This window comes from Pseudomonas sp. MWU13-3659 (genome assembly GCF_023757525.1).
GTDB classification, from domain to species: domain Bacteria; phylum Pseudomonadota; class Gammaproteobacteria; order Pseudomonadales; family Pseudomonadaceae; genus Aquipseudomonas; species Aquipseudomonas entomophila_E.
The window spans coordinates 170,764-263,341 of sequence record NZ_JAMSHW010000006.1 but is presented as its reverse complement, the minus strand read 5'-3'; the positions used below and the strand labels follow the sequence as shown (position 1 = coordinate 263,341).

Sequence of the window (92,578 nt, the reverse complement as noted above, 5' to 3'; positions counted from 1 at the left end):
AGCCCGCTCCTACAGGAACTGTGCTGCCCTTGTGATTGCTTTTCTCTGCACGGCAGCGCAGCCCGATGGGCTGTCCGCGCAATATCTTGACCTAGTAATTCTGTACGTATTTAACGTATAGGATGGCAATATCCTTTGCTTTGAAGAGCAAGGAAAAACCCATGCCACGCAACATCTTCACTGAACTCACCGAAGGCTTCGACGCCCTGGCCGAGGAGCGTACCGGCAAGCTGACCTTGCGTTCGCACAAGGTCGCCTTCGAGGAGCTGACCCCCTTGGCTCCGAACGAGCTTACCGACCTCAGGCAGCAGCTCAACATGTCGCGCGCGGTGTTCGCCGCCTACCTGCGCACCAATGTCCGCACCCTGGAGAATTGGGAACAAGGGCGCTCCAAGCCCAACGCCCAGGCCGTGGCCCTTATCCGATTGGTGCAAAAATACCCGGAAACCGTCGAGCACCTGTCTACCCTGCGATAACCCGTCACTATTGAAAGCAGATAGACCATTTCGACGAAACAAGCTGCATAACGACACCACTCTGCACCTTAATTACGACCGCCCCGCTTCATAAAATGGCCACCAGTCATTTCCTATACTCAGGCTCCGCCCCCTGCGCAGCCTCCCTGGCAAGGTCACCCAATGAACAAGAAAAACCGCCACCCCGCCGACGGCAAGAAACCCATCACCATCTTCGGCCCGGACTTCCCCTTTGCCTTCGATGACTGGCTGGAACACCCGGCCGGCCTGGGTAGCATCCCCAAGGAACGGCATGGCGAGGAAGTGGCGATCGTCGGTGGCGGCATCGCCGGGCTGGTGGCGGCCTACGAACTGATGAAACTGGGCCTCAAACCGGTGGTGTATGAAGCCTCAAAGCTGGGCGGCCGGCTGCGTTCGCAGGCCTTCAACGGCACCGACGGCATCGTCGCCGAACTGGGCGGCATGCGCTTCCCGGTCTCGTCCACGGCGTTCTACCACTACGTCGACAAGCTGGGCCTTGAGACCAAGCCCTTCCCCAACCCGCTTACCCCGGCCTCGGGCAGCACGGTGATCGACCTGGAAGGCCAGACCTACTACGTCGAGAAATCCGCCGACCTGCCGCAGTTGTTCCATGAAGTGGCCGACGCCTGGGCCGATGCCCTGGAGAGCGGCGCACAGTTCGGCGATATCCAGCAGGCCATCCGCGACCGCGATGTGCCGCGCCTGAAAGACCTGTGGAACAAGCTGGTGCCGCTGTGGGACGACCGCACCTTCTACGATTTCGTCGCCACCTCGCGCTCGTTCGCCAAGCTGAGCTTCCAGCACCGCGAAGTGTTCGGCCAGGTGGGCTTCGGCACCGGCGGTTGGGACTCCGACTTCCCCAACTCGATGCTGGAAATCTTCCGCGTGGTGATGACCAACTGCGATGACCACCAGCACCTGGTGGTGGGTGGTGTCGAGCAGGTGCCGCAAGGCATCTGGCGCCATGTACCGGAACGCTGCGCCCACTGGCCGGCCGGCACCAGCCTCAAGACCCTGCACAGCGGCGCGCCGCGTGCCGGGGTCAAGCGGATCGCCCGTGCCGCCGATGGCCGCCTGGCGGTCACCGACAATTACGGCGACACTCGCCACTACGCGGCAGTGCTCACCACCTGCCAGAGCTGGCTGCTGACCACCCAGATCGACTGCGAGGAATCGCTGTTCTCGCAGAAGATGTGGATGGCCCTGGACCGCACCCGCTACATGCAGTCGTCGAAGACGTTCGTGATGGTCGACCGGCCGTTCTGGAAGGACAAGGACCCGGAAACCGGCCGCGACCTGATGAGCATGACCCTCACCGACCGCCTGACCCGTGGCACCTACCTGTTCGACAACGGCGACGACAAGCCGGGGGTGATCTGCCTGTCCTACGCCTGGATGAGCGATGCCCTGAAGATGCTGCCGCACCCGACGGAAAAGCGCGTGCAGTTGGCCCTCGACGCGCTGAAGAAGATCTACCCGAAGACCGATATCGCCGGGCACATCATCGGCGACCCGATCACCATCTCGTGGGAGGCCGACCCGCACTTCCTCGGCGCCTTCAAGGGCGCGCTGCCGGGCCACTACCGCTACAACCAGCGCATGTACGCGCACTTCATGCAGCAGGACATGCCAACCGAACAGCGCGGCATCTTCATCGCCGGCGACGACGTGTCGTGGACCCCGGCCTGGGTGGAAGGCGCGGTGCAGACTTCGCTGAATGCGGTGTGGGGTATCATGAACCACTTCGGTGGCCAGACCCACCCGGACAACCCCGGCCCAGGCGATGTGTTCCACGAGATCGGACCGATCGCCCTGGCCGACTGAGCGAAGGAGTAGTGCCATGCGCATCGCCCTGTTCCAGGGTACGCCCGGCCCGCTGGACGTGCCCGGCAATCTCGAGCGCCTGCAACACCAGGCCCAGCAGGCTGCCGCCCAGGGCGCGCAGCTGCTGGTGTGCCCGGAGATGTTCCTCAGCGGCTACAACATCGGCGGCCTGGACCAGGTAGAGCGCCTGGCCGAGGCCGTCGATGGACCATCGGCGATGACCGTGGTGGAGATCGCCCAGACGCTCCGGATCGCCATCGTCTATGGCTATCCGGAGCGTGCCGAGGATGGCGCGATCTACAACAGTGTGCAGTTGATCGATGCCCATGGCCGCAGCCTGTGCAACTACCGCAAGACCCATCTGTTCGGTGAACTCGACCGTTCGATGTTCAGCCCGGGTGCCAACCACTTCCCGGTGGTCGAGCTGGATGGCTGGAAGGTCGGGATGCTGATCTGCTACGACATCGAGTTCCCGGAGAACGCCCGGCGCCTGGCGCTGGAGGGCGCCGAGCTGATCCTGGTGCCGACGGCGAACATGGCGCCCTACGATTTCGTCTGCCAGGTAACCGTGCGCTCGCGGGCGCAGGAGAACCAGTGCTACCTGGTGTATGCCAACTATTGCGGCAGCGAAGGCGAGATCCGGTATTGCGGGCAGAGCAGCATCATCGGGCCGGAAGGTGATGTGCTGGCGATGGCGGGACATGAAGAGTGCCAGTTGCTGGCGGACCTGCAGCGCGAGCGTGTCCTGAATGGACGTGCGGCGTTTCCGTATCTCACCGACCTGCGCCAGGAACTGCACGGGCGCCGGGGCTGACCCTGTTCGCCGGCAAGCCGGCTCCTACCACGGTCCACGTAGGAGCCGGCTTGCCGGCGAACAGGCCATCACAGACAACATCGCCTTGGCGCGCTAGCATGGCGGCATGCCCGACACCCTCCGCCACCTCACCCTCGCCAACGGCCTGCAACTGACCCTGCGCCATGCCCCGCGCCTCAAGCGTGCGGCCGCGGCACTGCGGGTGCATGCCGGCAGCCACGATGCTCCGGCGAAATGGCCTGGCCTGGCCCACTTCCTTGAGCACCTGTTTTTCCTCGGCACAGCACGTTTCCCGCTGGAAGATGGCCTGATGCGTCATGTCCAGGGCCTGGGTGGCCAGGTCAATGCCAGCACCCGCGAACGCACCACCGATTTCTTCTTCGAGGTGCCGCCCAGCGCCCTGGCCGGCGCGCTTGAGCGCCTGTGCCAGATGCTTGCCGAGCCCGACTTCGGCCTGGACCGCCAGCACCGCGAGCGCGAGGTGATACATGCCGAGTTCATCGCCTGGGCGCGCAACCCCGAAGCACAGCACCAGTTTGCCCTGCTCCAGTCCGTGTCGCCGCACCACCCCCTCGGTGGCTTCCACGCCGGCAATCGGCACAGCCTGCCATTGCAGGACGGCGCCTTCCAGCGAGCGCTGGAACATTTTCATCGGCACTTCTACCAGGGTGGGCAGATCATCCTGAGCCTGGCCGGGCCACAATCACTGGACACGCTGGAGCAACTCGGCCGGCAATTCGGTGGGGTATTTGCGGCGGGAGCCCGTCGCGAACAGCAAGCACCACCGGCCTTGCTCGACGGGCCCCTGCGGCCGCCCGTGGCCAGTGGATCGCGCCACGACCTGCTCTTCGCCCACGAGGGCCTGCCACCCGCCGCGGAGCAGGCGCTGGATTTGCTGCTGGCCCTGCTGAATGACAGCCGCCCCGGTGGCTGGCTGGCCGAGCTGCGTCAACGCGGTTGGCTGCAAGGCTGTCGAACACAGGTGTTGTACGCCTTCTCAGGGCAGATGCTTTGGCATATCCAGTTGCAACTGTCTCCCAATGCTTCACCATGCACCGCGCAGGCCTTGCTGCAGGGCTGGCTGGGCTTCATCCGGCAGCAATCGCTGCAACAGCTGAACAACGCCTACAGCCACCTGCGACAACGCCGCGAACAGGCTGGCAGCGCCCTCGACCTGGCCCGGTGCGACAGTACCGGCCAACCGTTCCAAGGGCTCGACGAACAGGGCCTGGCAGCGTTCGGTAAACTCCTGGAGGCCTTGCCACACCAACGCTCAGGCCGCTGGCAACTGCCGCCCGCAGAACCCTTGCTGGATGCTTCGTCAGCCGCTGGCGCCGCTCAACCGCCGCTGGGCCTGCCCATCGACAACAACCTGCCATCCACGCGACAGTTCGCTGCCCTGTACCTGCGCTGGCACATCCCCTCGCCCCTGCGCCGGCGCTTTCAGGCAGTTCTCGAGCGCGCCTTGCAACCGCTGCAGGAGCGCGCCGAGCGGGTCTCGCTGCAATTTGCTTTCGGCGCCAGCGGCGAATACTGGCAACTACGTGTCGCCGGACAACCCGTGGCGGTGATCCGGTGCGCCGAGGAAGCCCTCGGGATCATGCGTGCCCCGGCCACAAAGTACTGGCATGCGCCAGCAGCCGTGCAACCGACGCTGATCCCGATACGCGCGCTGCTCAAGGCACTTCCGAATGCGTTGCTGCCTGGCGAGGCACAAGCACAGCCATCCTGCCGCCTCGATTCGTCACTGCTCGACGCACTCTGGCAACAGGCCCGCTGGCACGGCCTGGCGGTAGGTTTCGACGGCGCGCAGCTCGGCGTACTGGGCGCGGCCTTGGCGGATGTCACGGGGTTGCCTGGCAAAGGGCAGCCTCCAGCGGGCGTTCACGGACGCCAGTGGTGCCAGGTCCCCACTCAAGGCAGCGAGCCCGCCCTGCTGCTGTTCTGCCCGCTGCCAGTCGCACTGCAAGCCTGCGGCCGCCTGCTTGCACATTTGCTGCAGGGCCCGGTCTACCAGCGCCTGCGGGTCGAGCTGCAACTGGGGTATGCGGTGTTCAGCGCGTTTCGCCAGGTAGAGGGCCACTGCGGCCTGCTGTTTGGCGTGCAGTCACCTCACGCCAGCCATGCGCAGATCCTCGGGCACCTGCTCACGCTGCTGAACGATGGCGCGCACCTCGACATCGGTGCCCGCCAACAGCTTGCCGAGCAGTTCGACGAGGCCGCCATGCCAAACGCAGAAGTCGCCGAGTGGGCCTGGCAAGCACATATGGCGACACAAAATCCGGATCTTTGCGAAATGAAGCGGTCTATTCTCTCTGTCGAGCAGCCGCAGCTGGATGCCTTGTTGCAGCAATTGCTTGCCGCCGAACACGGTTGGCTGTGCCTGGCCAATGCCTGCGCCCCCGACGACCAGTGGCAGGCAACAGCATTGGATTGTTACTGAGAATGCAATGGCGCTTTTCGAATAATTAACCTTTCGGTACAAATTTTTCTTGTAAGATAGCGCAATCTCGGTCAATGAAATCGCCAATCGCAGGCGATATCCAGCCGTCACCGTTCAACCCAAAACCCATCCGGAAGGAGTCATCCCATGTGGACCAAACCTGCATACACCGACCTGCGTATCGGCTTCGAAGTGACCATGTACTTCGCCAACCGCTAAGCAGTAGCGCGGTTAGACGCCTCGGCCTGCCGGGGCGTTGTCGTTTTTCGGATACGGTTTGAAAAGGGTCGCCATGTACATCCAGATTCTCGGTTCCGCCGCCGGTGGCGGGTTCCCCCAGTGGAACTGCAACTGCGCCAACTGCAAGGGTTATCGCGATGGCAGCCTGCGTGCCAGCGCGCGCACCCAGTCGTCCATCACCCTGTCCGACGACGGCGAGCACTGGATCCTGTGCAATGCCTCGCCGGACATCCGCGCCCAGTTGCAGGCATTCGCGCCGATGCAACCGGCCCGCGCCCTGCGCGACACCGGCATCAACGCCATCGTCCTGCTCGACAGCCAGATCGACCACACCACCGGCCTGCTCAGCCTGCGCGAGGGCTGCCCGCATCAGGTGTGGTGCACCGACATGGTCCACCAGGACCTGACCACGGGCTTCCCGCTGTTCAACATGCTCAGCCACTGGAACGGTGGCCTGGTGTGGAACCGCATCGAGCTGGAAGGCAGCTTTGTCATCGAGGCCTGCCCGAACCTCAGGTTCACCCCCTTCCCCCTGCGCAGCGCCGCACCGCCCTACTCGCCGCACCGTTTCGACCCGCATCCGGGCGACAACCTGGGGCTGCTGGTGGAAGACACCCGCACCGGCGGCAAGCTGTTCTATGCCCCGGGCCTAGGCCAGGTCGACGACCAGCTGCTGGAGATGATGGGCGGCGCCGACTGCCTGCTGGTCGACGGCACCCTGTGGGAGGATGATGAAATGCAACGCCGTGGTGTCGGCACCCGTACCGGCCGCGAGATGGGCCACCTGGCACAGAACGGGCCGGGCGGCATGCTTGAGGTGCTGGATGGCTTCCCGCGCCAGCGCAAGGTGCTCATCCATATCAACAACACCAACCCGATTCTCGATGAGGACTCCCCCGAGCGCGCCGAAGTGGTTCGCCGCGGGGTGGAAGTCGCCTTCGATGGCATGAGCATCGAGCTGTGAGTGCTGGCCTCAGGAGTCCGCTTGATGAATGACACCGCACCAATGTCACCTGCCGAGTTCGAGCAGGCCCTGCGCGCCAAGGGCGCCTTCTACCACATCCACCACCCCTACCACGTGGCGATGTATGAAGGCCGCGCCACCCGCGAGCAGATCCAGGGCTGGGTGGCCAACCGCTTCTACTACCAGGTGAACATCCCCATGAAGGATGCCGCGATCCTGGCCAACTGCCCGGACCGCGAGGTCCGCCGCGAGTGGGTCCAGCGCCTGCTCGACCATGACGGCGCCCCGGGCGAGGACGGTGGCATCGAAGCCTGGCTGCGCCTCGGCCAGGCCGTGGGCCTGGACCCGGACCAACTGCGCAGCCAGGAGCTGGTGCTGCCCGGCGTGCGCTTCGCCGTCGACGCCTACGTCAACTTCGCCCGCCGCGCCAGCTGGCAGGAGGCCGCCAGCAGCTCGCTGACCGAGCTGTTCGCCCCGCAGATCCACCAGTCGCGCCTGGACAGCTGGCCGCAGCACTACCCGTGGATCGACCCGGCCGGCTACGAATATTTCCGCACGCGCCTGGGCCAGGCCCGTCGCGATGTCGAGCACGGCCTGGCGATCACCCTGGCGCACTACACCACCCGCGAGGGCCAGGCGCGCATGCTGGAGATCCTGCAGTTCAAGCTGGATATCCTCTGGAGCATGCTCGACGCCATGAGCATGGCCTATGAACTGAACCGCCCGCCCTATCACAGCGTCACCAACGAGCGGGTCTGGCACAAGGGGATCGCCCTATGAGTTTCGACCGTCAACAGGTGCCCGCCTGGCGCCCCGGCTACCGCTTCCAGTACGAGCCGGCGCAGAAGGGCCATGTGTTGCTGTACCCCGAAGGCATGATCAAGCTCAACGACAGCGCCGGCCTGATCGGCGGGCTGATCGACGGGCAGCGCAGCGTCGCGGCGATCATCGATGAGCTGCAGCAGCAATTCCCCGGTGTGCCCGAAGTCGCCGACGACATCGAGCAATTCATGGAGGTGGCCCGTGCCGAACACTGGATCACCCTCGCCTGAGGTGCCGGTCGGCCTGCCGCTGTGGCTGCTGGCCGAACTCACCTACCGCTGCCCGTTGCAGTGCCCGTACTGCTCCAACCCGCTGGATTTCGCCGAGCAGGGCAAGGAGCTGACCACCGCGCAGTGGTTCAAGGTAATGGCCGAGGCCCGCGAGATGGGCGCTGCGCAGATCGGCTTCTCCGGTGGCGAACCGCTGGTGCGCCAGGACCTCGCCGAACTGATCGGCGAAGCCCGGCGCCTGGGTTACTACACCAACCTGATCACCTCCGGCATCGGCCTGACCGAGCAGAAGATTGCCGCGTTCAAGCAGGCCGGGCTGGACCATATCCAGATCAGCTTCCAGGCCAGCGACGAGCAGGTGAACAACCTGCTGGCCGGGTCGAAGAAGGCCTTCGCGCAGAAGCTTGAGATGGCCCGGGCGGTGAAAGCCCATGGCTATCCGATGGTGCTGAACTTCGTCACCCACAGGCACAACATCGACAAGATCGACCGCATCATCGAGCTGTGCATCGCGCTCGAGGCCGACTTCGTCGAGCTCGCCACCTGCCAGTTCTACGGCTGGGCGCACCTCAACCGCCTGGGCTTGCTACCGACCCGTGTGCAGCTGGAGCGGGCCGAGCGTATCACCAATGAGTACCGCGCCAAGCTCAAGGCCGAAGGTAGCCCTTGCAAGCTGATTTTCGTCACCCCGGACTACTACGAAGAACGCCCCAAGGCCTGCATGAACGGCTGGGGCAGCCTGTTCCTGACCATTACCCCGGACGGCACCGCGCTGCCCTGCCATGGTGCGCGGCAACTGCCGGTGCAGTTCCCCAACGTGCGCGACCACGACCTGCGGCACATCTGGTACGACTCGTTCGGTTTCAACCGCTTCCGCGGCTATGAATGGATGCCCGAGCCGTGCCGCTCGTGCGACGAGAAGGAAAAGGACTTCGGCGGCTGCCGCTGCCAGGCCTTCATGCTCACCGGCGACGCCAGCAAGGCCGACCCGGTGTGCGGCAAGTCACCGGACCACGGCATCATCCTCAAGGCACGCGAGGAGGCCGAGCAGGCAACACTGGAGATCGAACAGATGACCTTCCGCAATGAGCGTAACTCCCATGTCATCGCCCGCGGCTGAGTTCAGCGCCGCCCAGGCGGTGGCCGCCGGCACCGACTTCGCCGAACTCAAGGTTAGCGAGCACGGCCTGTTCTGGAACGAGTTCCGCCCCGCCGATGGCGCCTGTCGGATCTGGTATTGGCGCGCTCAGCAGGCGCGCTGCCTGACGCCGGACGGGTTCAGCGTGCGCAGCCGGGTTTATGAATATGGCGGCGGCAGCTTCTGCCTCGCTGGCGACGCCGTGGTGTTCGTCAACGAAAAGGACCAACAGGTCTACCACCAGGCGCTGGATGGCGTGACGCCGCGTGTATTGACCCACGACGAGCAGTGCCGTTACGGCGATGTGCAATGGCATGACGGCGTGCTGCTGGCTGTCGAGGAACGGCACGCCGAACGCGTCGAGCACCGTCTGGTTGCCTTCGAGGAGGGGCGACGCAGGGTCCTAGCCGAAGGCGCGGATTTCTACGCGTCCCCCACCTTGAGCAACGATGGCCGGCGCTTGGCCTGGGTCGAATGGGACCGCCCGGCACAGCCTTGGACGGTGACTCGCCTGATGTGTCGAGATCGAGAAACGGGCGGCGCCTGGGGCACGGCGCGTTGTATCGCCGGTCTCGACGAATCGCTGCAGCAACCTCGTTTCGATGCCGACGGCCACTTGTACTGCCTCTCCGACCGAGACGGATTCTGGCAGCCCTGGGGTGAAGTGGCTGGGCACTGGCAAGCGCTGCCCTCCGCACCCGCCGACCATGCCGGTGCCCCCTGGCAAATGGGCGCCAGCACCTGGCTGCCCTTCGGCCCCGGGCAATACCTGGCCAGCTGGTTCGAAGAGGGCTTCGGGCAGCTGGGCCTGCGCAACTTCGACGGTGAAATGGAACGCTTCGCCAGTGCCTACACCCGATTCCGCAGCCTGGCGATGGACGATGGGCACATCTATGCCATCGCGGCATCGCCGATCAGCCCGGCTGCGGTCATTGCCATCGACCGTGGTAACCACGAGGTACAGGTTCTGGCGGGCGGTGCGCAAGTCCTGCCCAACGGATCGATCAGCCTTCCCCAGCCCATCCGCTACAACAGCGGCGATGGCCAGGCCCATGGTTTCTTCTATCCCGCCATCGACAGCACCACCCCACCACCGCTGGTGGTGTTCATCCACGGCGGGCCTACCTCGGCCTGCTACCCGGTGCTGGATACCCGTATCCAGTACTGGACCCAGCGTGGCTTTGCCGTCGCCGACCTGAATTATCGGGGCAGCAGCTGCTATGGCCGGGCCTACCGCCAGGCCTTGCACCTACGCTGGGGAGAAAGCGATGTGGACGACGCCTGTGCCGCGGTCGCTCATCTTGCCGGGCAAGGTCTGGTCGATGCCAGCCAGGCATTCATTCGTGGCGGCAGCGCCGGTGGCTACACCACGCTGTGCGCCCTGGCTTTCCATGATGTGTTCCGCGCGGGTGCCAGCCTGTATGGCGTGAGTGACCCGCTGGCGCTGGGGCGGGCAACCCACAAGTTCGAAGGCGACTACCTCGACTGGCTGATCGGCGACCCGGAGCGGGATGCCGAACGCTATCGCCAGCGCACGCCATTGCTGCATGCCGAACGGATCCGGGTGCCGGTGATCTTCTTCCAGGGCGAACTAGATGCTGTTGTGGTGCCGGAGCAGACGCGCAGCATGCTGGAGGCGCTGAAGGCCAACGGTATCAAGGCCGAGGGGCATTTCTATGCGGGTGAGCGGCATGGGTTCCGTCAGGCAGAGAACCTGGCGCATGCGCTGGAAGAAGAGTGGAAGTTCTATTGCCGGGTGCTTGGCCGGTAAACACCAGCCCGGCTTTGCCGGGCATCGCCAGCAAGGCTGGCTCCTACGGGATGCGTTTGCTGCAGAAGCGTTCGCGCATCTGTAGGAGCCGGCTTGCCGGCGAACCAGGCGACGCGATGCATGGCACCGGCTTTGCCGGTGTTCGCCGGCAAGCCGGCTCCTACGGGCAGACAAACAAAAACGCCCCCGGCCTTTCGACCGGGGGCGTTTTCAGTTCAGCCTGAAACTAATCAGTTCTTGGCTTTCTTGGCAGCGCGGGTACGCTCGCCTTCGTCGAGGATCTTCTTGCGCAGACGGATCGACTTAGGCGTGACTTCGCACAGCTCGTCATCCTGGATGAATTCCAGGGCTTGCTCGAGGGTGTGGCGAACCGGCGGAACCAGGGCGATGACTTCGTCCTTGCCCGAAGCACGCATGTTGTCGAGCTTCTTGCCTTTGGTCGGGTTCACGCCCAGGTCGTTGTCACGGCTGTTCAGGCCGATGATCTGACCGTTGTAGATGTCCTGGCCGTGCTCGATGAACAGCTTGCCGCGAGCCTGCAGGGTTTCCAGCGAGTAGGTCAGCGCCTTGCCGGTCTCGATCGAAACCAGAACGCCGTTCAGGCGGCCGGACATGGTGCCTGGCTTCATGGTGTCGTAGCGATCGAAGATCGAGGTCAGGATGCCGGCACCGTTGGTCAGGGTCAGGAACTGGTTACGGAAACCGATCAGACCGCGAGCCGGTACGTTGTACTCCAGACGCACACGACCTTTGCCGTCCGGCGCCATGTTGGTCAGGTCGCCCTTACGCAGGCCCATCTCTTCCATGACCTTGCCCTGGGACTCTTCAGGGATGTCGATGGTGACGTTCTCGAACGGCTCCTGCTTGACGCCATTCACTTCGCGGATGATCACTTCAGGACGGCCAACGGCCATTTCGAAGCCTTCACGACGCATGGTTTCGATCAGTACCGACAGGTGCAGCTCACCACGGCCGGAAACCTTGAACTTGTCAGCCGAGTCGCCTTCTTCAACGCGCAGTGCAACGTTGTACAGCAGCTCTTTGTCCAGACGCTCCTTGATGTTACGGGAGGTCACGAACTTGCCTTCCTTGCCGCAGAACGGCGAGTCGTTGACCTGGAAGGTCATCGAAACGGTCGGCTCGTCGACGGTCAGGGGCTTCATCGCCTCGACGTTGTTCATGTCGCACAGGGTGTCGGAAATGAACAGTTCGTCAAAACCGCTGATGCAAACGATGTCGCCAGCCTGGGCTTCTTCGACGTCGATGCGGTGCAGGCCGTGGTGGCCCATCAGCTTCAGGATACGGCCGTTACGCTTCTTGCCGTCGACATCGATGGCGACAACCGGAGTGTTCGGCTTGATGCGACCACGGGCGATACGGCCAACGCCGATAACACCGAGGAAGCTGTTGTAGTCCAGTGCGGAGATCTGCATCTGGAACGGGCCATCGACGTCAACGCTTGGTGCTGGCACGTTGTCGACGATCGACTGGTACAGCGGGGTCATGTCTTCGGCCATGGCGGTGTGGTCCAGGCCGGCAATGCCGTTCAGGGCCGAGGCGTAGACAACCTGGAAGTCCAGCTGGTCGTCGGTGGCGCCGAGGTTGTCGAACAGGTCGAAGATCTGGTCCAGAACCCAGTCAGGACGCGCGCCCGGACGGTCGACCTTGTTGATCACGACGATTGGCTTCAGGCCAGCTTCGAAGGCCTTCTTCGTTACGAAACGGGTTTGCGGCATCGGGCCGTCCTGGGCGTCGACCAGCAGCAGCACGGAGTCGACCATCGACATTACACGCTCAACCTCGCCACCGAAGTCGGCGTGGCCGGGGGTGTCGACGATGTTGATGTGGTAGCCGTTCCAGTTGATGGCGGTGTTTTTCGCCAGGATGGTAATGCCGCGCTCTTTTTCCTGGTCGTTGGAGTCCATGACGCGCTCGTCGTTGAGCTCGTTACGCTCCAGGGTGCCGGACTGGCGCAGGAGTTTGTCGACCAGGGTGGTTTTACCATGGTCAACGTGGGCGATGATGGCGATGTTACGCAGATTTTCGATCACAACTGTATCTCGATCAGAGGATTCGGTTGCCACCCAGTGTAGGTGGCCAATATGTACTGTTTAAGGCTCAGCGGGCCCGGCGGTCGGGAGGGCGATGGCGGATGCTGCCGCCATACAGCCCTGGCGTCTTATGTCGGACGATAAACACGCACATTGGCATGTCCCTCACTGAGCAGGTGGTGTGCGTGCAGACGGCTCATCACACCCTTGTCGCAATACAGCAGGTACTGGCGCGTAGGGTCCAGGTGCTTGAACTTGCTGTTGATCGCGTAGAACGGCATGGCCTGGACTTCGATACCGTCCAGTGCCAGCGGCTCGTCTTCCTGGGCATCGGGGTGACGAATGTCGATGACGATCTGGCCGGGCAGCGCCTCGGCCACTTCCTCGATCTCGATGTCCTTGCCCAGCTCGTCGATCACGTGGTCGATGGAGATGAACTTGGCGCGCTCCAGGGCACGCTCCAGCACTTCCATCTCGAACTGCTTCTCTTCGTGCTCCATGCGATGACGCTTGGCGTGGGTGGTCGGGTTCACCGAAATCACGCCGCAGTACTCAGGCATGTGCTTGGCGAAGTCGGCAGTGCCGATTTCGGTGGCCTGGTCGATGATGTCCTGCTTGTGGCTGGCCAGCAGCGGGCGCAGTACCAGCTTGTCGGTGGCCGAGTCGATGATCGACAGGTTGGGCAGGGTCTGGCTGGAGACCTGGGAGATCGCCTCGCCGGTGACCAGGGCGTCGATCTCCAGGCGGTCGGCCATGCGCGCGGCCGCGCGCAGCATCATGCGCTTGAGCGTGACGCCCATGTAGCTGTTGTCGACCTTGTTGAGAATCTCGCCGACCACTTCCTCGAACGGCACGCTGATGAACAGCACGCGCTGGCTGCTGCCGTACTTCTTCCACAGGAAGTGGGCCACTTCCATCACGCCCAGTTCGTGGGCACGGCCACCGAGGTTGAAGAAGCAGAAATGGGTCATCAGGCCGCGGCGCATCATCTGGTAGGCCGCCACGGTGGAGTCGAAGCCACCGGACATCAGCACCAGCGTTTGCTCCAGGGCGCCGAGCGGGTAGCCGCCGATGCCATTGTGCTGGTTGTGGATCACGTACAGGCGCTGGTCGCGGATCTCGATGCGCACCAGCACTTCCGGCTTCTTCAGCTCGATACCGGCTGCACCGCACTGCTGGCGCAACTGGCTGCCGACGTAACGGTCGACGTCCATCGAGGTGAAGTCGTGGTGGCCACCGCGCTTGCAGCGCACGGCGAAGTGCTTGCCGGCCAGCAGGTGGCCGAAGTGGTGCTTGCACTTGGCGACGATGTCGTCGAAGTCGCCCAGCGGGTACTCCTCGACCTGCAGGAAGTGGGTGATACCCGGGGTGCAGGTGAGGCGCTCGATCATTTCACGCTGGATCTTCTCGTCCTCGACGCGGGTGACCACCTCGAGGTTGTCCCAGACACCATCAACCGCGAGCTCGGGATCCAGGTCCTTGAGCACGTTGCGGATGTTCTTGGCGAGCTGGCGGATGAAGCGCTTGCGCACCGGCCGGCTCTTGATGGTGATCTCTGGGAAGACTTTGACGATAAGTTTCATTGGTTTAACAGCGCGCGCAGGGCCTGCCGAAAATGAGGGGCGCGAATTATAGCGGAAATTGCTCAAGGTTTGAGCAACTTTTGTACAGAAGGTTAGATTTGCCGAGCCCGAGCCAAGCACCGCACCTGTAGGAGCCGGCTTTGCCGGCGAAAGGGCCGGCCCAGGCACTGCAAGGTGATCGCCAGGATCGATGCAGGGCGTTAAGTCTTGGGCTGTCCATGCGGTCGCTTTCGCCGGCAAAGCCGGCTCCTACAGGAGAAAGCCGCCGCCAACCCCGCATCGCACCAATATGGTGCGCTCGATCTTGATTGCGCCCTCAATGCGTGCACGAATGCTTCCTGCAGCTACGCTAAATGCCCGTCAACGCCGGGTTTTATCCCGGCCTCGCCATTTTTGGGCACTGGCATGCAATTTGCTCCCTTGTGAGGCAGGTAAGCTTGGCCGACTATCCGCGCCCAGCGACACCCTTTTTCCAGGGCTGCGGCCAACCGCGCCCTAGACCATCCGGAGGACAACATGTCGAAGTCGGTTCAACTCATCAAAGATCATGACGTCAAGTGGATTGATCTGCGTTTCACGGACACCAAAGGCAAGCAGCACCACGTCACCATGCCGGCTCGCGATGCGCTGGAAGACGACTTCTTCGAAATCGGCAAGATGTTCGACGGTTCGTCGATCGAAGGCTGGAAAGGCATCGAAGCCTCCGACATGATCCTGCTGCCGGATGACGCCTCCGCCGTGCTGGACCCGTTCACCGAAGAGCCGACCCTGATCCTGGTCTGCGACGTGATCGAGCCGTCCACCATGCAGGGCTACGACCGCGACCCACGCGCCATCGCCAAGCGTGCCGAAGAGTACCTGAAGACCACCGGTATCGGTGACACCGTCTTCGTCGGCCCGGAGCCTGAGTTCTTCATCTTCGACCAGGTCAAGTTCAAGTCGGACATCTCTGGCTCGATGTTCAAGATCTACTCCGAGCAAGGCTCCTGGATGACCGACCAGGACGTCGAAGGCGGCAACAAGGGCCACCGCCCAGCTGTCAAAGGCGGCTACTTCCCGGTTCCGCCGTGCGACCACGACCACGAAATCCGTACCGCCATGTGCAACGCCATGGAAGAGATGGGCCTGGTCATCGAAGTCCACCACCACGAAGTGGCGACTGCCGGCCAGAACGAGATCGGTGTGAAGTTCAACACCCTGGTCACCAAGGCTGACGAAGTCCAGACCCTGAAGTACTGCGTGCACAACGTGGCCGACGCCTACGGCAAGACCGCCACCTTCATGCCGAAGCCGCTGTACGGCGACAACGGTTCGGGCATGCACGTGCACATGTCGATCTCCAAAGACGGCAAGAACACCTTCTCGGGCGAAGGTTATGCCGGCCTGTCCGATACCGCCCTGTACTTCATCGGCGGCATCATCAAGCACGGCAAGGCCCTGAACGGCTTCACCAACCCGGCCACCAACTCCTACAAGCGTCTGGTGCCAGGCTTCGAAGCTCCGGTGATGCTGGCCTACTCGGCCCGTAACCGTTCGGCCTCGATCCGTATCCCTTACGTTTCCAGCCCGAAAGCCCGCCGCATCGAAGCGCGCTTCCCGGACCCGGCGGCCAACCCATACCTGTGCTTCGCCGCCCTGCTGATGGCCGGCCTGGACGGTATCCAGAACAAGATCCACCCAGGCGATGCCGCCGACAAGAACCTGTACGACCTGCCGCCTGAAGAGGCGAAAGAGATCCCACAGGTTTGCGGCAGCCTGAAAGAAGCCCTGGAAGAGCTGGACAAGGGCCGTGCGTTCCTGACCAAGGGCGGCGTGTTCTCCGACGATTTCATCGATGCCTACATCGAGCTGAAGTCGGAAGAAGAGATCAAGGTCCGTACCTTCGTTCACCCGCTGGAATACGACCTGTACTACAGCGTTTGATGTAGCCGACGCCTGGCGTCGCTGACATCGATATGAAACGGCCTCCCTTGGGAGGCCGTTTCCATTTGCACGACGGCAAGATAGGACTAAACCTATTGCCGCCTTCGAACCAATACAGAGACTCCAGTCTCCATCTACCTCAGGAGACCGCCATGCGTATCCCCCTTGCCCTGACCTGCTGCCTCGCCTTGTCCGGCTGCGCCTCCCCAGCGACAACCTCCCCTGAACTCGGCCACCTGCTCGATACCATCGATCGGCGCCTGGACCTCGCCGAGACAGTCGCCCTGCACAAGTGGGACCAGCGCCAGGCGGTCCAGGCCAGTGCCCGCGAAGAGCAAGTGTTGGCCAGTGCACGCCAGGCCGCACCTGCCCACCAGCTTGATCCGGCGCGCGCCGCAGCGTTCTTCGCCGACCAGATCGAGGCCAACAAACTTCTGCAATATCAACTGCTCGACAGCTGGCACCTCGCACGGCAAGCACCCAGCCTCGCCCGCCGGGACCTTGGCAAGGAGGTGCGCCCCGAACTGGACCGGCTGCAAGACCAACTGCTCGCCGCCCTCGCCCGCTTCGACCAGACCCTGCCACGCGATTGCGCCGCTCAGCTGGCCGACGCCCTGCAACAGCGCACGCACAACCCCGCTCGCCACCTTGCCTTGATTCGCGCCAGCGGCCAGCTGTGCAAAACGCCTTGACCGCTCTATGCTCCATATTGGTGCACGATAGAATCGAGCGCCCCATCATGCACCCCAATATGGGTCACATGAATCGATAAACCAGGGCTTTCTGGTCTGTATCTGCGCATAACCAGGGCTTTATCCGGATATTCCGCTTCTTTTCGGAGCCTTGGTTTGGTTCTTGCATTTTCACAGCATCCAGCACGTTATCCGTGCGCGCCCCTGGCCAGCCTCGGGGCGCCAATGTGCCAAAAGAGGTCAACGACGCCTTATGACCATCAGCGATGCACAGCACCGTCTGCTCCTGGACAACCTGACCACGGCCACGCTCCTGCTCAATGCCGAACTGCGCCTTGAGTACATGAACCCGGCCGCGGAAATGCTCCTGGCCGTCAGCGGCCAGCGCAGCCATGGGCAGTTCATCAGCGAGCTGTTCACCGAATCGACCGAGGCGCTCAACTCGCTGCGCCAGGCGGTCGAGCAGGCGCACCCGTTCACCAAGCGCGAAGCCCAGCTCACCTCGCTGACCGGCCAGACCATCACCGTCGACTACGCCGTCACCCCCATCCTGCATCAGGGCCAGACCCTGCTGCTGCTCGAAGTGCACCCGCGTGACCGCCTGCTGCGCATCACCAAGGAAGAAGCCCAGCTGAGCAAGCAGGAAACCACCAAGATGCTGGTGCGCGGCCTGGCCCACGAGATCAAGAACCCGTTGGGCGGGATCCGTGGCGCGGCGCAGTTGCTGGCCCGAGAGCTCCCTGAAGACGACCTGCGCGACTACACCAACGTGATCATCGAGGAAGCCGACCGCCTGCGTAACCTGGTCGACCGCATGCTCGGCTCGAACAAGCTGCCGTCGCTGGCCATGACCAACATCCACGAAGTGCTGGAGCGGGTGTGCAGCCTGGTCGAGGCCGAGAGCCAGGGTTGCATCACGTTGGTGCGCGACTACGACCCGAGCCTGCCGGACGTGCTGATCGACCGCGAACAGATGATCCAGGCCGTGCTCAACATCGTGCGCAACGCCATGCAGGCCATCGGCAGCCAGAACGAGCTGCGCCTGGGGCGCATTGCGCTGCGCAGCCGCGCGGTGCGCCAGTTCACCATCGGCCATGTGCGCCACCGCCTGGTGGCCCGGGTCGAGATTGTCGACAACGGCCCGGGCATCCCCCCGGAGCTGCAGGACACCCTCTTCTACCCCATGGTCAGCGGCCGCCCGGACGGTACCGGGCTGGGCCTGGCCATCACCCAGAACATCATCAGCCAGCACCAGGGCCTGATCGAGTGTGAAAGCCACCCCGGCCATACCGCGTTCTCGATCTACCTGCCCCTGGAACAAGGAGCCACCGCCCCATGAGCCGAAGTGAAACCGTCTGGATCGTCGATGATGATCGCTCCATCCGCTGGGTACTGGAGAAGGCCCTGCAGCAGGAGGGGATGACCACCCAGAGCTTCGACAGCGCCGATGGTGTCATGGGCCGCCTGGCCCGCCAGCAACCGGACGTGATCATTTCCGACATCCGCATGCCGGGGGCCAGCGGCCTCGACCTGCTGGCGCAGATCCGCGAGCAGCACCCGCGCCTGCCGGTGATCATCATGACCGCCCACTCCGACCTGGACAGCGCCGTGGCGTCGTATCAAGGTGGTGCGTTCGAGTACCTGCCCAAGCCATTCGACGTCGACGAGGCGGTGTCGCTGGTCAAGCGCGCCAACCAGCACGCCCAGGAGCAACAGGCGCTGGACGTGCCGCAAGCCCTGGCCCGCACCCCCGAGATCATCGGCGAGGCGCCGGCGATGCAGGAGGTGTTCCGTGCCATCGGCCGCCTCAGCCACTCCAACATCACCGTGCTGATCAATGGTGAGTCCGGTACCGGCAAGGAGTTGGTGGCCCACGCCCTGCACCGCCACAGCCCGCGCGCGGCGTCGCCGTTCATCGCCCTGAACATGGCGGCGATCCCCAAGGACCTGATGGAGTCCGAGCTGTTCGGCCATGAGAAAGGCGCCTTCACTGGCGCCGCCAACCTGCGCCGTGGTCGTTTCGAGCAAGCCGACGGCGGCACGCTGTTCCTCGACGAGATCGGCGACATGCCCGCCGACACCCAGACCCGCCTGCTGCGGGTGCTGGCCGATGGCGAGTTCTACCGGGTCGGCGGCCACGTGCCGGTGAAGGTCGACGTGCGCATCATCGCCGCCACCCACCAGAACCTCGAGTCGCTGGTGCAGGCCGGCAAGTTCCGGGAAGACCTGTTCCACCGCCTCAACGTGATCCGCATCCATATCCCGCGCCTGGCTGACCGTCGCGAGGACATCCCGGCCCTGGCCCGTCACTTCCTCGGCCGCGCCGCCCAGGAGCTGGCGGTCGAGCCCAAGCTGCTCAAACCGGAAACCGAGGAATTCATCCGCAACCTGCCGTGGCCGGGCAACGTGCGCCAGCTGGAGAACACCTGCCGCTGGATCACCGTGATGGCGTCCAGCCGCGAAGTGCTGGTTGGCGACCTGCCGCCGGAACTGCTCAATCTGCCCCAGGACGCCGCGCCGGTGACCAACTGGGAGCAGGCCTTGCGCCAGTGGGCCGACCAGGCGCTGGCCCGTGGCCAATCGAGCCTGCTCGACAGTGCCGTGCCGAGCTTCGAGCGAATCATGATCGAGACCGCGCTCAAGCACACCGCTGGGCGCCGTCGTGACGCGGCGGTGCTGCTGGGTTGGGGGCGCAACACCTTGACGCGCAAGATCAAGGAGTTGGGGATGAAGGTCGATGGTGGGGATGATGATGAGGGTGAGGATCACTAAGCCGAGCTGAAGCATCCATCCCGGGGCTGCTGCGCAGCCCTTCGCCGGCAAGCCGGCTCCTACAGGTATAGCGCCATTCTTGTAGGAGCCGGCTTGCCGGCGAAGGGCCGCGAGGCGGCCCCAGTCGTTTCCAGGCCCCATGCACCGATCCTGTGCCGCTTGCACCGTGTGAAGGCACAAATCCCATCAAAACCTGGCTAAACAGCCCTCAAAGCCAGCATTTGCGGGCAAGGAAAACCTGGCACGCCCCCTGCAATAGACACCGTATCTCCAGTTTCGGGGACCCTGGTACAGGCAGGCCGGGACATCCCCTCTTTTATTCGTGCAACCTCACCTGCACCCGCCAGCGCCCATCGTCCTCTGCACCGGTCCACTCACCGCGCAGGGGACGGGCGGCCACCACGCTCAGCACCAGCCCCTCTTCGCTTTTCTGCAGGCGCCAGCCCACCGGCTTGCCCTGCATCGTCAGCTGGCCGCGCTGGGCCTTGCCCTGGGCCTCGAACACCACCGCCACGGTGCCTTCGACATTCTCACCGTGCAGCTTGGGCTCCTCGTTGAACCACAGGTCGAGGCCGTCCTGCACTACCGTTACCTGCTCCAGCACCCGTTCCTCGGGTGTGGTCAGGCGGCCGATCATCATGCCGACCATCAGCCCGACAATGGCCAGGGACAGGATCACCCGCGGGAAGGCCTTCGAACGCAGGTCCGGTTCGAGGGTAGAATGCTCGTCATCTTCACGCCTGGAGCCGTGCATGTTTCACGTCATCCTTTTTCAACCAGAAATTCCGCCGAACACCGGCAACATCATCCGCCTCTGCGCCAACAGCGGCTGCGCCCTGCACCTGATCGAGCCCATCAGCTTCGAACTGGACGACAAGCGCCTGCGCCGGGCAGGGCTGGATTACCACGAGTATGCCACGCTCAAGCGCCACGAGAGCCTGGCCAGCTGCCTGGAAAGCCTCGGCAACCCACGGCTGTTCGCCTTTACCACCAAGGGTTCGCACCCGTTCCACGAAGTCGCCTACCAACCCGGTGACGCCTTCCTGTTCGGCCCCGAGAGCCGTGGCCTGCCGGCGCAGGTGCTGGACAGCCTGCCGGCGGAGCAGCGCCTGCGCCTGCCGATGCGGCCGGGCTGCCGCAGCCTGAACCTGTCCAACACCGTGGCGGTGACGGTTTACGAGGCGTGGCGCCAGCAGGGCTTTGCCGGGAGCTGAGCCGGTTCCTACGCCACCTGTAGGAGCCGGCTTGCCGGCGAACAGTCCCGACAGGCAAGAAAAAAGCGCCCCTCGAGGCGCTTTTTTCATGGCTTGCAGCCTTACTGCACGGTCGGCACTTCACCGGCTTCCTGCATGCGCTGCATCTCTTGCGCGTACAGGGCGTCGAAGTTGACCGGCGACAGCATCAGGGCCGGGAACGAACCGCGGGTCACCAGGCTGTCCAGGGTTTCACGGGCGTACGGGAACAGGATGTTCGGGCAGAACGCGCCGAGGGTGTGGCTCATGGAAGCGGCGTCGAGGTTGGCGATCAGGAAGATGCCGGCCTGCTGCACTTCGGCGATGAAGGCCACTTCGTCACCGTTCTTGACGGTTACCGACAGGGTCAGTACCACTTCGTGGAAGTCGCCTTCCAGGGCTTTCTGGCGGGTGTTCAGGTCCAGCGAAACGCTCGGTTCCCACTGCTGGCGGAAGATCTGCGGGCTTTTCGGGGCCTCGAACGACAGATCACGTACATAGATGCGCTGCAGGGAGAATTGTGGGGCGTTGGCGTCAGTGGCGCCGTTGGTCTGTTGCTCGGTCATGGCAGATCCTTTTCCTAATGTTCTTGATTGCAGTGCGAATCAGGCCGCCAGCAGCGCGTCGAGCTTGCCCGCGCGCTCCAGGGCATAGAGGTCATCGCAACCACCGACGTGCGTGCTGCCGATCCAGATCTGCGGTACCGAGGTGCGGCCGGCCTTCTGGCTCATTTCGGCGCGAACCTGGGGTTTGCCGTCGACCTTGATCTCCTCGAACGCCACGCCCTTGCTCTCGAGCAGGTACTTGGCGCGCATGCAGTAGGGGCAGTAGTCGCTGGAATAGACGATGACGGGCTTCATATCACTTCACCAGGGGCAGGTTATCGGCTTTCCAGCTGGAAACGCCACCGCTGAGCTTGGCGGCGGTGAAACCAGCCTTGAGCAGCTCGCGGCACAGGGTGCCGGACTGCTGGCCCATCGCGTCGACGACGATCAGGGTCTTGTCTTTGTGCTTTTCCAGCTCGCTCATGCGGCCGGCCACTTTGTCCTGCGGAATGTTCAGCGCACCGACGATATGCCCGGCCGAGTACTCCTTCGCTGGGCGGATATCGATCACCACGGCTTTCTCCGAATTGACCAGGGCAGTCAGTTGGCCGTTGCTCAGGCTCTGGCCGCCGCGGCGGACTTCGTTGATCAGCAGCAGGATCAACAGGACGACGAAGATCGCCACCAGGATGAAGTGATCTGTCGCGAATTGAATCAGGTGAGCAACCATCAGGGGTGTTCCAGGCGATTGAAAATGGCGGCCAGTATACACAGCCCCCCATGACCGCCAAAGCCCACCGGGCCGGCCGGAAAACCACCTTCATGTTCCATATCCGACCGCGCTGGTCGGGCAAGGGGAGGAATATTCGCCGCCGCTGGCGGATTTGCCCTAAAATGCGTGTCTTTATCATCTTTGAACAACCGTGAGTTTGATTGATGACGAGTACGCCTAAACCCCTGGTCCTGATCATCCTGGATGGCTTCGGTCACAGCGAAAGCCCCGAATACAACGCCATCTTCGCCGCCAACACACCGGTCTACGACCGCCTGCGCGCCACCCAGCCGCACGGTTTGATCTCCGGTTCCGGCATGGACGTGGGCCTGCCCGACGGGCAGATGGGCAACTCCGAAGTCGGTCACATGAACCTCGGTGCCGGCCGCGTGGTGTACCAGGACTTCACCCGGGTGACCAAGGCCATCCGTGACGGCGAATTCTTCGAAAACCCCGTGCTCACTGGCGCGGTGGACAAGGCGGCCAGCGCCGGCAAGGCCGTGCACATCCTCGGCCTGCTCTCCGACGGCGGCGTGCACAGCCACCAGGACCACCTGATCGCCATGGCCGAGCTGGCCGCCCAGCGAGGCGCCGAGAAGATCTACCTGCACGCCTTCCTCGACGGCCGCGACACGCCGCCGCGCAGCGCCCAGTCCTCCATCGAACTGCTTGACGCCACCTTCGCCAAGCTCGGCAAGGGCCGCATCGCCAGCCTGATCGGCCGCTACTACGCCATGGACCGCGACAACCGCTGGGACCGCGTCAGCGCTGCCTACAACCTGATCGTCGACAGCGCCGCCGAATACACCGCCGATAGCGCCCTTGCCGGCCTGCAAGCCGCCTACGCCCGCGAGGAGAACGACGAGTTCGTCAAGGCCACGCGCATTGGCGAAGCCGTCAAGGTCGAAGATGGCGACGCGGTCATCTTCATGAACTTCCGCGCCGACCGCGCCCGCGAGCTGTCGCGCGCATTCGTCGAGCCGGACTTCAACGAATTCCCACGCGCACGCCTGCCCAAGCTGGCGGCGTACATCGGCCTGACCCAGTATTCGGCAAAAATCCCGGCGCCAGCCGCATTTGCTCCGTCCAGCCTGGACAACGTTCTGGGCGAATACCTGGCGAAGAACGGCAAGACCCAGCTGCGCATCGCCGAGACCGAGAAGTACGCGCATGTCACCTTCTTCTTCTCCGGTGGCCGCGAAGAACCGTTCGAAGGCGAAGAACGCATCCTGATCCCGTCGCCGAAGGTCGCCACCTACGACCTACAACCGGAAATGAACGCCCCAGAGGTGACCGACCGCATCGTCGAAGCCATCGAGCAGCAGCGCTTTGACGTGATCGTGGTCAACTACGCCAACGGCGACATGGTCGGCCATACCGGCGTATTCGAAGCGGCGGTCAAGGCCGTCGAAGCCCTGGACAGTTGTGTCGGGCGCATCGTCGAGGCGCTGGACAAGGTGGGCGGCGAAGCGCTGATCACCGCCGACCACGGCAACGTCGAGCAGATGGAAGACGAATGTACCGGCCAGGCGCACACCGCCCATACCAGCGAGCCGGTGCCGTTCATCTATGTCGGCAAGCGCAGCGTCAAGGTCCGCGAAGGCGGCGTGCTGGCCGATGTCGCACCGACCATGCTCAAGCTGCTGGGGCTGGAAAAGCCCGCGGAAATGACCGGTACGTCCATTCTGGTTGACGCTTGATTCGTGTTTTGGGGCCGCTTTGCGGCCCTTTCGCGGCACAAGGCCGCTCCTACAGGCGATCGCATATAACCTGTAGGAGCGGCCTTGTGCCGCGAAAGGGCTGCGCAGCAGCCCCAAAACACATGAATTCCAGACCAACGCCTCGCCGCACACGCCGCTGGGCGTTTTTTTTGCAGGCCCGCAAGGGCATACTAGGCCAGTCTCCATCCCCGGTACGCCAAACCCCATGCTCCGCGCCCTTCTCTTACTAGCCCTGTCATGCCTGCTCGCCCCGGCCTTCGCTGCCGACGAGCGCGCGCAGACCCAGCAACAGCTGGACGCCACCCGCCAGGACATCGCCGAGCTGAAGAAAATGCTGGGCAAGCTCCAGGAGGAGAAGTCCGGCGTGCAGAAAGACCTCAAGGCCACCGAGACCGATATCGGCAACCTCGAAAAGCAGGTGGAGGCACTGCAGCAAGAACTAAAAAAGACCGAGGGCGAGCTGGAGCGCCTTGACCACGAGAAAAAAAAACTCCAGAGCGCCCGCAGTGAACAACAGCGACTGATCGCCATCCAGGCCCGTTCCGCCTACCAGAACAACGGCCGCGAGGAATACCTCAAGCTGCTGCTCAACCAGCAGAACCCGGAAAAGTTCGCCCGCACCCTCACGTACTACGACTACCTGAGCAAGGCGCGCACCGAACAGTTGCGCACCTTCAACGAGACCCTGCGCCAACTGGCCAATGTCGAGCAGGACATCGGCCGCCAGCAGGAGCAACTGCTCGCGCAACGCGCCGACCTCGACAGCCAGCGCCAAGCCCTGGAGAGCGAGCGCGGCAAGCGCCAGCAGGTGCTGGCCAAGCTCAACAGCGACATGAAGGAGCGCGACCAGAAGCTCCAGGCCCGCGAGCAGGACCAGGCCGACTTGGGCAAGGTGCTCAAGACCATCGAGGAAACCCTCGCTCGCCAGGCCCGCGAGGCTGAAGAAGCCCGTCAGCGCGCCCTGCTGGCCAAGCAGGAAGAAGAAAAACGGCTCAAGGAACAGGCCCTGGCCGCCGCCCGCGACAACACGCCCGAGGAAGCCCCGAAAAAAGCCCGCACCCTGCTGGGGCCAGTGGTTTCCAGCGACGGAGCCAACTATGGCGGTGCATTTTCCGCGGCCCGGGGAAAACTTCCGTGGCCCGTCAATGGTCGACTGTTGGCACGCTTTGGCGATACCCGTGGTGGCGATGCCCGGGCCAAGTGGGACGGTGTGATGATCGGCGCCAGCGCCGGTACCCAGGTGCGCGCCGTGCATGGCGGGCGCGTGGTGTTCGCCGACTGGTTGCGTGGCGCCGGACTTCTGGTCATCCTCGACCATGGCAACGGTTACCTGAGCCTGTACGGCCACAACCAGAGCCTGCTCAAGAGCGCCGGCGATATCGTCAAGGCCGGCGAGGCCATTTCCACCGTTGGCGACAGCGGTGGTCAGGACAGTGCAGGACTGTACTTCGCGATTCGCCAGCAGGGCCGGCCCACCGACCCCGCGCAATGGTGCCGAGGCTAGGTTCGACTATTTTTACGGCGCGGCACCAGAAACGTGACGCACCGATGCTCCCCCGCAGGAGCGCCAACAGGATCAGGAGTTCGTTCGACATGCTGCACTCGCCTCGCCTCTCTCAACTGGCCCTGACCATTGCCCTGGTCGTCGGCGCGCCCCTGGCCACCGCCGCCGAGCCGGTCAAGCCTGCGGCCAAGCCGGCCACGGTGCCGGCCACCGAGGTGACCGCCAAGGCGCCCCTGCCCCTGGAGGAACTGCGCACCTTCGCCGAGGTCATGGACCGCATCAAGGCCGCCTATGTCGAACCCGTGGATGACAAGACGCTGCTGGAGAACGCCATCAAGGGCATGCTCAGCAACCTCGACCCGCATTCGGCCTACCTCGGCCCCGAGGACTTCCAGGAGCTGCAGGAGAGCACCAGCGGCGAGTTCGGCGGGCTGGGCATCGAAGTCGGCCAGGAAGACGGCTTCATCAAGGTGGTCTCGCCCATCGACGATACCCCGGCCTCCCGTGCTGGCGTGCAGGCCGGTGACCTGATCGTCAAGATCAACGGTGCCCCGACCCGCGGCCAGACCATGACCGAAGCGGTCGACAAGATGCGCGGCAAGGTCGGCGAGAAGATCACCCTCACGCTGGTGCGCGACGGCGGCACGCCCTTCGACGTGACCCTGGCCCGGGCGGTGATCCAGGTCAAGAGCGTGAAGAGCCAGCTGCTGGAGAACGACTACGGCTACATCCGCATCACCCAGTTCCAGGTCAAGACCGGCGACGAGGTGGGCAAAGCCCTGGCCAAGCTGCGCAAGGACAATGGCAAGAAGCTGCGCGGCGTGGTGCTCGACCTGCGCAACAACCCGGGCGGCGTGCTGCAGGCCGCGGTGGAAGTGGCGGACCACTTCCTCACCAAGGGCCTGATCGTCTACACCAAGGGCCGCATCGCCAACTCCGAGCTGCGCTTCTCCGCCGACCCGGCCGACGCCAGCGAAGGCGTGCCACTGGTGGTGCTGATCAACGGCGGCAGCGCCTCGGCCTCGGAGATCGTCGCCGGTGCCCTGCAGGACCAGAAACGCGCCGTGCTGATGGGCACCGACAGCTTCGGCAAGGGTTCGGTACAGACCGTGCTGCCGCTGGCCAACGACCGCGCGCTCAAGCTCACCACCGCGCTGTACTTCACCCCCAACGGCCGCTCGATCCAGGCCCAAGGCATTGTCCCCGACATCGAAGTGCGCCCGGCCAAGCTCACCACAGAGGCCGACAACGACAACTTCAAGGAAGCTGACCTGCAGGGCCACCTGGGCAACGGCAACGGCGGCGCTGATCGCCCGACCGGCAGCAGCAAGCGCAAGGATCGCCCACAGGACAACGACTTCCAGCTCAGCCAGGCCCTCAGCCTGCTCAAGGGCCTGAACATCACCAAGGGCAACTGACCGCTTCCCATGCGTTATCTGCTGTTCACGCTGTTCTGCCTCATGCTCGGCGCCGCCCAGGCGGCACCGGGCAAGGCCTACATGAGCATCATCATCGACGACCTGGGCCAGAGCGACGAGCGCGACAGCCGCACCCTCGCCCTGCCCGGCCCGGTCACGATGGCGATCATGCCCGACACGCCCCACGCCACCGACTTCGCCCGCCAGGCCCACAAGGCCGGACGCACGGTGATCCTGCACATGCCCATGGACCCGGCCACCGGCCCGTATGCCTGGCACCCCGGCACAGCCATCGAGGAACTGGCCCGGCGCCTGGACGCTGCGCTGGCCAAGGTGCCCTACGCCGCCGGCATCAACAACCACATGGGCAGCCGCATGACCGCGCAGCGCGAACCGATGCACTGGTTGATGGAGGAACTGCAGCGTCGCCACCTGTTCTTCGTCGACAGCCGCACCAGCGCCGCCACAGTCGCGGCTGCCGAAGCCCAGGCAGTGGGCCTGGCCCATGTCTCACGGGACGTGTTCCTCGATGACGTGCGCACCCCGGAGGCGATCAGCGGGCAGTTGCAGCAGGGTATCGCCCTTGCCCGCAAGCAGGGTTCGGCGGTGCTGATCGGCCATCCCTACCCGCAGACGCTGGACGTGCTGAGCCGCGAGATCCCCAAGCTCAAGGCACAGGGCATAGAACTGATCAGCCTGCGCCAGATGATCGCCGAGCGCGGCAATCAAGCCATGCCCGCCCATGGCCGCCAGGGTCGCTACAGCAACCGCTGATTAGCCAACCTCTGTAGGAGCGGCTTTAGCCGCGATCATCCGCGAAGCGGGTGCCAGACACCGAGAGCCTGCATCGCGGCTAAAGCCGCTCCTACAGAGAACGCGTTCCCTGCCCGGCTGCATTCCACAGAAACTGCGCACCAGTACATAAGTGCCACCTTGCGCGTCATCGCCCAGGACACTGTCACGTCGGCAATCCACACAGGAGAACACCCGATGCCGACTGCAACCGCTTCCATCCTGGGCCTGGCAATGGCCCTGACATCATCCGGCGCCCCACCCGGCAACAGTCCCCTCTCAGCGCTGCTCAACAACGCACAAGGCGAACACGCTCATTGGAGCGGGATCGGCCGCCTCAATCTTCCGCGAGGCGATCAATGCATCGCCTCGCTGATCGACAGCCGAGGTGCTGAAGGCCACGACGCCGGCCCAGCCTACGTGCTGACCAGCGGCCACTGCCTGGACACCCGCAACGGCAGGATCGTCCACGACCAACCCGCGCAAGGCAGCCTTATCTTCAATTACTTTGCCGACACCCCCGACAGGCGACCAGTCTTCGCACTCAAACGCACGATCTGGAGCAGCATGCAGGGCAGCGACCTGGCATTGGTGGAGCTGAATGCCAGCCTCGCCGAGGTCATGGCCGCTGGCATCCAACCTTTGCTGCTGGGGCCAAGCCCCAGGCCGGGTAGCACAGTGGTGATGGTGGGCGAAGGCAGCAGGCCTGACACCGGCCTGCGCGCCAGCCACTGCATCGAACAAGACGAGGCAACTGTCACCCAGTTCCCCTGGGTTTGGCGCAAGCTCAAGGCCAACGATTGCCCCGCCAATTCCCAAGGGGCATCCGGCAGTCCCGTCATCGATCAGGCAACACGGCGCCTGGTCAGTGTCCTCAATAGCGTGGACGTCGGCCCGACACCCACCAACTACGCCATCCCCGTCCAGCGAATGCTCGGTTGTTTTCACCAGGGCCATGCCGACCTGACCCTGGAAAGCTGTCATCTGCTGCCCGGTTTCCAATTCACCCAGCAAGTGCCGAGGCATGTCCTCAGAAGGCTCGGTGCCGACCACGAAGCCCCCACCTGGAACCTGACCTTCACCCTCGACACCCCACGCTATCGCTACAAGCAAGTTCGCGATGCACTGGAGTGCGAGAAGGCGGACGGCTACAGCGGTACGATTGCGTCAGATGAAAACCGCATCGACGACCCAATTGCAGCCGAGCCTGGCAGGTACCACCTGTGCGTGGTTGGTGTGCAGTCCCCTGAGCAGCGCCCCTCTTCGGCATTGCTGGGCAATGCACTCAGCCTGCCAGTGGAGGTGATTCCAGCAGGGTTGCCACAGGTCCGCTACACCATCGACCGCCACAGCCAGGGGCACGCCAGAATCAACTGGCAGTCCGAGCAACCTTACCTGAGCAGGTACCTGGTGAAGCATGGCGCCCCGAACCGAATGGACTGCGACAACCCCATCGGTTATCACCGAGCAGTGACGCCGTCGCAAATCATTCCGGCATCCCAGCTTCCCACCCTGCTGTGCAGCCGGGCCATCGACATCGATGGCCAGGTCGCTGCGACTTTCTCCGAACTGCTACCTGCCGAGGCCAAGTGAACATTGGCCCTGCCTGCAAAGGCAGGGCTGACGCCCCCATCGTTCAGGTCAAGGAAATGATGCCCTCCACATCGGCGGGTGTCAGTCGCCCCCGATGCACTCGCTCACCACTGACGGTTTCGTACTGCCGCCCCAGAAAACGCTGGCTCCACACCTTCAGGTGCCCGCGAGTGAACGCCGCGAGTGGCGCTGCCTGCGCAGGCAGGTGGAAATGCGCCGCCCAGAGGCTGCGGCCCTTGGTTTCGCCCGGGGCATTCAGGCGGGTGACCCTGAATTCGTCGAAAGGGCTGGTGCCGCTGGAGGTGTCTCGCCTGACATAATCCACCTTGAGCAGCCCCTGGCCATGAAGAAAGCGCAGCCCGTGCGCAGTGGGATAGCGGGTCTTGTCGTACAGCTCGGTCAACAGCTGCTGCATCTGTGCCTGCAAGTCGGTCGCGGCGGCACTCAAGGAAGCCGTCAACGCCTCACTTGCCCCCTGCCCAGCCAGGACCGCGGCCGCAGCCTGCATACGGTTGGCCTGTCGCTTGAGCAGGCGCTCCAGCATGCGCCCGTTGACATCATCTTTCACGTAGGCCCGCGCGATGGCCAGTACATCGTCGTTATCCTTAAGCAGCCCCTGTACCAGGACCTTGGCCTGCTCCGCCCCCTCATCCCCGACATTGGCCTCGGGCACATCGCCTTCGCGCTCCAGCCAGTCACCGTCCTTGAAGTCGAAGACCTGCAGGACTGCCTTGCTGATCGGGTCGCGCACCTCGAGCCGTGTCCCGTCCTGCGCCTGCACTTCGGTTCCGATGACCAGCAGGCCCTCGCGGTTGCGGACCGCCCGCTGCAACTCGTCGGTACGCGGATAAGGCACCCGCCTGATCACCCCTGGCGCGCCGTCCTGCTCCGCGAGAGCATCCACCAGGCGGCGCCCGGCATCGTCCTTGAGCAGTTGCATGTGGGTCCGGTAGCGCTGCAGGCGGTCGACTTCCACCAGGGCGCCGCCTGTGCGCTCCAGGTGCAACGCATTGATGATCGCCGCCGCATAGGCGTCCCACGCTTCCTGGAGAATGCTGATGCGGTCGGCCACGCCCAGGTTGGACATCAGCGACTCACCATGGGCCGTGGCGGCGCTCCTGAGCGTGATACCTGCCAGGTCGTCGCGATACCTCAGCAGTTGATGCCGGCCACTTTTCGAGTCCAGGTGCAGTGCCAGGTCTGCCAGGTTCAGCGCGTGATGGAAGCGAAGATCGACAGTGGTGAACGTGCGTTCGGCGATCAATTGACCGACCGTTCGCCGGGTCCCGGCAATGCCGAAGTCAAGATCGTCGGGCACCTCGGCCAACAGCTCGTCCAGGCTTCCCTGTGCAACCAGCATGCGCTCCTGGAGCTCGATGACCTTCGCCAGCTCCCCACGAAAATGCCGATACTCGTCGCGCACATGGGCACCTACACCATCATCGAACTGCGCCGCCAGCTCGGTCATGCGCGGGAAGTTCGCAAGGTGCTGCAGCTCACCCAGGATGAAATCGCTGTTGCGCAACAGGGCCGCCGTCAGCGTGGTCCGCTGCAAGTCGAGGGTCTGCGTAAAGCCAGCCTTGCGCAGGCTGCCGTACTTGGGTTCGAGCATGGCCTGCAGCACGCCGCAGTGTTCGCGGTCCAGGCGCACCACCTCTTCGGCCTGGGCGACGGCTTGCAGACGCGTGGCGTCCAGCTCGCCATCGAGCGCGGCGATGCGCTGATCATAAGACGCCATGATCCGGTCGGAGGCGGCCATGTCGAATGTTTCATCCTCGTGCTCTTCAGCTGCGAGTCGCCTGCCCCTTTCCTGAAGCCTCAACCTTTCCAGATGCTGAAGACGCTCCTGGACCGTGACGACTTCCAGGCTGAGGCGGCCAAACGTCCGCAATTCCAGATTGGCCTGGTCGGTCAATTTGTTGGTGGCGACTCGCAACCTGGCGAACTGCTGCTCGAGACGCCCGCTGGGCATGCCACCATCGAGGCGCAACCGGGTATCGATGCGCCAGGCGTCTTGCTCGAAGGCCAGCCACGGCCCCGGCTGCCACGCGTCGTCGACAACCCGGATGTCATCACCTTCCACACTGACGGCGAAGGCTTCGCCCAACATCGAGACATAATGCCGCCCATCAACCGTGTACAGCCCGGACAACGAAGGCTGCAAGCCCGTCAGCGGAACACTCGCACGCATCGCCAACAAGGCCTTGCGTTGCTCCGGGGCAAGCCAGTTGAAACCCTGGTTGCCACGCCAACTCAGGTCGAGTTGCAAACCCGTGGCAGCACTCGGCGGCGGCCCCGGCATACCCACTTTGCCTTGGTCTGGCTCGACCCTTGCCGCCGCGTAGCCACCGTCCTGGGCGGGTGGCCCCTCGAAGCCGGCGGCCTGGAGCCAGCGCTGCGACATGGCTTCGCTGCCCTTCGGCAGACGTGCATGCAACAGCGCCATACCCAGGTTGATGACCAGGTCAACGGCGGCCGCGGAACGCTCGAAGGCGTCGCCTTGCGCCAGGGCCTGTCCATCGCCACGCAGGCTATCAAGGGCCTGGATCAACCAAGCAACCGTGGCGACCGGCCCGCTCATCAGCACCGTGGCGGTATCGAACAACAGCCATGCGCCCTGGCCGAGCACCGCCCAACGGCTTTCGGCAGTGGACGTGCTCTGCTTGTCGGCCAGATCCAAGAGCAACGCCCGATTTGCCGCGTACAGTTTTTCATCCACATCGCTTAGCCACAGCACCCCGTCCAACTGGGCCGGCTCGGGCTTTTCGGGTAGCTGGAAAGGATCGATACCAAGATGCACGACGTGGGGCTCTGCGAATCCACCGTTGTCGTAGATCGGCCGAACATGCTCATCCATCCAGGCCAGGATGCTCGCCTGCAGCGGGCCCGCTTCGCGGATGGCCTCCATCAGCGCATCGATGCTGGAGAACTGCCGTAGCGGTTCATCCGCGTACAGCGGGCGGTAGAGCAGTACCACTTGGGGCTCGGTCGAGAACAGCACGAACATGCCCTGGACCCGATCATGCTGCCTGGAAGCCGGCTGCCGCTTGAAGGTGAGCGGCATCAGGCCACCCGCCTTCGAGGCCTTGTCGACACGGCCTTTGCACAGATCGACGACACACTGCAGGCCGGCCTCACTGAGCTTGCGATCGAGTTTCGCCTGCAAGGCACTGAAACGCAGCGACTGGCGCCACTCCCGGGCAAAACGCCGAGTACGCTCGGAGCGGGTCGCCGGGTCATCCAGGGCGTCGGCCACGTACCTGGGGTAGCGGCCACCGATATCGACCTTGCGCACCAATGCCTTCACGTAACCGGCATTCATCCAGGGCATGATCAGCTGATCGTTGGCGTGCCTGATCTTTTCGATTAAGGCATCACCCAGCGAACTGAGGTTGGCAATGGCGAACTCAGTCAAGGTCATTTCGCCTGCCGGCTCCAGAGACTCGCCACCCCCCGTGCCTGCTCCTGCGCCACCCGGCACACCCTTGGCGACCTGAAGCTCCAGGATCAGCTCATCGGAAAAATAGTTGGCTTCCACCGGATAGTCCTTGAGCATCTGCTCACGCAGTTGCTGGCGGGCATAAGCCAGCAGGTCGAGTACCCCATCCAGGGCCGCCACGCCCTTGGCGTCGAGCTGGTCCAGCGCCATGTCCAGCAACGCCGACTGATAGGCGAAGCTGTTGCCAGCCGAAGCAGCGCCTATGCCCGGCGGTATCGCGGGTGTGCCACTTTCTTCGACGAAATAGCCAGCCACCAGCCACTGCGCGGGGTCGCTCAGCTCGGCGAACAGCGCCTCCATGTCCGCCAGTGCCAGCCCCTTCAGGCGCAATTGCCCGATGCGCTCGAGCATGTGCCCGAGCAGCAAGGCGCTCCACTGCGCGAATACATCGCCCTCGAGCTCGTGGCGATCCCAGGCCATGGCAGTGAACCGGTAGCACAACGCAAGTTCGTCACGCAGCGCCAGGGCGAAATCGTCCAGCGAATCAAAAGCCCTGACCTGGCTCGACGGCGTGCACCAGAGCACTACCTCCTGGTCGTCCCACTCACCCGCCACCAGCAAGCCGGGCTGTACCCGTTTGAATTGCTGCTGATCCGCAGTCAGGTTGACCTGCACGACGAACACCGCAGGCTGGTCATCACCTCCCCGAATGAGGCCACGGACACACGCCTGTTGCCGATCGTCCAGCTCTTGCAGGGGCAGGTTGCGCAGCAGCGCCATTTTCAACAGCAACTGCAACCCGGCATCGCGGCGCTTGCCGGATTTGCCCAGCTCGTTCCAATAGCTCACCTGGGCTTCAGCGAAATGTTCCACCAACTGCGGCAGCAGCGTGTTGAGCGCGGGCGTGATACCCGTCAGGCGGCGTGTATCCCATTCGCCGTGCGAGCCGGCGAAACGGTGAGACGCTGCCAAACCCAGATTGTGATGGCGCTCACCGAGAGCCTCCAGGTCCAACGGTATGCCATCGAGCATTGCCTGTAACACGACATCCACCAGCGGGGCGGTCGTCCAGTACTCGGTATCGGGGTCGGGACTGTCCAGAGTCAGCGGGTCGGCGGATGTCAGTGCCGGCTCGACGAAGGTCAGCCAGGGCAGTTCCTTGAGCAGCACCTGCAACAGTTGCTCGCTCACCACCTGGCGCAGGGTCGGGCGGTCGGCGAACTGCCGGGCGACGGCGTTTTTGAAGTCGAAGATCGGCGTAGAGAGTTGAGTCATGGCACGGGCCTGTTCGTTGATGAACCGCCACCATGCCCGCGGACCCACTCACCACAGGCACTACATATTGCCCCCTGAAACGACAAAGGGCCCGACGCTTGCGCGCCAGGCCCCTTGCTCACTTCAGCCGTGATCAGCTGTACACACGCCCCAGCAACTGGCGGTGGCTTTCGAACTGATCCAGCACGTCACGCACGATCTGCTCGCGGGTGAAGCCCATCAGGTCGTACTCCTGGCTGCCATCGTGCAGGTATACCTCGGCACGGTAGAAGCGCTGGCGCACTTCCGGCTCGCCCTCGACCGGCGCCTCGCTCGGTGCGGCCATGTAGCCATCCAGGCTGGCTTCGTAGACGAACGGGTTGCCCTCTTCCATCATCACCCGCAGGCCCATCATGTTGCGCGACTGGCCAACACGGGTCTCGACCTCGAAGCCCAGGGTGCGCAACTGCTCGGCGGCTTCTTTGAGCGCCGGGCTGACCTGCTTGTCCATGAAACGCTGGACAACGGCCTGGGTCGGTTGCAGGTCCAGCTGGCTCAGGCGCTCGCTGAAACCGCGACGGCCACGGGCGGCCAGTTCGGCGCGCTCGCTCTCGACCGCGACGTCCTGCTTCATGGCCTTCATCAGGCCGAACATGAACAGCACCAGGACCACCGAGAACGGCAGCCCGGCCAGCACCACCATGGTCTGCATGGCTTCGAAATTACCGGCGAACAGCAAGCCGATAGTGACCAGGGTGATGACCACCGACCAGAACACCACCATCCAGTGCGGGGCGTCTTCGTCGACCTTGCCGCCTTTGCACGACAGGTTGGCCATCATCACAGCGCCGGAGTCGGCGGGGGTCAGGAACAGCACGAAGCCGACGAACACGGCTACACCGATGACAATCTTGGCGGCCGGGAAGAATTCCAGCAGTTGGTAGATCGACATCGACGGTTGTTCGAGCGCCGTCTTGCCCAGCTCCACGGCACCCTGGTTGATCACCAGGTCCAAAGCGGTGTTACCGAAGATCGACAGCCAGGCCAGGGTGAAGCCCAGCGGGATCAGCAGCACGCCGCTGACCAATTGGCGCACGGTACGGCCCTTGGAGATACGGGCGATGAACATGCCGACGAACGGGCCCCAGGAGATCCACCAGGCCCAGTAGAACACGGTCCACAGGCCCAGCCAGCGCTCGGACTTGTCGTTGTCGCCTTCATAGACATACAGGTCGAAGGTCTTCAGCACGACACCGTTGAGGTAGTCACCGACGTTCTGCACGAAGCCGTTGAGCAGATGCAGGGTGTTACCAGCCAGCAGCACGAAGATCAGCAGGCCGCTGAACAGCAGGATGTTCAGGTTGGACAGGCGGCGGATGCCGTTTTCCACGCCCGACACCGCAGCCACGGTGGCAACGCCGGCCATGACCAGGATCACCACCAGCAGGTTGGTCTTGCTGTGATCCATGCCGAACAGGTATTCCAGACCGGACGCCACCTGCATCGAGCCGATGCCCAGGTTGGTCACCAGGCCAAGCAGGGTGACGAACATGCCGAAGATGTCCACGGCATGGCCGGCACCGCCCTTGACCCAACGCTCACCGACCAGCGGGTACAGCGCCGAGCGCAGTGCCAGTGGCTGGTTGTGGCGGTAGGCGAAATAACCCACGGCCAGGCCGACCAGGGCGTAGATTGCCCAGCCGTGCAGGCCCCAGTGCAGGAAGGTCAGCTGCAGGCCCTGGCGCGCGGCCTCGAGGCTGGCAGGGGTGCCCTCCGGCGGGTTGAAATAGTGGTCCAGCGGCTCGGAGGCGCCGAAGTACAGCAGCGAGATACCGATACCGGAGGAGAACAGCATGCCGGCCCAGGCGCCGTAGCTGAAGTCGGGGGTGTCGTCCTTGCCGCCCAGCTTGAGCTTGCCGAAGTCGGAGAAGGCCAGGTAGACGACGAACAGCAGGTAACCGCAGATCACCAGCATGTAGTACCAGCCGAAGGTACGGGTCAGCCATTTCTGGGCGACGCCCAGCACCTGGCCGGCGGTTTCGGGTACAGCGATCAGCAAGGCAGTCAGAACGAGGATCATCATCGCCGAGGTGAAGAACACCACGCGATTGACCCGTACCCGCTCGGCGGGAGGCTTTGTCAGGGAGGCAGAACTCATTGCACGAATGCTCCGGGCAGTGCGGCAGTGGAGGCTAAACAGTTATTTCCCACGCAATTGGTGCAATAGCCCTACTGCGCAAGGTGTTATAAAAGCACCCTGGAAACCGTGATCCCGAATCGAAACGCTGCAAAAAAAACAGACCGGCCGCCTGTCGCCTTGCCACGCACTCAGCAGAAGGTGCGCGCATTCGCCACAGACCACCTGGCCCGCTCCAAGGGCCGACCGCGCAGTCCATGACCGCTCGGCAGAATCTGTCCTTTGCATCGCTCACGCCCGTCAACGCCTTGTATTCCGGGGGTTACACGATTTCCTGGGGTGTCGATTCGTGCCCTCTTGACCGTCCTGAAAACTGTCAATGGCACAAATTGTCGCAGAGCTTATTCTTTATTGATTGAACGTTCAATCAAAACAAAATAGACTGGCCTTCGCCGAGGCAGCCGCTCGTCGTCTGCCCGCAGGCCTGAGGAGATAGCAAGATGCCCAAGGTCGGTATGCAACCCATCCGCCGCCAGCAGTTGATCGAAGCCACATTACAGGCCGTCGATCAGGTCGGACTGGGCGATGCCAGCATTGCGCTGATTGCCCGTTTGGCCGGTGTGTCGAACGGCATCATCAGTCACTACTTTCAGGACAAGAACGGCCTGATCGCAGCGACGATGCGCCACATCATGAACATGCTCAACGAGGGTGTGATCGCGCGTCGTCAGGCACTCACGGACGACAGCCCGCGTGCCCACCTCAAGGTGATCATCGAAGGCAACTTCGATGCGAGCCAGGTGAATGGCCCGGCAATGAAAACCTGGCTGGCCTTCTGGGCCTCCAGCATGCACCAGCCGTCTTTGCACAGGTTGCAGCGGATCAACGATCACCGCCTGTATTCCAACCTGTGCTGCCAGTTCCGCCGCGTCCTGCCGCTCTACCATGCGCGCAAGGCCGCCCGCGGGCTGGCAGCCTTGATCGACGGCCTGTGGTTGCGTGGCGCCCTGTCGGGGGATGCATTCGACACCGACCAGGCGATACGCATCGCTTACGAATACATGGATCTACAACTGGCTAAACAGCAGTCCCTGGGCACAACCGACCAGGCCTCTGAACAGCCGCGCGCAGCGACCAGCCAACCGGCAGGAGCGTGACGCGGCAGCCAACCACACACTGCACTTGCGAGGACACTATGGCCCGTTTCGGAACGCAAAAACTCTACATTGATGGCGCTTACGTCGACGCTGGCAGCGACGCCACCTTCGAAGCCATCAACCCGGCCACCGGCGAAGTCCTCGCCCATGTGCAGCGCGCGACCCAAGCCGACGTCGAAAAAGCCGTCGAAAGCGCCGAGCGCGGCCAGAAGGTCTGGGCCGCGATGACCGCCATGCAGCGTTCGCGCATCCTGCGCCGCGCCGTCGACATCCTGCGCGAGCGCAACGACGAGCTGGCCATGCTGGAAACCCTGGACACCGGCAAGTCGTACTCGGAAACCCGCTACGTCGACATCGTCACCGGCGCTGACGTGCTCGAGTACTACGCTGGCCTGGTACCCGCCATCGAAGGTGAGCAGATCCCCCTGCGCGAATCGTCCTTCGTCTACACCCGCCGCGAGCCGCTGGGCGTGACCGCCGGTATCGGCGCCTGGAACTACCCGATCCAGATCGCCCTGTGGAAATCCGCCCCGGCCCTGGCTGCCGGCAACGCGATGATCTTCAAGCCGTCGGAAGTCACCTCGCTGACCACCCTGAAACTGGCCGAGATCTTCACCGAAGCCGGCCTGCCGAACGGCGTGTTCAACGTGCTGACCGGCAGCGGCCGCGAAGTCGGTACCTGGCTGACCGAGCACCCGCGCATCGAGAAAGTCTCCTTCACCGGCGGCACCACCACCGGCAAGAAAGTCATGGCCAGCGCCTCCAGCTCCTCGCTGAAGGAAGTGACCATGGAACTGGGCGGCAAGTCGCCGCTGATCATCTGCGACGACGCCGACCTGGACAAAGCCGCCGACATCGCCATGATGGCCAACTTCTACAGCTCCGGTCAGGTCTGCACCAACGGCACCCGCGTGTTCGTACCGGCGTCGATGAAAGCCGCCTTCGAAGCCAAGATCGCCGAGCGCGTCGCCCGCATCCGTGCCGGCAACCCGGAAGACGAGAACACCAACTTCGGCCCGCTGGTCAGCTTCCAGCACATGGAAAGCGTGCTGGGCTACATCGCCAAGGGTAAAGAAGAAGGCGCCCGCGTACTGTGCGGCGGTGAGCGTCTGACTGCCGGTGACTTCGCCAAGGGCGCCTTCGTGGCCCCGACCGTGTTCACCGACTGCACCGACGACATGACCATCGTCAAGGAAGAGATCTTCGGCCCGGTGATGAGCATCCTCACCTACGAAACCGAAGAAGAAGTCATCCGCCGCGCCAACGACACCGAATACGGCCTGGCCGCTGGCGTCTGCACCAACGACATCAGCCGCGCCCACCGCATCATCCACAAGCTCGAAGCCGGCATCTGCTGGATCAACGCCTGGGGCGAGTCGCCGGCAGAGATGCCGGTTGGCGGCTACAAGCAGTCGGGCGTCGGCCGTGAAAACGGCGTCAGCTCGCTGGCTCAATACACTCGCATCAAGTCGGTCCAGGTCGAGCTGGGCGGCTACAACTCGGTCTTCTAAGGCCAGTTGCAAGCCCCAAGCTTCAAGCTGCAAGAAAGAGCCGGTCGGCGTCATGCCACCGGCCCTTGCAGGCCTAATCCATTCGCAAGTTTCGCACGACTGCTTTTCCTTGCAGCTTGTCGCTTGAAGCTTGCCGCTCAAATGGGAGAAACCCATGGAATACGATTACATCATCGTCGGTGCCGGCTCGGCCGGTAACACCCTGGCCACCCGCCTGACCGAAGACGCCAGCGTCTCCGTGCTGCTGCTGGAAGCCGGTGGCCCCGACTACCGCTTCGACTTCCGCACCCAGATGCCGGCCGCCCTGGCCTTCCCGCTGCAGGGCCGCCGCTACAACTGGGCCTACGAGACCGACCCGGAGCCGTTCATGGACGGCCGCCGCATGGAATGTGGCCGCGGCAAGGGCCTGGGTGGCTCCTCGCTGATCAACGGCATGTGCTACATCCGCGGCAACGCCATGGACTTCGACGGCTGGGCGGAACTGCCAGGCCTTGAGGACTGGACGTATCTGGACTGCCTGCCCTATTTCAGAAAAGCTGAAACTCGGGACATCGGCCCGAACGACTACCACGGCGGCGAAGGCCCGGTCAGCGTGGCCACGCCGAAAGCCGGCAACAACCCGCTGTTCCACGCCATGGTCGAAGCCGGCGTGCAGGCCGGCTACCCGCGCACCGAAGACCTCAACGGCTACCAGCAGGAAGGCTTCGGCCCGATGGACCGTTCGGTCACCAAGAAAGGCCGTCGCTCCAGCACCGCCCGCGGCTACCTGGACCAGGCCAAGAAGCGCCCGAACCTGACCATCGTCACTCACGCCCTCAGCGACCGCGTGTTGTTCGACGGCAAGCGCGCCGTTGGCGTGACCTACCTGGTGGGTGACAGCGAAGAGCGCGTCGAAGCCCGCGCCCGCAAGGAAGTCATCGTTTCCTCCGGCGCCATCGCCTCGCCGCAATTGCTGCAGCGTTCCGGCGTAGGCCCGCGCGCCCTGCTGGAAAGCCTCGAAATCCCGGTGGTCCACGACCTGCCGGGCGTCGGCGAGAACCTGCAGGACCACCTGGAGCTGTACCTGCAGTACGCCTGCACCCAGCCGGTGTCGCTGTACCCGTCGCTGCTGTGGTGGAACCAGCCGAAAATCGGTGCTGAATGGCTGTTCAACGGCACCGGTATCGGCGCCAGCAACCAGTTCGAGGCCGGTGGTTTCATCCGCACCCGCCCTGAATTCAAGTGGCCGAACATCCAGTATCACTTCCTGCCGGTCGCCATTAACTACAACGGCTCCAACGGCGTGAAAGAGCACGGCTTCCAGGCCCACATGGGTTCCATGCGCTCGCCAGCCCGTGGTCGCATCCAGGCCAAGTCGAAAGACCCACGCCAGCACCCAAGCATCCTGTTCAACTACATGTCCACCGAGCAGGACTGGCAGGAATTCCGCGACGGTATCCGCCTGACCCGCGAGATCATGGCCCAGCCGGCGCTGGACGCGTTCCGTGGTCGCGAGATCAGCCCGGGCGCCCACGTGCAAACCGACGAAGAACTGGACAAGTTCATCCGCGAGCACGCCGAAACCGCCTTCCACCCGTCCTGCTCGTGCAAGATGGGCACCGACGACATGGCGGTGGTAGACGGCGAAGGCCGTGTGCATGGCATGCAGGGCCTGCGTGTGGTCGACGCGTCGATCATGCCGCTGATCATCACCGGCAACCTGAACGCCACCACGATCATGATCGCCGAGAAGATCTCGGACAAGATCCGTGGCCGCAAGCCGCTGCCACGCAGCACCGCCAAGTACTATGTGGCGGGTGATGCACCGGTTAAGGGCAAGGCGCTGCGTGAAGTGAAGCAGGGTTGAACCTGTGCCAGCACAAGAAAAGGCACCTCTCGAGGTGCCTTTTTTCATATGCGGAAACGCTTTACAGCCTGCCAATTCATCAGGTTAGAATCGATTGGCACGCGACCTGCTAGTTCACGCAGCAGGTCCCTTTCTCTGCGATATCCCGGAGTACCGCCTTTGGATGCGAGCACCATCAACAGCCTGTTCCTGATCGGCGCCTTGCTGGTGGGGGCAAGTATCCTGGTCAGCTCGCTGTCATCGCGCCTGGGCATCCCTATTCTCGTCATCATCCTCGCGGTCGGCATGCTCGCCGGGGTCGATGGTGGCGGCATCATTTTCAACAACTACCCGACCGCCTACCTGGTGGGCAACCTGGCACTGGCGGTAATCCTGCTCGACGGTGGCTTGCGCACGCGGGTGGCGAGCTTCCGCGTGGCCCTGTGGCCGGCGTTGTCGCTGGCCACGGTGGGCGTGCTGATCACCACCGGGCTGACCGGCATGGTCGCCGCCTGGCTGTTCGACCTGAGCCTGATCCAGGGCCTGCTGATCGGCGCCATCGTCGGCTCCACCGACGCCGCGGCGGTGTTCTCACTGCTAGGCGGCAAGGGGCTGAACGAGCGGGTCACCGCCACGCTGGAGATCGAGTCGGGCAGCAACGACCCCATGGCGGTGTTCCTCACCGTCACCCTGATCGACATGATCGCCAGCGGCCAGACCGGCCTGCACTGGAGCCTGCTGACCCACCTGCTGCGCGAGTTCGGCATCGGCGGGCTGATGGGCCTGGGTGGCGGCTGGCTGATGCTGCAACTGGTCAACCGCATCAACCTGGCCGGCGGCCTCTACCCGATCCTGGTGGTGGCTGGCGGCCTGGTGGTGTTCTCCCTGACCAACGCCCTGCACGGCAGTGGTTTCCTCGCCGTCTACCTGTGCGGCCTGGTACTGGGCAACAAGCCGATCCGCAGCCGCCACGGCATCCTGCACATGCTCGACGGCATGGCCTGGCTGGCGCAGATCGGCATGTTCCTGGTGCTGGGCCTGCTGGTCACACCCCACGACCTGCTGCCCATCGCCCTGCCAGCCCTGGGCCTGGCGCTGTGGATGATCCTGTTCGCCCGACCGCTGTCGGTGGTCGCCGCCCTGCTGCCCTTCAAGGCCTTCCATGGCCGCGAGAAAGGCTTCATCAGCTGGGTCGGCCTGCGCGGCGCGGTACCGATCATCCTGGCGGTGTTCCCACTGATGGCCGGCCTGCCGGACGCCCAGCTGTTCTTCAACCTGGCGTTCTTCATCGTCCTGGTGTCGCTGCTGGTGCAGGGCACCAGCCTGCCGTGGATGGCCAAGCTGCTGAAAGTCACCGTGCCACCGGACCCGGCACCGATCTCCCGCTCTGCGCTCGAGGTGCATGTCACCAGCGAGTGGGAGCTGTTCGTCTACCGCCTGGGTGCCGAGAAGTGGTGCATCGGCGCGGCCCTGCGGGAGCTGAAGATGCCCGAGGGCACGCGCATCGCCGCGCTGTTCCGCAAAGAGCAGCTGCTGCACCCTTCGGGCAGTACCGTGCTGGAAGTCGGCGACATGCTCTGCGTGATCGGCCACGAACACAACTTGCCAGCCCTGGGCAAACTGTTCAGCCAGGCACCACAGCGTGGCCTGGACCTGCGTTTCTTCGGCGACTTCGTCCTCGAAGGCGATGCCGAGCTGGGCGCGGTGGCCGCGCTTTATGGCCTGAAACTCGACGGCCTGGACGCGAAAATGCCGCTGGCGCAGTTCATCCGACAGAAGGTCGGAGGCGCGCCAGTAGTAGGCGACCAGATCGAATGGCACGGCACGATCTGGACCGTCGCGGTCATGGACGGGAACAAGATCCAGAAAGTCGGCGTCAGATTCCCCGAAGGTACTCGACCCGGCCCTGGGTTGTTCCTCTAAACTCCGTTCTCTGCCTTGGTTTGCAAGTAGTCTGCCTATGTCCCTGCGCGTGTATTTGCGCACAGCCCTGATCGGGCTGTGCTTCGCCCTCTCGTTCGCCGCCACGGCCGCCGAGACCCCGACCACCGCCAGCATCCAGAACAGCCTCGACAAGATTGCCGAGCGCAAACTGCCCGAAACCGAGCAGAAAGCCCTGCAGCAGGTGCTGGAGCAAACCCTCGCCCTGCTCGCCAACAAGGACGACAGCGAGAAGAAGCTGGCCGCCCTCAAGCAGCAGCTGGCCGACGCCCCGCAACAGACCCGCGACAGCCAGCGTGAACTGGCCAAGCTCAAGGACAGCAAGGCGCCGCCCGTGGCCCAGCGCTTCGCCAACCTGGGCGTGCCGCAGCTGGAGCAGATGCTCAGCGAGCGCAGCACACAGCAGGGCGAGCTACAGAAGGCACTGTCCGAGGCCAACAGCCTGATCATCAACTCGCAGACCCGCCCCGAGCGGGCCCAGGCCGAGATCAGCAACAACCAGACCCGCGCCCAGCAGATCAACAACGCGCTCAAGGCTGGCAAGGACAACGGCAAGCCCCTCAACACCGACCAGCGCAACCAGTTCAACGCCGAGCTTGCCTCGCTCAACGCCCTCACCCTGCTGCGCCGCCAGGAACTGGCCGGCAACAGCCTGCTACAGGACCTGGGCAACGCCCAGCACGACCTGCTGATCGAGCGCGCCGCCCGTCTGGAGCAGGAAATCCAGGACCTGCAGACGCTGATCAACGACAAGCGCCTGGCCCAGTCCCAGCAGGCCGTCACCCAGCAGTCGATCGAGGCACAGAAGGCCGGCGGCAGCAGCCTGCTGGCAACCGAGAGTTCGGCCAACCTCAAGCTGTCCGACTACCTGCTCAAGAGCACTGACCGTCTCAACGAACTCACGCAACAGAACCTGCGCACCAAGCAGCAGCTCGACAGCCTCACCCAAGCCGACCAGGCCCTGGACGAGCAGATCAACGTGCTCAAGGGCAGCCTGCTGCTGTCGAAGATCCTCTACAAGCAGAAACAGGCCCTGCCGCACCTGAAGGTCGACCGCGACCTGGCCGACCAGATCGCCGACATCCGCCTGTACCAGTTCGAGATCAACCAGCAGCGCGAGCAGATGAGCAGCCCGTCCAGCTACGTGGACCGCCTGCTGGCCAGCCAACCCCAGGAAGACGTCACCCCGGCGCTGCGCAAGGCCTTGCTGGAAGTGGCGATTACCCGCGCCGACCTGCTCGAGCGCCTGAACCGCGAACTCTCGGCGCTGCTCAACGAGTCGATCACCCTGCAACTGAACCAGAAGCAGCTGCTGGGCACTGCGCAGAACCTGCGCACCACCCTTGAAGAACAGATGTTCTGGATCCCCAGCAACAAGCCGCTGGACTGGGAGTGGCTGCGCTACGTGCCCGAGCGCCTGGCCGAGCAGGTCGCCAGCCTGCCTTGGGGCTCGGGGGTCAAGGAGCTGGGCGATGGCCTGAGCCAGCGCCCACTGCTGTTCCTGCCCTTGCTGCTGGTGATCGGTGCGTTGCTGTGGCGGCGCAAGGACCTGTACCAGCGCCTGGGCAAGGTCCACCAGGACATCGGTCACTTCAAGCGCGACAGCCAATGGCACACGCCCCAGGCGATCCTGATCAACATCCTCCTGGCCATGCCGGTGGCCCTGGCCCTGGCCCTGGGCAGCTACGCGCTGCAGATCGACGCCCGCGGCCAGAACGCCAACCTGGGCGCCGCGCTTTGGCAGATCGCCCAGGCCTGGCTGGTGTTCTACACCGCCTACCGCATCCTCGCCCCCGGCGGCGTGGCGGAGATCCACTTCCGCTGGCACAAGCCCCAGGTCGAATTCCTGCGCGGCTGGGTACGCCGCCTGGGCACCGTGGTGCTGGCCCTGGTGGGCGTGGTGGCGGTGGCCGAGCACCAGCCGTCGGCGTTGGCCGACGACGTGCTGGGCATCGGCGTGGTGCTGACCTGCTACGCACTGATGGCCTGGCTGCTCAGCCGCCTGCTGCTGAGCAGCCCGGCGCACCGCAACACCTCGCTGTTTCGCAAGGCGGTCGGGGTGGCCTTCACCGCCCTGCCCATCGCCCTGTTCGTGGCGGTGTGCTTCGGCTACTACTACACCGCCCTCAAGCTCACCGACCGGCTGATCTACACCCTCTACCTGCTGCTGTTCTGGCTGGTGATCGAGGCCGCGTTCGTGCGTGGCCTGTCGGTGGCGGCGCGGCGCCTGGCCTACCAGCGCGCCCTGAGCAAGCGCCAGGCGGCCAAGGAAGGGCTGGACGGCGAAGTGGTGACCGAAGAACCGACCCTGGACATCGAGCAGGTCAACCAGCAGTCCCTGCGCCTGATCCGCCTGGCCCTGCTGGGCGGTTTCATTGCCGGCCTGTACTGGGTGTGGGCGGACCTGATCAGCGTGTTCTCCTACCTCAACAACTTCACCCTGTACGAATACACCAGCGGCACCGGCGCCGCCGCCAGCATGGTGCCAATCAGCCTCGGCGACCTGCTTGGCGCGCTGGTGATCGTCGGCATCACCTTCGCCCTGGCCGGCAACCTGCCGGGCCTGCTGGAGGTGCTGGTGCTGTCGCGCCTGAACCTGGCCCAGGGCAGCGCCTACGCCACCACCACGCTGCTGTCATACACCATCGTCGGCGTGGGTATCGTCAGCACCCTGTCGACCCTTGGCGTCAGCTGGGACAAGCTGCAGTGGCTGGTGGCGGCGCTGTCGGTGGGCCTGGGCTTCGGCATGCAGGAAATCTTCGCCAACTTCATCTCCGGCATCATGATCCTGTTCGAACGCCCGGTACGGATCGGCGACACCATCACCATCGGCAACCTGTCCGGCACGGTGAGCAAGATCCGCATCCGCGCCACCACCATCACCGACTTCGACCGCAAGGACATCATTGTCCCCAACAAGACCTTCATCACCGGCCAGCTGATCAACTGGTCGCTGACCGACACAGTCACCCGGGTGACGCTCAAGCTGGGCATCGACTACGGTTCTGACCTGGACCTGGTGCGCGATATCCTGCTCAAGGGCGCCCATGAGAATCCACGGGTACTGAAGGACCCCGAGCCGCTCGTGTACTTCCTCAATTTCGGCGAGAGCTCGCTGGACCACGAGTTGCGCATGCACGTGCGTGACCTGGGCGACCGCAACCCGACCCTGGACGAGTTGAACCGCTACATCAACCGCGAGTTCAAGGCGCACGACATCAAGATCTCGGTGCGCCAGGTGGAGGTGTTCCTGATGGACCAGAAGGGCGGCAAGCAGCAACTGATCCCGATGGAGCAGCCGAAGCCGGATGGCACGGCGTCGGCCTGAGAACGCCCGAATACTTTATCCTGTGCACATTCGCCGCGAGGGCTTTGCCCTCGTTCGCCAGCAAGCCGGCCCCTACACCGCCCACCGGTAGGAGCCGGCTTGCCGGCGAAGGGCCGCAAAGCGGCCCCATGGCACCGCCACCCAGGAGCAGGCCCCGTGAAGTCCCTCGACCAACTCGTCTTCGACAACCGCTTCGCCCGCCTCGGCGACGCCTTCTCCACCCAGGTCCTGCCCGACCCGATCGCCGACCCGCGCCTGGTCGTGGCCAGTGAAGCGGCCATGGCCCTGCTCGACCTCGACCCGGCCCAGGCCGACCTGCCGGTGTTCGCCGAGCTGTTCAGCGGGCACAAGCTCTGGGAAGAGGCCGACCCGCGCGCCATGGTCTATTCCGGCCACCAGTTCGGCTCCTACAACCCGCGCCTGGGCGACGGCCGCGGCCTGCTGCTGGGCGAGGTGCGCAACGACGCCGGCGAGCACTGGGACCTGCACCTCAAAGGCGCCGGCCAGACCCCGTACTCGCGGATGGGTGACGGCCGTGCCGTGCTGCGCTCTTCAATCCGCGAATTCCTCGCCTCCGAGGCCCTGCACGCGCTCGGCATCCCCAGCAGCCGCGCGCTGTGCGTGATCGGCTCCAGCGCCACGGTGTGGCGCGAAACCCGCGAAACCGCTGCCATGCTGCTGCGCCTGGCCCACAGCCATGTGCGCTTCGGGCACTTCGAGTACTTCTACTACACCCAGCAGCCGGAACAGCAGCGGGTGCTGATCGACCATGTGCTCGAGCAGCACTTCCCCGAGTGCCGGGACGACGAACAGCCCTATCTGGCGATGTTCCGCACCATCGTCGAACGCAACGCCGAGCTGATCGCCCGCTGGCAGGCGTATGGTTTCTGCCATGGGGTGATGAACACCGACAACATGTCGATCCTGGGTATCACCTTCGACTTCGGCCCCTACGCCTTCCTCGACGACTTCGACGCCAACTTCATCTGCAACCATTCCGACGACCGGGGCCGCTACAGCTACGCCAACCAGGTGCCGATCGCCCACTGGAACCTGAGCGCCCTGGCCCAGGCCCTGACCACGGTGATCGAGGTAGAGTCGCTTAAAGAGGCGCTGGGCTTGTTCCTGCCGCTGTACCAGGCGCACTACCTCGACCTGATGCGCCGCCGCCTGGGTTTGACCACGGCCGAAGACGACGACATGGCGCTGGTGGAGCGCCTGCTGCAGCGCATGCAGAGTGGCGGTGTGGACTACACGCTGTTCTTCCGCAAGCTGGGCGAGCGTCCGGTGGCGGAGGCACTGAAGGTGGTGCGTGACGATTTCGTCGACCTGGCCGGGTTCGATGCCTGGGGCGTCGAGTACCTGGCCCGCTGCGAGCGCGAGCCTGGTAATGCCGACGGACGGCGCGAGCGGATGCAGGCGGTCAATCCGCTGTATGTGTTGCGCAACTACCTGGCGCAGAAAGCTATCGAAGCAGCCGAAGCCGGTGACTACAGTGAAGTGCGGCGCCTGCACCAGGTGCTGAGCAAGCCGTTCGAAGAACAGCCCGGGATGCAGGCCTATGCCGAGCGGCCGCCGGAGTGGGGCAAGCACCTGGAGATCAGCTGCTCTTCATGAACATGAAACCCTGGTTCGCCGGCAAGCCGGCTCCTACAGGTGCAGCGCATTCCCGGTAGGAGCCGGCTTGCCGGCGAACGGCCCACACGCCCAAGTCAACTGGAGCCCCCATGTCCGAACCCCTGGTAATCCCCTGCCCCCACTGCAACGGCCTCAATCGCCTGCCCACCGAGCGCCTGGGCGACAACCCGAAATGCGGCCGCTGCAAACAGGAGGTGCTGCTCGCCCGCCCCTTCGAACTGACCGAAAGCACTTACGCCGCCCAGATCAAGGGCGACCTGCCGTTGTTACTGGATGTCTGGGCCGACTGGTGCGGCCCATGCAAAAGCTTCGCCCCGACCTTCGAACAGGCTGCGCGCCAGCTGGCCGGCCGCTGCCGCCTGGCCAAGCTCGACAGCGAGGCCAACCGTAACCTCGCCGGGCAACTCGGCATCCGCTCGATCCCCAGCCTGATCCTGTTCAGGAATGGCCGCGAAGTAACGCGCCAGGCCGGCGCCTTCCCGCTCCAGTCGCTGCTGGAATGGTTGCGCGGCCAGGGTGTCTAGACGTGCTTACGAAAGGAATCAGGCGCTGGCCAAGAGCGACTCGTAAGGAATTCTCAAACCATCATGCAGACGCTTGATCATTGTGAGGCTCAGGCCGCGCTTGCCGTTCAACACCTCGGAAACGCGTCCACTCGGCCCTATATACCGCTCAAGATCACGCGGTGTAAGACCTTGCTGGTCCATGCAGAACTTGATGGCGTCAATCGGGTTGGCCGGGTGAATAGGGTAGTGCCTGTTCTCGTAGACCTCGATCAATGTCACAAGCACTTCCATTTCATCTGCTTCCGGCGTCCCGGGCTCAGCCTGAAAAATGGCTTCCAAACGCCGGAACGCGGCTTGAAGGTCATCATCATTACGGATGGGCTTAATATTCATTGATCGTCTCCACGTCGATCTCGTCATACCGCTTGTGCGTGCCGACGAACTTCACCCAGGCGATACCGGCCCGGTACTGCATTTCCACAACGAGCCGGTACTTGTTACCCCCAATGTTGAAGACAACACGATTGTTGGCGCAGATGCTTGCATTACCGATCTGCGCTTTCACATCCTGGGGGGAGCGCCAATCTGCCTTGAGCACCAGGTCATGCCAGCTTTCCAAGGGTGCCTTGGCATCTTCGCACCCCGGGACCTCCCAAAGCCTGACCAGCGTTCGCTTCGCAATGACTCGCACCAGCCTGGTTCTCCCTTTTTGGGAGAATACTAGGCATCCAAGGTCAGAACCGCAAGTACGCTACCGTGCCCGGTTCAGGCAGAGCGCTCCAGCAAGTCATGTAATTCGACGAACTGCTGGGTCAGCTTGTGCCGCGGCTCCAGGTGAATCAGCGGCAGGCTGGCGTGGTGGGACTCGCGCATCTTCACCGAGCTTCCGAGGTAAACAGGCAGCACCGGCAGGCCTTCGGCCAGCAGTTCGTCGAGCATCTGCTGCGGTAGGCTGGCGCGTGACTGGAACTGGTTGACCACGATGCCCTCGACCACCAGTTCTTCGTTGTGGTCGTCCTTCAGCTCGTCGATCTCTGCCAGCAGGCCGTACAGCGCCTGGCGCGAGAAGCTGTCGCAGTCAAAGGGGATCAATACGCGATCAGCGGCGATCAACGCGGAAACCGCATAGAAGTTCAAGGCTGGCGGGGTATCGATGTAGATACGATCGTAGTCCTCGTCCAACTCTTCCAGCAGTTTGCGCAGCTTGTTGATCTTGTGCTTGGCCTCGAGCTTGGGCTGCAAGTCGGCCAGCTCCGCCGTGGCGGTGACCACGTGCAGGTTGTCGAAGGGGGTTTCATAGATGTCGACCTTGTTCTTCTTGGCGAACGGCCCGCTGGACAGCGACTGCTTGAAGAAGTCGGCGATGCCCATGGGAATGTCGTCGCCGGTCAGGCCGGTCAGGTACTGGGTCGAGTTGGCCTGGGCATCCAGGTCGATCAGCAGGGTCCGGTAGCCCTCGCTGGCGCTCACCGCAGCCAGATTGCAGGCAATGCTCGACTTGCCCACGCCACCTTTCTGATTGAACACCACGCGCCGCATGACAGACCTCCGTGTATCAACGAATGCCCGAGTATGTGGCCAGCGCAATGGTTTAGCCAGCACCTTTGGGCTCCTCCAACCCCGCCAGCAACGCAACGAACGCATTGGCCATGGCCGAGGCCTGCGCAGCACGGCGCACCAACCACACCGCAGTCGTCGCCGCATCGTCGAGCAATGTGCGGTAAACCACGCCATCAATGCGCATGCGCTGGAACGAGGCCGGCAGTATCGATACCCCGAGCCCCGCCGAGACCAGCCCGATGATGGTCATTGCCTCCCCGGCCTCTTGGGCGAAATGAGGGCTGAAACCGGCCTCGCGCGCCAGGCTCAGCAACTGGGCATGCAGACCACTGCCGTAGCTGCGCGGGAAGAACACGAATGGCTCATGGGCCAGCGCCCGCATGTACAACCCCTGCTCGCTGCCCTCAGCCAACGGGTGCGAGGCATTGAGCACCGCCACAAGGGGCTCGCGGAACAGCTCGGTACGGACGATACCTTCCGGCAGCGACATCGGCCGCATCAAGCCGATCTCGATGGATTCGTCGAACACCGCGTCCACCACCTCACGGCTGCTCATCTCCTTGAGGTTGAGGTGCACGGACGGGTAACGCTGACGGAAGGCATGGATTGCCCGGGGGATGCGCGAAGTGAACGGTGCCGAAGAAGTGAACCCGATCTTCATCTCACCCAGTTCGCCCAACTGCGCACGCCGGGCCACGTCGGCGGCCTTCTCCACCTGGGCGAGCACCTGCCGCGCTTCCTCCAGGAACAGCCGCCCCGCCTCGCTGAGCTCGACCCGACGGTTGGTGCGCTCGAACAGGCGCGCCCCCAGCTCCTGCTCCAGGGCTTGGATCTGCTGGCTCAAGGGCGGTTGTGAGATCCCCAGTTGCTGGGCTGCGCGACCGAAATGCAGCTCTTCGGCCACGGCGATGAAATAGCGCAGGTGACGCAGTTCCATGATCGACTCCAATAGGTCGCAAGACATATCAAACAGGTCGAACAATATATTGGATCTAATCATTAGCCAGCTATATGCTTTTTTCACCGCAGCACCTGAGGTACCCGCCCGTGAGATCCGCCGTAGCGCCCCTGTCTGTCGAACCCGAACCTGCCTTTAGCGACATCTGGATCGAGAAAGGCACCCCCGCCTTCATGAAGACCGTGCTGGCCCTGTTCAGCGGCGGCTTCGCCACCTTCGCCCTGCTGTACTGCGTGCAGCCGATGATGCCGTTGCTGTCGCAAGAGTTCTCCATCAATGCGGCGCAGAGCAGCCTGGTGCTGTCGGTATCCACCGCGATGCTGGCCTTCGGGTTGCTGATCACCGGGACGATTTCCGACCGTATCGGGCGCAAGCCGGTGATGGTCTTCGCCCTGTTGTGCGCCGCCCTGTCCACCCTGGCCAGTGCGGTGATGCCCAGTTGGGAGCTGGTGCTGGCGACGCGCGCGCTGGTGGGTTTGTCGTTGAGCGGCCTGGCGGCGGTGGCGATGACCTACCTGAGCGAGGAAATCCACCCGCAGCACATCGGCCTGGCCATGGGGCTGTATATCGGCGGCAATGCCATCGGCGGCATGAGCGGGCGGTTGATCACGGGTGTGCTGATCGACTTCGTCAGCTGGCACACGGCGATGCTGGTGATCGGTGGCCTGGCGCTGGTGGCGGCCCTGGTGTTCTGGAAGGTGCTGCCCGAATCGCGCAACTTCCGCCCCCAGGCGATGAACCCGCGCAGTCTGCTGGACGGCTTCACCCTGCACTTCAAGGATGCCGGGCTGCCCTGTTTGTTCCTTGAGGCCTTCCTGCTGATGGGCGCCTTCGTCACCCTGTTCAACTACATCGGCTACCGTCTGCTGGCCGGGCCTTACCACATGAACCAGGCGCTCGTCGGGTTGCTTTCGGTGGTGTATCTGTCGGGGATCTACAGTTCGGCGCAGGTCGGCGCCCTGGCTGACAAGCTGGGCCGGCGCCGGGTGTTCTGGGCCAGTATCCTGGTGATGGCGGGAGGTTTATTGATGACCCTGGCCAACCCGCTGGCGATGATCATCGTCGGCATGTTGGTGTTCACCTTCGGTTTCTTTGGTGCACATTCGGTGGCCAGCAGCTGGATCGGCCGCCGGGCACTCAAGGCCAAGGGGCAGGCATCGTCGCTTTACCTGTTCTGCTATTACGCCGGGTCGAGTATCGCCGGGACAGCGGGCGGAATGTTCTGGCACATGGCCGGATGGAACGGCATCGGGCTGTTCATCGGCAGCCTGCTGGCGATGGCGTTGCTGGTGGCGCTGCACCTGAGCAAGCTGGCGCCCAAGTCCGCGTGAGATTGTTCGCCGGCAAGCCGGCTCCTACAGGGAGCGCATCCATCCTGTAGGAGCCGGCTTGCCGGCGAACAATCGGCTGGTCAGTTGATGATCTCGACGATATCCACATCCACCTCACGGCTCATCAGGTGCTTCTCCACCTCGCCGGTCAGCTTGACCCGGGTCTTCTCATTGAATGGCGTTGGCGGCAGGTCTTCGTTGTCGATCTCGACGGTGATGGTGCCGGTGTTGTCCTTGAATTCGTACTTGTCGTCGTTGTCGATCTTCTTGGTCACGAAGCCTTGCAGCACCACTGGGGTATCATCGGCAGCTTCTTTGGCGGCGGCGACAGTGGTCACGGCCTGGGCACCAGGGCCGGTGTAGCCGGCGGCCAGGGCGGCAGTGCTGAACAGTGGGGCGAGGATCAGGGGCAGGTAACGGGCTTTCATGGTGATCGGGTCCTGTTTGCGTTTCGATGGCCCCAGATTACCGACGATCGCTGAATTCAAACTTAATGCAACAAAAAAGCCCGGCACATGGCCGGGCTTCTCGTGTAACGCGCGATTACGGGTGGTACTGCGCCGACAGCTCGTGCACCGCGTTGATGAACACGCCCGCATGCTCCGGGTCGACCTCTGGGGTGATGCCGTGGCCCAGGTTGAACACATGGCCGCTGCCCTTGCCATAGCTGGCCAGGATCCGCGCCACTTCCTTGCGGATGGCCTCGGGCTTGGCGTACAGCACGGTCGGGTCCATGTTGCCCTGCAGCGCCACCTTGTCACCGACGCGACGGCGGGCATCGCCGATCTCACAGGTCCAATCCAGGCCCAGCGCGTCGGCGCCGGCCTCGGCGATGCTTTCCAACCACAAGCCACCGTTCTTGGTGAAGAGAATGACCGGCACCTTGCGCCCCTCGTGCTCGCGGATCAGGCCGCTGACGATCTTGCGCATGTAGCTCAGGGAGAACTCCTGGTAGGCCGCCGCCGACAGGTTGCCACCCCAGGTGTCGAAGATCTGCACCGCCTGGGCACCGGCCAGGATCTGGCCGTTGAGGTAGCTGGTGACCGACTGCGCCAGCTTGTCCAGCAGCAGGTGCAGGGCTTCGGGATTGTCATAGGCCATGGCCTTGGTCTTGCGGAAGTCCTTCGACGAGCCGCCCTCGACCATGTAGGTGGCCAAGGTCCACGGGCTGCCGGAGAAACCGATCAGCGGCACGCGGCCGTTGAGCTCGCGGCGGATGGTGCTGACCGCATCCATCACGTAGCCCAGGTCCTTCTGCGGGTCGGGGATCGGCAGGGCTTCGATGTCCGCCAGGGTACTGATGACCTTCTTGAAGCGCGGGCCTTCGCCGGTTTCGAAGTACAGGCCCTGGCCCATGGCGTCGGGGATGGTGAGGATGTCCGAGAAGAGGATCGCCGCGTCCAGCGGGTAGCGGTCCAGCGGCTGCAAGGTGACCTCGCAGGCGAACTGCGGGTTCATGCACAGGCTCATGAAGTCTCCGGCCTTGGCACGGCTGGCGCGGTACTCCGGGAGGTAGCGACCGGCCTGGCGCATCATCCAGACCGGGGTGACGTCTACGGGTTGCTTGAGCAGTGCACGCAGGAAACGATCGTTCTTCAGGGCAGTCATGTCGGCATCCGGAAAAAAAGTGCGGGCATTTTCTCAGACGCGGACACAAAAGGCACGGCCATGGCCATGCGTTTTGTCTATCGGGTGCCATGGATCAAACGTTTTTGTATACAAAACCGGAACCTGGGGCTGCTCCGCAGCCCTTTCGCGGCACAAGGCCGCTCCTACAGGGTTACGCGACCCTTTGTAGGAGCGGCCTTGCGCCGTGAAAAGGGCCGCAAATCGGCCCGAACGATCGATCAGACTTCGAGGTAGTCCAGAATCCCTTCAGCGGCAGTACGCCCTTCGAAGATCGCCGTCACCACCAGGTCCGAGCCCCGCACCATGTCGCCACCGGCGAACACTTTCGGGTTGCTGGTCTGGTGCTTGAACTTGCCCTTCTCCGGTGCCACCACCCGGCCCTGGCTATCGGTCCGGATATCGAACTGCTCGAACCACGGCGCCGGGCTCGGGCGGAAGCCGAAGGCGATCACCACGGCATCGGCCGGCAGGATCTCCTCGGAGCCCGGGATCGGCTCGGGGCTGCGCCGGCCACGGGCATCCGGCTCGCCGAGACGGGTCTCGACCACCTTCACGCCTTCGACTTTGTCCTCGCCAACGATGGCGATGGGCTGGCGGTTATAGAGGAACTTGACGCCCTCTTCCTTGGCGTTCTTCACCTCTTTGCGCGAACCCGGCATGTTGGCTTCGTCACGGCGATAGGCACAGGTCACCGACTTGGCGCCCTGGCGAATCGAGGTGCGGTTGCAATCCATCGCGGTGTCGCCACCGCCCAGCACCACGACCTTCTTGCCCTGCATGTCGACGAAGTCTTCCGGCGCCTTCTCGAAACCGAGGTTGCGGTTGACGTTGGCGATCAGGAAGTCCAGCGCGTCGTGCACGCCTGGCAGGTCTTCGCCCGGGAAGCCGCCCTTCATGTAGGTGTAGGTGCCCATGCCCATGAACACCGCGTCGTACTCGGCGAGCAACTGCTCCATGGTGATGTCCTTGCCCACCTCGGTGTTCAGGCGGAATTCGATGCCCATGCCAGTGAAGACCTCGCGGCGATTGCTCAACACGGTCTTTTCCAGCTTGAACTCGGGGATGCCGAAGGTCAGCAGGCCCCCGATCTCGGGGTTCTTGTCGAACACCACCGGGGTGACGCCGGCACGCACCAGCACGTCGGCGCAGCCCAGGCCCGCCGGGCCGGCGCCGATGATGGCGACGCGCTTGCCGGTGGGCTTGACCTTGGACATGTCCGGGCGCCAGCCCATGGCGAAGGCGGTGTCGGTGATGTACTTCTCCACCGAGCCGATAGTCACCGCGCCGAAGCCGTCATTGAGCGTGCAGGCCCCCTCGCACAGGCGGTCCTGCGGGCACACCCGGCCGCACACTTCCGGCAGGGTGTTGGTCTGGTGCGACAATTCCGCCGCCGCCAGGATGTTGCCTTCGGAAACCAGCTTCAACCAATTGGGGATGAAGTTGTGCACCGGGCACTTCCACTCGCAATACGGGTTGCCGCAACCCAGGCAACGGTGTGCCTGCTCGACGGACTGCTGCGGCTTGAAGGGTTCGTAGATCTCGACGAACTCTTTCTTGCGCTGGCGCAGCAGCTTTTTCTTCGGGTCCTTGCGGCCCACTTCGATGAACTGGAAGTCGTTGTTCAGACGTTCAGCCATTTTTCAAAACCTCTTAACAGCAGCTGCAAGCTACAAGCTGCAAGCCGCAAGACGATCACTTAAGCCGGGCAAACCTCGAACTGCTGGTACTTGCAACTTGAGGCTTGCCACTTGCAGCTGCTTTTACTGCGGGTTGGCACGGGTGCTGGACAGCAAGTGCTTGAGGTTGGCCGCCTTCGGCTTGACCAGCCAGAAGCGCCGCACGTAGTCGTCCAGGTTCTCGGAGAGCTCACGCCCCCACTCACTGCCGGTCTCTTCCACATACTCGCCCAGGACCCGCGCCAGATGGCTGCGGTAGGCCTCCATCGCCTCGCCACTGATACGCTGGATTTCCACCAGCTCGTGGTTGAGTTTGTCGACGAAGGTGTTGTCCATGTCGAGCACGTAGGCGAAACCGCCCGTCATGCCAGAACCGAAGTTGTAACCGGTCTTGCCCAATACACAGACAAAGCCGCCGGTCATGTATTCACAGCAGTGATCGCCGGTGCCCTCGACCACAGCGTGGGCGCCGGAGTTACGCACAGCGAAGCGCTCGCCTGCGGTGCCGGCGGCGAACAGCTTGCCGCCGGTGGCGCCGTACAGGCAGGTGTTGCCGACAATGGCGCTGTGCTGGGTTTCGAACGGGCTGCCGGCAGGCGGCACGATGGTCACCTTGCCACCGGTCATGCCCTTGCCGACGTAGTCGTTGGCATCGCCTTCCAGATGCAGGTTCAGGCCACCGGCGTTCCACACGCCGAAGCTCTGGCCCGCGGTGCCCTTGAAACGGAAGGTGATCGGCGCCGCGGCCATGCCCTGGTTGCCGTGCAGCTTGGCGATTTCGCCGGAGATGCGCGCACCGATGGACCGGTCGCAGTTGCAGATGTCGAGACTGAACTCGCCACCGGCCAGGTCACGGATGGCCGGCAGGGCCATGGCCACCATCTTCTCGGCCAGCTCGCCCTTGTCGAACGGCGGGTTCTTGTCGACTTCGCAGAACTGCGGCTTGTCAGCCGGGATGTGCGAGCTGCCCAGCAACGGCGACAAGTCGAGGTACTGCTGACGCTCGGTGTCGCCCGGCAGTACGTCGAGCAGGTCGGTGCGGCCGATCAGCTCGCCCAGGCTGCGCACGCCCAGCTTGGCCAGCCACTCACGGGTCTCTTCGGCGACGAAGGTGAAGAAGTTGATCACCATGTCGACGGTGCCGATGTAGTGGTCCTTGCGCAGCTTGTCGTTCTGGGTGGCCACGCCGGTGGCGCAGTTGTTCAGGTGGCAGATGCGCAGGTACTTGCAGCCCAGGGCAATCATCGGCGCGGTGCCAAAACCGAAGCTCTCGGCGCCAAGGATCGCGGCCTTGATCACGTCCAGGCCGGTCTTCAGGCCGCCGTCGGTCTGCACCCGTACCTTGCCGCGCAGGTCGTTGCCGCGCAGGGTCTGGTGGGTTTCGGCCAGGCCGAGTTCCCATGGCGCGCCGGCGTACTTGATCGAGGTCAGCGGCGAAGCGCCGGTACCACCGTCATAACCCGAAATGGTGATCAGGTCGGCATAGGCCTTGGCCACGCCAGCGGCGATGGTGCCCACGCCGGCTTCGGCCACCAGCTTGACCGACACCAGGGCCTGCGGGTTGACCTGCTTGAGGTCGTAGATCAGCTGGGCCAGGTCTTCGATCGAGTAGATGTCATGGTGCGGCGGCGGCGAGATCAGGGTCACGCCCGGTACCGCATAGCGCAGCTTGGCGATCAGGCCGTTGACCTTGCCGCCCGGCAGCTGGCCGCCCTCGCCGGGCTTGGCGCCCTGGGCAACCTTGATCTGCAGCACCTCGGCGTTGACCAGGTACTCCGGGGTCACGCCGAAGCGGCCAGTGGCAACCTGCTTGATCTTCGAGCTCTTGATGGTGCCGTAGCGGGCCGGGTCTTCACCGCCCTCGCCGGAGTTGGAGCGCGCGCCCAGGCGGTTCATCGCCTCGGCCAGCGCTTCGTGGGCTTCCGGCGACAGTGCACCCAGCGAGATACCCGCGGAGTCAAAGCGCTTGAGGATGGCCTCCAGCGGTTCGATCTGATCGAGTGCCAGCGGCTGGTCGGCCACTTTCACCTTCAACAGATCGCGGATCATCGACACCGGGCGCTGGTCGACCAGCGTGGTGTATTCCTTGAACTTGCTGTAGTCGCCCTGCTGCACAGCAGCCTGCAGGGTGTTGACCACGTCCGGGTTGTAGGCGTGGTATTCGCCGCCGTGGACGAACTTCAGCAGGCCACCTTGCTGGATCGGCTTGCGCGCGCTCCAGGCTTCGGCTGCCAGCAGCTTCTGGTCGCTTTCGAGGTCTTCGAAGCGGGCACCCTTGATGCGACTGGACACGCCCTTGAAGCTCAGGCCGACCACTTCCTCGGACAGGCCGATCGCCTCGAACAGCTGCGCGCCACGGTACGAGGTGATGGTGGAGATGCCCATCTTCGACAGGATCTTCAGCAGGCCCTTGGAGATGCCTTTGCGGTAGTACTTGAAGACTTCGTCCAGGTCGCCCAGCACTTCGCCGGTGCGAATCAGGTCGGCCAGTACTTCATAGGCCAGGTACGGGTAGACGGCCGAGGCACCGAAGCCCAGCAGCACGGCAAAGTGGTGAGGGTCGCGGGCAGTGGCGGTCTCGACCAGGATGTTGCTGTCGCAACGCAGGCCTTGTTCGGTCAGACGATGGTGCACCGCGCCGACAGCCAGCGAAGCATGCACCGGCAGCTTGCCCGGGGCGATGTAGCGGTCGCTCAGCACCAGCTGGGTCTTGCCGCCGCGCACGGCTTCTTCAGCCTGATCGGCGATGTTGCGGATCGCTGCTTCGAGGCCGACGCTTTCGTCGTAGTTGAGGTCGATCAGCTGGCGGTCGAAGCCTTCGCGCTCCAGGTTCATCAGCGAACGCCACTTGGCGGGCGAGATGACCGGCGAGCTGAGGATCACCCGCGAGGCGTGCTCGGGGGATTCCTGGAAGATGTTGCGCTCGGCGCCCAGGCAGATTTCCAGGGACATCACGATCGCCTCGCGCAGCGGGTCGATCGGCGGGTTGGTCACCTGGGCGAACTGCTGGCGGAAGAAGTCGTACGGCGAGCGCACACGTTGCGACAGCACAGCCATCGGCGTGTCGTCGCCCATCGAACCGACCGCTTCCTGGCCCTGCTCACCCAGCGGGCGCAGCACCTGGTCACGCTCCTCGAAGGTGACCTGGAACATCTTCATGTATTGCTTGAGCTGGTCGGCGTCGTAGCTGGCCACACCCTGGTCGTCGGTCAGCGTCGCCTGGATGCGCGTGGCGTGCTGACGCAGCCAGCGCTTGTACGGGTGGCGCGACTTCAGGCGGTTGTCGATAGCGTCGGTGTCGAGGATCTGGCCGGTCTCGGTGTCCACGGCGAGGATCTGGCCCGGGCCGACACGGCCCTTGGCCAGGACTTCCTCAGGTTGGTAACCCCATACGCCGATTTCCGAGGCAATGGTGATGTAGCCGTTGGTGGTGGTCACCCAGCGCGCCGGGCGCAGGCCGTTGCGGTCGAGCAGGCACACCGCGTGGCGGCCTTCGGTCATGACGATGCCGGCCGGGCCGTCCCACGGCTCCATGTGCATGGAGTTGTATTCGTAGAAGGCGCGCAGGTCGGCGTCCATGGTCTCGACGTTCTGCCAGGCTGGCGGTACCAGCATGCGCACGCCGCGGAACAGGTCGATGCCGCCGGTGACCATCAGCTCCAGCATGTTGTCCATGCTCGAAGAGTCGGAGCCGACACGGTTGACCAGCGGTCCGAGCTCTTCGAGGTCGGGAATCAGGTCGTTGGCGAACTTGGTGCGCCGGGCCATGGCCCAGTTGCGGTTGCCGGTGATGGTGTTGATCTCGCCGTTGTGGGCGAGGAAGCGGAAGGGCTGGGCCAGCGGCCACTTCGGCAGGGTGTTGGTGGAGAAGCGCTGGTGGAACACGCAGATGGCGGTCTGCAGGCGCTCGTCGCCCAGGTCTGGATAGAACGCCGCGAGATCGCGCGGCATCATCAGGCCTTTGTAGATGATGGTCTTGTGCGAGAAGCTGCAGATGTAGTGGTCAGCGTCGTGGGCGTTGGCCACGGACGAGCGGCGACGGGCACTGAACAGCTTGATGGCGAATTCCTGGTCGCTCAGGCCTTCACCGCCGATGAACACCTGCTCGATCTGCGGCAGGCGCTCCAGGGCCAGGCGGCCCAGCACGCGGGTGTCGATCGGCACTTTGCGCCAGCCGACCAGCTTGAGACCGGCGTTGACGATCTCACGGTCCATGTTCTGGCGGGCGGCTTCGGCTTTCACCGGGTCCTGGTTGAAGAACACCATGCCGACCGCGTACTGCCTGGGCAGCTCGGCGGCGAAGTGTTCCCGGGCCACGGCACGCAGGAATTGATCGGGCTTCTGCATGAGCAGACCGCAACCGTCGCCGGTCTTGCCGTCGGCGTTGATGCCGCCGCGGTGGGTCATGCAGGTCAGCGCCTGCATGGCGGTTTGCAGAAGGTGGTGACTCGGCTGCCCCGTCATATGGGCGATCAGGCCGAAACCACAGTTGTCCTTGAATTCTTCGGGATGGTACAGACCTGTTTTCATAGACACTTTCTCACCAGGTTCACCTCTCAACCGGAGGCAAATCTCTTTTTTAACAACCACTTACCATCCACGCCGATCAAACGCCAGCTTTTTTGCGGTGGTCATGGAAAACCATTGTTGCACAGCGACAGCGACGCCCACAAATTTTCATGTCTCACCATTGAAAATTTATGTCGCAATTTTGAATGTTTTTGCGCCATGCGCCGTGGTAACGGCTTGGCTCGAGTCTGAAGCGTTTCAGCCAGGACTGCAAGGAAGGGCTTGTGGCCGGCAGTCTGGGACAGAAAAGCCTGCCGCGCTTGGGCGCAGCAGGCTAGTCGAAAGCTAGAAGTCGCTCAGCAACTGGGCGGCGGGGTGGTGCCGCCCGGAAGGTATCAGCGGGCCGTGGCCAGCTCTTGTTGGACGCTGCCGACGGTACGTGGCCAAGGTTTACCAGCCTGGACCTTGGCTGGCAAGTTCTTGATTGCCGCAGCGGCGGCGTCGCGGCTGGCGAAGTTGCCGTAGGTGACGACGTACAGCGGCTTGCCCTGCAGGTTTTTCTTGAAGTAGCGATAGTCGCCACCCTGCTCCTTGACGAACGACTGGGCCGACGCCTCGGAGCTGGTGCCGAAGATCTGCACCACATAATTGCCCGGTTTCTGGCCGGCGTACCAGCCACTGTTACCCGCACCACCGGCTGCTGGCTTGTCCACGGGCTTGGCCGCTGGCTTGGCGCTGGCGACCTGGGTCGGGGCTGGGGCAGGCTTCGCAGGTGCAACCGGTTTTGTCGGCTGGGTTGCGACAGGCTTTGGAGCCGGCGCAACCGACTGAACCGGTGCAGTGGTGACTGGTTGCGCAGGCGCTGGCGCTGGGCTGGCAGTGGCCCCCTGCGGCGGCGCGATGGTGGTCACGGTCGGCGGCACGGCGGCCGACGGCGCGGACGGCTGCAGCGCGGTATTGCCCGCCGGGCTGCTCTCCTCACCATCGCCCATGCCTGCGGCTTGGGCCAGCGGCTCACGCATCACCGGCTGCGACTGGCCGACCAGCGGCAGCGGCATGGGCTGGGAGGAGCCGGAGAATTCGATGGCCGGCGCACCATTGCCACCCTGCCCCAACGGCAGTTGGGCCTGGGCGGTAGGCGCCTCGGCCGGGGCCTTGTCGCCTTTCTTGGGCATCAGGACCGCCGCACCGACGGCGACCACGACCACAGCGGACAACGCGAGCACGTGTTTCTTAGGCATTTTGAACCCCATGGATGGTCGCTTGGCCGTGGTACGGCTGGCGATCATGGTTTCGATCAAGGTATCGCGGGCGACCTGGTTGATGTTGCCAGGCCAACCGTCGGCGTTTTCGTGGATGTCGACGATCTGCTCGCGAGTGAACACCTCGATGCCCCGGCCAGCGCCCTCCAGGCGCTGTTCCAGGTACTCGCGGGTCTCTTCCTCGCTGTACGGGGCCAGCTCGATGATATGGAAACGCTCCTCATCGATGTTCAGCTCTTCCAGCCCGGCGATCAGCGACGGCTCGCCGAACAGGAACACGTGCGGGCGCCCTTCGGAGGTACCTGCCGCCAACTCCAGCAACGCTTGGAGTGCCGACTCGTCGAGTTGTTCCGCATCATCCACCAGCAGATAGACTTCCTGGCCGGTCAGCGCCAGTTGCACCACCTGCGTAAGAATGGCCTGCACTTCAGGCTGCGCCACGTTCAGCGACTGGGCCACCTGGCCGAGCACGCTGGCCGCATCGCTGGCACCACGGGCGGAGACCACCACGCTCTGCACCGACTGCTTGTTGGTGCTGGCCACCAGCGCCTGGCGCAGCAGGGTCTTGCCGCTGCCAACAGGGCCGGTGACCACCAGCATCAACTGGCTGTAGCGCGCCAGGTGGTGCAACTGGCCCAGCACCGGCTTGCGCTGGGCGGGAAAGAACTTGAAGCCGGGCACGCGGGGCGCGAACGGATCGTGGCTCAACTGGTAATGATCGAGGAACGCCTCATCGGCATGCAAAGTGCTCATTGCGTTGTCACAACCTCAAAGCTGGGCCACGATCGCGCGGTAATCCGCTGCCAGCGTGGCCTGAAGAATCTCTTTCGGATAGTCGTCGGTGACGACGGCCTCGCCCATCTGGCGCAACAGCACCAGGCGCAGGCGCCCATCGAGCACTTTCTTGTCGACCGCCATGTGCTCCATGAAATGCGCCGGGGTCATTTCCTGTGGTGGTACCACCGGCAATCCTGCGTCCTGCAGCAGGCGAATACCGCGATCACGCGCCGGCTGGTCGATCCAGCCCAGGCGCATGGACATTTCCAGGGCCATCACCGTGCCGGCCGCCACGGCTTCGCCGTGCAGCCATACACCGTAGCCCATGTGGGTTTCGATGGCATGGCCGAAGGTGTGACCGAGATTGAGCGTGGCGCGTACGCCCGACTCGCGCTCGTCTGCACCGACAACGGCCGCCTTGGCCGCGCAGGAGCGGCGGATCGCTTCGGTCAGGGCCACGGGCTCCAGGGCGCGCAGGGCCTGCATGTTGTCTTCGAGCCAACCGAGGAAGGGTTCGTCGCAGATCAGGCCGTACTTGATGATTTCGGCCAGCCCCGCGGACAGCTCGCGCTCGGGCAGCGTCTTCAGGCTGGTGGTGTCGATCAGCACTGCATTGGGCTGGTAGAAAGCCCCGACCATGTTCTTGCCCAGCGGGTGGTTGATGCCGGTCTTGCCGCCGACCGAAGAATCCACCTGGGACAGCAGGGTGGTCGGGACCTGGATAAAGTCCACGCCACGCTGGTAGCAGGCCGCGGCAAAGCCGGCCATGTCGCCGATCACGCCGCCACCAAGCGCCACCACGGTGGTACGGCGGTCGTGACGCGCGGTCAGCAGGGCATCGAAGATCAGTTGCAGGGTTTCCCAGTTCTTGTATTTTTCGCCGTCGGGCAGCACCACCGGCAGCACCGAGTAGGCGCCCAACGTCTTGCTCAGGCGTTCGAGATACAGGGGCGCGACGGTTTCGTTCGAGATGATGGCGACCTGCCGGCCGGCGATATGTGGCGCCAGCAGTTCTGGCTGGTCCAGCAGGCCCTCGCCAATGTAGATCGGGTAGCTACGTTCGCCCAGGTCGACCTTTAGTGTCTGCATGTATCCCCACAATGTGCTTGGACGCGGCGCCTAACGAGCGAGCCACGCGATCAGGTTGAACCCCGCCTCGGCGATGGAGGCCGAGGATAGACCCCGCTTATCGGGGCGGCAACTGCTGCAAGCGCTCCAGAATGTCGAGCACCACCATGCGCGGCGGCCGTTCGTCGGTTTCCACCACCAGGTCGGCAATCTCGCGATAGAGCGGGTCACGCGCTTCGAACAGGGCACGCAGGGTCGCTTCCGGGTTGGCGGTGCGCAACAAGGGCCGGTTGCGGTCCCGCGAGGTGCGCCCGACCTGCTGCTCCACCGAAGCATGCAAGTAGACCACCCGGCCGCCCGCCCGCAACGCGGCACGGTTGGCGTCACGCATCACCGCGCCACCGCCAGTGGCCAGGACCACGCCGTCGAGCGCACAGAGTTCGGCGATCATCGCCTGCTCCCGCTCACGAAAGCCCGGCTCGCCTTCCTTGTCGAAGATCCACGGGATGTTGGCGCCGGTTCGCAGTTCGATTTCCTTGTCGGAATCCTTGAACAGCAGGCGCAGCTCTTTGGCCAACAGGCGCCCGATGGTGCTCTTACCAGCGCCCATGGGCCCCACAAGTATCAAATTTCGCACAGAATCAACGACTCACAGCAATCGCCTGGTCACTCATGATACGCGGAGTCAGGAAGACCAGCAGCTCGGATTTTTTCTCTTGTAATGCATCGCGTCGAAACAGCCGCCCAACATACGGCAGATCGCCGAAAAATGGCACCTTGTCGACCACATTGTTCTGCGACGTCGAGTACACCCCACCAATCACAATGGTTTCGCCGTCGGTGACCCGCACCTTGGCGTTGACTTCGTTCTTGCGGATGGGGGGCACGTTGTTCAGGGCGTTGACGAAGTCCGGCTCATCCTTGGTCACCCGCACCTCCATGATCACTTTGCCATCCGGGGTGATCTGCGGTGTCACCTCCAAAGACAGGGAGGCTTCACGAAACGAGATGGAGGTGGCACCGCTCTTGGTGGTCTCCTGGTAGGGGACTTCGGTGCCCTTGAGAATACGCGCGGTTTCCTTGTCGGCGGTGACGACCCTGGGTTGCGAGATGATCTCGCCATTGCCGCTTTTTTCCATCGCGCTGAGTTCGAGGTCGAGCAGGATGTCACTGCGCAACAGCCCGACGCCAAGCGCCGATGTCGCCCTCTCGACACCCAGGTCGACGAACAGTTCGCTGCCCAGGTGGCTGTCCTGGCCATACAGCGGGCCACCCCAGCGCACGCCCAAGGCCTTTTCATAATCAATGTTGGCCTCGACGATACGCGCCTCGATCATGACCTGGCGCACTGGCACATCGAGCTGGGCCACCAGCCGGCGGATTTCACCCAACCGGTCAGCAGGCTGGGCAATCACCAGCGTATTGGTGCGTGCATCCACGCTCAGGTTGCCGCGCCCGGCCAGGATGCCGTCGTCAGCCAGGCTCGCCAGCAGTAGTTCGGCCAGGTCCGACGCCTTGGCGTGATAGACCGGTATCAGCTCCCGCCGCAACGGTTCAAGTCGAGCGTCCAGCGCCTGCTCCAGATGAGCACCGCGCGACTGTTCTGCGAGTTCGGCAATGGGCGCCACCAGCAGCACACTTCCCTCCTGCCGGCGCCCCAACCCCTTGCTGCGCAACACAAGGTCGAGCGCCTGATCCCAGGGTACCTCCTCCAGCCTGAGGGTGATCCGCCCCTGGACGGCATCGCTGGCCACCAGGTTGATACCGGCGTAGTCGGCCATTACCTGCAATACCGCACGCACTTCCACATCCTGGAAGTTCAACGACATCGGTTCGCCCTGAAACTCAGCCGCCAGCGCTGCCCGTACGCCCAACAGCACCAGCACCGCGCTCGCCAACCCCGTCAATCTCATCCCTGACCTCCCCACGCGCACTCTTCCTGAGTGCCAGATACCTGGAACGCTCCTGCCAAGCACCACCGATGTACAAACGCTCACGCACCTCGACCTGCTCGGCGCCAATACTCACCACAATCCCCTCGTCACGCCCCAAAGGCTCCCCTGCCGCTACCCGGTACAGGCGGCCAGCTGAACGCAGCAACGCCTGGCGCCCGCCAGCGCCGGACAAACTACCCACCATTTCCAGCTGCTCCAGAGGGATCCGTCTGAGCCCAGGACCAGCCGACCCGGCACTCCAGGCCTGAAACGGATCGAGGGCCACGACAGGGAAGTTCGCTCGAGCGGGCTCGTCAGCCAGGCTGTCAGGAGGCTCAAGCGGCTCTCCCGGGTGATGGACATCTACCTGTAGCCGCGCACTGACTATCCCGGCTCGCTCGTCACCCCCGACCACATTCAGGCGAGGAACAGACAAAAGACGCAGTTGGCCAAGCCATTGCACCAGCCACGCCTGTAACGCCGGGTAGCTGCCCTGCACCTGGATATCCAGGGGCAGCCTGCGGTATCCGGCCTCCTGCTGCTCCTCAAGCACCTCCAGCCGCTCGAACAGCAAGCCATGCGCGTGCCCCGAGAGCGCCAGCTGATCGAGCAACTCGCTCATGCCCTCGCCCGCCGCCAGCCGCCATCGCTCCGCACGCAAGCGTTGCGCCATTTCTTCCAGCGCCCTGCGCTCGGCATCGATGTCGAAGTCTTGGGCGGCCCTGGCTTCGTGCACCTGACGCAGCCGGTGCTCCGTCGACACAGCGAACTGGTAGTCCTGATGCACCTCACGCAAGCGGCCCAGATAACCCACGACGCCCACTATCAGTACCAGCGACAGCACGACCATGAACCTGAACAAGGGGGATCGATGCACCGCCCCCTGCCAATCGAACGCCCACCTGCCCGTCACGACCAACTCGCCGACAAGCGTGCCGTCATGACAAATTCGTCACCACCCGAGCTGTGCCTGAGGTGTACAAGCTCCAGATCCTGAAGCACATCTGCCTGCTCCAGCCTTCGCATCAGCAAAGCCACCACGGATACCGAAGCGGCCATTCCCGTCAGTTGCACTCGATCATCTTGCACATCCAGCTCGTGCAATCGCGCCCCCTCAGGCATGGCCATCTCCAGGGACGAGAAAAGCGCTGGCAGCAAGGCCTGCGCGGCCCTGAGCCTGGACAACGCCAGGTACTGCGCAAGCAAGGCGTTACGCGAAGCGCGCAGATGCTCAACCTGCGCCAGGGCGGTATCGAACCCTTCCGCTTCGTGCTGCAAGGCAGTGATCACCTCATGCTGCCGGGCCACACGTGACCGCATGACCTCATCGAGCAGCATCACCGCAACTACCGCCATCACCAGGCAGGCCATCAGCACAATCCTGAACTGTCGCACAACCGCTACCCGGCGCAGTTCACGCCAAGGCATCAAGTTCAGACGTACCTTCATGGCTGCAAGCCCCCCAGCGCCAGCCCGCAAGCCAGAACCATGGATGCCGCCAAATTTTCGGATACGGCGCTGCCGGCTAGCGCTGAGGGGCGCGCGAGGCTGCAGCGCACCGCCAGCCGATCAGCCAGTTGCCCGGCTCGTTCGACATCCGCGGCGCCCCCTGCAAGCATCACTTGCCCCACTCGCTCCCGCGCGCCATGCAACGACCAGAGACGCTCGACGCTCTCGAGCCATTGCCCCGATGCCTCCAGCGCCAGGTGCTGACGCAGGGGGACAAGATCACGTTGCCATCCATGCAGCACGATTTCGCCAGCCTCCAACTGCAATAGCGCCGAATCGGCCGGCGCTGCTCCCCCCGAAGCACGCAACAGGGCGAAACTGTCGACCTCCATGGCCGCTACCTGCATCCCCGCCTGGTTGAACATTTGCTCAAGAGGGTCAAGCTGGCTCTGCCGGCAGGCGGCCACCAGGACATCGGTATGGGCAGAGTTCCCGGCAGACACTCCCAACACCTGGAAATCCAGGGCCAGGTCATCCAGCGGGAAGGGAAACAATTGCTCGGCCTGGGCAAGCAACTGCGCCTCGGCGTCGAATCGGGTTGTGCCGGAAGGTAGCTGACAGACCTTGCAGATCACCTGTGACGCCGGCAACGCCAGCGCCACCCTCCGTTGCGGTGTCGCACAGCGTCGGTGCGCCTCGCGCAAGGCTTCAGGCAGTTGCGAATGGCCCATCGGCCTCGTAATTGGCTCGCAAGCCCAGGCCGCGACTCGCCAATGCCCGCGCTGGCGGCGCAATTGCAGCATTCGTATGGTGTCGGAGGTAATTTCAACCCCCAGCAGTGAACCGGCATCCCTGCCAAAGCGTCCAAGCATGGCTGTCCCTTCCTGGTCATGGCGAGCCGGCGCGATTGCGGCGCCAGCGGTCATCGCCAGGCCCCGACCGGTCACCCGATGGGGCGAAAAGTGCTTATAATGCCCAGCGAATTTTCCCGTCCGCTGGCCCTGCGCGCCCTCCACTCCTCAACCTGGACACCCAAAAGCCTTGATACGCCTGCTGAAGTTCTTCTGGTGGTCTTTCGTCGCAGTCATCTGCGCGCTCGTACTCGGTGTGAGCGGTGCGTTCCTGTATCTTAGCCCCAGCCTGCCCTCGGTCGATTCCCTGCGAAGCGTCCAGTTGCAAATCCCCCTGAGGGTGTACAGCAGCGACGGCAAACTGATTGCCGAGTTCGGCGAGATGCGGCGCTCGCCGATCAAGTTCCAGGAAATTCCCCCACAGTTCATCCAGGCGCTTCTGTCCGCTGAAGACGACAACTTCCTCAACCACTACGGTGTCGACCCCAGCAGCCTGATGCGTGCGGCCACGCAACTGCTCAAGTCCGGGCATATCCAGACCGGCGGCAGCACCATCACCATGCAGGTGGCGAAAAACTTCTTCCTGAGCAGCGAGCGCAGCTTCTCGCGCAAGACCAACGAGATCCTCCTGGCGCTGCAGATCGAACGCGAGCTGACCAAGGACGAGATCCTCGAGCTGTACGTCAACAAAATCTACCTGGGCAACCGCGCCTACGGCATCGACGCCGCCGCGCAGGTGTATTACGGCAAGTCGATCCGTGACGTCAGCCTGGCGCAGATGGCCATGATCGCCGGCCTGCCCAAGGCACCGTCGCGCTTCAACCCGCTGGCCAACCCGGTGCGCGCCAAGGAGCGACGCGACTGGATCCTCGGGCGCATGTACAAGCTTGGCAAGATCGACGATGCCAGCTACCAGGCCGCCCTGGCCGAACCGCTGAACGCCAGTTATCACGTCCCTACCCCGGAAGTGAACGCGCCCTACGTCGCTGAGATGGCCCGCGCCGAAATGGTCGGGCGTTACGGCAGCGACGCCTATACAGAAGGCTTCCGCGTCACTACCACCGTGCCCAGCGACATGCAGCAGATGGCCAACAATGCCGTGCTCAACGGGCTTTCCGAGTACGACGAGCGCCACGGCTATCGCGGCCCGGATGCACGCTTCCCGGGCAAGACCCGCGCCGCCTGGCTGCAGGAACTGGGCAAACAGCGCACCCTGGGCGGCCTGGAGCCGGCCATCGTCACCCATGTCGAAAAAAGCGGCCTGAAGGTGATGACCCGCGCCGGCCTGGAAGAAGACGTGGCCTGGGACACCATGAAATGGGCCCGCCCTTACCTGAACAGCAACTCGCAGGGCCGTTCGCCGCAGTCACCGGCCGATGTGGCCCAGGTCGGCGACCTGGTGCGCCTGCAACGCCTGGAGAACGGCAAGCTCAAGTTCAGCCAGGTGCCAGGCGCCCAAAGCGCACTGGTCACCCTCGACCCTTACAATGGCGCCATCCGCGCCCTGGTCGGCGGTTTCTCCTTCGAGCAGAGCAACTACAATCGCGCCATGCAGGCCAAGCGCCAGCCGGGCTCCAGCTTCAAGCCGTTCGTCTACAGCGCCGCGCTGGACAACGGCTACACCGCCGCCAGCCTGGTCAACGACGCACCGATCGTGTTCGTCGACGAGTACCTGGACAAGGTCTGGCGCCCGAAGAACGACACCAACACCTTCCTCGGCCCGATTCGCATGCGCGAGGCGCTGTACAAGTCACGCAACCTGGTCTCGATCCGGCTGCTGCAAGCGATGGGCGTCGACCGCACCATCGACTACATCGCCAAGTTCGGCTTCAACAAGCAGGACCTGCCGCGCAACCTGTCGCTGGCACTCGGTACCGCGACCTTGACGCCCATGGAGATCGCCACCGGCTGGAGTACCTTCGCCAACGGCGGCTACAAGATCAGCCCGTACCTGATCGACCGCGTCGAAAGCCGCAACGGCGAAACCCTGTTCACTGCCAACCCGGCGCGCGTGCCTCAAGGCAGCCAGGACCAGGCCGGCCTTGCCGCGCCGGAACAGCCGATCAGTGTCGCGCCGATGCCGGGGGAAGCCCCCTCGGCCTTCGGCCAGGTGGCCCCGGCACCTCAGGTGCCGGCTATCGCCGAGCAGATCATCGACGGCCGCACCACCTACATCCTCACCAGCATGCTGCAAGACGTGATCAAGCGCGGCACCGGCCGCCGCGCCCTGGCCCTGGGCCGTGGCGACCTGGCAGGCAAGACCGGCACCACCAACGAGTCCAAGGACGCCTGGTTCTCCGGCTACAACGCCGACTACGTCACCACCGTCTGGGTAGGCTTCGACCAGCCCGAGACGCTGGGCCGCCGCGAGTATGGTGGCACCGTGGCGCTGCCGATCTGGATGAGCTTCATGGGCCAGGCGCTCAAGGACAAACCCGAGCATGCGCCGGCCGAGCCCGAGGGTATTCTTAGCCTGCGCGTCGACCCGGTCAGCGGCCGTGCGGCCACGCCAAGCACGCCGAATGCCTACTTCGAGCTGTTCAAGGCCGAGGATTCGCCACCCTCGGTGGATGAGCTGGGCAACGGCGCGGCACCTGGCAGCCCGCTGCCAGCGGATGAGTCGGCACCGATGGACCTGTTCTGATCCATCGACCTGTTCGCCGGCAAGCCGGCCCCTACACAGTCAGGTAGGAGCCGGCTTGCCGGCGAACAGATCGCGCAACCTACACATGAATCCGAGACAAACAAAAAGCCCCGGCTCTCGCGAGCCGGGGCTTTTTCATGACGCTACAACGGGATCAGCCGTTGAACACGTCATCCACGCTCTTGAGCGGGTAGTGCTTCGGATACGGCAGGGTCGCCACGCCGGATTCGATGGCGGCCTTGGCCACGGCATCGGAAACCACGGTGATCAGGCGGGCATCCAGCGGCTTCGGAATGATGTACTCGCGGCCGAATTCCAAGGCTTGTACACCGTACGCCTCGCAGACTTCCTTCGGTACTGGCAGCTTGGCCAGGTCCTTCAGGGCGATGGCGGCGGCGATCTTCATTTCTTCGTTGATGCGCTTGGCGCGAACGTCCAGGGCACCACGGAAGATGAACGGGAAGCCCAGCACGTTGTTGACCTGGTTCGGGTAGTCAGAACGACCGGTGGCCATGATCACGTCGCTGCGGGTGGCGTGAGCCAGTTCCGGGGCGATTTCCGGGTCCGGGTTCGAGCAGGCGAACACGATCGGGTTGGCGGCCATCGACTTCAGGCCTTCAGGGCTCAGCAGGTTCGGGCCGGACAGACCGACGAACACGTCAGCGCCATCCAGGGCATCAGCCAGGGTGCGCTTGTCGGTGGTGTGGGCGAACTGGGCCTTGTACTGGTTCAGGTCGTCGCGGCCGGCATGGATCACGCCACTGCGGTCGATCATGAAGATGTTCTCGACCTTGGCGCCCATGCTCACCAGCAGCTTCATGCAGGAGATGGCTGCGGCGCCGGCGCCCAGGCAGACGATCTTGGCGTCTTCGAGCTTCTTGCCGGCGATTTCCAAGGCGTTGATCATACCGGCCGCGGTGACGATGGCGGTGCCATGCTGGTCATCGTGGAATACCGGAATGTCGCACTGCTCGATCAGGGTGCGCTCGATCTCGAAGCACTCAGGTGCCTTGATGTCCTCGAGGTTGATGCCACCGAAGGTGATGGAGATGCGGCGCACGGTGTCGATGAAGGCCTGCGGGCTTTCCGACTCGACTTCGATATCGAATACGTCGATACCGGCGAAACGCTTGAACAGAACACCCTTGCCTTCCATGACCGGCTTCGAGGCCAGCGGGCCCAGGTCACCCAGACCGAGGATCGCGGTACCGTCGGAAATCACCGCGACCAGGTTGCCCTTGCCGGTGTACTTGTAGGCCAGCTCCGGATCACGGCCGATCTCGCGCACGGGTTCGGCGACGCCTGGGCTGTAGGCCAGGGCGAGGTCGCGGGCGGTGGCGGTTGGCTTGGAGAGCTCGACGCTCAGTTTCCCCGGACGGGGCTGGGCGTGGTATTCGAGAGCGGCGGTTTTCAGGTCTGACATGATGGGCATTCCGCTATTTACTGTTCTGACGGACCGCCGAGGATACGCAAAGAGCCGGGGGGCGACAAGACTGCCCGGTCACTATGTGTCAAGGCCTCTGGCCTACGACTTTACGCTATAACCCACGGGGCTTACGGAGCCCAGTGTGTACAATCCAATAGCAAACTGTCTACAAGTATTTAACCGGAAACAGGCTCCAGCATGCTCGGATCGGTCAATGGCAACAGCCAGCGTTGCTGCCCGGGCTTGAGACCACCCTTGCGGGAACGATCCAGCACCCAGCCACGCGCCTCGACCTGGCGTCCCTTGAGGTTAGCGAAGAAGCTGGCAGGGAAGTTGCGCTGCAGACGAGCGGGAATCTGCAACACCACCGAGTCGTCGAGTTCCAGCCAGACACCGCCACGATTGCGCTCGATTGCCGTGACTTTACCAACGATCACTGCAAACCCTGATTGCCGCACGTGCTCCGCAGGCAACACCGGCGACTCCCGCCAGAGCCCGGCCCTCGCCTTTCGAGCGGCTTGCTCCGCTTGCTGCTGACAGCTGGCGAGCGTCACGTTGGGTGCGATCGCTACCCGGTAGCCAAGCCCTTCGCTGAGCAATTGTGCTTCCAGATTGTCGCCAGACCGACCGTACAGGTGCGCCAGCGTGCGGCCGTACTTGTCCTTGCCTTCGACACCCGGGACCAGCCCGATACGACCGTCGCTGGCCTTGACCAGTGCCTGCAACCGCCGCTTGGCAGCCTCGGCATAGGGCTCGCTGGCTCGCCTCTTGCGGCCGATCTCGGGCGCATTGATGCCAATGAGCCGTACGCTACGGCCATCAACCAGGCGCACGGTGTCGCCATCGACCACGCTGCGCACCGCCACCTGCTGCGGGCTTTCTGGCAGCGGGCAGAAGGCCTGGGCCGGAAAATGCCAGATCGCGCCCACAAAAAAGGCGCCCACAAGGGGCGCCTTCTTTTGCAGCAGCGCGAACCTCGAGAGATTCGCCATGCGCATGATTACTTCTTGGTACCGAACATACCGAAGCGATCGGCGAACTTCTGTACGCGACCACCGGTGTCCAGGACTTTCTGCTTACCGGTGTAGAACGGGTGGCACAGGTTGCAAACGTCGATCGCCAGGACGCTGCCCAGGGTCGAACGGGTTTCAAACTTGTTGCCGCAGCTGCAGGTGACTGCAACTACTTCGTAGTTCGGATGAATATCTGCTTTCATGGTCACTTCCTCGAGCTGCGTGCCGCCACCCAACACCTATTGTTGAATACCGCACGTAATTAGGCGGCGAATAATACCAGAGCGCCAAGCCAACGCAAGTTGTCGCTTGCACCGACCGTCGTCTGCTAGGCTCGCCTGATTTGTGAAACGCCCTCCAGAGACCTTCCGCGTGTCCGACGTCATCCTGCGCCTCGCCCTGCCCTCGCCCCTGCGTCGCCTGTTCGACTACCGGGCGCCCGCGAGCATGGTGCGCCAGGCGCTGACGCCCGGCATGCGCCTGCGCGTGCCGTTCGGCCGTCGCGAGATGATCGGCGTGCTGGTGGAGGTCGCCGACAAGAGCGAAGTGCCCGCCGACAAGCTCAAGCCGGCCAGCGCCCTGCTCGATCCGGTTTCACCGCTACCACCAGCACTGTTCAAGTTGTGCCTGTGGACCGCCCAGTACTACCAGCACAGCCTGGGCGACACCCTGAGCTGGGCACTGCCCACGTTGTTGCGCCAAGGCGAGCCCGCCGAAGTGCGCCAGGAGCGCTTCTGGCATGTCGCGCCGGGCGCCCGCCTGGACGACCCGCGCATCACCCGCGCCCCACGCCAGCGCGAGGCGCTCAAGACCCTGTCGCAGCATCACCACGGCGTGGCCCATAGCGTGCTGGCCAAGATGGGGTTGAACAAGGACAGCCTTGACCTGCTGCTGGCCAAGGAACTGGTCCAGGTTGAAGTACGCCGCCACCTGCCGCCGCCACGCCACGAACACTGGCTGGCCCAGCCGGAACTGCCACTGAACGAAGAGCAGCGCGCCGCTTTCGAAGCAGTGCGTTCGGGCTTTGGCGCATTCCACGCCTTTCTCCTGGCCGGCGTCACCGGCAGCGGCAAGACCGAGGTCTACCTGCAACTGATCCGCGAGACACTGGAGGCCGGCAAGCAGGCGCTGATCCTGATCCCCGAGATCAACCTCGGCCCACAGACCCTGCAACGCTTCGAGCAGCGCTTCAATGCGCGCATCGCCCTGCTGCACTCGGCAGTGGGCGACCGTGAGCGCCTGGACGCCTGGCTGGCGGCCCGCGATGGCGAGGCGGACATCATCATCGGCACCCGCTCGGCGCTGTTCACACCGATGAAGAACCCTGGCCTGATCATCATCGACGAAGAACACGACGGCTCCTATAAACAGCAGGAAGGCCTGCGCTACCACGCCCGCGACCTGGCCGTGGTGCGCGCGCACCAGGAAAACATCCCGATCCTGCTGGGCTCGGCCACTCCATCGCTGGAGAGCCTGCACAACGCCCACAGCGGCCGCTATGGCCTGCTGCGCATGAACCAGCGCGCCGGTGGTGCCCGCGCCCCGCGCTTCCTACGCCTGGACGTGCGCAGCCTGCCGCTGGACAGCGGTATCAGCGGGCCGTTGCAACAGGCCATCCGTCAGACCCTTGAAGCTGGCCAGCAGGTGCTGGTGTTCCTCAATCGTCGTGGCTTCGCCCCCACCCTGCTATGCCACGACTGCGGCTGGCTCTCGGAATGCCCGCGCTGCGATGCACGCATGACCGTGCACCAGCGCTCCGCCGTGCTGCGCTGCCACCATTGCGGCTATGACGAACGCCTGCCGCTGCAGTGCCCGCAGTGCGCCCATGTCGATTTACGCCCGGTGGGTGCAGGCACAGAGCGCGCCGAAGAGCGCCTTAAAGTGCTGTTCCCGGACTATCCGATCCTGCGAGTCGACCGCGACAGCACCTCGCGCAAGGACGCCATGCACAACCTGTTCACCACGATCCAGCGCGGGCAGCCGAGCATCCTGGTGGGCACCCAGATGCTGGCCAAGGGGCACCACTTTCCCCGCGTCACCCTGGTGGCCATCCTCGACGCCGACGGCGGCCTGTTCTCCGGCGACTTCCGCGCCAGCGAGCGCATGGCCCAGTTGATCGTGCAGGTCGCCGGCCGCGCCGGGCGCGCCGAAGAGCCGGGCAAGGTGATCGTGCAGACGCACCTGGCCGACCATCCGTTGCTGGTACAGCTCACCGAACAGGGTTACTTCGCCTTCGCCGAGCAAGCCCTGAGCGAGCGCCGAGCCGCCGGTTTGCCGCCGTTCGCCCACCTGGCCCTGTTGCGCGCCGATGCCCACAAGCCAGGCCAGGCGGAAGCCTTCCTCGACGAAGCCTGCGCCGCTGCCGAGTGCGTACTCGCCGAGCAAAGCCTGCACGGCATCGAACTGCTCGGCCCGGTCCCGGCGCCCATGGAGCGACGGGCGGGAAGGTTCCGAGCACAACTATTGCTCCAGGCCAATGCCCGAGCCCCCCTGCATCGACTGATCAGTGCCTGGTTGCTAGTGTTGGAGCAGATGCCGTCGGGGCGACAGGTGCGCTGGTCGCTGGATGTCGACCCGGTCGACCTTTATTGAGCGACAAGCTGCAAGCTGCAAGCCTCAAGCTGCAAGAAACAGCTGCCTTGCGCTGGGGCCTCTACTTGCAGCTTGCCGCTTGAAACTTGCAGCTCGCCGCTGAAAGGTTGGCAACCCGCCCTCGGCAACGGATAATGCCCAGTTTTTCCACCTGCGCATCGAAGCGCTCACCGCGCTTGCGGTCGAAAAGAGAATCCCATGAAAGACACCATTCGCCAGCTGATCCAGCAAGCCCTCACCCAACTCGTCACCGAAGGTGTGTTGCCTGAAGGGCTGACGCCGGCGATCCAGGTGGAAAACGCCCGAGACAAGACCCACGGCGACTTCGCCAGCAACATCGCCATGATGCTGGCCAAGCCCGCCGGCATGAAACCGCGCGACCTGGCCGAAAAGCTGATCGCTGCATTGCCGAAAAGCGACGACATCACCAAGGTCGAGATCGCCGGCCCTGGCTTCCTGAACTTCTTCCAGAACACCAACGCCCTGGCCAGCCGCCTCGACGCCGCCCTGGCCGACGGCCACCTGGGCGTGCGCAAGGCCGGGCCGAGCGAAAAAGTCGTGATCGACATGTCAGCGCCGAACCTGGCCAAGGAGATGCACGTCGGCCACCTGCGTTCGACCATCATCGGCGACAGCGTCGCGCGCGTGCTGGAGTTCCTCGGTGACGACGTCATCCGCCAGAACCACGTGGGCGACTGGGGCACCCAGTTCGGCATGCTGCTGGCGTATCTTGAAGAAAACCCGATCACCAGCGACGAGCTGTCGGACCTGGAAAACTTCTACCGCGCGGCGAAGAAGCGCTTCGACGAGTCCGAGGAATTCGCCACCCGCGCCCGCGGCCTGGTGGTCAAGCTGCAGGCCGGCGACCCTGACTGCCTGGCGCTGTGGACTCGCTTCAAGGACATCTCCCTGTCCCACTGCCAGAAGACCTACGAGCTGCTCAACGTCAAGCTGACCATGGCCGACGTAATGGGCGAGAGCGCCTACAACGACGACCTGGCCAACGTGGTCGCCGACCTGAAGAGCAAAGGCCTGCTGGTTGAAAGCCAGGGCGCCCAGTGCGTGTTCCTCGAAGAGTTCAAGAACACCGAAGGCGAGCCCCTGCCGGTGATCGTGCAGAAGGCCGACGGCGGCTACCTGTACGCCACCACCGACCTGGCCGCCGTGCGCTACCGCAGCAACAAGCTCCAGGCCGACCGCGCCCTGTACTTCGTCGACCAGCGCCAGGCCCTGCACTTCAACCAGGTGTTCGAAGTCGCCCGCCGCGCGGGCTTCGTCGGCCACCCGATGAAGATGGAGCACATGGGCTTCGGCACCATGAATGGCGCCGATGGTCGCCCGTTCAAGACCCGCGATGGCGGCACCGTCAAGCTGATCGACCTGCTCACCGAAGCCAAGGAACGTGCCTACGCCCTGGTCAAGGAGAAGAACCCGGGCCTGGCCGAGGACGAACTGCGCAAGATCGGTGAAGTGGTGGGTATCGGCGCGGTCAAGTACGCCGACCTGTCGAAACACCGCACCAGCGACTACAGCTTCAACTTCGAACTGATGCTCAACTTCGAAGGCAACACCGCGCCATACCTGCTGTACGCCTACACCCGCGTGGCCGGTGTGTTCCGCAAGCTCGGCAAGGGCTTCGACGAAGTCGACGGCAACATCGTGCTGCAGGCCGCCCACGAACAGGACCTGGCCGCGCGCCTGGCGCAGTTCGGCGAGATCCTCAACAACGTTGCCGACAAGGGCACGCCGCACGTGCTGTGCAGCTACCTGTACGACCTCGCCGGCCTGTTCTCCAGCTTCTACGAGAACTGCCCGATCCTCGCCGCCGATACCGCCGAGCAACAGCAGAGCCGCCTGCGCCTGGCCGCCCTGACCGGCCGCACCCTCAAGCAGGGCCTGGAACTGCTCGGCCTGGAAACCCTGGAGCGCATGTAAGTTGGCTGCAAAGAAGAAACCCGCACCCAAGCGCGGCGCCAGCCGCTCCCAGCCGCCTGCCAGCAAGCAGCCGATCCCGGGCTGGGTGTGGCTGGCGGTCGGCCTCACGGTCGGCGCCTTCATCGTCTTCCTGATGAAGCTCGAACCCGGCGGTGACGACATCAAGCGCACCAAGCCCGAGCAGCAGAAGCCGGAGAAGGTCGCCGAAGCGAGCAAGGCCACCACACCCGCACTGCAGCAGCCGGTGAAGCCGAAGTACGACTTCTACACCCTGCTGCCGGAGTCGGAAGTGATCGTGCCGCCCGAGGCGGTCCCGGAGAAAACACCGCCGGTACCGGCGCAACCCCCGGTACCGAGCACACCGGTGACCCCGGCGGAAGCGGCGAAGATCGACACGGCCCGCGCCCAGGCAGCATTGCTGGGGCAGACACCACCACCCGCGCCGCCGGTGATCAAGCCGGCCGCCACCACTCAGTTCTTCCTGCAGGCTGGCTCGTTCCGCAAGCAGGCCGACGCCGACAAGGTCCGCGCGCAGATCATCCTGCTTGGCCAGGCCGTGAAGGTGGAGTCGGGCACGGTCAAGGACGAGACCTGGTATCGGGTGATGGTCGGCCCGTTCAGCAACCGCGAACAGCTGACCGTGGCGCAGAAGCAGTTGGCAGGGGCAGGCTTCAGCAACCTGCTGCTGCAACAGCGCCGCCAGTAAGCGCCAAGCTACGAGCTTCAAGCGTCAAGAAAAAGCAGGATCGCCCCGTGCCTCTTCTTGCAGCTTGCAGCTCGTGGCTTGCCGCTATCAAGCCCGCCGACGCTCGGCGTTCACTTGCGAAATCTGGCTGTTGAGCGTCCAGAAGTCATACAGCACCCCCAACAGGAACACGCCGCCGGTGAACAGGTAGATCAATGCGCTGATCCACTTGCCCTGGTACAGGCGGTGCACGCCGAACACCCCGAGGAAAGTCAGGAAGATCCACGCCAGGTTGTAGTCCACGCCACCTGACTCGAAGCGCATGTCCGCCTCACGGTCCATCGACGGGATCAGGAACAGGTCGATCAGCCAGCCGATACCCAACAGGCCAAGGGTGAAGAACCAGATCGTCCCGGTGATCGGCTTGCCGTAGTAGAAGCGGTGCGCGCCGGTAAAGCCGAAGATCCACAGCAGGTAGCCGAGCACCTTGCTGTGGGTGTCGTGAAGGGGCGCCCCCTGTTGATAACCATTCATTCGAAGCCCTCGCGGGATAGCTGAAAATTTTCTAACGGAAAATGTGACTTTTTCGTTTTGACCCGACGTATGGTACGGAACCAAACGACCAGTGGATCAGAATGAGATCAAAAAGCTGTTATAAAGTTGCGCGCCAACACTTATAAAGAGCTTCATCTATGCCGCCTTTCCTCAAGACATGGCTGACCCTCTGCCTATTATTGCCCCTGGCCGCCCACGCCACCAATCGTGAGCAACGTCTTCCCAGCGGTTTCACCGGTTATACGACCAACGCCGACGCCACGGTGAAACGCGCCCCGGTCCAGTACCGCAAAAGCACCCTGAACGTGCAGGCCCGCCCGAGCAATGCCGCCAAGCACCAGGCGCTGCAGGCCGTGGCCATGTCGCCCAAGCAGAGCAGCGAAGTGCTCAGCCGCGCCGTGAACGTGCTCGGCACCCCCTATCGCTGGGGCGGTAGCACACCGAAGAAGGGCTTCGACTGCAGCGGCCTGGTCAAGTACGCCTTCAACGATGTGGCCGACATCGACCTGCCGCGCACCTCCAACGCCATGGCCCAGGGCCAGGGCGTGAAAGTGGCGCGGGACGACCTCAAGCCGGGCGACCTGATCTTCTTCAACATCCAGAGCCGCCGGGTCAACCACGTCGCCATCTACCTGGGCAACGACCGCTTCATCCACGCACCACGCACCGGCAAGCGGGTGAGCATCGACAGCCTGGAAAAACCCTACTGGCAGAAGCGTTACGTGGTGGCCAAGCGTGTGCTGCCCAAGGCCCAACAGCAGGCTCTGAGCCTGGCCAAGCGCTGAGTAAAAATTCGGCACGCTCCTTGTAAGAGCGGCTTTAGCCGCGATGCGAACGACGCGGTGCCTGGCACCGGCATTGCCGGTGTTCGCGGCTAAAGCCGCTCCTACAGGAGACATGTGGCGCCTGATCTAGTCGATCAAGCCTTGCTGCCTCAAGCGCCGTGTCGCCTCTTCCATCGTCACCATCCCCTGTGCCGCCCCGACCTGCATCAACGAACAGATCTGCACCATCCGCCCCTCGCGGATCAGGTTGCGCACCGCCGGCGTCACCACCAGCACCTCCCTAGCGGCAACCCTGCCGCCAGCCACGCGCCTGACCAGCCTCTGCGCCACCACCAGCTGCAGCGACTCCGCCAACATCGTGCGCATCAGCGGCTTTTCCTCGGCGGCGAACACCTCCACCAAGCGATCAATACTGTTGACCGCCGAGCGCGTATGCACCGAGGCCAGCACCAAATGCCCTGTTTCGGCAGCTCGAAGTGCCAGGCGGATGCTCTCCAGGTCACGCAGTTCACCGACCATGATCACATCGGGGTCCTGGCGCAACGCACTGCGCAAACCCTGGGCAAAGTCGCGACTGTCGCGGCCAATTTCTCGTTGGTTGACCAGGCTGCGCTGGCCTTGATGAATGAATTCGACAGGGTCTTCCAAGGTGACGACGTGAAGCGCGTACTCCCGATTGAGCTCATCGACCAGGGCCGCCAAGGTGCTGGACTTGCCGCTCCCCGTGGGACCACCAATCAGCACCAGGCCATCCCGGTTCGCTGCAAAAGCTTGAAACACATCATGCAGATCGAGCTCATCGAGGCTCGGCACTCGCGCCGGGATCAGCCGTATGCTCGCCCCCGGCCCATTGCGCTGGCGAAACAGGTTCACCCGGAAGCGGCCCAGAGCGGGCACAACCAAGGCAAGATCCAGTTCATCACCCGACATCCATTGCTGGCGCTGCCCATCATCGAGCCATCCAGCCAGGCCCTGCTCCAGCGCTGCAGGTCCAAGCACCGGCAACGCCATGCGTCGCAGTTCGCCATCCAGGCGCAGCAGCGGCACCTCGCCCACGGCCAGGTGCAGGTCGCTTGCACCCGCAGCCACGGCCTGGGCCAGCAGATCGGTCACATCCATGAGACTCCCCAACGGCGATCAAGCAGGTAGAATGCCGCAGACCCCAAAGCCGCCGGCGACGAACCATGTCCACCCTAGCAGAGAACATTTCGGCCATTTCCGCCCGTATCGACAACGCGGCGAAGGCTGCCGGCCGCGACCCGGCCAGCCTCCAGCTGCTGGCGGTGAGCAAGACCAAGCCGGCCAGCGCCATCCGCGAGGCTCATGGCTGTGGCCTACGCGACTTCGGCGAGAACTACCTTCAGGAAGCCCTGACAAAACAAAAGGAACTCTCTGACCTGCCCTTGATCTGGCACTTCATCGGCCCCATCCAGTCGAACAAGACCAAGGCCATCGCCGAGCACTTCGACTGGGTACACTCCGTGGACCGCCTGAAAATCGCCCAACGCCTTTCGGAACAACGCCCGGCCAAGCTGCCGCCGCTGAACATCTGCCTGCAGGTGAATGTCAGCGGCGAAGACAGCAAGTCCGGCTGCGCACCTGCCGAGCTACCGGCCCTGGCCCAGGCCGTGAACGCCCTGCCCGGCCTGCGCCTGCGTGGCCTGATGGCGATCCCGGAGCCGACCGATGACCGCACCGAACAGGAGGCGGCCTTTGCCACTCTGCGCAAGCTTCAGGAGCGACTGGATCTCGGCCTGGACACCCTGTCGATGGGCATGAGCCACGACCTGGAAGCCGCCATCTCCCAAGGAGCGACCTGGGTCCGTATCGGTACCGCCCTGTTCGGCGCCCGCGACTACGGCCAGCCCTGAACCCATGCTTAACTCACTCTTTTCCTCAAGGACCTGACATGAGCAAGACTCGTATTGCCTTTATCGGCGCCGGCAACATGGCCGCCAGCCTGATCGGCGGCCTGCGCGCCCAGGGCCTGGACGCCACGCAGATCCGCGCCAGCGACCCGGGTGCCGAGACCCGCGCGCGGATCCAGGCCGAACACGGTATCGAAGCATTCGAAAGCAACGCACAAGCTATCGACGGCGCCGACGTGATCGTGCTCGCAGTCAAGCCGCAGGTCATGAAAGCCGTCTGCGAGGCACTGAAGCCGGACCTGAAAGCCGGCCAACTGGTCGTCTCCATCGCCGCGGGCATCACCTGCGCCAGCCTGCAAGCGTGGCTGGGCGCCATCCCGGTGGTGCGCTGCATGCCCAACACCCCGGCATTGCTGCGCCAAGGCGTCAGCGGCCTGTATGCCACCCAGGAAGTGTCCACCGAGCAACGCCAGCAGGCCGAGCAGCTGCTGTCCGCCGTGGGCACTGCCCTGTGGCTGGACGAAGAACAGCAACTGGATGCCGTCACCGCCGTCTCCGGCAGTGGCCCGGCCTACTTCTTCCTGCTGATCGAGGCCATGACCGCCGCGGGCGAGAAACTCGGCCTGCCACGTGAAACCGCCTCGCAACTCACCCTGCAGACCGCCTTGGGCGCTGCGCACATGGCCGTTGCCAGCGACGTCGACGCCGCCGAACTGCGCCGCCGCGTCACCTCGCCGGCCGGCACCACCGAGGCGGCGATCAAATCGTTCCAGGCCAGCGGCTTCGAAGCCATCGTCGAGCAGGCATTGCAAGCTGCGGCGACACGCTCCGCCGAACTGGCCGAACAACTGGGCAAATAAGGAGCCATTGATGAATGCACTGTCTGGCGCCGCGATCTTCGTGGTGCAAACCCTGGTCAGCCTGTACCTGGCGATCGTCCTGCTGCGCTTCGTGCTGCAACTGGTCAAGGCTGACTTCTACAACCCACTCAGCCAGTTCGCCGTGCGCGCCACCCAGCCACTGCTCAAGCCGCTGCGCCGGGTGATCCCCAGCATCGCCGGCCTGGACACTTCCTCGCTGCTGTTGTCGATCCTCATCCAGGGGCTGCTGATGGCCTTCGTGCTGATGCTCACCTACGGCACTTTCGGTGATGTGCTGCACCTGCTGATGTGGGCGATCCTGGGCGTCACCTCGCTGTTCCTGAAGATCTTCTGGGTGGCGATGATCGTCATGGTGATCGTCTCGTGGGTCGCGCCCAACAGCCACAACCCCGCCGCCGAGCTGGCCTACCAGATCAGCGAACCGGTGCTGGCGCCGTTCCGCCGCCTGGTGCCGAACCTCGGTGGCATGGACATCTCGCCGATCTTCGCCTTCATCGCCATCCAGGTGATCCAGTCGTTCCTCATGCCTCAACTGGCGGCCTACGCCGGCATGCCGCAAGAGCTGTGGCGGATGATCTGACCCCGCCTGCATCCAGCGGCAAGCCTTTGCTTGCCGCTGGGGGTAGCGCTCTTTAGACTTACGCCTCCGTCAAGCGTGAGCAGGGTCGATGTCCACTGTCCTTCCCGAAGATTCCGTCGGTCTGGTAACACCGCAAATCGCCCGGTTCGATGAACCGCTGGCCCTGGCCTGTGGCCGCTCGCTGGCCGCGTACGAACTCATCTACGAAACCTATGGCGAGCTCAACGCCAGCGCCAGCAACGCCGTGCTGATCTGCCATGCGTTGTCCGGCCATCACCATGCCGCCGGCTACCACGCCGCCACCGACCGCAAGCCGGGCTGGTGGGACAGCTGCATTGGCCCCGGCAAACCCATCGACACCAATCGCTTCTTCGTGGTCAGCCTGAACAACCTGGGCGGCTGCAACGGCAGCACCGGCCCCAGCAGTGTCAACCCGGCTACCGGCAAGCCCTACGGCGCCGATTTTCCGGTACTGACGGTCGAAGACTGGGTGCATAGCCAAGCGCGCCTGGCCGATCGCCTAGGAATCCAGACTTGGGCCGCCATCGTCGGCGGCAGCCTGGGCGGCATGCAGGCGCTGCAGTGGACCATCACCTACCCGGACCGCGTGCGCCACTGCGTGGATATCGCCTCGGCGCCCAAGCTGTCGGCGCAGAACATCGCCTTCAACGAAGTGGCACGCCAGGCCATCCTCACCGACCCCGAGTTCCACGGCGGTTCGTTCCAGGACCAGGGCGTAATCCCCAAGCGCGGCCTGATGCTGGCGCGCATGGTCGGCCATATCACCTACCTGTCCGACGACTCGATGGGCGAGAAATTCGGCCGCGAGCTCAAGAGCGACAAGCTCAACTACGACTTCCACAGCGTCGAGTTCCAGGTCGAGAGCTATCTGCGCTATCAAGGCGAGGAGTTCTCCGGCCGATTCGACGCCAACACCTACCTGCTGATGACCAAGGCGCTGGACTACTTCGACCCGGCCGCGGCCCATGGCGGCGACCTGGCGGCGACCCTGGCCCATGTCACGGCGGACTACTGCATCATGTCGTTCACCACCGACTGGCGCTTCTCGCCGGCTCGCTCGCGGGAGATCGTCGACGCGCTGATGGCCGCGCGCAAGAACGTCTGCTACCTGGACATCGACTCGCCTTACGGCCACGACGCCTTCCTGATCCCCACGCCTCGCTACATGCAGGGTTTCGCGAACTACATGAACCGCATCGTCATCTGAGGACAGCATGAGAGCCGACCTGGAAATCATCCAAGACTGGATCCCCGCCGGCAGCCGGGTCCTCGACCTGGGCTGTGGCAACGGCGAACTGCTGGCCTCCTTGCGCGAGCGCAAGAACGTCACCGGCTATGGCCTGGAGATCGACGCCGACAACATCGCCGCCTGCGTGGCCAAGGGCGTCAACGTCATCGAGCAGGACCTGGACAAGGGCCTGGGCAACTTCGCCAGCAACAGTTTCGACGTGGTGGTCATGACCCAGGCCCTGCAAGCCGTGGAGTACCCCGACCGCATCCTCGACGAAATGCTGCGAGTGGGGCGCCAGTGCATCATCACCTTCCCCAATTTCGGCCACTGGCGTTGCCGCTGGTACCTGGCGACCAAGGGTCGCATGCCGGTCTCGGACTTCATGCCGTATACCTGGTACAACACCCCGAACATCCACTTCTGCACCTTCGAAGACTTCGAGAACCTTTGCCACGAGCGCCACGCCAAGGTACTCGACCGCCTGGCCGTCGACCGTCTGCACCGTAACGGGTTGGGTGGCCGGCTATGGCCTAATCTTCTAGGTGAGATCGGTATCTATCGGGTCAGCAGCCCGGGCCTGCAGGAGCATCAGCTCGCGGTCTGACCCTCGCGAACGGAGGAATGGGATCATGCGTCGACTAGCACTGCTTCTGATCAGCCTGTGCCTGGCTTTGCCAGTGCTGGCTGCCGATGCCGCCAAGCCAGAGCGCAAGGAAGTGTTCGGCGACGTGACGGTCCACTACAGCGCCTTCACCTCGAGCATGCTGCAACCCGACATTGCCGCCGCCACGGGCCTGACCCGCAGCAAGAACCAGGGCGTGCTCAATATCGCCGTGCTCAAGGGTGGCAAGCCGGCCAGCTCGGTGGTCAGCGGCACGGTCAAGGACTTGACCGGGCGTAGCAGCCCGCTGTCGTTCAAGCAGATCACCGACCAGGGCGCGGTGTACTACATCGCCCAGTTCAAGATCGACCAGGCTGAAACCCTGACCTTCGACCTGAATGTCGAAACCGGTGGCGTCAGCAATCAACTCAGCTTCAACCAGGAAGTGTTCCCAGGCGAATGATGAATTTCCAGCAACTCGTATTGGCCAGCCACAACGCCGGCAAGCTCAAAGAACTGCAAGCCATGCTCGGCGAGTCCGTGCACCTGCGTTCGATCGGTGAGTTCAGCCAGGTGGAGCCGGAAGAGACCGGCCTGTCGTTCGTCGAGAACGCCATCCTGAAAGCCCGCAACGCCGCGCGCATCTCCGGCCTGCCGGCCCTGGCCGACGACTCGGGCCTGGCGGTGGACTTCCTTGGCGGCGCGCCAGGCATCTACTCGGCGCGCTACGCCGACGGCAAGGGCGATGCGGCGAACAACGCCAAGCTCCTCGAGGCGCTGAAAGATGTGCCCCATGAGCAACGTGGCGCGCAGTTCGTCTGCGTCCTGGCCCTGGTGCGCCACGCCGACGACCCGCTGCCCATCCTCTGCGAAGGCCTGTGGCACGGCAGCATCCTGTTCGAGGCCAGTGGCGAGCACGGTTTCGGCTACGACCCGCTGTTCTGGGTCCCGGAGCGCAAGTGCTCCAGCGCCGACCTCGCCCCCGTCGACAAGAACCAGCTCAGCCACCGCGCCCGCGCCATGGCCCTGCTGCGTCAACGTCTGGGCCTGGCATGACCGACAAGCTGTCCTTGCAGCCGGCGGGCCTGATCCTTCCCGAGCTCCCGCCGCTGTCGCTGTATATCCATATCCCCTGGTGCGTGCGCAAGTGCCCGTACTGCGACTTCAACTCGCACCAGGCCGGCCCGTCGTTGCCGGAAGACGAATACATCGATGCCTTGCTCGCTGACCTCGACCAGGAACTGCATGCCGTTCAGGGTCGCCCCATCAGCACGATCTTCTTCGGTGGCGGCACCCCGAGCCTTTTCAGCGCCAATGCGTTGGGTCGCCTGCTGCGCGGCGTGGAGCAACGCATCCCGTTCACCACGGATATCGAGATCACCCTCGAAGCCAACCCGGGCACCTTCGAGCAAGAGAAGTTCAAGGCTTACCGCCAGACTGGCATCAACCGCCTGTCCATCGGCGTGCAAAGCTTCCAGCCGGCCAAGCTGGAGAAACTGGGGCGCATCCACAATGGTGACGAGGCAGTACGCGCTGCCGATATGGCACGCGTGGCAGGCTTCGACAACTTCAACATGGACCTGATGCACGGCTTGCCGGACCAGTCGCTCGACGATGCCCTGGGCGACCTGCGTCAGGCCATCGAACTGGCGCCGACGCACCTGTCCTGGTACCAGCTGACGGTAGAGCCGAACACGGTGTTCTGGAACCAGCCGCCTGAGCTGCCGGAGGACGATATCCTCTGGGACATCCAGGAAGCCGGCCAGGCGCTGATGGCCGAACATGGCTACCGGCAATACGAAGTCTCGGCCTACGCCCAGGCCGGTCGTGCCGCACGGCACAACCTGAACTACTGGCGTTTCGGTGACTTCATCGGCATCGGTGCGGGTGCCCATGGCAAGCTGTCGTTCCCGGACGGGCGCATCTTGCGCACCTGGAAGACCCGCCTGCCGAAGGATTACCTGAATCCGGCCAAACCGTTCAAGGCCGGTGAGAAACTGCTGCCAGCCGAAGAGCTACCCTTCGAGTTCCTGATGAACGCGCTGCGCCTCACCGACGGCGTGGAGGCCGAGCTGTTCAGCCTGCGCACCGGCCTGCCCCTGGCGCAGCTCGCCGAAGCCCGCCGCGCAGCCGAACAAAAGGGCCTTTTGCAGGTCGAACCGGATCGGCTGGCAGCCACACCGCGTGGCCAGCTGTTCCTCAACGACCTGCTGCAGTACTTCTTGAATTAAGGATGACCCATGGACTTGGTACTTGACCTGCTCTCGACCGTTTCCCGCTGGAGCCGCAGCAACCTGTCGGAGATCTCGCTGGCCCTGGTGGGCTGCCTGCTGGTGCTGTTCGGTACCGATATCAAAGGCTGGGTGGAAGGGCGCCTGGGTGGCCTGGCCGGCGCCTTGCGCGTGCCGTTCATGGCCCTGCTGGTGATGATCGGCAGCGGCGCGGCACTGATCTATGCAACGCCGTGGGTCGTGAAGGGGCTGGGGCAGTTCAACAACTATGCACTGGCACCGGTGTTGCTGGTGGTGCTGGTGTTGATTGGCGTGGTGGCTGATCGCCGGGGTTGAGCGCTTGCTAAAAGCCGCCCTGGCGCGCCAGGGCAGCTTCTCACCCGACTAACCCTTAGCGGGCATCGTCAAAGTGATCGCGCAGGAAGTCTCTTGCGGACCTGAATATGACCAGGATACGGATGAGCTTCCAGACACGGCTCAGCGTATTCAGCAAACGCTTCATATGCCTTGGCCTCCGTGTTGGCTGGGCCAATCTTCCAGCATCTGACCGGCACTTCGATGCCTTCGGAGATCACGTGAAGTCTCTCCAGTGAAGTGGCCAGGTGAATGGCCCTTCGAGAAACTACCAGCGCGGTTCGTGGGCCGCGTCGAAGGGGCCGAGAGCGTGAATGAATTCGTTTCCCGGCCCGCCACTGGATTATTCCACATGAGAGCGGTGCCACTTTACGCCAGTCGAAAATCCAATGCTGTTACTGGCACGTTCACAGTTAATGCTGGATATTTCCATCATTGACGTAGTTTCAAGGTAGCCCTAGTATCACCTTTGTGAAGTCTCTCCAGTGACACTGAAGTAGGCTGGCTCAGGACTCGTAACCCAAAGCCCGCATAAAAAAACCGCCTTTCTCAAGGCGGTTTTTTTGCGCCTGCAAAATTGCAGGCCCTAAAAGGAGATGCCGAACGAATCCCGCTCAGTTCACCTTCTCGAACTTCAAGTCCCACACCCCATGGCCAAGGCGCTCGCCACGGCGCTCGAACTTGGTGATCGGGCGCTCTTCCGGGCGCGGCACATAAGCACCATCGGCCGCCTGGTTGCGATAACCCGGTGCCACCTTCATCACATCCAGCATGTGCTCGGCATAGGGCTCCCAGTCGGTTGCCATATGGAACACGCCGCCCACCTTCAGCTTGCGGCGCACCAGCTCGGCGAACTCCGGCTGGACGATACGGCGCTTGTGATGACGCGCCTTGTGCCACGGATCCGGGAAGAACAGCATCAGGCGGTCGAGGCTGTTGTCGGCCACGCAACGGTTGAGCACCTCGATGGCGTCGCAGTCGTACACCCGCAGGTTCTTCAAGCCCTGAGTGAGTACGCCGTTGAGCAGCGCGCCAACACCTGGGCGGTGCACTTCGACACCGATGAAGTCCAGCTCCGGCGAGGCGGTGGCCATCTCCAGCAGCGAGTGGCCCATGCCGAAGCCGATCTCCAGGGTGCGCGGCGCCGAACGGCCGAACACCTGGTCGTAGTCCACCGGGCTGTCGGCCAGCGGCAGGATGAACAGCGGGCCGCCCTGCTCCAGACCACGTTGCTGGCCTTCGGTCATGCGCCCGGCGCGCATCACGAAGCTCTTGATGCGACGGTGCGGGCGGGCTTCGCCGTCTTCGGTGATCGGCGTTTCTTGCGATTCAGTCATCGGGGGCTCTTACTTGATCAGACCTTCCAGCGGCGAGGACGCGCTGGCATAGAGTTTCTTCGGCATGCGCCCGGCGAGGTACGCCATGCGGCCGGCAAGGATGGCGTGCTTCATGGCTTCAGCCATCAGCACCGGTTGTTGCGCGTGGGCAATGGCCGAGTTCATCAGCACGGCCTCGCAGCCCATCTCCATGGCGATGGTGGCATCAGAAGCGGTACCCACGCCGGCATCAACCAGCACCGGTACCTTGGACTCTTCCAGGATGATCTGCAGGTTGTAGGGGTTGCAGATTCCCAGGCCGGTGCCGATCAGGCCGGCCAGTGGCATGACGGCGATGCAGCCGACTTCGGCCAGCTGGCGGGCGATGATCGGGTCATCGCTGGTGTAGACCATCACGTCGAAACCGTCCTTTACCAGCACTTCAGCGGCCTTGAGGGTTTCGATCACGTTGGGGAACAGGGTCTTCTGGTCGGCCAGCACTTCCAGCTTCACCAGCGTACGGTTCTCGTGAGACTTGTGGCCATTGAGCAATTCACGGGCCAGGCGGCAGGTGCGTACCGCCTCGACTGCATCGAAGCAGCCAGCGGTGTTCGGCAGGATGGTGTATTTGTCGGGCGACAGCACGTCGAGCAGGTTCGGTTCGCCCGCATTCTGGCCGAGGTTGGTGCGACGCACGGCTACGGTGACGATCTCGGCACCCGAGGCTTCGGTGGCCAGACGGGTTTCTTCCATGTCACGGTATTTGCCGGTGCCGACCAGCAGGCGCGACTGGAAGGTGCGCCCGGCCAGGACGAAAGGCTTGTCGCTTCGAACGTTGCTCATCGATGTTCCTCTGGGAAGGTTACGGGGCTTTCGGGTGAATTGCCGGGCGTAGCTCAACCACCGCCAATGGCATGGACCACTTCGACCTGGTCGCCATCAGCAAGCAGCGTGCTTTCGTGCTGGCTGCGCGGCACGATGTCCAGGTTCAGTTCCACCGCCACCCGGCGGCCGGCCAGTTCCAGCCGGCCCAGCAGCGCCGCGACGCTCTCGCCCTCGGGCAGGTCGTAAGGTTCACCGTTCAGTTGAATGCGCATGCGCACGGCCACCATTGTTCTTTGGGGCCCGCATTCTAGCCCCGATCCGCCTTGCAACCCAAGGGCGGCACGCGCCATTAGTCGCGATTGTGGACCGTTCGGTCAGCCCAGGCGCCAGGCGGCCAGCCCCAGGCACAGCCAGCCGGCGAGGAAGCACAGGCCACCCAGCGGGGTGATCATGCCGAGCTTGCCCAGGCCGCTCAGGGTCAGTACATAGAGGCTACCGGAGAACAGCAGGATGCCCAGCGCGAACAGACCACCGGCCCAGCCGACCAGCCGCCCCGGCAAGTGCACCGACAACACCGCCACGCCCAGGATCGCCAGGGCATGCACCAGCTGGTAGGTGACACCGGTATGAAAGATCGCCAGGTAGTCGGCGCTGAGGCGGCTCTTCAAACCATGAGCGGCGAAGGCGCCCAGGGCGACACCGGTAAAGCCGAAGAACGCGGCAAGCATCAGGAAGCTGCGAAGCATGGGACGACTCCTCGAAAGGGGCCTGTATAATGGCCCGTTCCAACGGTCCGGCCAAGCCATCACCATGCTGTCATCCCTCCTCCGCCGCCTTTCCCGCGCCCTGCTCTGGTTCGCTGCTGGCAGCATTGTCGTGGTCCTGGTGCTCCGCTGGGTGCCGCCGCCCGGCACGGCACTGATGGTCGAGCGCAAGGTGGAGTCATGGTTCAACGGCGAACCTATCGACCTGCAGCGCGACTGGACGCCATGGGAGGATATCTCCGATGAACTGAAGGTGGCGGTGATTGCCGGTGAGGACCAGAAGTTCGCCAGCCACTGGGGTTTCGACATTCCCGCGATCCAGGCTGCCCTGGCCTACAACGAGCGTGGCGGCAAGGTCCGTGGCGCCAGCACACTGAGCCAACAGGTGGCCAAGAACATGTTCCTGTGGTCCGGTCGCAGCTGGCTGCGCAAGGGGCTGGAAGCCTGGTTCACGGCGCTGATCGAGCTGTTCTGGTCGAAAGAACGGATTCTCGAGGTGTATCTGAACAGCGCCGAATGGGGCAAAGGGGTGTTCGGCGCCCAAGCCGCGGCGCGCTATCACTTTGGGGTCGATGCCAGCCGCCTGACGCGCCAACAGGCCGCGCAGCTTGCCGCGGTGTTGCCGAGCCCGATCAAGTGGAGCGCTAGCCGTCCGAGCGCCTACGTGGCCAGCCGGGCGGGGTGGATTCGTCGACAGATGAGCCAGCTGGGTGGGCCGAGCTACCTGATGCAGCTGGATGCTTCACGCAAGCTTTGAGTGGTGTGATTGCAGTACCGGCCTCTTCGCCGGCAAGCCGGCTCTTACAGGTATCGCGAAACCCCTGTAGGAGCCGGCTTGCCGGCGAAGAGGCCGGTACAGGCAACACAAATGAAAAAGGCCGCTTGCCCAGAAGGCAAGCGGCCTTTTCGATCCAGCCAGGCGCCGATCAGATGGTAATCAGTGCCTTGACCTTGTTCATCGCGTTCTTCTCGAGCTGACGAATCCGCTCGGCCGAAACACTGTACTTCTCCGCCAACTCATGCAGCGTGGCCTTTTCCTCGGCCAACCAGCGCTGGTAGAGGATGTCGCGACTGCGGTCGTCCAGGCCTTGCAGGGCTTCGTGCAGGTTGTTGCTGGAGTTGTCGCTCCAGTCGGCGTCCTCGAGCTGCAGGGCCGGGTCGTAACGGTGGTCTTCCAGGTAATGCGCAGGCGACTGGAAAGCGCTGTCGTCATCGGCTTCCGCCGCCGGGTCGAAGGCCATGTCCTGGCCGCTCAGGCGGCTTTCCATCTCGCGCACTTCACGGGGCTCGACGCCAAGGCTTTCGGCCACGCGATGTACTTCGTCGTTGTTCAACCAGGCCAGGCGTTTCTTCTGGCTGCGCAGGTTGAAGAACAGTTTGCGCTGGGCCTTGGTGGTGGCCACCTTGACGATGCGCCAGTTGCGCAGGATGAACTCGTGGATCTCAGCCTTGATCCAGTGCACCGCAAAGGATACCAGGCGCACGCCCATTTCCGGGTTGAAGCGCTTTACCGCCTTCATCAGGCCGACGTTGCCTTCCTGGATCAGGTCGGCCTGGGCCAACCCGTAGCCAGCGTAGCTACGTGCGATGTGTACAACGAAACGCAGGTGGGCCATCACCATTTGACGAGCGGCCTCGAGATCCTGCTCATAGTAGAGACGCTCGCCCAGATCACGCTCCTGCTCCGGTGTCAGCAAGGGAATGCTGTTCACCGTGTGCACGTAGGCTTCCAGGTTTGCACCAGGAACCAGGGCATAGGCAGGTTGCAACGATGTGGTCATTCAAGTACCTCCGGCTTACAGACTCGTGCCTTGTGGGCACTGCCAGCATAGACAAGGAACCGTTGTACAAGTTCCAGAATGAAAATTTTGTCAATACTGGCCATGAAACATTTATCGCGGTGCCAGCTCGTTCAAGTGACGAGCGACGGCGATCCATGCACCGATATACCCCAACAGCACTGCACCAATCAAGAGTGAAAGACCATCCGAGGCCGGCACGCCACCCAGGGCGAAATCACTGCCGTACAGGCCGGAAAGCCCGACCACCGCGTCGTTGAGCCAGTTCAGGCCGAACGCCAGGATGCCCCAGGCCAGCACGCCCGCCCCCAGGCCGTACAAGGCGCCCATGTAGAGGAAAGGCCGGCGCACGTAGCTGTCGGTACCGCCGACGAGCTTGATCACTTCGATCTCCACCCGGCGGTTTTCAATATGTAGACGAATTGTGTTACCGATTACTAACAGCAAGGCGGAAATCAGCATCACCGCCAGGCCGAACACAAAGCGGTCCCCCAGTTTGAGGATGGCCGCCAGGCGTTCCACCCACACCAGGTCCAGCTGCGCCGCTTCCACGCGAGGCAACTCGGACAGGCGCTGGCGCAAGGCCTCCAGGGCGGGTTTGTCGACTTCGGTCGGGGTCACCACCACCACGCCGGGCAGCGGGTTGTCCGGCAACTCGCGCAGCGCTTCGCCCAGGCCCGACTGCTGCTGGAACTCTTCCAGCGCCTGTTCGCGGCTGACGTACTGGGCCTCGGCGACTCCCGGCATGCCCTTGATCTCGTCGCGCAGCGCCTCTGCCTCGCGGCTGCTGGCGTCGAGCTTGAGGTAGAGCGAGATCTGCGCCGCACGCTGCCATGAACCGCCGAGCTTCTCGACGTTCTTGAGCAGCAGCGAGAGGCCCATGGGCATGCTCAGCGCCACCGCCATCACCAGGCAGGTGAAGAAGCTGCCGATCGGCTGCTTGCCCAGGCGGCGCAGGCTGTCGGCCAGGCTGGCGCGGTGGCTTTCCAGCCAGGCGTGCAGCAGGGTGCGGAAGTCCGGGCCATCGTCGTCGTGGTCGCCGCGTTTCTTCTTCGCCGGTTGCGGATCGGCGGCCTTGGGCGCGACGCGCTCGGAAACCTTTGGTGTACGTGTGGTGCTCATTGCCCGGCCTCCCCATCGCCGATCAAGCGGCCGCGTTGCAGCGTCAGCATACGGTGGCGCATGCGCGCGATCAGCGCCAGGTCGTGGCTGGCGATCAATACCGTGGTGCCGAGGCGGTTGATGTCCTCGAATACGCCCATGATCTCTGCGGCCAGGCGCGGGTCAAGGTTACCGGTAGGCTCGTCCGCCAGCAGCAAGGCCGGTTGGTGAACGATGGCACGGGCGATGCCGACCCGCTGTTGCTGGCCGGTGGACAGGTCGGCCGGGAA

Annotated in this window: 78 protein-coding genes (1 of these 78 cut by a window edge); 43 read left to right on the top strand and 35 right to left on the bottom strand. The window is 63.8% G+C overall.

The annotated features are described in order from the left end of the window. Positions 1–161: 161 nt before the first annotated feature. From NGM28_RS10845 to NGM28_RS10800, 10 genes are all read left to right on the top strand, one after another. On the top strand, positions 162–476 hold the full coding sequence (locus NGM28_RS10845) for a helix-turn-helix domain-containing protein (RefSeq protein ID WP_252090116.1): 315 nt from the start codon (positions 162–164) through the stop codon (positions 474–476). Between the two features lie 162 nt (positions 477–638). Further along, positions 639–2,321 carry a flavin monoamine oxidase family protein gene (locus tag NGM28_RS10840; protein ID WP_240063908.1) on the top strand — a complete coding sequence of 561 codons (1,683 nt, stop codon included), beginning with the start codon at positions 639–641 and terminating at the stop codon, positions 2,319–2,321. Between the two features lie 16 nt (positions 2,322–2,337). Further along, a complete protein-coding gene (locus NGM28_RS10835; RefSeq protein ID WP_252090115.1) occupies positions 2,338–3,135 on the top strand; it encodes a carbon-nitrogen hydrolase family protein in 798 nt (265 codons plus the stop codon). A 106-nt stretch (positions 3,136–3,241) separates the two neighbouring features. Next, positions 3,242–5,578: a pyrroloquinoline quinone biosynthesis protein PqqF gene (gene pqqF, locus NGM28_RS10830; protein WP_252090114.1), complete on the top strand. Its 2,337-nt coding sequence runs from the start codon at positions 3,242–3,244 to the stop codon at positions 5,576–5,578. A gap of 147 nt (positions 5,579–5,725) precedes the next feature. Next, on the top strand, positions 5,726–5,797 hold the full coding sequence (gene pqqA, locus NGM28_RS10825; RefSeq protein ID WP_003243383.1) for a pyrroloquinoline quinone precursor peptide PqqA: 72 nt from the start codon (positions 5,726–5,728) through the stop codon (positions 5,795–5,797). Between the two features lie 73 nt (positions 5,798–5,870). Continuing rightward, positions 5,871–6,782 carry a pyrroloquinoline quinone biosynthesis protein PqqB gene (pqqB, locus tag NGM28_RS10820; protein ID WP_252090113.1) on the top strand — a complete coding sequence of 304 codons (912 nt, stop codon included), beginning with the start codon at positions 5,871–5,873 and terminating at the stop codon, positions 6,780–6,782. A 24-nt stretch (positions 6,783–6,806) separates the two neighbouring features. Continuing rightward, complete coding sequence (gene pqqC, locus NGM28_RS10815; protein ID WP_240063912.1) at positions 6,807–7,562, top strand: pyrroloquinoline-quinone synthase PqqC; 756 nt, start codon at positions 6,807–6,809, stop codon at positions 7,560–7,562. After that, positions 7,559–7,834 (top strand): pyrroloquinoline quinone biosynthesis peptide chaperone PqqD, encoded by a 276-nt coding sequence (pqqD, locus tag NGM28_RS10810; protein WP_011531813.1) that lies wholly within the window; start codon positions 7,559–7,561, stop codon positions 7,832–7,834. Before pqqC ends, pqqD begins: the two co-directional genes overlap by 4 nt. Further along, positions 7,806–8,954: a pyrroloquinoline quinone biosynthesis protein PqqE gene (pqqE, locus tag NGM28_RS10805; RefSeq protein ID WP_252090112.1), complete on the top strand. Its 1,149-nt coding sequence runs from the start codon at positions 7,806–7,808 to the stop codon at positions 8,952–8,954. The genes pqqD and pqqE overlap by 29 nt, the downstream gene beginning before the upstream one ends. Continuing rightward, the gene (locus NGM28_RS10800; protein ID WP_252090111.1) at positions 8,920–10,743 is read left to right on the top strand and encodes an alpha/beta hydrolase family protein; all 1,824 of its coding nucleotides are present in this window, start codon (positions 8,920–8,922) and stop codon (positions 10,741–10,743) included. Before pqqE ends, NGM28_RS10800 begins: the two co-directional genes overlap by 35 nt. A gap of 230 nt (positions 10,744–10,973) precedes the next feature. Here the strand turns inward: NGM28_RS10800 and typA are convergent, their stop codons facing one another. Next, positions 10,974–12,794: a translational GTPase TypA gene (gene typA / locus NGM28_RS10795; RefSeq protein ID WP_011531810.1), complete on the bottom strand. Its 1,821-nt coding sequence runs from the start codon at positions 12,792–12,794 to the stop codon at positions 10,974–10,976. Between the two features lie 128 nt (positions 12,795–12,922). After that, positions 12,923–14,377, bottom strand: coding sequence for a tRNA uracil 4-sulfurtransferase ThiI (gene thiI, locus NGM28_RS10790; protein ID WP_252090110.1), 1,455 nt, complete (start codon positions 14,375–14,377; stop codon positions 12,923–12,925). A 516-nt stretch (positions 14,378–14,893) separates the two neighbouring features. Here thiI and glnA point away from each other — a divergent pair. The 4 genes from glnA to ntrC all read left to right on the top strand — a co-directional run bounded on the left by glnA (position 14,894) and on the right by ntrC (position 19,764). Further along, positions 14,894–16,300: a glutamate--ammonia ligase gene (glnA, locus tag NGM28_RS10785; RefSeq protein ID WP_011531808.1), complete on the top strand. Its 1,407-nt coding sequence runs from the start codon at positions 14,894–14,896 to the stop codon at positions 16,298–16,300. A 152-nt stretch (positions 16,301–16,452) separates the two neighbouring features. Further along, on the top strand, positions 16,453–16,992 hold the full coding sequence (locus NGM28_RS10780) for a chorismate mutase (RefSeq protein WP_252090109.1): 540 nt from the start codon (positions 16,453–16,455) through the stop codon (positions 16,990–16,992). A 253-nt stretch (positions 16,993–17,245) separates the two neighbouring features. Next, the gene (gene glnL / locus NGM28_RS10775) at positions 17,246–18,331 is read left to right on the top strand and encodes a nitrogen regulation protein NR(II) (RefSeq protein ID WP_240063917.1); all 1,086 of its coding nucleotides are present in this window, start codon (positions 17,246–17,248) and stop codon (positions 18,329–18,331) included. Beyond that, positions 18,328–19,764 carry a nitrogen regulation protein NR(I) gene (ntrC, locus tag NGM28_RS10770; RefSeq protein WP_011531805.1) on the top strand — a complete coding sequence of 479 codons (1,437 nt, stop codon included), beginning with the start codon at positions 18,328–18,330 and terminating at the stop codon, positions 19,762–19,764. The genes glnL and ntrC overlap by 4 nt, the downstream gene beginning before the upstream one ends. Positions 19,765–20,080: 316 nt before the next feature. Here the strand turns inward: ntrC and NGM28_RS10765 are convergent, their stop codons facing one another. After that, complete coding sequence (locus NGM28_RS10765; protein ID WP_240063918.1) at positions 20,081–20,518, bottom strand: hypothetical protein; 438 nt, start codon at positions 20,516–20,518, stop codon at positions 20,081–20,083. On the opposite strand from NGM28_RS10765, the gene trmL reads away from it, so the two are divergent. After that, on the top strand, positions 20,517–20,978 hold the full coding sequence (trmL, locus tag NGM28_RS10760; RefSeq protein WP_240063919.1) for a tRNA (uridine(34)/cytosine(34)/5-carboxymethylaminomethyluridine(34)-2'-O)-methyltransferase TrmL: 462 nt from the start codon (positions 20,517–20,519) through the stop codon (positions 20,976–20,978). The genes NGM28_RS10765 and trmL overlap by 2 nt on opposite strands. A gap of 101 nt (positions 20,979–21,079) precedes the next feature. Here trmL and secB read toward each other — a convergent pair whose 3' ends face one another. The 3 genes from secB to NGM28_RS10745 are packed head-to-tail and all read right to left on the bottom strand — an operon-like array spanning position 21,080 to position 22,271. After that, entirely contained in the window at positions 21,080–21,562 is a 483-nt protein-coding gene (gene secB, locus NGM28_RS10755; RefSeq protein WP_011531802.1) for a protein-export chaperone SecB, read from the bottom strand. A gap of 39 nt (positions 21,563–21,601) precedes the next feature. Then, positions 21,602–21,856, bottom strand: coding sequence for a glutaredoxin 3 (gene grxC, locus NGM28_RS10750; protein WP_003249204.1), 255 nt, complete (start codon positions 21,854–21,856; stop codon positions 21,602–21,604). Between the two features lies 1 nt (position 21,857). After that, complete coding sequence (locus NGM28_RS10745; protein ID WP_240063920.1) at positions 21,858–22,271, bottom strand: rhodanese-like domain-containing protein; 414 nt, start codon at positions 22,269–22,271, stop codon at positions 21,858–21,860. A 206-nt stretch (positions 22,272–22,477) separates the two neighbouring features. Between NGM28_RS10745 and gpmI the strand changes: the two genes are divergently transcribed. The 5 genes from gpmI (at position 22,478) to NGM28_RS10720 (ending at position 29,341) form a co-directional block, all read left to right on the top strand. After that, positions 22,478–24,013 (top strand): 2,3-bisphosphoglycerate-independent phosphoglycerate mutase, encoded by a 1,536-nt coding sequence (gene gpmI, locus NGM28_RS10740; protein ID WP_252090107.1) that lies wholly within the window; start codon positions 22,478–22,480, stop codon positions 24,011–24,013. 226 nt (positions 24,014–24,239) lie between these two features. Further along, on the top strand, positions 24,240–25,538 hold the full coding sequence (locus tag NGM28_RS10735; RefSeq protein WP_252090106.1) for a murein hydrolase activator EnvC family protein: 1,299 nt from the start codon (positions 24,240–24,242) through the stop codon (positions 25,536–25,538). An 89-nt stretch (positions 25,539–25,627) separates the two neighbouring features. Next, positions 25,628–26,956: a S41 family peptidase gene (locus NGM28_RS10730; RefSeq protein WP_240063923.1), complete on the top strand. Its 1,329-nt coding sequence runs from the start codon at positions 25,628–25,630 to the stop codon at positions 26,954–26,956. A 9-nt stretch (positions 26,957–26,965) separates the two neighbouring features. Next, complete coding sequence (locus NGM28_RS10725) at positions 26,966–27,730, top strand: divergent polysaccharide deacetylase family protein (RefSeq protein WP_240063924.1); 765 nt, start codon at positions 26,966–26,968, stop codon at positions 27,728–27,730. Between the two features lie 216 nt (positions 27,731–27,946). Beyond that, the gene (locus tag NGM28_RS10720; protein ID WP_252090104.1) at positions 27,947–29,341 is read left to right on the top strand and encodes a trypsin-like serine peptidase; all 1,395 of its coding nucleotides are present in this window, start codon (positions 27,947–27,949) and stop codon (positions 29,339–29,341) included. Positions 29,342–29,384: 43 nt separating this feature from the next. Here the strand turns inward: NGM28_RS10720 and NGM28_RS10715 are convergent, their stop codons facing one another. Both NGM28_RS10715 and NGM28_RS10710 read right to left on the bottom strand, forming a co-directional pair. Further along, positions 29,385–34,055: a dermonecrotic toxin domain-containing protein gene (locus NGM28_RS10715; protein ID WP_252090102.1), complete on the bottom strand. Its 4,671-nt coding sequence runs from the start codon at positions 34,053–34,055 to the stop codon at positions 29,385–29,387. A gap of 133 nt (positions 34,056–34,188) precedes the next feature. After that, on the bottom strand, positions 34,189–36,192 hold the full coding sequence (locus tag NGM28_RS10710; protein ID WP_275679186.1) for a BCCT family transporter: 2,004 nt from the start codon (positions 36,190–36,192) through the stop codon (positions 34,189–34,191). A 479-nt stretch (positions 36,193–36,671) separates the two neighbouring features. Between NGM28_RS10710 and betI the strand changes: the two genes are divergently transcribed. From betI to trxC, 7 genes are all read left to right on the top strand, one after another. Next, positions 36,672–37,328, top strand: a complete 657-nt coding sequence (gene betI, locus NGM28_RS10705) for a transcriptional regulator BetI (RefSeq protein WP_028688420.1) — start codon at positions 36,672–36,674, stop codon at positions 37,326–37,328. Between the two features lie 38 nt (positions 37,329–37,366). Next, positions 37,367–38,839 carry a betaine-aldehyde dehydrogenase gene (gene betB, locus NGM28_RS10700; RefSeq protein ID WP_240063927.1) on the top strand — a complete coding sequence of 491 codons (1,473 nt, stop codon included), beginning with the start codon at positions 37,367–37,369 and terminating at the stop codon, positions 38,837–38,839. Between the two features lie 154 nt (positions 38,840–38,993). Continuing rightward, positions 38,994–40,685, top strand: coding sequence for a choline dehydrogenase (gene betA / locus NGM28_RS10695; RefSeq protein ID WP_240063928.1), 1,692 nt, complete (start codon positions 38,994–38,996; stop codon positions 40,683–40,685). 159 nt (positions 40,686–40,844) lie between these two features. Continuing rightward, the gene (locus NGM28_RS10690) at positions 40,845–42,587 is read left to right on the top strand and encodes a potassium/proton antiporter (RefSeq protein WP_011531791.1); all 1,743 of its coding nucleotides are present in this window, start codon (positions 40,845–40,847) and stop codon (positions 42,585–42,587) included. A 37-nt stretch (positions 42,588–42,624) separates the two neighbouring features. Continuing rightward, the gene (gene mscK / locus NGM28_RS10685; protein WP_252090101.1) at positions 42,625–45,933 is read left to right on the top strand and encodes a mechanosensitive channel MscK; all 3,309 of its coding nucleotides are present in this window, start codon (positions 42,625–42,627) and stop codon (positions 45,931–45,933) included. A 156-nt stretch (positions 45,934–46,089) separates the two neighbouring features. After that, the gene (gene selO, locus NGM28_RS10680; protein ID WP_252090099.1) at positions 46,090–47,550 is read left to right on the top strand and encodes a protein adenylyltransferase SelO; all 1,461 of its coding nucleotides are present in this window, start codon (positions 46,090–46,092) and stop codon (positions 47,548–47,550) included. A 110-nt stretch (positions 47,551–47,660) separates the two neighbouring features. Further along, a complete protein-coding gene (gene trxC / locus NGM28_RS10675) occupies positions 47,661–48,095 on the top strand; it encodes a thioredoxin TrxC (RefSeq protein WP_252090097.1) in 435 nt (144 codons plus the stop codon). 18 nt (positions 48,096–48,113) lie between these two features. Here the strand turns inward: trxC and NGM28_RS10670 are convergent, their stop codons facing one another. The 4 genes from NGM28_RS10670 to NGM28_RS10655 all read right to left on the bottom strand — a co-directional run bounded on the left by NGM28_RS10670 (position 48,114) and on the right by NGM28_RS10655 (position 50,574). Then, positions 48,114–48,470 (bottom strand): helix-turn-helix domain-containing protein, encoded by a 357-nt coding sequence (locus NGM28_RS10670; RefSeq protein WP_252090096.1) that lies wholly within the window; start codon positions 48,468–48,470, stop codon positions 48,114–48,116. Beyond that, positions 48,460–48,768 (bottom strand): type II toxin-antitoxin system HigB family toxin, encoded by a 309-nt coding sequence (locus NGM28_RS10665; protein ID WP_252090093.1) that lies wholly within the window; start codon positions 48,766–48,768, stop codon positions 48,460–48,462. The genes NGM28_RS10670 and NGM28_RS10665 overlap by 11 nt, the downstream gene beginning before the upstream one ends. A 74-nt stretch (positions 48,769–48,842) precedes the next feature. Then, positions 48,843–49,616: a ParA family protein gene (locus NGM28_RS10660; RefSeq protein ID WP_011531785.1), complete on the bottom strand. Its 774-nt coding sequence runs from the start codon at positions 49,614–49,616 to the stop codon at positions 48,843–48,845. A 52-nt stretch (positions 49,617–49,668) separates the two neighbouring features. Then, positions 49,669–50,574: a LysR family transcriptional regulator gene (locus NGM28_RS10655; protein WP_252090090.1), complete on the bottom strand. Its 906-nt coding sequence runs from the start codon at positions 50,572–50,574 to the stop codon at positions 49,669–49,671. A gap of 110 nt (positions 50,575–50,684) precedes the next feature. On the opposite strand from NGM28_RS10655, the gene NGM28_RS10650 reads away from it, so the two are divergent. Next, positions 50,685–51,926, top strand: coding sequence for an MFS transporter (locus tag NGM28_RS10650; RefSeq protein WP_252090088.1), 1,242 nt, complete (start codon positions 50,685–50,687; stop codon positions 51,924–51,926). Positions 51,927–52,006: 80 nt separating this feature from the next. On the opposite strand, the gene NGM28_RS10645 is transcribed toward NGM28_RS10650, so the two are convergent. The 11 genes from NGM28_RS10645 to pilM all read right to left on the bottom strand — a co-directional run bounded on the left by NGM28_RS10645 (position 52,007) and on the right by pilM (position 67,156). Continuing rightward, positions 52,007–52,354 (bottom strand): NirD/YgiW/YdeI family stress tolerance protein, encoded by a 348-nt coding sequence (locus tag NGM28_RS10645; RefSeq protein ID WP_213659230.1) that lies wholly within the window; start codon positions 52,352–52,354, stop codon positions 52,007–52,009. A 115-nt stretch (positions 52,355–52,469) separates the two neighbouring features. Continuing rightward, complete coding sequence (gene hemE / locus NGM28_RS10640) at positions 52,470–53,534, bottom strand: uroporphyrinogen decarboxylase (protein ID WP_240063934.1); 1,065 nt, start codon at positions 53,532–53,534, stop codon at positions 52,470–52,472. Positions 53,535–53,773: 239 nt separating this feature from the next. Then, positions 53,774–55,192, bottom strand: coding sequence for a glutamate synthase small subunit GltD family protein (locus NGM28_RS10635; RefSeq protein ID WP_240063935.1), 1,419 nt, complete (start codon positions 55,190–55,192; stop codon positions 53,774–53,776). 123 nt (positions 55,193–55,315) lie between these two features. Then, positions 55,316–59,761 carry a glutamate synthase large subunit gene (gene gltB / locus NGM28_RS10630; RefSeq protein ID WP_240063936.1) on the bottom strand — a complete coding sequence of 1,482 codons (4,446 nt, stop codon included), beginning with the start codon at positions 59,759–59,761 and terminating at the stop codon, positions 55,316–55,318. A 374-nt stretch (positions 59,762–60,135) separates the two neighbouring features. Continuing rightward, a complete protein-coding gene (locus NGM28_RS10625) occupies positions 60,136–61,755 on the bottom strand; it encodes an SPOR domain-containing protein (protein WP_252090087.1) in 1,620 nt (539 codons plus the stop codon). A gap of 15 nt (positions 61,756–61,770) precedes the next feature. Further along, entirely contained in the window at positions 61,771–62,868 is a 1,098-nt protein-coding gene (gene aroB / locus NGM28_RS10620; protein ID WP_240063938.1) for a 3-dehydroquinate synthase, read from the bottom strand. Between the two features lie 97 nt (positions 62,869–62,965). Beyond that, on the bottom strand, positions 62,966–63,484 hold the full coding sequence (aroK, locus tag NGM28_RS10615; RefSeq protein ID WP_011531754.1) for a shikimate kinase AroK: 519 nt from the start codon (positions 63,482–63,484) through the stop codon (positions 62,966–62,968). Positions 63,485–63,488: 4 nt separating this feature from the next. Beyond that, complete coding sequence (locus NGM28_RS10610) at positions 63,489–64,760, bottom strand: type IV pilus secretin PilQ (protein WP_502943846.1); 1,272 nt, start codon at positions 64,758–64,760, stop codon at positions 63,489–63,491. After that, on the bottom strand, positions 64,693–65,625 hold the full coding sequence (locus tag NGM28_RS10605; protein ID WP_252090085.1) for a pilus assembly protein PilP: 933 nt from the start codon (positions 65,623–65,625) through the stop codon (positions 64,693–64,695). Before NGM28_RS10605 ends, NGM28_RS10610 begins: the two co-directional genes overlap by 68 nt. Positions 65,626–65,690: 65 nt before the next feature. Beyond that, a complete protein-coding gene (locus NGM28_RS10600; protein ID WP_252090083.1) occupies positions 65,691–66,230 on the bottom strand; it encodes a PilN domain-containing protein in 540 nt (179 codons plus the stop codon). Next, entirely contained in the window at positions 66,227–67,156 is a 930-nt protein-coding gene (gene pilM, locus NGM28_RS10595) for a type IV pilus biogenesis protein PilM (RefSeq protein WP_252090079.1), read from the bottom strand. Before pilM ends, NGM28_RS10600 begins: the two co-directional genes overlap by 4 nt. Before the next feature lie 118 nt (positions 67,157–67,274). On the opposite strand from pilM, the gene NGM28_RS10590 reads away from it, so the two are divergent. Beyond that, positions 67,275–69,725: a penicillin-binding protein 1A gene (locus NGM28_RS10590; protein ID WP_430624191.1), complete on the top strand. Its 2,451-nt coding sequence runs from the start codon at positions 67,275–67,277 to the stop codon at positions 69,723–69,725. A 154-nt stretch (positions 69,726–69,879) separates the two neighbouring features. Here NGM28_RS10590 and NGM28_RS10585 read toward each other — a convergent pair whose 3' ends face one another. The 3 genes from NGM28_RS10585 to rpmE all read right to left on the bottom strand — a co-directional run bounded on the left by NGM28_RS10585 (position 69,880) and on the right by rpmE (position 72,367). Next, positions 69,880–71,148 carry a malic enzyme-like NAD(P)-binding protein gene (locus NGM28_RS10585; protein WP_240063943.1) on the bottom strand — a complete coding sequence of 423 codons (1,269 nt, stop codon included), beginning with the start codon at positions 71,146–71,148 and terminating at the stop codon, positions 69,880–69,882. A 179-nt stretch (positions 71,149–71,327) separates the two neighbouring features. Continuing rightward, positions 71,328–72,149, bottom strand: a complete 822-nt coding sequence (locus tag NGM28_RS10580) for a thermonuclease family protein (protein WP_252090077.1) — start codon at positions 72,147–72,149, stop codon at positions 71,328–71,330. Between the two features lie 2 nt (positions 72,150–72,151). Beyond that, positions 72,152–72,367 carry a 50S ribosomal protein L31 gene (gene rpmE, locus NGM28_RS10575; RefSeq protein WP_011531746.1) on the bottom strand — a complete coding sequence of 72 codons (216 nt, stop codon included), beginning with the start codon at positions 72,365–72,367 and terminating at the stop codon, positions 72,152–72,154. 169 nt (positions 72,368–72,536) lie between these two features. Between rpmE and NGM28_RS10570 the strand changes: the two genes are divergently transcribed. From NGM28_RS10570 to NGM28_RS10560, 3 genes are all read left to right on the top strand, one after another. Next, the gene (locus NGM28_RS10570) at positions 72,537–74,756 is read left to right on the top strand and encodes a primosomal protein N' (protein WP_252090076.1); all 2,220 of its coding nucleotides are present in this window, start codon (positions 72,537–72,539) and stop codon (positions 74,754–74,756) included. A 198-nt stretch (positions 74,757–74,954) separates the two neighbouring features. After that, entirely contained in the window at positions 74,955–76,691 is a 1,737-nt protein-coding gene (gene argS, locus NGM28_RS10565) for an arginine--tRNA ligase (protein ID WP_240063946.1), read from the top strand. A gap of 1 nt (position 76,692) precedes the next feature. Continuing rightward, positions 76,693–77,397 carry an SPOR domain-containing protein gene (locus tag NGM28_RS10560; RefSeq protein WP_011531743.1) on the top strand — a complete coding sequence of 235 codons (705 nt, stop codon included), beginning with the start codon at positions 76,693–76,695 and terminating at the stop codon, positions 77,395–77,397. A gap of 87 nt (positions 77,398–77,484) precedes the next feature. Here the strand turns inward: NGM28_RS10560 and NGM28_RS10555 are convergent, their stop codons facing one another. Beyond that, positions 77,485–77,910, bottom strand: coding sequence for an NINE protein (locus NGM28_RS10555; RefSeq protein ID WP_240063947.1), 426 nt, complete (start codon positions 77,908–77,910; stop codon positions 77,485–77,487). Between the two features lie 158 nt (positions 77,911–78,068). Between NGM28_RS10555 and NGM28_RS10550 the strand changes: the two genes are divergently transcribed. Continuing rightward, on the top strand, positions 78,069–78,716 hold the full coding sequence (locus NGM28_RS10550) for a C40 family peptidase (protein WP_252090074.1): 648 nt from the start codon (positions 78,069–78,071) through the stop codon (positions 78,714–78,716). Between the two features lie 126 nt (positions 78,717–78,842). Here the strand turns inward: NGM28_RS10550 and NGM28_RS10545 are convergent, their stop codons facing one another. Continuing rightward, entirely contained in the window at positions 78,843–79,835 is a 993-nt protein-coding gene (locus tag NGM28_RS10545) for a type IV pilus twitching motility protein PilT (protein ID WP_252090072.1), read from the bottom strand. A 65-nt stretch (positions 79,836–79,900) separates the two neighbouring features. Between NGM28_RS10545 and NGM28_RS10540 the strand changes: the two genes are divergently transcribed. The 9 genes from NGM28_RS10540 (at position 79,901) to NGM28_RS10500 (ending at position 86,465) form a co-directional block, all read left to right on the top strand. Then, on the top strand, positions 79,901–80,587 hold the full coding sequence (locus tag NGM28_RS10540; RefSeq protein WP_252090070.1) for a YggS family pyridoxal phosphate-dependent enzyme: 687 nt from the start codon (positions 79,901–79,903) through the stop codon (positions 80,585–80,587). Positions 80,588–80,625: 38 nt separating this feature from the next. Continuing rightward, positions 80,626–81,444 (top strand): pyrroline-5-carboxylate reductase, encoded by an 819-nt coding sequence (gene proC / locus NGM28_RS10535; protein ID WP_252090068.1) that lies wholly within the window; start codon positions 80,626–80,628, stop codon positions 81,442–81,444. Positions 81,445–81,454: 10 nt separating this feature from the next. Then, a complete protein-coding gene (locus tag NGM28_RS10530) occupies positions 81,455–82,045 on the top strand; it encodes a YggT family protein (RefSeq protein ID WP_240063952.1) in 591 nt (196 codons plus the stop codon). An 88-nt stretch (positions 82,046–82,133) separates the two neighbouring features. After that, positions 82,134–83,273: a homoserine O-succinyltransferase MetX gene (metX, locus tag NGM28_RS10525; protein ID WP_240063953.1), complete on the top strand. Its 1,140-nt coding sequence runs from the start codon at positions 82,134–82,136 to the stop codon at positions 83,271–83,273. Between the two features lie 7 nt (positions 83,274–83,280). Beyond that, positions 83,281–83,901, top strand: coding sequence for a methionine biosynthesis protein MetW (gene metW, locus NGM28_RS10520; protein WP_011531735.1), 621 nt, complete (start codon positions 83,281–83,283; stop codon positions 83,899–83,901). A 25-nt stretch (positions 83,902–83,926) separates the two neighbouring features. After that, a complete protein-coding gene (locus tag NGM28_RS10515; protein ID WP_252090066.1) occupies positions 83,927–84,361 on the top strand; it encodes a DUF4426 domain-containing protein in 435 nt (144 codons plus the stop codon). Beyond that, positions 84,358–84,954, top strand: coding sequence for an RdgB/HAM1 family non-canonical purine NTP pyrophosphatase (gene rdgB / locus NGM28_RS10510; RefSeq protein WP_240063955.1), 597 nt, complete (start codon positions 84,358–84,360; stop codon positions 84,952–84,954). The genes NGM28_RS10515 and rdgB overlap by 4 nt, the downstream gene beginning before the upstream one ends. Then, positions 84,951–86,129, top strand: a complete 1,179-nt coding sequence (gene hemW, locus NGM28_RS10505; RefSeq protein WP_252090064.1) for a radical SAM family heme chaperone HemW — start codon at positions 84,951–84,953, stop codon at positions 86,127–86,129. Before rdgB ends, hemW begins: the two co-directional genes overlap by 4 nt. Before the next feature lie 9 nt (positions 86,130–86,138). Beyond that, positions 86,139–86,465 carry a DUF3392 family protein gene (locus tag NGM28_RS10500; protein WP_110735365.1) on the top strand — a complete coding sequence of 109 codons (327 nt, stop codon included), beginning with the start codon at positions 86,139–86,141 and terminating at the stop codon, positions 86,463–86,465. A gap of 632 nt (positions 86,466–87,097) precedes the next feature. Here NGM28_RS10500 and trmB read toward each other — a convergent pair. The 4 genes from trmB to NGM28_RS10480 all read right to left on the bottom strand — a co-directional run bounded on the left by trmB (position 87,098) and on the right by NGM28_RS10480 (position 89,370). Beyond that, on the bottom strand, positions 87,098–87,820 hold the full coding sequence (trmB, locus tag NGM28_RS10495) for a tRNA (guanosine(46)-N7)-methyltransferase TrmB (protein ID WP_252090062.1): 723 nt from the start codon (positions 87,818–87,820) through the stop codon (positions 87,098–87,100). 9 nt (positions 87,821–87,829) lie between these two features. Further along, on the bottom strand, positions 87,830–88,642 hold the full coding sequence (locus NGM28_RS10490; protein ID WP_252090060.1) for a thiazole synthase: 813 nt from the start codon (positions 88,640–88,642) through the stop codon (positions 87,830–87,832). A gap of 53 nt (positions 88,643–88,695) precedes the next feature. Next, positions 88,696–88,896, bottom strand: coding sequence for a sulfur carrier protein ThiS (gene thiS / locus NGM28_RS10485; RefSeq protein WP_044488631.1), 201 nt, complete (start codon positions 88,894–88,896; stop codon positions 88,696–88,698). A 102-nt stretch (positions 88,897–88,998) separates the two neighbouring features. Beyond that, the gene (locus NGM28_RS10480) at positions 88,999–89,370 is read right to left on the bottom strand and encodes a DUF423 domain-containing protein (RefSeq protein WP_011531727.1); all 372 of its coding nucleotides are present in this window, start codon (positions 89,368–89,370) and stop codon (positions 88,999–89,001) included. 64 nt (positions 89,371–89,434) lie between these two features. Here NGM28_RS10480 and mtgA point away from each other — a divergent pair, with 64 nt between their 5' ends. Next, the gene (gene mtgA / locus NGM28_RS10475) at positions 89,435–90,145 is read left to right on the top strand and encodes a monofunctional biosynthetic peptidoglycan transglycosylase (RefSeq protein WP_252090058.1); all 711 of its coding nucleotides are present in this window, start codon (positions 89,435–89,437) and stop codon (positions 90,143–90,145) included. 169 nt (positions 90,146–90,314) lie between these two features. Here the strand turns inward: mtgA and rpoH are convergent, their stop codons facing one another. The 3 genes from rpoH to ftsE all read right to left on the bottom strand — a co-directional run. Next, on the bottom strand, positions 90,315–91,169 hold the full coding sequence (gene rpoH, locus NGM28_RS10470; protein WP_240063960.1) for an RNA polymerase sigma factor RpoH: 855 nt from the start codon (positions 91,167–91,169) through the stop codon (positions 90,315–90,317). 111 nt (positions 91,170–91,280) lie between these two features. Further along, on the bottom strand, positions 91,281–92,309 hold the full coding sequence (ftsX, locus tag NGM28_RS10465) for a permease-like cell division protein FtsX (protein ID WP_252090056.1): 1,029 nt from the start codon (positions 92,307–92,309) through the stop codon (positions 91,281–91,283). After that, a protein-coding gene (gene ftsE, locus NGM28_RS10460) for a cell division ATP-binding protein FtsE (protein ID WP_011531723.1) crosses the window boundary here: on the bottom strand, positions 92,306–92,578 show its final stretch. The gene runs 399 nt beyond the window's last position; the window shows 273 of its 672 coding nt (coding positions 400–672); its start codon lies beyond the right edge, outside the window; its stop codon occupies positions 92,306–92,308. Before ftsE ends, ftsX begins: the two co-directional genes overlap by 4 nt.

What these genes read in the sequence shown, in the direction of transcription:
- NGM28_RS10845 (WP_252090116.1), top strand. Translation starts at nt 162, where the DNA reads ATGCCACGCAACATCTTCACTGAACTCACCGAAGGCTTCGACGCCCTG.
- NGM28_RS10840 (WP_240063908.1), top strand. Translation starts at nt 639, where the DNA reads ATGAACAAGAAAAACCGCCACCCCGCCGACGGCAAGAAACCCATCACC.
- NGM28_RS10835 (WP_252090115.1), top strand. Translation starts at nt 2,338, where the DNA reads ATGCGCATCGCCCTGTTCCAGGGTACGCCCGGCCCGCTGGACGTGCCC.
- pqqF (WP_252090114.1), top strand. Translation starts at nt 3,242, where the DNA reads ATGCCCGACACCCTCCGCCACCTCACCCTCGCCAACGGCCTGCAACTG.
- pqqB (WP_252090113.1), top strand. Translation starts at nt 5,871, where the DNA reads ATGTACATCCAGATTCTCGGTTCCGCCGCCGGTGGCGGGTTCCCCCAG.
- pqqC (WP_240063912.1), top strand. Translation starts at nt 6,807, where the DNA reads ATGAATGACACCGCACCAATGTCACCTGCCGAGTTCGAGCAGGCCCTG.
- pqqD (WP_011531813.1), top strand. Translation starts at nt 7,559, where the DNA reads ATGAGTTTCGACCGTCAACAGGTGCCCGCCTGGCGCCCCGGCTACCGC.
- NGM28_RS10800 (WP_252090111.1), top strand. Translation starts at nt 8,920, where the DNA reads ATGAGCGTAACTCCCATGTCATCGCCCGCGGCTGAGTTCAGCGCCGCC.
- thiI (WP_252090110.1), bottom strand. Translation starts at nt 14,377, where the DNA reads ATGAAACTTATCGTCAAAGTCTTCCCAGAGATCACCATCAAGAGCCGG.
- glnA (WP_011531808.1), top strand. Translation starts at nt 14,894, where the DNA reads ATGTCGAAGTCGGTTCAACTCATCAAAGATCATGACGTCAAGTGGATT.
- NGM28_RS10780 (WP_252090109.1), top strand. Translation starts at nt 16,453, where the DNA reads ATGCGTATCCCCCTTGCCCTGACCTGCTGCCTCGCCTTGTCCGGCTGC.
- glnL (WP_240063917.1), top strand. Translation starts at nt 17,246, where the DNA reads ATGACCATCAGCGATGCACAGCACCGTCTGCTCCTGGACAACCTGACC.
- ntrC (WP_011531805.1), top strand. Translation starts at nt 18,328, where the DNA reads ATGAGCCGAAGTGAAACCGTCTGGATCGTCGATGATGATCGCTCCATC.
- trmL (WP_240063919.1), top strand. Translation starts at nt 20,517, where the DNA reads ATGTTTCACGTCATCCTTTTTCAACCAGAAATTCCGCCGAACACCGGC.
- NGM28_RS10765 (WP_240063918.1), bottom strand. Translation starts at nt 20,518, where the DNA reads ATGCACGGCTCCAGGCGTGAAGATGACGAGCATTCTACCCTCGAACCG.
- secB (WP_011531802.1), bottom strand. Translation starts at nt 21,562, where the DNA reads ATGACCGAGCAACAGACCAACGGCGCCACTGACGCCAACGCCCCACAA.
- grxC (WP_003249204.1), bottom strand. Translation starts at nt 21,856, where the DNA reads ATGAAGCCCGTCATCGTCTATTCCAGCGACTACTGCCCCTACTGCATG.
- NGM28_RS10745 (WP_240063920.1), bottom strand. Translation starts at nt 22,271, where the DNA reads ATGGTTGCTCACCTGATTCAATTCGCGACAGATCACTTCATCCTGGTG.
- gpmI (WP_252090107.1), top strand. Translation starts at nt 22,478, where the DNA reads ATGACGAGTACGCCTAAACCCCTGGTCCTGATCATCCTGGATGGCTTC.
- NGM28_RS10735 (WP_252090106.1), top strand. Translation starts at nt 24,240, where the DNA reads ATGCTCCGCGCCCTTCTCTTACTAGCCCTGTCATGCCTGCTCGCCCCG.
- NGM28_RS10730 (WP_240063923.1), top strand. Translation starts at nt 25,628, where the DNA reads ATGCTGCACTCGCCTCGCCTCTCTCAACTGGCCCTGACCATTGCCCTG.
- NGM28_RS10725 (WP_240063924.1), top strand. Translation starts at nt 26,966, where the DNA reads ATGCGTTATCTGCTGTTCACGCTGTTCTGCCTCATGCTCGGCGCCGCC.
- NGM28_RS10720 (WP_252090104.1), top strand. Translation starts at nt 27,947, where the DNA reads ATGCCGACTGCAACCGCTTCCATCCTGGGCCTGGCAATGGCCCTGACA.
- NGM28_RS10715 (WP_252090102.1), bottom strand. Translation starts at nt 34,055, where the DNA reads ATGACTCAACTCTCTACGCCGATCTTCGACTTCAAAAACGCCGTCGCC.
- NGM28_RS10710 (WP_275679186.1), bottom strand. Translation starts at nt 36,192, where the DNA reads ATGAGTTCTGCCTCCCTGACAAAGCCTCCCGCCGAGCGGGTACGGGTC.
- betI (WP_028688420.1), top strand. Translation starts at nt 36,672, where the DNA reads ATGCCCAAGGTCGGTATGCAACCCATCCGCCGCCAGCAGTTGATCGAA.
- betB (WP_240063927.1), top strand. Translation starts at nt 37,367, where the DNA reads ATGGCCCGTTTCGGAACGCAAAAACTCTACATTGATGGCGCTTACGTC.
- betA (WP_240063928.1), top strand. Translation starts at nt 38,994, where the DNA reads ATGGAATACGATTACATCATCGTCGGTGCCGGCTCGGCCGGTAACACC.
- mscK (WP_252090101.1), top strand. Translation starts at nt 42,625, where the DNA reads ATGTCCCTGCGCGTGTATTTGCGCACAGCCCTGATCGGGCTGTGCTTC.
- trxC (WP_252090097.1), top strand. Translation starts at nt 47,661, where the DNA reads ATGTCCGAACCCCTGGTAATCCCCTGCCCCCACTGCAACGGCCTCAAT.
- NGM28_RS10670 (WP_252090096.1), bottom strand. Translation starts at nt 48,470, where the DNA reads ATGAATATTAAGCCCATCCGTAATGATGATGACCTTCAAGCCGCGTTC.
- NGM28_RS10660 (WP_011531785.1), bottom strand. Translation starts at nt 49,616, where the DNA reads ATGCGGCGCGTGGTGTTCAATCAGAAAGGTGGCGTGGGCAAGTCGAGC.
- NGM28_RS10655 (WP_252090090.1), bottom strand. Translation starts at nt 50,574, where the DNA reads ATGGAACTGCGTCACCTGCGCTATTTCATCGCCGTGGCCGAAGAGCTG.
- NGM28_RS10645 (WP_213659230.1), bottom strand. Translation starts at nt 52,354, where the DNA reads ATGAAAGCCCGTTACCTGCCCCTGATCCTCGCCCCACTGTTCAGCACT.
- hemE (WP_240063934.1), bottom strand. Translation starts at nt 53,534, where the DNA reads ATGACTGCCCTGAAGAACGATCGTTTCCTGCGTGCACTGCTCAAGCAA.
- NGM28_RS10635 (WP_240063935.1), bottom strand. Translation starts at nt 55,192, where the DNA reads ATGGCTGAACGTCTGAACAACGACTTCCAGTTCATCGAAGTGGGCCGC.
- gltB (WP_240063936.1), bottom strand. Translation starts at nt 59,761, where the DNA reads ATGAAAACAGGTCTGTACCATCCCGAAGAATTCAAGGACAACTGTGGT.
- NGM28_RS10625 (WP_252090087.1), bottom strand. Translation starts at nt 61,755, where the DNA reads ATGAGCACTTTGCATGCCGATGAGGCGTTCCTCGATCATTACCAGTTG.
- aroB (WP_240063938.1), bottom strand. Translation starts at nt 62,868, where the DNA reads ATGCAGACACTAAAGGTCGACCTGGGCGAACGTAGCTACCCGATCTAC.
- NGM28_RS10610 (WP_502943846.1), bottom strand. Translation starts at nt 64,760, where the DNA reads ATGAGATTGACGGGGTTGGCGAGCGCGGTGCTGGTGCTGTTGGGCGTA.
- NGM28_RS10600 (WP_252090083.1), bottom strand. Translation starts at nt 66,230, where the DNA reads ATGAAGGTACGTCTGAACTTGATGCCTTGGCGTGAACTGCGCCGGGTA.
- pilM (WP_252090079.1), bottom strand. Translation starts at nt 67,156, where the DNA reads ATGACCGCTGGCGCCGCAATCGCGCCGGCTCGCCATGACCAGGAAGGG.
- NGM28_RS10585 (WP_240063943.1), bottom strand. Translation starts at nt 71,148, where the DNA reads ATGTCAGACCTGAAAACCGCCGCTCTCGAATACCACGCCCAGCCCCGT.
- NGM28_RS10580 (WP_252090077.1), bottom strand. Translation starts at nt 72,149, where the DNA reads ATGCGCATGGCGAATCTCTCGAGGTTCGCGCTGCTGCAAAAGAAGGCG.
- rpmE (WP_011531746.1), bottom strand. Translation starts at nt 72,367, where the DNA reads ATGAAAGCAGATATTCATCCGAACTACGAAGTAGTTGCAGTCACCTGC.
- argS (WP_240063946.1), top strand. Translation starts at nt 74,955, where the DNA reads ATGAAAGACACCATTCGCCAGCTGATCCAGCAAGCCCTCACCCAACTC.
- NGM28_RS10555 (WP_240063947.1), bottom strand. Translation starts at nt 77,910, where the DNA reads ATGAATGGTTATCAACAGGGGGCGCCCCTTCACGACACCCACAGCAAG.
- NGM28_RS10550 (WP_252090074.1), top strand. Translation starts at nt 78,069, where the DNA reads ATGCCGCCTTTCCTCAAGACATGGCTGACCCTCTGCCTATTATTGCCC.
- NGM28_RS10545 (WP_252090072.1), bottom strand. Translation starts at nt 79,835, where the DNA reads ATGGATGTGACCGATCTGCTGGCCCAGGCCGTGGCTGCGGGTGCAAGC.
- NGM28_RS10540 (WP_252090070.1), top strand. Translation starts at nt 79,901, where the DNA reads ATGTCCACCCTAGCAGAGAACATTTCGGCCATTTCCGCCCGTATCGAC.
- proC (WP_252090068.1), top strand. Translation starts at nt 80,626, where the DNA reads ATGAGCAAGACTCGTATTGCCTTTATCGGCGCCGGCAACATGGCCGCC.
- NGM28_RS10530 (WP_240063952.1), top strand. Translation starts at nt 81,455, where the DNA reads ATGAATGCACTGTCTGGCGCCGCGATCTTCGTGGTGCAAACCCTGGTC.
- metX (WP_240063953.1), top strand. Translation starts at nt 82,134, where the DNA reads ATGTCCACTGTCCTTCCCGAAGATTCCGTCGGTCTGGTAACACCGCAA.
- metW (WP_011531735.1), top strand. Translation starts at nt 83,281, where the DNA reads ATGAGAGCCGACCTGGAAATCATCCAAGACTGGATCCCCGCCGGCAGC.
- NGM28_RS10515 (WP_252090066.1), top strand. Translation starts at nt 83,927, where the DNA reads ATGCGTCGACTAGCACTGCTTCTGATCAGCCTGTGCCTGGCTTTGCCA.
- rdgB (WP_240063955.1), top strand. Translation starts at nt 84,358, where the DNA reads ATGATGAATTTCCAGCAACTCGTATTGGCCAGCCACAACGCCGGCAAG.
- hemW (WP_252090064.1), top strand. Translation starts at nt 84,951, where the DNA reads ATGACCGACAAGCTGTCCTTGCAGCCGGCGGGCCTGATCCTTCCCGAG.
- NGM28_RS10500 (WP_110735365.1), top strand. Translation starts at nt 86,139, where the DNA reads ATGGACTTGGTACTTGACCTGCTCTCGACCGTTTCCCGCTGGAGCCGC.
- trmB (WP_252090062.1), bottom strand. Translation starts at nt 87,820, where the DNA reads ATGACTGAATCGCAAGAAACGCCGATCACCGAAGACGGCGAAGCCCGC.
- NGM28_RS10490 (WP_252090060.1), bottom strand. Translation starts at nt 88,642, where the DNA reads ATGAGCAACGTTCGAAGCGACAAGCCTTTCGTCCTGGCCGGGCGCACC.
- thiS (WP_044488631.1), bottom strand. Translation starts at nt 88,896, where the DNA reads ATGCGCATTCAACTGAACGGTGAACCTTACGACCTGCCCGAGGGCGAG.
- NGM28_RS10480 (WP_011531727.1), bottom strand. Translation starts at nt 89,370, where the DNA reads ATGCTTCGCAGCTTCCTGATGCTTGCCGCGTTCTTCGGCTTTACCGGT.
- mtgA (WP_252090058.1), top strand. Translation starts at nt 89,435, where the DNA reads ATGCTGTCATCCCTCCTCCGCCGCCTTTCCCGCGCCCTGCTCTGGTTC.
- rpoH (WP_240063960.1), bottom strand. Translation starts at nt 91,169, where the DNA reads ATGACCACATCGTTGCAACCTGCCTATGCCCTGGTTCCTGGTGCAAAC.
- ftsX (WP_252090056.1), bottom strand. Translation starts at nt 92,309, where the DNA reads ATGAGCACCACACGTACACCAAAGGTTTCCGAGCGCGTCGCGCCCAAG.